At 73.3% G+C, this 114,268-nt stretch carries 94 protein-coding genes and 1 pseudogene (1 of these 95 running past the window's edge); 45 read left to right on the forward strand and 50 right to left on the reverse strand.

Annotated elements, in window-relative coordinates; all coding sequences use genetic code 11:
- Window positions 1–158 precede the first annotated feature (158 nt).
- From ACZ6W9_RS14555 to ACZ6W9_RS14565, 3 genes are all read right to left on the reverse strand, one after another.
- Window positions 159–1,376, reverse strand: a complete 1,218-nt coding sequence (locus ACZ6W9_RS14555) for a Dyp-type peroxidase (protein ID WP_389963164.1) — start codon at window positions 1,374–1,376, stop codon at window positions 159–161.
- The gene (locus ACZ6W9_RS14560) at window positions 1,376–1,954 is read right to left on the reverse strand and encodes a copper chaperone PCu(A)C (RefSeq protein ID WP_389963167.1); all 579 of its coding nucleotides are present in this window, start codon (window positions 1,952–1,954) and stop codon (window positions 1,376–1,378) included. Before ACZ6W9_RS14560 ends, ACZ6W9_RS14555 begins: the two co-directional genes overlap by 1 nt.
- A 425-nt stretch (window positions 1,955–2,379) precedes the next feature.
- Entirely contained in the window at window positions 2,380–3,057 is a 678-nt protein-coding gene (locus ACZ6W9_RS14565; protein ID WP_389963170.1) for an ELAV/HuD family splicing factor, read from the reverse strand.
- 223 nt (window positions 3,058–3,280) lie between these two features.
- On the opposite strand from ACZ6W9_RS14565, the gene ACZ6W9_RS14570 reads away from it, so the two are divergent.
- Window positions 3,281–3,859 (forward strand): ClpP family protease, encoded by a 579-nt coding sequence (locus tag ACZ6W9_RS14570; RefSeq protein ID WP_389963173.1) that lies wholly within the window; start codon window positions 3,281–3,283, stop codon window positions 3,857–3,859.
- 307 nt (window positions 3,860–4,166) lie between these two features.
- On the opposite strand, the gene ACZ6W9_RS14575 is transcribed toward ACZ6W9_RS14570, so the two are convergent.
- Complete coding sequence (locus ACZ6W9_RS14575; protein ID WP_389963176.1) at window positions 4,167–4,826, reverse strand: hypothetical protein; 660 nt, start codon at window positions 4,824–4,826, stop codon at window positions 4,167–4,169.
- A 148-nt stretch (window positions 4,827–4,974) separates the two neighbouring features.
- Window positions 4,975–5,739, reverse strand: coding sequence for a DUF2470 domain-containing protein (locus tag ACZ6W9_RS14580; RefSeq protein ID WP_389963179.1), 765 nt, complete (start codon window positions 5,737–5,739; stop codon window positions 4,975–4,977).
- A gap of 101 nt (window positions 5,740–5,840) precedes the next feature.
- Between ACZ6W9_RS14580 and rpsD the strand changes: the two genes are divergently transcribed.
- The gene (gene rpsD / locus ACZ6W9_RS14585; protein ID WP_389963182.1) at window positions 5,841–6,455 is read left to right on the forward strand and encodes a 30S ribosomal protein S4; all 615 of its coding nucleotides are present in this window, start codon (window positions 5,841–5,843) and stop codon (window positions 6,453–6,455) included.
- Between the two features lie 4 nt (window positions 6,456–6,459).
- Here the strand turns inward: rpsD and ACZ6W9_RS14590 are convergent, their stop codons facing one another.
- Both ACZ6W9_RS14590 and ACZ6W9_RS14595 read right to left on the reverse strand, forming a co-directional pair.
- Window positions 6,460–7,449 (reverse strand): ion transporter, encoded by a 990-nt coding sequence (locus ACZ6W9_RS14590; protein ID WP_389963185.1) that lies wholly within the window; start codon window positions 7,447–7,449, stop codon window positions 6,460–6,462.
- 203 nt (window positions 7,450–7,652) lie between these two features.
- Complete coding sequence (locus tag ACZ6W9_RS14595) at window positions 7,653–8,288, reverse strand: TetR/AcrR family transcriptional regulator (protein WP_389963188.1); 636 nt, start codon at window positions 8,286–8,288, stop codon at window positions 7,653–7,655.
- Window positions 8,289–8,363: 75 nt separating this feature from the next.
- Here ACZ6W9_RS14595 and ACZ6W9_RS14600 point away from each other — a divergent pair, with 75 nt between their 5' ends.
- Together ACZ6W9_RS14600 and ACZ6W9_RS14605 are read left to right on the forward strand one after the other, a co-directional pair.
- The gene (locus tag ACZ6W9_RS14600) at window positions 8,364–9,230 is read left to right on the forward strand and encodes an ABC transporter ATP-binding protein (RefSeq protein ID WP_389963191.1); all 867 of its coding nucleotides are present in this window, start codon (window positions 8,364–8,366) and stop codon (window positions 9,228–9,230) included.
- An 8-nt stretch (window positions 9,231–9,238) separates the two neighbouring features.
- Window positions 9,239–9,970 (forward strand): ABC transporter permease, encoded by a 732-nt coding sequence (locus ACZ6W9_RS14605; RefSeq protein WP_470118090.1) that lies wholly within the window; start codon window positions 9,239–9,241, stop codon window positions 9,968–9,970.
- A 114-nt stretch (window positions 9,971–10,084) separates the two neighbouring features.
- Here the strand turns inward: ACZ6W9_RS14605 and ACZ6W9_RS14610 are convergent, their stop codons facing one another.
- The 8 genes from ACZ6W9_RS14610 to ACZ6W9_RS14645 all read right to left on the reverse strand — a co-directional run bounded on the left by ACZ6W9_RS14610 (window position 10,085) and on the right by ACZ6W9_RS14645 (window position 16,411).
- A complete protein-coding gene (locus ACZ6W9_RS14610; protein WP_362945025.1) occupies window positions 10,085–10,318 on the reverse strand; it encodes a hypothetical protein in 234 nt (77 codons plus the stop codon).
- Between the two features lie 72 nt (window positions 10,319–10,390).
- The gene (locus ACZ6W9_RS14615) at window positions 10,391–11,731 is read right to left on the reverse strand and encodes an ABC transporter substrate-binding protein (RefSeq protein ID WP_470118092.1); all 1,341 of its coding nucleotides are present in this window, start codon (window positions 11,729–11,731) and stop codon (window positions 10,391–10,393) included.
- Between the two features lie 76 nt (window positions 11,732–11,807).
- Complete coding sequence (locus tag ACZ6W9_RS14620) at window positions 11,808–12,626, reverse strand: carbohydrate ABC transporter permease (RefSeq protein ID WP_362945021.1); 819 nt, start codon at window positions 12,624–12,626, stop codon at window positions 11,808–11,810.
- Complete coding sequence (locus ACZ6W9_RS14625; protein WP_470118094.1) at window positions 12,623–13,588, reverse strand: carbohydrate ABC transporter permease; 966 nt, start codon at window positions 13,586–13,588, stop codon at window positions 12,623–12,625. Before ACZ6W9_RS14625 ends, ACZ6W9_RS14620 begins: the two co-directional genes overlap by 4 nt.
- On the reverse strand, window positions 13,588–14,286 hold the full coding sequence (locus tag ACZ6W9_RS14630) for a glycerophosphodiester phosphodiesterase (RefSeq protein ID WP_389963203.1): 699 nt from the start codon (window positions 14,284–14,286) through the stop codon (window positions 13,588–13,590). The genes ACZ6W9_RS14625 and ACZ6W9_RS14630 overlap by 1 nt, the downstream gene beginning before the upstream one ends.
- A 258-nt stretch (window positions 14,287–14,544) precedes the next feature.
- Window positions 14,545–15,330, reverse strand: a complete 786-nt coding sequence (locus tag ACZ6W9_RS14635) for an inositol monophosphatase family protein (RefSeq protein WP_362945015.1) — start codon at window positions 15,328–15,330, stop codon at window positions 14,545–14,547.
- Window positions 15,327–15,497: a hypothetical protein gene (locus ACZ6W9_RS14640; protein ID WP_389963206.1), complete on the reverse strand. Its 171-nt coding sequence runs from the start codon at window positions 15,495–15,497 to the stop codon at window positions 15,327–15,329. The genes ACZ6W9_RS14635 and ACZ6W9_RS14640 overlap by 4 nt, the downstream gene beginning before the upstream one ends.
- A gap of 128 nt (window positions 15,498–15,625) precedes the next feature.
- Window positions 15,626–16,411 (reverse strand): DeoR/GlpR family DNA-binding transcription regulator, encoded by a 786-nt coding sequence (locus ACZ6W9_RS14645; protein WP_362945011.1) that lies wholly within the window; start codon window positions 16,409–16,411, stop codon window positions 15,626–15,628.
- 413 nt (window positions 16,412–16,824) lie between these two features.
- Between ACZ6W9_RS14645 and ACZ6W9_RS14650 the strand changes: the two genes are divergently transcribed.
- The 3 genes from ACZ6W9_RS14650 to ACZ6W9_RS14660 are packed head-to-tail and all read left to right on the forward strand — an operon-like array spanning window position 16,825 to window position 19,546.
- Window positions 16,825–17,769 (forward strand): inorganic phosphate transporter, encoded by a 945-nt coding sequence (locus ACZ6W9_RS14650; protein ID WP_389963577.1) that lies wholly within the window; start codon window positions 16,825–16,827, stop codon window positions 17,767–17,769.
- Between the two features lie 11 nt (window positions 17,770–17,780).
- Window positions 17,781–18,497, forward strand: coding sequence for a DUF47 domain-containing protein (locus ACZ6W9_RS14655; RefSeq protein ID WP_389963209.1), 717 nt, complete (start codon window positions 17,781–17,783; stop codon window positions 18,495–18,497).
- Between the two features lie 26 nt (window positions 18,498–18,523).
- Window positions 18,524–19,546: a phage baseplate protein gene (locus tag ACZ6W9_RS14660; RefSeq protein WP_470118098.1), complete on the forward strand. Its 1,023-nt coding sequence runs from the start codon at window positions 18,524–18,526 to the stop codon at window positions 19,544–19,546.
- An 88-nt stretch (window positions 19,547–19,634) separates the two neighbouring features.
- On the opposite strand, the gene ACZ6W9_RS14665 is transcribed toward ACZ6W9_RS14660, so the two are convergent.
- Window positions 19,635–20,993 carry a S8 family serine peptidase gene (locus ACZ6W9_RS14665; RefSeq protein WP_389963215.1) on the reverse strand — a complete coding sequence of 453 codons (1,359 nt, stop codon included), beginning with the start codon at window positions 20,991–20,993 and terminating at the stop codon, window positions 19,635–19,637.
- A gap of 171 nt (window positions 20,994–21,164) precedes the next feature.
- Between ACZ6W9_RS14665 and ACZ6W9_RS14670 the strand changes: the two genes are divergently transcribed.
- Window positions 21,165–23,210, forward strand: a complete 2,046-nt coding sequence (locus tag ACZ6W9_RS14670) for a spermine/spermidine synthase domain-containing protein (RefSeq protein ID WP_470118100.1) — start codon at window positions 21,165–21,167, stop codon at window positions 23,208–23,210.
- A gap of 191 nt (window positions 23,211–23,401) precedes the next feature.
- Here ACZ6W9_RS14670 and ACZ6W9_RS14675 read toward each other — a convergent pair whose 3' ends face one another.
- Window positions 23,402–24,922, reverse strand: coding sequence for an LCP family protein (locus ACZ6W9_RS14675; RefSeq protein WP_389963221.1), 1,521 nt, complete (start codon window positions 24,920–24,922; stop codon window positions 23,402–23,404).
- 822 nt (window positions 24,923–25,744) lie between these two features.
- Window positions 25,745–26,860, reverse strand: a complete 1,116-nt coding sequence (locus ACZ6W9_RS14680; protein ID WP_470118102.1) for a neutral zinc metallopeptidase — start codon at window positions 26,858–26,860, stop codon at window positions 25,745–25,747.
- Between the two features lie 794 nt (window positions 26,861–27,654).
- Here ACZ6W9_RS14680 and ACZ6W9_RS14685 point away from each other — a divergent pair.
- Together ACZ6W9_RS14685 and folP are read left to right on the forward strand one after the other, a co-directional pair.
- Window positions 27,655–28,524, forward strand: coding sequence for a LysR family transcriptional regulator (locus tag ACZ6W9_RS14685; RefSeq protein ID WP_389963227.1), 870 nt, complete (start codon window positions 27,655–27,657; stop codon window positions 28,522–28,524).
- Between the two features lie 125 nt (window positions 28,525–28,649).
- The gene (folP, locus tag ACZ6W9_RS14690; RefSeq protein WP_362944995.1) at window positions 28,650–29,495 is read left to right on the forward strand and encodes a dihydropteroate synthase; all 846 of its coding nucleotides are present in this window, start codon (window positions 28,650–28,652) and stop codon (window positions 29,493–29,495) included.
- A 154-nt stretch (window positions 29,496–29,649) separates the two neighbouring features.
- Here the strand turns inward: folP and ACZ6W9_RS14695 are convergent, their stop codons facing one another.
- Together ACZ6W9_RS14695 and ACZ6W9_RS14700 are read right to left on the reverse strand one after the other, a co-directional pair.
- A complete protein-coding gene (locus ACZ6W9_RS14695; RefSeq protein ID WP_389963230.1) occupies window positions 29,650–31,089 on the reverse strand; it encodes a pyridoxal phosphate-dependent decarboxylase family protein in 1,440 nt (479 codons plus the stop codon).
- A gap of 212 nt (window positions 31,090–31,301) precedes the next feature.
- Window positions 31,302–31,871 carry a TetR/AcrR family transcriptional regulator gene (locus ACZ6W9_RS14700; protein ID WP_389963234.1) on the reverse strand — a complete coding sequence of 190 codons (570 nt, stop codon included), beginning with the start codon at window positions 31,869–31,871 and terminating at the stop codon, window positions 31,302–31,304.
- Window positions 31,872–31,974: 103 nt separating this feature from the next.
- Here ACZ6W9_RS14700 and ACZ6W9_RS14705 point away from each other — a divergent pair, with 103 nt between their 5' ends.
- A complete protein-coding gene (locus ACZ6W9_RS14705; protein ID WP_389963237.1) occupies window positions 31,975–32,460 on the forward strand; it encodes a nuclear transport factor 2 family protein in 486 nt (161 codons plus the stop codon).
- A gap of 72 nt (window positions 32,461–32,532) precedes the next feature.
- On the opposite strand, the gene ACZ6W9_RS14710 is transcribed toward ACZ6W9_RS14705, so the two are convergent.
- A complete protein-coding gene (locus tag ACZ6W9_RS14710; RefSeq protein WP_389963240.1) occupies window positions 32,533–34,068 on the reverse strand; it encodes a sensor histidine kinase in 1,536 nt (511 codons plus the stop codon).
- 97 nt (window positions 34,069–34,165) lie between these two features.
- Window positions 34,166–34,840, reverse strand: coding sequence for a response regulator transcription factor (locus ACZ6W9_RS14715; protein ID WP_389963243.1), 675 nt, complete (start codon window positions 34,838–34,840; stop codon window positions 34,166–34,168).
- Between the two features lie 187 nt (window positions 34,841–35,027).
- On the opposite strand from ACZ6W9_RS14715, the gene ACZ6W9_RS14720 reads away from it, so the two are divergent.
- The 3 genes from ACZ6W9_RS14720 to ACZ6W9_RS14730 are packed head-to-tail and all read left to right on the forward strand — an operon-like array spanning window position 35,028 to window position 38,150.
- Window positions 35,028–36,191, forward strand: coding sequence for a LolA family protein (locus tag ACZ6W9_RS14720; RefSeq protein WP_389963246.1), 1,164 nt, complete (start codon window positions 35,028–35,030; stop codon window positions 36,189–36,191).
- Window positions 36,192–36,196: 5 nt separating this feature from the next.
- Entirely contained in the window at window positions 36,197–37,210 is a 1,014-nt protein-coding gene (locus ACZ6W9_RS14725) for an ABC transporter ATP-binding protein (RefSeq protein ID WP_389963580.1), read from the forward strand.
- A complete protein-coding gene (locus ACZ6W9_RS14730; protein WP_470118107.1) occupies window positions 37,197–38,150 on the forward strand; it encodes an ABC transporter permease in 954 nt (317 codons plus the stop codon). Before ACZ6W9_RS14725 ends, ACZ6W9_RS14730 begins: the two co-directional genes overlap by 14 nt.
- A gap of 193 nt (window positions 38,151–38,343) precedes the next feature.
- On the opposite strand, the gene ACZ6W9_RS14735 is transcribed toward ACZ6W9_RS14730, so the two are convergent.
- The 7 genes and pseudogenes from ACZ6W9_RS14735 to ACZ6W9_RS14765 form a co-directional block, all read right to left on the reverse strand.
- On the reverse strand, window positions 38,344–40,623 hold the full coding sequence (locus ACZ6W9_RS14735; protein WP_470118109.1) for a molybdopterin-dependent oxidoreductase: 2,280 nt from the start codon (window positions 40,621–40,623) through the stop codon (window positions 38,344–38,346).
- A 74-nt stretch (window positions 40,624–40,697) separates the two neighbouring features.
- A complete protein-coding gene (locus ACZ6W9_RS14740; RefSeq protein WP_470118111.1) occupies window positions 40,698–41,843 on the reverse strand; it encodes a 2Fe-2S iron-sulfur cluster-binding protein in 1,146 nt (381 codons plus the stop codon).
- A 107-nt stretch (window positions 41,844–41,950) separates the two neighbouring features.
- Window positions 41,951–42,649 (reverse strand): 1,2-phenylacetyl-CoA epoxidase subunit PaaD, encoded by a 699-nt coding sequence (gene paaD, locus ACZ6W9_RS14745; RefSeq protein ID WP_470118113.1) that lies wholly within the window; start codon window positions 42,647–42,649, stop codon window positions 41,951–41,953.
- Window positions 42,646–43,467: a 1,2-phenylacetyl-CoA epoxidase subunit PaaC gene (gene paaC, locus ACZ6W9_RS14750; RefSeq protein ID WP_470118114.1), complete on the reverse strand. Its 822-nt coding sequence runs from the start codon at window positions 43,465–43,467 to the stop codon at window positions 42,646–42,648. Before paaC ends, paaD begins: the two co-directional genes overlap by 4 nt.
- Window positions 43,464–43,775: a 1,2-phenylacetyl-CoA epoxidase subunit PaaB gene (paaB, locus tag ACZ6W9_RS14755; RefSeq protein ID WP_389963583.1), complete on the reverse strand. Its 312-nt coding sequence runs from the start codon at window positions 43,773–43,775 to the stop codon at window positions 43,464–43,466. Before paaB ends, paaC begins: the two co-directional genes overlap by 4 nt.
- Window positions 43,776–43,976: 201 nt before the next feature.
- Window positions 43,977–44,882: pseudogene (gene paaA, locus ACZ6W9_RS14760) on the reverse strand (1,2-phenylacetyl-CoA epoxidase subunit PaaA); the annotation flags it as partial.
- A gap of 420 nt (window positions 44,883–45,302) precedes the next feature.
- Complete coding sequence (locus ACZ6W9_RS14765; protein WP_389963264.1) at window positions 45,303–46,097, reverse strand: tryptophan 2,3-dioxygenase; 795 nt, start codon at window positions 46,095–46,097, stop codon at window positions 45,303–45,305.
- Between the two features lie 376 nt (window positions 46,098–46,473).
- Between ACZ6W9_RS14765 and ACZ6W9_RS14770 the strand changes: the two genes are divergently transcribed.
- Entirely contained in the window at window positions 46,474–48,066 is a 1,593-nt protein-coding gene (locus tag ACZ6W9_RS14770) for a benzoate-CoA ligase family protein (protein WP_389963267.1), read from the forward strand.
- Window positions 48,067–48,079: 13 nt separating this feature from the next.
- Here the strand turns inward: ACZ6W9_RS14770 and ACZ6W9_RS14775 are convergent, their stop codons facing one another.
- Window positions 48,080–49,030, reverse strand: a complete 951-nt coding sequence (locus ACZ6W9_RS14775; protein WP_470118117.1) for an arylamine N-acetyltransferase family protein — start codon at window positions 49,028–49,030, stop codon at window positions 48,080–48,082.
- Between the two features lie 311 nt (window positions 49,031–49,341).
- Here ACZ6W9_RS14775 and ACZ6W9_RS14780 point away from each other — a divergent pair, with 311 nt between their 5' ends.
- The 6 genes from ACZ6W9_RS14780 to ACZ6W9_RS14805 all read left to right on the forward strand — a co-directional run bounded on the left by ACZ6W9_RS14780 (window position 49,342) and on the right by ACZ6W9_RS14805 (window position 58,044).
- A complete protein-coding gene (locus tag ACZ6W9_RS14780; RefSeq protein WP_389963273.1) occupies window positions 49,342–51,132 on the forward strand; it encodes a non-ribosomal peptide synthetase in 1,791 nt (596 codons plus the stop codon).
- Window positions 51,129–53,138, forward strand: a complete 2,010-nt coding sequence (locus ACZ6W9_RS14785; RefSeq protein ID WP_389963275.1) for a B12-binding domain-containing radical SAM protein — start codon at window positions 51,129–51,131, stop codon at window positions 53,136–53,138. The genes ACZ6W9_RS14780 and ACZ6W9_RS14785 overlap by 4 nt, the downstream gene beginning before the upstream one ends.
- Entirely contained in the window at window positions 53,128–54,267 is a 1,140-nt protein-coding gene (locus ACZ6W9_RS14790; protein ID WP_389963279.1) for an acyl-CoA dehydrogenase family protein, read from the forward strand. The genes ACZ6W9_RS14785 and ACZ6W9_RS14790 overlap by 11 nt, the downstream gene beginning before the upstream one ends.
- 107 nt (window positions 54,268–54,374) lie before the next feature.
- A complete protein-coding gene (locus ACZ6W9_RS14795; protein WP_470118120.1) occupies window positions 54,375–55,496 on the forward strand; it encodes a thioesterase II family protein in 1,122 nt (373 codons plus the stop codon).
- A 104-nt stretch (window positions 55,497–55,600) separates the two neighbouring features.
- Window positions 55,601–56,866, forward strand: a complete 1,266-nt coding sequence (locus ACZ6W9_RS14800; RefSeq protein ID WP_389963286.1) for an acyltransferase family protein — start codon at window positions 55,601–55,603, stop codon at window positions 56,864–56,866.
- 185 nt (window positions 56,867–57,051) lie between these two features.
- Window positions 57,052–58,044 (forward strand): alpha/beta fold hydrolase, encoded by a 993-nt coding sequence (locus tag ACZ6W9_RS14805; RefSeq protein WP_389963289.1) that lies wholly within the window; start codon window positions 57,052–57,054, stop codon window positions 58,042–58,044.
- Between the two features lie 178 nt (window positions 58,045–58,222).
- On the opposite strand, the gene ACZ6W9_RS14810 is transcribed toward ACZ6W9_RS14805, so the two are convergent.
- Window positions 58,223–61,081 carry an ATP-binding protein gene (locus tag ACZ6W9_RS14810; protein ID WP_470118122.1) on the reverse strand — a complete coding sequence of 953 codons (2,859 nt, stop codon included), beginning with the start codon at window positions 61,079–61,081 and terminating at the stop codon, window positions 58,223–58,225.
- 188 nt (window positions 61,082–61,269) lie between these two features.
- On the opposite strand from ACZ6W9_RS14810, the gene ACZ6W9_RS14815 reads away from it, so the two are divergent.
- From ACZ6W9_RS14815 to ACZ6W9_RS14835, 5 genes are all read left to right on the forward strand, one after another.
- The gene (locus tag ACZ6W9_RS14815) at window positions 61,270–62,640 is read left to right on the forward strand and encodes an FAD-binding oxidoreductase (RefSeq protein ID WP_470118124.1); all 1,371 of its coding nucleotides are present in this window, start codon (window positions 61,270–61,272) and stop codon (window positions 62,638–62,640) included.
- Window positions 62,641–62,663: 23 nt separating this feature from the next.
- A complete protein-coding gene (locus ACZ6W9_RS14820) occupies window positions 62,664–63,467 on the forward strand; it encodes an alpha/beta fold hydrolase (protein WP_470118126.1) in 804 nt (267 codons plus the stop codon).
- A 143-nt stretch (window positions 63,468–63,610) separates the two neighbouring features.
- Window positions 63,611–64,108, forward strand: a complete 498-nt coding sequence (locus tag ACZ6W9_RS14825; protein ID WP_389963301.1) for a hypothetical protein — start codon at window positions 63,611–63,613, stop codon at window positions 64,106–64,108.
- A 754-nt stretch (window positions 64,109–64,862) separates the two neighbouring features.
- Window positions 64,863–66,524 carry a tyrosine 2,3-aminomutase gene (gene cmdF / locus ACZ6W9_RS14830; protein ID WP_389963304.1) on the forward strand — a complete coding sequence of 554 codons (1,662 nt, stop codon included), beginning with the start codon at window positions 64,863–64,865 and terminating at the stop codon, window positions 66,522–66,524.
- A 189-nt stretch (window positions 66,525–66,713) separates the two neighbouring features.
- A complete protein-coding gene (locus tag ACZ6W9_RS14835; protein WP_389963307.1) occupies window positions 66,714–67,604 on the forward strand; it encodes a phytanoyl-CoA dioxygenase family protein in 891 nt (296 codons plus the stop codon).
- 174 nt (window positions 67,605–67,778) lie between these two features.
- Here ACZ6W9_RS14835 and ACZ6W9_RS14840 read toward each other — a convergent pair whose 3' ends face one another.
- The 10 genes from ACZ6W9_RS14840 to ACZ6W9_RS14885 all read right to left on the reverse strand — a co-directional run bounded on the left by ACZ6W9_RS14840 (window position 67,779) and on the right by ACZ6W9_RS14885 (window position 78,104).
- Window positions 67,779–69,563: an LVIVD repeat-containing protein gene (locus ACZ6W9_RS14840; RefSeq protein WP_470118128.1), complete on the reverse strand. Its 1,785-nt coding sequence runs from the start codon at window positions 69,561–69,563 to the stop codon at window positions 67,779–67,781.
- A 118-nt stretch (window positions 69,564–69,681) separates the two neighbouring features.
- Window positions 69,682–70,905 (reverse strand): kynureninase, encoded by a 1,224-nt coding sequence (gene kynU / locus ACZ6W9_RS14845; RefSeq protein WP_470118129.1) that lies wholly within the window; start codon window positions 70,903–70,905, stop codon window positions 69,682–69,684.
- 169 nt (window positions 70,906–71,074) lie between these two features.
- Entirely contained in the window at window positions 71,075–72,046 is a 972-nt protein-coding gene (locus ACZ6W9_RS14850) for an amidohydrolase family protein (RefSeq protein ID WP_470118130.1), read from the reverse strand.
- Window positions 72,047–72,049: 3 nt separating this feature from the next.
- The gene (locus ACZ6W9_RS14855; RefSeq protein WP_389963319.1) at window positions 72,050–72,565 is read right to left on the reverse strand and encodes a 3-hydroxyanthranilate 3,4-dioxygenase; all 516 of its coding nucleotides are present in this window, start codon (window positions 72,563–72,565) and stop codon (window positions 72,050–72,052) included.
- Window positions 72,562–72,984 carry a RidA family protein gene (locus ACZ6W9_RS14860; protein WP_389963322.1) on the reverse strand — a complete coding sequence of 141 codons (423 nt, stop codon included), beginning with the start codon at window positions 72,982–72,984 and terminating at the stop codon, window positions 72,562–72,564. Before ACZ6W9_RS14860 ends, ACZ6W9_RS14855 begins: the two co-directional genes overlap by 4 nt.
- Entirely contained in the window at window positions 72,981–73,748 is a 768-nt protein-coding gene (locus ACZ6W9_RS14865) for a 2-keto-4-pentenoate hydratase (protein ID WP_389963325.1), read from the reverse strand. The genes ACZ6W9_RS14860 and ACZ6W9_RS14865 overlap by 4 nt, the downstream gene beginning before the upstream one ends.
- Window positions 73,749–73,875: 127 nt before the next feature.
- Complete coding sequence (gene dmpG / locus ACZ6W9_RS14870) at window positions 73,876–74,889, reverse strand: 4-hydroxy-2-oxovalerate aldolase (RefSeq protein WP_470118132.1); 1,014 nt, start codon at window positions 74,887–74,889, stop codon at window positions 73,876–73,878.
- Complete coding sequence (locus tag ACZ6W9_RS14875; RefSeq protein ID WP_389963328.1) at window positions 74,886–75,863, reverse strand: acetaldehyde dehydrogenase (acetylating); 978 nt, start codon at window positions 75,861–75,863, stop codon at window positions 74,886–74,888. The genes dmpG and ACZ6W9_RS14875 overlap by 4 nt, the downstream gene beginning before the upstream one ends.
- Window positions 75,860–76,657, reverse strand: a complete 798-nt coding sequence (locus ACZ6W9_RS14880) for a 2-keto-4-pentenoate hydratase (RefSeq protein WP_389963331.1) — start codon at window positions 76,655–76,657, stop codon at window positions 75,860–75,862. Before ACZ6W9_RS14880 ends, ACZ6W9_RS14875 begins: the two co-directional genes overlap by 4 nt.
- Entirely contained in the window at window positions 76,650–78,104 is a 1,455-nt protein-coding gene (locus tag ACZ6W9_RS14885) for a 2-hydroxymuconic semialdehyde dehydrogenase (protein ID WP_470118134.1), read from the reverse strand. The genes ACZ6W9_RS14880 and ACZ6W9_RS14885 overlap by 8 nt, the downstream gene beginning before the upstream one ends.
- 74 nt (window positions 78,105–78,178) lie before the next feature.
- Between ACZ6W9_RS14885 and ACZ6W9_RS14890 the strand changes: the two genes are divergently transcribed.
- Window positions 78,179–78,937, forward strand: coding sequence for an IclR family transcriptional regulator (locus ACZ6W9_RS14890; protein ID WP_389963337.1), 759 nt, complete (start codon window positions 78,179–78,181; stop codon window positions 78,935–78,937).
- Between the two features lie 155 nt (window positions 78,938–79,092).
- Here ACZ6W9_RS14890 and ACZ6W9_RS14895 read toward each other — a convergent pair whose 3' ends face one another.
- Entirely contained in the window at window positions 79,093–79,971 is an 879-nt protein-coding gene (locus tag ACZ6W9_RS14895) for a LysR family transcriptional regulator (protein ID WP_470118136.1), read from the reverse strand.
- A 97-nt stretch (window positions 79,972–80,068) separates the two neighbouring features.
- Between ACZ6W9_RS14895 and ACZ6W9_RS14900 the strand changes: the two genes are divergently transcribed.
- Entirely contained in the window at window positions 80,069–81,580 is a 1,512-nt protein-coding gene (locus ACZ6W9_RS14900; protein ID WP_470118138.1) for an MFS transporter, read from the forward strand.
- 159 nt (window positions 81,581–81,739) lie between these two features.
- Here the strand turns inward: ACZ6W9_RS14900 and ACZ6W9_RS14905 are convergent, their stop codons facing one another.
- Window positions 81,740–83,341: a 4-hydroxyphenylacetate 3-hydroxylase family protein gene (locus ACZ6W9_RS14905; protein ID WP_362941063.1), complete on the reverse strand. Its 1,602-nt coding sequence runs from the start codon at window positions 83,339–83,341 to the stop codon at window positions 81,740–81,742.
- Between the two features lie 181 nt (window positions 83,342–83,522).
- Entirely contained in the window at window positions 83,523–84,767 is a 1,245-nt protein-coding gene (locus tag ACZ6W9_RS14910; protein WP_389963347.1) for an acyl-CoA dehydrogenase family protein, read from the reverse strand.
- Window positions 84,768–85,169: 402 nt separating this feature from the next.
- Here ACZ6W9_RS14910 and ACZ6W9_RS14915 point away from each other — a divergent pair, with 402 nt between their 5' ends.
- The 6 genes from ACZ6W9_RS14915 to ACZ6W9_RS14940 all read left to right on the forward strand — a co-directional run bounded on the left by ACZ6W9_RS14915 (window position 85,170) and on the right by ACZ6W9_RS14940 (window position 92,429).
- Window positions 85,170–85,631 (forward strand): SRPBCC family protein, encoded by a 462-nt coding sequence (locus tag ACZ6W9_RS14915; RefSeq protein ID WP_362941056.1) that lies wholly within the window; start codon window positions 85,170–85,172, stop codon window positions 85,629–85,631.
- A gap of 115 nt (window positions 85,632–85,746) precedes the next feature.
- Window positions 85,747–86,529 (forward strand): class I SAM-dependent DNA methyltransferase, encoded by a 783-nt coding sequence (locus tag ACZ6W9_RS14920; RefSeq protein ID WP_389963352.1) that lies wholly within the window; start codon window positions 85,747–85,749, stop codon window positions 86,527–86,529.
- The gene (locus ACZ6W9_RS14925) at window positions 86,526–87,647 is read left to right on the forward strand and encodes a DegT/DnrJ/EryC1/StrS family aminotransferase (RefSeq protein WP_470118141.1); all 1,122 of its coding nucleotides are present in this window, start codon (window positions 86,526–86,528) and stop codon (window positions 87,645–87,647) included. The genes ACZ6W9_RS14920 and ACZ6W9_RS14925 overlap by 4 nt, the downstream gene beginning before the upstream one ends.
- A gap of 163 nt (window positions 87,648–87,810) precedes the next feature.
- A complete protein-coding gene (locus ACZ6W9_RS14930; RefSeq protein WP_389963359.1) occupies window positions 87,811–89,031 on the forward strand; it encodes a methyltransferase domain-containing protein in 1,221 nt (406 codons plus the stop codon).
- A 284-nt stretch (window positions 89,032–89,315) separates the two neighbouring features.
- Window positions 89,316–90,554, forward strand: a complete 1,239-nt coding sequence (locus ACZ6W9_RS14935) for an acyltransferase family protein (protein WP_389963362.1) — start codon at window positions 89,316–89,318, stop codon at window positions 90,552–90,554.
- A 219-nt stretch (window positions 90,555–90,773) separates the two neighbouring features.
- Window positions 90,774–92,429 (forward strand): MFS transporter, encoded by a 1,656-nt coding sequence (locus ACZ6W9_RS14940; RefSeq protein WP_389963365.1) that lies wholly within the window; start codon window positions 90,774–90,776, stop codon window positions 92,427–92,429.
- 184 nt (window positions 92,430–92,613) lie between these two features.
- Here the strand turns inward: ACZ6W9_RS14940 and ACZ6W9_RS14945 are convergent, their stop codons facing one another.
- On the reverse strand, window positions 92,614–92,766 hold the full coding sequence (locus ACZ6W9_RS14945) for a hypothetical protein (protein ID WP_362941038.1): 153 nt from the start codon (window positions 92,764–92,766) through the stop codon (window positions 92,614–92,616).
- Between the two features lie 21 nt (window positions 92,767–92,787).
- Between ACZ6W9_RS14945 and ACZ6W9_RS14950 the strand changes: the two genes are divergently transcribed.
- Window positions 92,788–94,035, forward strand: a complete 1,248-nt coding sequence (locus ACZ6W9_RS14950) for a cytochrome P450 family protein (RefSeq protein WP_389963368.1) — start codon at window positions 92,788–92,790, stop codon at window positions 94,033–94,035.
- Between the two features lie 321 nt (window positions 94,036–94,356).
- Here ACZ6W9_RS14950 and ACZ6W9_RS14955 read toward each other — a convergent pair whose 3' ends face one another.
- Window positions 94,357–95,364, reverse strand: a complete 1,008-nt coding sequence (locus ACZ6W9_RS14955) for an NAD-dependent epimerase/dehydratase family protein (protein WP_389963371.1) — start codon at window positions 95,362–95,364, stop codon at window positions 94,357–94,359.
- On the reverse strand, window positions 95,361–96,707 hold the full coding sequence (locus ACZ6W9_RS14960; protein ID WP_362941029.1) for a nucleotide sugar dehydrogenase: 1,347 nt from the start codon (window positions 96,705–96,707) through the stop codon (window positions 95,361–95,363). Before ACZ6W9_RS14960 ends, ACZ6W9_RS14955 begins: the two co-directional genes overlap by 4 nt.
- Before the next feature lie 368 nt (window positions 96,708–97,075).
- Between ACZ6W9_RS14960 and rfbH the strand changes: the two genes are divergently transcribed.
- Together rfbH and ACZ6W9_RS14970 are read left to right on the forward strand one after the other, a co-directional pair.
- Complete coding sequence (gene rfbH / locus ACZ6W9_RS14965) at window positions 97,076–98,380, forward strand: lipopolysaccharide biosynthesis protein RfbH (RefSeq protein ID WP_362941026.1); 1,305 nt, start codon at window positions 97,076–97,078, stop codon at window positions 98,378–98,380.
- Window positions 98,381–98,541: 161 nt separating this feature from the next.
- Window positions 98,542–99,858, forward strand: a complete 1,317-nt coding sequence (locus tag ACZ6W9_RS14970) for a nucleotide disphospho-sugar-binding domain-containing protein (RefSeq protein WP_389963376.1) — start codon at window positions 98,542–98,544, stop codon at window positions 99,856–99,858.
- A 267-nt stretch (window positions 99,859–100,125) separates the two neighbouring features.
- Here the strand turns inward: ACZ6W9_RS14970 and ACZ6W9_RS14975 are convergent, their stop codons facing one another.
- The gene (locus ACZ6W9_RS14975; protein ID WP_389963379.1) at window positions 100,126–101,577 is read right to left on the reverse strand and encodes an extracellular solute-binding protein; all 1,452 of its coding nucleotides are present in this window, start codon (window positions 101,575–101,577) and stop codon (window positions 100,126–100,128) included.
- A 355-nt stretch (window positions 101,578–101,932) separates the two neighbouring features.
- Here ACZ6W9_RS14975 and ACZ6W9_RS14980 point away from each other — a divergent pair, with 355 nt between their 5' ends.
- The 4 genes from ACZ6W9_RS14980 (at window position 101,933) to ACZ6W9_RS14995 (ending at window position 106,860) form a co-directional block, all read left to right on the forward strand.
- Complete coding sequence (locus ACZ6W9_RS14980) at window positions 101,933–102,340, forward strand: YciI family protein (protein WP_389963382.1); 408 nt, start codon at window positions 101,933–101,935, stop codon at window positions 102,338–102,340.
- A gap of 6 nt (window positions 102,341–102,346) precedes the next feature.
- Window positions 102,347–103,492: an RNA polymerase sigma factor gene (locus ACZ6W9_RS14985; RefSeq protein ID WP_470118147.1), complete on the forward strand. Its 1,146-nt coding sequence runs from the start codon at window positions 102,347–102,349 to the stop codon at window positions 103,490–103,492.
- A 303-nt stretch (window positions 103,493–103,795) separates the two neighbouring features.
- Complete coding sequence (locus tag ACZ6W9_RS14990; protein ID WP_470118149.1) at window positions 103,796–105,382, forward strand: class I SAM-dependent methyltransferase; 1,587 nt, start codon at window positions 103,796–103,798, stop codon at window positions 105,380–105,382.
- A 20-nt stretch (window positions 105,383–105,402) separates the two neighbouring features.
- Window positions 105,403–106,860, forward strand: coding sequence for an FAD-binding oxidoreductase (locus tag ACZ6W9_RS14995; protein ID WP_389963394.1), 1,458 nt, complete (start codon window positions 105,403–105,405; stop codon window positions 106,858–106,860).
- A 271-nt stretch (window positions 106,861–107,131) separates the two neighbouring features.
- On the opposite strand, the gene ACZ6W9_RS15000 is transcribed toward ACZ6W9_RS14995, so the two are convergent.
- Together ACZ6W9_RS15000 and ACZ6W9_RS15005 are read right to left on the reverse strand one after the other, a co-directional pair.
- Window positions 107,132–107,869 carry a class I SAM-dependent methyltransferase gene (locus ACZ6W9_RS15000; protein WP_389963397.1) on the reverse strand — a complete coding sequence of 246 codons (738 nt, stop codon included), beginning with the start codon at window positions 107,867–107,869 and terminating at the stop codon, window positions 107,132–107,134.
- Window positions 107,870–108,898, reverse strand: coding sequence for a PLP-dependent cysteine synthase family protein (locus ACZ6W9_RS15005; RefSeq protein WP_389963400.1), 1,029 nt, complete (start codon window positions 108,896–108,898; stop codon window positions 107,870–107,872).
- A 733-nt stretch (window positions 108,899–109,631) separates the two neighbouring features.
- Between ACZ6W9_RS15005 and asnB the strand changes: the two genes are divergently transcribed.
- The 4 genes in view from asnB to ACZ6W9_RS15025 are tightly spaced (each overlapping or abutting the next) and all read left to right on the forward strand, a layout consistent with a single transcriptional unit that may run on beyond the window.
- Complete coding sequence (asnB, locus tag ACZ6W9_RS15010; RefSeq protein ID WP_389963403.1) at window positions 109,632–111,461, forward strand: asparagine synthase (glutamine-hydrolyzing); 1,830 nt, start codon at window positions 109,632–109,634, stop codon at window positions 111,459–111,461.
- Window positions 111,458–112,504: a PrpF domain-containing protein gene (locus tag ACZ6W9_RS15015; RefSeq protein WP_362940980.1), complete on the forward strand. Its 1,047-nt coding sequence runs from the start codon at window positions 111,458–111,460 to the stop codon at window positions 112,502–112,504. Before asnB ends, ACZ6W9_RS15015 begins: the two co-directional genes overlap by 4 nt.
- On the forward strand, window positions 112,483–113,688 hold the full coding sequence (locus ACZ6W9_RS15020; RefSeq protein WP_389963407.1) for an acyl-CoA dehydrogenase family protein: 1,206 nt from the start codon (window positions 112,483–112,485) through the stop codon (window positions 113,686–113,688). Before ACZ6W9_RS15015 ends, ACZ6W9_RS15020 begins: the two co-directional genes overlap by 22 nt.
- Window positions 113,676–114,268, forward strand: partial view of a dihydroorotase gene (locus ACZ6W9_RS15025; RefSeq protein WP_389963410.1) — the 5' portion only. The gene runs 892 nt beyond the window's last position; the window shows 593 of its 1,485 coding nt (coding positions 1–593); it begins with the start codon at window positions 113,676–113,678; the stop codon falls past the right edge of the window. The genes ACZ6W9_RS15020 and ACZ6W9_RS15025 overlap by 13 nt, the downstream gene beginning before the upstream one ends.

Here is a 114,268-nt window from a genome sequence, read left to right on the forward strand (position 1 = left end):
AATTCGAACCGGCCAGGCATTCGAACCGGCCAGGCATTCGAACCGGCCAGGCATTCGAACCGGCCAGGCATTCGAACCGGCCAGGCATTCGAACCGGCCAGGCATTCGAACCGCTCCGGCGTTCACACCGCTCCGGCCGGTCAGACCGCTCAGGCCGGTCAGGACAGCAGGGTCTCGCCGATCCACCCGTCCGGTCCGCAGCCCGGCGGAACGGCGTACACCGCCGAGCCGATCGGCGTCGTCCACTGGTTCAGCAGGTCCGCCTCGGCCAGCCTTCTCTGGACGGGGAGGAACTGCCGGGCGATGTCGGCCTGGTAGGAGGCGAACAGCAACCCCGTGTCAGGGCGCCCCTCGTAGGTGACGCCCTCGTCGTAGTTGTAGACCCGGCGGAAGATCCGCATGCCCGGGTCGGCGACGTGTGCCCGCCGGATATGCGCCTGCTCGGCGATGACCGGGAACCCCGCCGCCGTGACCATGCCGAAGTCCGGCGCGTCACGCTCGTTCCGGCCGGTCAGCGGGGCGCCGGTGTCCAGCCGGCGGCCCACCGAGAACTCCTTGGCGGTCCGGTCGGCGGCGTCCCACGTCTCCAGGTCCATCCGGATGCGCCGCAGGACCAGCGTGGTGCCGCCCCGCAGCCACGCCGGGCCGCCGTGCACCCACACGGCCCGGTCGAAGTCGGGCGTGCCGGGGCGGGGGTTGACGGTGCCGTCGAGCTGACCCATGAGGTTGCGCTGGGTCATGCCCGGCGCCTGGGTCTGCGGGCCGCGCCGGAACCCTCGCTGGACCCAGCGCACCCGGGCGAAGGACCGGGCGTCCTTGACCAGCATGCGCAGGGCGTGGGCGAGGGTGACGGCGTCGTCGGCGCAGATCTGCAGCAGCAGGTCCGTGCCCGTCCACCGCTTGTCCAGCCTGTCGATCCCGAACCTCGGCAGGGGCGCCACCGAGGCGGGGCAGCGGTCCGCCACCTCCGCGGCCCGGAACAGGTCGGGCCCGAAGCCGAAGGTGACGGTCAGCCGGGAGGGCAGAGTGGCCAGCTCCGGATCGGTGTCGGCCAGGGCCGCCCGGCCCTCGCTCAGGCGGCGCGCGTCGTCGGTGAGCAGTTGCATCAGCCGTACGACGGCTTCACGGTCGGCGTCCGGCAGCAGGTCCAGGCCGACGAAGGCGGCATGGGCCTGCGGCGTCGTGGCGATGCCGGCCTGGTGCGGCCCGTGGAAGGGCTCGGCCGCCCACCCGGCGGGCGGCGCGGCCCCGCCGGACGGTCCCGCCGGGGCCGCCTTGGCGCCGGTCTGCGCGGAGGCGCACGCCGCGAGGGCGCCGGCCGCCGTGGCGGCGCCCCCGGCGAGCAGCCCGCGCCGGGTCAGCCGGGGCTGTTCCATCAGTTGTGCCCCTTGTCCGTGCCGGGGTCGTAGTTCTCGTTGCCCCCGGCGAAGTCCTTGCCGATCGCGGTGAACTCCACGGTCCCGCCGCCCTTGAGGGTCAGCGTGAAGGGGATCCGCGCGCCGGGCTTCACCTCCTCGGTGACGCCCATCAGCATGATGTGGTCGCCGCCGGGCTGGAGCTGGTGCGTGCCGTTGGCGGGGACGGTGAACCCACCCTCCTTGGGACGCATGACCGGTTTGCCACCGACGTCGGCCACCTCGTGCAGCTCGATCATCGACGACAGCGGGGAGGACGCGGAGACGACGGTCACGTCGGCGGCGGTGTGGTTGACCAGGGTGCCGAAGGCGGCGGTCATGCCCTTGTCCGCGGTCTTCACCCAGGGGTCGGTGACCGTCAGGGGAGAGGACGCGCCGGGGGTGCCCGGCCCGGACGGCGCGGTGGCCGGGGCGGTGGCCGGGGCGGCCTGCGTGGCCGCCCGGCCCGAGGTCGGCGCGTCCGGCTGCGCGCCGCAGGCGCCCACCGCGGCGGTGAGGACGGCCAGGAGCCCGGCCGGGACGACACGACGGATGATCATGGGAATGCCTTTCGAAGAGGGTACGGCGCCGCGGCGGAGCGGTGCTCCGCACGCCGCGGGAAGCGCTGGAAGGCACCCGGGATGCCCGGAAGCCGAAACGGAACGATCACGGCGGGACGTCGGGGCCGTACGCGGACGGGGCGGTGGGCCGGGTCGCGCGGCGGCCGTACGGAAGCCGCGTCGGCGTACAAGCCAGGCGGGCCGTACGGAAGTCGCACGGGCCCTACAGGCTGCGCGGACCGTACAAGCCACGCGGGCCGCCGTACGGGGAAGCCACGCGGGCCGTACAAGCCACGCGGGCCGTACGGGGAAGCCACGCGGGCCGTGCCCGGGGCCGCCCGCGGGCGTCCGAGGAAGGCCGGTGGCGGGTCACCGGAACACGTGGCCGCCGGAGACGGTCCTGGAAGGCGTGACCGCCGGAGATGTCAGAGAGAGAACGCCGCGGGCGCCGGAGGACCGCGCCTGCTGACCGCGTGCCGCAGCGGGGAGCGGCGCGGGACGGCGGAGTCGTCGCGGCGGGGCGTCCCCGGAGGCTTCCACGGAACCGGGGAGGGCTCGGCGGTGAGGACCGGCGCGAACCGGGCACCGAGCCGCCGGAGCACCGCCCAGAGCAGCGCCTCGCCGCGGGCCAGCCACAGCGCGGTCAGCCCGATGGCCCAGCCGTGCGTGACCAGCATCGCCAGGCCCGGAAGCAGCCCCGAGTGTCCGGCCATGCCCGCCGCCTGGCCCACGGCGGCGACCGGATCAGGAAGCGACCCGGGCGGCGCGGCCGGTCCGGCGTACGGGCCCGGTCCGGCCGTGTCCGTGAACGGCCCCGGCGCGACGTGGCAGGCGGCGGAGGCCGTCGCCGCGAACAGCAGGTGGAGCGCGGCCTGCACGCCGGTCAGCAGCGGCAGGATCGTCCCCAGGCCGCGCTCGCGGCCGGTCGCCGGCAGCGCCGCCGCGAACGCCAGTGCAAGCCCGCCGACCGCGCCCCAGGCGGTGACCGTGCTTCCGGCGAACGCGTGCGCGCCCGCGCCCAGCCCCAGCGCCACGGCGGCGAAGGCCGCGGAGCGGGTGAGGCGGAAGAGCGCGGTCGCGGGAACGGGCTCGCTGGCGGGCATGATGCGGCCATCATCACACAGGAAGGCGTCACCCTTCCGGCCGGGGACTCGCTTTCCCCGTGTCGTGTCCGGTGCCGTCGCGTGTTTCCGGCGACGCTGCGCTGTGAGCGGAAAGCGCCCACAGCGAACGGGAACGGATTCCGCGCCGGACGGCGTTATCGTCGGCAGCGATTCATCAGACGTACGTCGATGGATTTCCGATATGCGAGGCAGGTGAGAAGAGTTGACCAGCCCACAGCCCGTGTTCGAGGACCCGCTGTACCAGCGGCTGCTGCGCCAGCGGATCGTCGTGCTCGGCACCGAGGTGAACGACGAGGTGGCCAACCGTATCTGCGGCGAGCTGCTGCTGCTGTCCGCCAACGACGGTGAGCGTGACATCTGGCTCTACATCAACTCGCCGGGCGGTTCCGTCTCGGCGGGGATGGCGATCTACGACATCATGCAGTACGTCCCCAACGACGTCGCCACCGTCGGCATGGGGCTGGCGGCGTCGATGGGGCAGTTCCTGCTGTGCGCCGGCGCGTCCGGCAAGCGGTACGCGCTGCCGCACGCCCGTGTCATGATGCACCAGCCGTCGGGCGGCCTCGGCGGCACCGCCGCCGACATCGCCATCCAGGCCGAGCAGATGCTCTACACCAAGCAGATGCTGCGCGAGCGGATCGCACACCACACCGGCCAGCCTCTGGAGCGGATCGAGGCCGACTCCGACCGTGACCGCTGGTTCACCGCCGCCGAGGCGAAGGAGTACGGGTTCGTCGACCATGTGATCCGGAACACCAGCGAGGTGGCGGCCGGCGGTTGACCGCCCGTTCTCCGGAATGATCCCCTCTGCCCGATTCCCGGGTGACGGCTGAGAGGCGCCGTTCTCCCCGGGGGTCGCGCGGGTTCCCCGGAGGCCGTACCGGGCTCCCGGGCGTCGCGCGGGTTCCCCGGGGACCGTACCGGTTTCCCGGGGGACGCACGGGTGTTCCGAGGGGCGCACCGGTTTCCGGGGGCCGCACGGGTGTCCCGAGGGGCGCACCGGTTTCCGGGGGCCGCGGGACCCGGCGTTTCCGGGTGCCGCGCCCGGACGGCGGGCGCGTTCCCCTCCGCCCGGCCGGAGAGGGCTCTCAGGAACCCGTGGGCTTGTGGCCCCCGGAGGCGGTCATGACGACGTCGTCGGCGAGCTTCTCCAGGTCCTTCTGGGTGAACGGCTTGGCGTCGCCGCTGCCGGTGACGGTGACCAGGACGCCGGGAAGGCGGTAGGACAGCTCCGGTGTGCCGCCGTCCTTGAAGTCGGCGACCCCGCCGAACGCCTTCGCCGTCGGGGTGTCGTAGTACCTGCCGGCCGCCGGCGTCCGGGGCTGGGCGCCGAACGACGCGACGTCGTCCGACTCCGACACCAGGGTGGTGAGCGTCATCGTCGTGCCGGTGGGGTCCATGACCGTGTAGGCGCAGCTCAGCCTGCCGCCGGTGGTGCCGTCGTAGTCCTTGTGGTTCGTGGCCCGCACGCCCTTGAGGTGGCGGACGGCGATCTTCGAGAAGCCGAGCTTCGCGCAGGACTCCGGCACCGCGAAGACGGGCTCGGCCTGGGCGGTCTCCTCCGGGCTCGGGGACTTCAGCACCTCGGGCAGGTCCTCCAGGCCCGAGGTGTCCGAGCTCCGGGCCGTCCCGGGACCCGAGGCCGCGGACGGCTCCGATCCGCCGCATCCGCCCAGGGTGAGAATGGCGAGAACCGCGAGGCCGGCGGCGGTTCGGATCGCGAGGCGCGCCGGGGGGTTCACGTCCATGCGGGTCCTTACGTCGTGGGGGTGGCACGGCGGTCGCACCGCACCGCGCCATGGCGGACGCGATCATACCGGCCGGGTCTTTCGGAAGTGGGCGGATCGGGTGTTCCGCCCACCAGGGACGGAACACCCGATGACGTCGCGGCGGAGGTCAGCGGTGGCAGAGGAGGTCGTGCACGGCGTGTTCCAGGGAGCGGGCGCAGGCGGCGGGGGCGGGCCAGGGGAGGCGGGCCAGCGCGGGCCGGTCGGCGCCGTGGCGGACGGTCGCCCCGTACCGGTCGAGCTCCCACAGCCACACCTCGCGCACCGGGGCGCCGAGCAGTGAACGCAGGGCGTCCGTGAGTTGCCGGCGGTGGGTGTCGTTGACGTGGGCGAGCATGCGCTCGGCCTGTTCGGCCAGCGGGTCGGGCGCGGCGCGCAGATAGTCCTCGGCGTCGACCACCCCTGACTCACCGCCGGTCAGGTAGATCACCTGCCCGACGTCCACGCGGAGCAGGCGCGGCACGCCGGCGCCCTCCGATCGTCCTCCGCCGCCGGAGGCGGCGAGTTCCTCCAGGGCGTCGAACAGCGCCTCGTCCGGGCAGTGCCCGGCGATCGCCACCGCGGCCTCCCGCGCCTCGGCGGCGGGTACGGCCTGTACCCAGCCCTGCACCTTGAGCAGGCCCCGCGTCGTCTCCAGCCCGCCCAGGGAGCGGCTCGCCGCCAGGTCGACGGTGACCGCGGGCTCGTCGCGCGCGCCGTACAGGGGGTCGCCGGGCCGGACCAGCAGCACCGGGCGGCCCGCGCCGTCCACACCTCCCCTGGCGGGTACGGCGGGCCGGGCCGTGCCGGCGAAGGAGACGTGGGTCGGGACCGCCGCGGCGGCCAGGGTGCGGATCCGCTCCGGGATCGGCGGGGCGGTGACGGGGTGCTGCATGACCCGGCCCTCCTTGAGGTCGGCTGACGATGTCAGGTAGCTTAGGCTTGCCTAACTAAGGTTTGCCTAACCAAGTCTTACCGCAACAAGAGGGAGTTGTCATGCGCTACACCGGGCCCAAGGTGCGCCTGTCCCGCCGGGCGGGCGTCCCCCTGACCCGCAAGGCGGTCCGCTACTTCGAGGAGCGCCCCTACCCGCCGGGCGAGCACGGCCGCAAGACCCGGCGGCATCAGGCGAGCAACTACAGCCTGCAGCTGATGGAGAAGCAGAAGCTGCGCTGGTACTACGACGTCTCCGAACGGCAGATGCGCCGCTACTGGGACCTGGCGCACCGCGGCGGCGGCCGTTCCGGCGCCGAGCTGGTGACCATCCTGGAGAGCCGTCTGGCGTCGCTGGTCCTGCGTGCCGGTCTCGCGCCCTCGATCTACGCCGCCCGCCAGTACGTCACGCACGGGCACATCACCGTGGACGGCCGCAAGGTGGACATCCCCAGCTACCTGGTCAAGCCCGGCCAGGTCATCGCGGTGCGGCCCAGGTCGCGCGCGATGCAGCCGTTCGTCGCCGCGGCCGAGGGGACCTACGCCGACGAGCGGATCGCCCCCTACCTGTCGGCCGACCACGCGGACCTGACGTTCACCCTGCTCGACCGGCCACGGCGCGAGCAGATCGCCGTCCCGGTGGACGAGCAGCTCGTGGTGGAGTACTACTCCCGCTGACCGGCTATCTCCGGCCCCGCGCTCCCCGTGACGACCGGCCCCGCGCTCCTCGCGACGACCGGCCCCGGGACGAGCGGCTCCTCGGTGACGGGCTCCGCGGGGCCGTCCCCGCGGAGCCGGGCCCGGCGGCGGCCGGTTCCGCGCCGACGGCCTCCGCGGTGACCGCTCCCGCGGCGGAACGCCCCTCCGGTCCCGCCCCCGCGCCCGCTCCCACCGGGGTCCGCTCGCGGAGTTCGCGCACCTCCGCCCGCAGCGCCGACAGCTCCGCCAGCACGACGGTCTCCAGGCCGCGGGTCGCCCGTGCCGCCTCCCCCGAGGCGTCCTCCTCCATCGCGTTGACGACCACCGCGATGAAGAGGTTCAGCACCACGAACGTGCAGACCAGCATGAAAAGCACGAAGAAGAGCCACGCCGACGGGTGCTCCGACATCACCTCGCGGGTGATGTCGGACCAGCCGTCCCCGGTCATCATCTGGAACAGCGTGAACAGCGAGGTGGGAAGGTCGCCGAAGTACCCGGGCGAGGTGGCGTGGTAGAGCTTCGTGCCCATCACCGCCGCGACGTAGAGCACCAGGCCGAGCAGCAGCACGATCGACGTCATGCCCGGCACCGCGGTCAGCAGGGCCGTCACCACCCTGCGCAGGCTCGGCACCACCGAGATCAGCCGCAGCGCCCGCAGGATGCGCAGCGCCCGCAGCACCGACAGCCCGTTGGCCACGGGCAGCAGGGACAGCGCCACGATCGCGGTGTCGAACAGGTTCCACGGGTCGCGGAAGAAGCGCAGGCGGTGGGCGTAGACCTTGGCCGCCAGCTCTGCCACGAAGACGTACAGCGCGGCGTGGTCCACCACCGTCAGCACCGTGCCGTACCGCTCGGTGACGGCGGCCGAGGTCTCCAGCCCCAGGGTGGCCGCGTTGACCACGATGACCGCGATGATGATCCGCTGGAGGCGGGAGGTCTCCAGGAAGGTGCGGACGCGTTCGCGCACCGGCACTGACGGCTCCGTGGGGTCGTGAGGGGATGAGATGCCGGATGATCATATCGCCGGATGATCAGCTCCCCGGCGTGGTCACCGCCCGGCGGCGCCCGCCCGTCCGCGTGCCCCCGTTCACGTGCCGTCCGTCCGCGCGTCGCCCGCCCACGCGCCGACCGGGGACCGTCATCGGGCCGGTCGCGGCCGGGAAGCCGCCGGCCGGGTCAGTGCCGGGTGTAGCGCCCGCCGATCCCCGTCTCCAGCAGGTCGAACGCCCGCCCTGCCCGCTCGCGCAGGTCCGGGAGGATGTCGTCGGCCCGTTCCCCGGCGACCAGGCGCCGTACGGCGTAACCCACCACGGTGCGCAGCACCGCGTTGATCTGCGCGGCCACCAGGGCGGGGGTCAGGTCGTCCGGGTCGGCGCCGGCCTCCTCGGCGATCGCCTCGGCGAGCCTGCGCTCCCGGGTCTCGCCCATCTCCCGCACCCGGGCGACCAGGCTGGGGGTGGTCTCGATCATCCGGATGAAGTCGTCGCCGGCCTCGTGGAACCCGTAGCGGTAGTGGCCGGTCTCCAGCGCCTCCAGGAAGTCACGGCGCACGGCGGCCACCGGGGTCTCCCCGGGTTCCCGCTCCCGCACCACCCGGGCGAGCAGGTCCTCGACCTCGGGCGCCCGGTCGAGGAGCAGGTCCTCCTTGGTGGCGAAGTAGTTGAAGACCGTGTTGACCGAGACGTCGGCGGCCCGGGCGACGTCGGCCACCGTCACACCGTCGAACCCCCGGGCCATGAACAGTCCTGTCGCGATGTCGGAGATGCGCAGGCGGGTCTCCCGCTTCTTGCGCGCGCGCAGTCCCTCGCTCATGCCGGTCATTTTAGAGGTTGCAGAAATTTTTAAGTCACTCTATTTTTGGTGCGACTTCAAGATGGAGGCGATCGAGTGATCAGGACATCGGGCCTGCGCAAGACCTTCCCGGGCGGCGTCGAAGCCGTCCGGGGAGTTGACCTGGCCGTGGAGGCCGGGGAGATCGTGGGCTTCCTCGGCCCCAACGGGGCGGGCAAGACCACCACCATGCGCATGCTGACCACCCTGCTGCGCCCCTCCGGCGGCACCGCCGTCGTCGCCGGTCACGACCTGCTCGCCGACCCGCGGTCGGTACGGCGGCGCATCGGCTACGTGTCCCAGGGCGGCGGGGTCTCCCCGGCCGTCGCGGTGGGGGAGGAGCTCGGACTGCACGCCGCGCTGTACGGCATGCGCCCCGCCGAGGCGCGCGGGCGGATCCGGGAACTGCTCGACCGGTTCGAGCTGACCGGCCTGGAGACCAGGCCGGGAGCGGCGCTCTCCGGAGGTCAGCGCCGCCGGTTCGACCTGGTGTTCGGCCTGGTCCACGCCCCGGCGCTGCTCTTCCTCGACGAGCCCACCACCGGCCTCGACCCGCAGAGCCGCGCCCACCTCTGGGACCACGTCCGGCGGCTGCGCGAGGAGGAGGGCCTGACGGTCTTCCTGACCACCCACTACCTGGAGGAGGCCGACACGCTGGCCGACCGGCTGTTCATCATCGACCACGGCGTGATCGTCGCCGAGGGCGCTCCGGCCGAGCTCAAGGGCGGTTCCGGCACCCTCGACGACGTCTTCCTGTCCATCACCGGCCGCTCACTGCGGGACGACGTCCCGGGTGCTCCGAGCGACGCGGGCGGGATCCCGGACGGCCCGGCGGACCGGGAGGACATGCGGGAGGACATGCGGGAGGACATGGCGGAGGCGACGGCGGCCGGCGTCCGCCGCGCGACGGACGGGGAGAGGTGAGGGACCCGATGGACGTCATCCGCGAGACCTGGCTGGTCTTCCGGCACAACGTGCGCATCCTGCTGCGGCAGAGGATCGGCATCCTGTTCGGGGTCATGCAGCCGCTGCTGTACCTGGTGCTGTTCGGCCCGCTGTTCGCCACGATCGGCACCTGGGAGACCCTGGTCCCCGGTCTGCTGGTCCAGGTGAGCCTGCTCAGCGCGGGCATGGCCGGGTTCGGCATCGTCTTCGACCTGCGCGCCGGCGTGCTGGAGCGGCTCCGCGTCACCCCCGCCCACCGGGTCGCCCTGCTGCTGGGCCGGGTGCTGGGCAGCTCGCTGGTCCTGCTGATCCAGTCGGTCGTGCTGGTCGCGCTGGGCTACGCCTTCGGCCTGCGGGCCCCGCTGCCCGGTGTGCTGGCGGGACTGGCGATCATGGCGCTGCTCGGGGTCAGCCTGGCCGCGCTGTCCAACGCGGTCGCGCTCACCATGAACCCCGACCTGTTCGCACCCGTGGTCAGCACCGTGGTCGTCCCGCTGATCCTGCTGTCGGGGGCGTTCCTGCCGATGTCGATGGCGCCCGCCTGGCTGGACGCCGTGTCGCGGGCCACCCCGTTCCGGCACGTCGTCGAGGCCGTCCGTGACCTGTTCGCCGGGCACTACGCCACGGCGACCGTGGGCGTCGGGGTCACGGTGGCACTCGCCCTGTCCGCCGTGTGCGTGGCGGTCGGCACCCGCGTCTTCAACCGCGCGAACGCCTGAGGAACACCCGATTCCGGCCGGGCGGACGACTGAGGCGCATCCGGTCCGGCCGGGCAGCGCGTGAGGCGTACCTGCCTCCGGCCGGACGGACGCCCGGGATGCGCCCGGCCGGGATCAGTCCGGCGGGCCGTACGGTTCGATGCGGGGGTCGGCGTACGGGCCGCCGCCGGCGGACGGGTCGATCCGCCGGGCGGCGGCCTCGCTGACGCGCAGGCCGTACAGGTCCTTGCCGGGATCGATGAGCACCAGGCCGTAGCCGGTGTCGACGTCCTTCTCCGACAGCTTCAGGCGGCGCATGGCCTGTTCGAGCGTCGCCTGGGGCGCGAGCCGTACGGTGACGAGAAGCATGAGGCCAACGCTACGCGTCCCGGGCGCGACGCCAAGAGGCGGGAGGGGGCGGACTTCCGTCCTCCGCGCCTGCTACATGTGCTTCTCCACGGTCTTGCGGATCGACTCGACGCCCTTGCGCAGCTCGGCGCCCACCGCCTTGAACACCGCCTCCGCCGGCTGGTTGTCGGCGTAGATCTTCTGGAGGCCGCCGTAGATCGCCCGGTTGGCGTTGGGGACCAGGAGCCGCACCGGGTCCTGCGCCTTGGTCCTCGGCAGCTGGTCGACGGCCTTCTTGAAGTTGGGGTTCTCGTCGAACAGCTTGCGCATGTCGGGGGTCTCCATCGCGGCCTTGGTCGCGGGGAGGTAGCCGGTCTCGACCGTCCACCGGGCCGCGTTCTCCGCCCTGGCGACGAACTTCAGGAACTCGAACGCCGCCTGCTTGCGCTCCTTGGAGGCTCCGGCCATGATCGACAGGCCGCCGCCGCCCGTGGGGCAGCCGAACGCGGTCTCCTCGGGGAGGTACGCCGTGCCGACCTTGAACGGGGAGTCCTTGGTGATGCCGGTGAGCGCGCCGGTGGACTCGACGAGCGTCGCGATGAGCCCGTTGGAGAAGTCGAGCTTCGGGCTCTGCGCCATGTAGGCCAGCTTGTCGTCGTGGATGAGCTTGCGCTGCCACTCGCCGGCCTCGACCGCGCCGCCGGTGTCGATGGTGACGTCGAGCCCCTTGGAGTAGTTGCCGCTCCACTGCCAGACGGTGCCCTGGAACTGCCAGTCACCGTCGACCTGGGCGTAGGCGGTGAGCTTGGGATTCTGGCCGCCGACCTTCTGGGCGGTGATGGCCTTCGACCACTCGTGCAGCTCGCTCCAGGTCTTCGGGCCGCGGTCGGGCAGCCCGGCGGCCTCGAACAGGTCCTTGTTGTAGTAGAAGATCGGTGTGCTCCGGGCGAAGGGGACCCACCACACCTCGTTCTTGGCGGTGCCCTCGGCGATGAGCTGGTCGACGTACTCGGCAGGCTTGAGGCTCCCGGCGGAGAAGTAGGAGCCGAGCGGTTCGAGGGTGTCGTTGAGATGGAACTTGTTCCAGGTGACGTCGCTGAACACGCACAGGTCGGGGAGCTGGCGGGCCTGCATGGCGGTGGCGAGCTTCTGGGCGGTCTCGTCGTAGCTGCCCTGGTACTGGGCCTCGACGTAGATGTCGTTCTGCGCGCCGTTGAACGCGGTCACCAGCCGCTGGAACGCCTCGCCGGGGACGGCGGCCCAGGGGTACCAGATCACGACGCGCTGCCGCTTGGAGTACTGCGCGGGCACCTTGCCCTCGGGCTGCGCCATGCCGGAGCCGGAGCCGGAGCCGGATCCGCAGCCGGTGGCGAGGGCGAGGAGGCCGGCGCCGGTGGCGCCGAGGAAATGCCGCCGGTTGAGCGAGGGGGTCATGGCGGGGTCCTTTCAGGGTGGAACGGGGGGTGCGGCATTCAGGCCGGGGCCGGGCGGGGAACCGGTGGGCGGAGGGTCAGCCCTTGACCGCGCCCTGGGTGAGGCCGGCGACGATGTGACGCTGGGCGAGGAAGAAGATGACGAGGACGGGGACGACGACGAACGTGGCGGCGGCCATGACGGCGCCCCAGTTCGTGTAGCCCTCCTGGTTCTTGAGCAGGAGGAGACCGACGGGCAGGGTGCGCATCGACGCCGTGTTGGTGACGATGAGCGGCCAGATGAAGTCGTTCCACTTGCTGACCAGCGACACGATGCCGACGGTGACGAGCATCGGCCGGGACATGGGCAGCACCACGCTCCACAGGGTGCGCAGGTGCCCGGCGCCGTCCATCCGGGCGGCCTCGACGAGTTCGCCGGGCAGGGTGAGCATGTGCTGGCGGAGCAGGAACGCGCCGAACGCCGAGGCGACGCCGGGGATGATGATCCCCTGGTAGGTGTTGATCCAGCCGAGTTCGGAGACGGTCAGGTAGTTCGGCAGCAGCGTCACGTGGCCGGGCACCATCATCGCGCCGAGCAGCAGGATGAACAGCACCCGCTTGCCGGGGAACCGCAGGAACGTGAACGCGTACGCGGTGAGCACGGCGTTGGCGACCTCCAGCAGGGTGCCGGCGACCGTGGTGATGACGGAGTTGAGATAGAAGTCGGCGAACGGGGCGCTGTTCCACGCGTCGACGTAGTTGGCGAACCGCAGGTCGGTGGGCAGCCACGCGGGCGGCCAGGTGTAGATCTGCGACGGGTCCTTCAGCGAGGACGACAGCAGCCAGTACAGCGGGCCGACCATGATCACGCCGACGACGACGAGCAGGCCGTACTGGGCGGTGCGGGCGAGTCTCACTTGTAGTGCACCTTCCGCTCCAGGTAACGCGTCTGCACGAGCGTGATCGCGAGGAGGATGACGAACATGATGATCGCGCTCGCCCCGGCGGGCCCGGCCTGGAAGCTGCGGAACCCCGAGTCGTAGACGAACCACGACAGGATGGTGGTGGCGCTGCCGGGGCCGCCGTTGGTCATCAGCGCGATGACGTCGAACGCCTGGAACGAGCTGATGGTCGAGGTGACGACGAGGAAGAACGTCACCGGCGACAGCAGCGGCAGGGTGAAACTCCGGAAGGTCGTCCAGGCGCCGGCGCCGTCGAGGGAGGCCGACTCGTAGACCTCCTTGGGGAGGTTCTGCAGCCCGGCGAGGTAGACGATCGCCGCGAAGCCGGTGGTCTTCCACAGGTAGACGATCATGACCGCCGGCAGCGCCCAGTCCGAGTCGGTGAGCCACGAGGGCGACGAGGCGCCGAAGGCGGAGAAGAACGCCCGCGACAGGCCGTAGTTGGGATCGAAGATGAACGTCCACGCCAGGCCCACCGCCGCGCCCGAGAGCACGTGCGGGGCGAACGTCATGGTCCGGACGAAGTCGCGGCCCCTGAGCTTCTGGTTGAGCAGCAGCGCGATGGCCAGGCCGAGCGCCATGCTGCCGCCCACGACGCCGACGGTGAAGTACACGGTGGTCAGCATCACGTCGCCGAACCCGAGGCCGGTGAACATGTCGACGTAGTTGTCGAAGCCGACGAAGTTCTTGATCGGCGCGATCATGTTCCAGTCGGTGAGGCTCAGGTAGGCGTTGTAGATCACCGGCCAGTACGAGAACACCGCGATGAACAGGAAGTTCGGCGCGATGAGCGCGAGGAACAGCAGGTACTCGCGGCGCAGCCGCCGGCGGTTCCCCCCGGCTCCGGGGGCGGGCTCGCGCGCCGCCGCGGGCGGGGCGGGGTCCTCGGTCCCGGCCTTGGTCAGCGCGGCCGGCATCAGGAGGTCCCGGCGTCCGCACGCAGGCGCAGCAGCGAGGAGATGTCGTCGGCGACGATCCCGTCGACGCCGTACTCCAGCGCGGCGATGACCTCGGTCTCGTTGTCGAGGGGGCCGACCCAGACGCGGTAGCCGCGCTCGCGCATGGCGGGCACGCCGGCCGCGTCGGCGACCTTCCAGCGCGGCCCGAAGTACTGCGGGCGCATGGCGTCGAGCAGCTCCGCGGGCGGGGGGCGCTCCTCGGTCCAGTCCAGGCCGATGACGGCGTCGGGCGCTTCGGCGCGCAGCCCGATCAGCGCCTCGCGGCCGCCGCGGCGGGCGGCCACGAAGATGGAGCGCTCGAAGGCGTCGCCGTGGCGGCGCAGCGCGGCCACCGCCGGGGCGATCACGTCGTCGGTCTTGAGGTCGACGAGGAACGTCGTGTCGCCGAACGCGTCGAGGACCTCCTCGAAGGCGGGGACCTCGTACTCGCCGTCCAGCGCGCGCACCTCCTCGAAGGTGAGGTCGGCGATGTCGGCGTCACGTCCCCACATCCGTCCGAGACCTCCGTCGTGGAGGAGCACGATGCGCCCGTCCCTGGTGAGGCGCAGGTCGAACTCCAGGGTGTTGGCACCCTTGTCGACGGCCGAGCGCAACGACGGGATGGTGTTCTCGCGGTGGACGAGGGGGTCGCCACGATGCGCGATCGTGAGGAACACGGGTTCTCCTTGGGGGCGGGAGTCGTCACGGGAACATGCCACTCTTAACACTCAAGAGCGTTGTGTTCACGGAGGTAGTTAACACGATGGTCACATGGCGGGCAAGAGGCGCGGACCTCGTGTTCGCCCCTGTCGCAGTCGGACAAAAGCGGTAAATAATCGCATAAATGGCCAGGTCGGCGCACCGAGGAGAAGGGTGCGCCGACCTGGACGAGATGATTTTGTTACGACGAACGTTAAGAAGGCCGTCGCCCGGTGTTAGGGGCGAGGTCGCGTGAGCGCGGCGAGTTCGTCGAGGACCGGGCCGGAGCCCGCCACGGTCACCTCCGAGTCGAGCAGGTGCTCGGCGCCGCCGCGGTCGACGACCCGGCCGCCCGCCTCACGCACGAGCACGACGCCGGCGGCCGTGTCCCACGGGTTGTTGGAGAACATGACGAGGCCGTCCAGCCGGCCCTGCGCCACCCAGGCGAGGTCCACCGCGGCGGTGCCCAGCATCCGCACCCGCTGGGCGCGCGCCGCCAGCTCGGCGGTGGCCGCGAGGCGTTCCACGTTGCGTTCCGCCGCGTCCTCGCCGACCGCGTAGTCGCCCACGGCCACGACCGCGTCGGCGAGCCGCGACGGCCGGCTCACCCGCATGGGCCTGCCGCCGGCGTACGCGCCGGAACCCTGGACGGCGGTGTAGCGGTCGCCCAGCAGCGGCAGGTCGACCACGCCGAGCACCGGCCGCCTCCGGTACACCAGCCCGAGGGACACCGCGACCAGCGGCAGCCCGTGCACGAAGTTGACCGTCCCGTCGATCGGGTCGAGCACCCAGGTCAGCTCGTCGCTGCCGGTGGAGCCCTCCTCCTCACCGAGGAAGCCGATCGCGGGGGTCTCCTGGCGGAGCAGGTCGCGGACGGCGCGCTCCACCGCGAAGTCGACCTCCGAGGCCATGTCCCGGTCGCCCTTGGCGGTGAGCACGCCCGGCCGGCGCCCGCGGATCATGTCCGCGGCCAGCGCCACGGCCTTCTCCGCGATGGGCAGCAGCGACGCGAAGCCGCTCACCGGGTTTCCACGGCCGGAGCGGCCAGGGCGGCCAGGGCGGCCAGCGTGGCCGGGGCACTTTCCGGGGTCTTCGCGGCGGCACGGAGACCGGTGCCCGGCCACGCGTGCGCCGCTCCGGGGAGCGGACCGTCGGCGGCGAGGCGGCCGACGGGGATGAGGACCTTCACGGGGGGATTCCCTTTCCATTGGTTTTCCGGCGTCTTCCGCCGTCCGGCGCCTTCGTGAGGGCGCGCCTTCGTCAGGGCATGCCTTCGTGGGGACGGCACCCTCGTGGGAGCGGGACCGGACGGCCGGATCAGACGACTTCGTAACGGATGCCGTTCTCCCGCATCTCCAACAGCGCGTCCTCGGGGGCCCGCGAGTCGGTGAGCACCAGGTCGAAGTCGGACAGCGAGACGAGCCGGTGCAGGGCGACCCGGCCGAGCTTGCTGTGGTCGACCGCGAGCACCGACTTCCTGGCCGCGCGGATCATCGCCCGCTTCACCAGGACGATCTCCTGCTCCTGGTGGTAGACGTAGTTGTTCGACACCGCGGAGACCGACGCGAAGAACATGTCGACGTGCAGCGACTCGATCGCCTCGATGCACGGCACGCCGAGGAAGGAGTCGTGCGTCGGGTAGTACTCGCCGCCCAGGGCGATCAGCCGGATGCCGCGCATGCCGGTGACCAGCTTGATGGTCTCCAGGAAGTTGGTGACGACGGTCAGCGGGGCGGCGTCCTCCAGCAGGCGCGCGAGCTCCAGCGTGGTCGTCGAGTCGTCGAGCATGACGGCCATGCCCGGCTCTATGAGCTCGCGGGCGCGGCGGGCCAGGGCCGCCTTCTCCTCCCGGGCGGTGCGCAGCCGGTAGGTCACGTTGCTCTCGAAGACGCTGGAGGGCTGGGCGCTCACCCCACCGCGGAACTTGTGGACGACGCCCTGCCGTTCGAGCTCGTCGAGATCCCGGTGGATGGTCATGAGGCTGACGCCGAACAGCTCGGAGAGGTCGTTGGCCGAGACCGAGCCGTGCTGCAGGACGTGCTCGGCTATCTCGGCCTGCCGCTGGGCGGGCCGGTTGCGCTCGGAGGACTTGGGTGTCGTCATGAAGGTCATCCTTCGGAAGCCGGCACGCCGTACGCCAGCGGCGCGGCCGAATCGTCTCCGTGTGGGATCCGCGGCGTCGCCCCCGGGGCCCCTGAGGCCCCCGGGGCCACCGGCCTCCGCCGGTCCCCGGCCCGGGTGCCGGCATCGGCACCCGCCCCCACCTCTGCTGGATGGTCTGTGCGCATGAAGAGTCCGGCTCCCGGCTTGAGGAGAAGAGTCATGGATCGGTGTGAATTTAACACCGTTTGAGAGGAGCGGCCAAGCGTCTCCTACGGCTCCACACTCACCGCATCCGCGATGACCAGGGAAGTCTTCATCAATTATCACTTTTCCCTTGATAAGAACACTCAAAGTGATGTTAACTACCGGTCCACAGAACATCATTGAATGGGAAGAAGGCGCCTACGGTGGAGATGGTGGTGGCGTCGATCTTCGCCGTGTTCACCGGCTTCAACGACGCCGGAACCCAGGTCGGGCTGGGCTCGCGGGTCCGCGGACTGCCGCCGCTCGCCGCGCTGGCACTGCTCGCGGCGGCCGTCGCCGCCTCACCCCTGATCGTCGGTACGGCCGTCGCCGCCACCCTCGACGGCGGGCTCGTCACCTACCCCGGCGGGGACGGGCACACCGGGCTGCTCGTCGGGCTCGTGACCGCGGTCGCCGTCACCGCCGGGCTCGGCTGGCGCGGCCTGCCGACCAGCCTCACCCTCGCCCTCGTCGGCGGGATCGCCGGCGCCGGCACGGGAGGAGGCGGTGACGTCTCCTGGACCGTCGTCGCCTCCGTGCTCGCGGCCGCGGCGGCCGCCCCGCTGGCCGGGGCGCTCATCGCCGGTCCCGCCTGCCGCCTGGTGCGCTCCCTGCCGCACGTCGGCGCGGCGGGCACCCGGCTGCGGTGGCTGCACACCGCGGCCTTCGGCGCGGGCTGCCTCGCCTACGGCGCCAACGACGGCCAGAAGATCCTCGCCGTCTACCTCGCCGTCCACGGCGGCGCGTCCCCGGACGCGGCCGGTCTCGCGCCGGTGCTGCCGCTGCTCGCGGTGTGCTTCCTCGCCGGCGGGCTCGCCGGGATCCCGCGGCTCGCGTCCGGGCTCGGCGGCACGCTCACCCCCGCCCGCACCGACGCGCTCGTCGCCACGGAGCTCACCGGCGCGGGCGTCGTGCTCGGCACCGCGGCGCTCGGCGCGCCGGTGAGCATGACCCAGTCCCTCGCCGGAGCCCTCATCGGCACGGGCCTCGCCGGAGGCACGCGGCGCGTGCGATGGCGCGGCGTCCTGGCACTGGGCCGCGCCTGGCTGTTCACCCTCCCGCTCGCCTACGGGCTCGCCGCCCTCGGCGGCGCCGTACTCGGGGCGCTGCGGTGAGGCCCGGCCGGATGCGCCGCGTCCTGCGCGACCTGTCCGGTCGCACCGACCGGACGCTCGCCGACCTCGTGGTCGCCCAGTTGCAGGCCGCCGCCCGCGGGGTGGCGCTCGCCCGCGCCGCCGCCGGAGGCGAGCTGCGCCCGGGTGAGGCACGCCGCCGCATGGCCCTCGTCGAGCACGAGGGCGACGCCGGGCGGGCCAGGCTCGTCACCCGGCTGCGCCGCAGCGTCACCTCCCCCGTCGACCGCGAGGACCTGTTCCGGCTGTCCCGCAGCGTCGACGACGTCCTCGACGCCCTGCGCGACTTCGTCCGGGAGGCCGACCTCTACGAGGCCCCGCCCGACCCGCTGCACGAGCCCGTGCTGGCGGCCCTCGCCGACGGCGTCGACCGGCTCACCGCCGCGGTGGGGCTCCTCGCCGACCGGCCGCGCGCCGCGGCCGACGCGGCACTGCGCGCGAAGAAGGTCGGCGTCCGCCCCGCCTACCAGCGGGCCGTCGCGACCCTGCTCGTCCGTCCCGAGCCCGCCCGGCCCGCCCGGTCCGTCCAGCCCTCTCAGAGCACCGAGCCCGTCCAGACCGCCCAGTCCCTCCAGCCCACTCAAAACGTACAGCCCGTACAGACCGCCCTGATCTCCCTGCTCCTGCTCAACCGGCTCGACACCGCGGGGGCGCACCTCGCCGCCGCGGCCGACGCCCTCGCCGACGGAGTCGTCAAACGATTCCAGTGACGAAGTGACGAAAGGAATCACCCCCCATGCAGACCCGACGTTCCTTCCTGACCACCGGCGCCGCGGTGGGCGCCGCCCTCCTCGGAACCGGCGCCGCCGCGGCGGCCACCGCCACCGCCACCGCCACCGCGCCGCGTTCCGCCCCGGCCGCCCTGCCGCCGAGCCCCCGCTTCGACTGCGCCGCGCCGGGGGAGAGGCTGCTCGGTCCCGTGCCCCTGCACGACGCGACCGTCATGCAGTCGTTCGCCTTCGACGACGTCAACGGACACCTCTACGTCGTGCAGCTCGTCCAGGGCGGCCGACGGCTGCCCGGCGAGGCCGAACCGGTCAGCGGCTCCGCCCGTGCCCTGAACGGCGACCTGTGCCTCACCCGCCTCGACCGCGCCGGCCGCGAGACCGGCCACATGTACCTGCTCGGCTTCGGGCACGGCGTGCAGATCGGCGTGGAACCCGTCGGGGGCGGCGCCTTCCTGTGGACCGAGACCGACGCGGTCAGCGACGACGGGGTCAGCGGCTGGGGGTCCCGGCTCTGCCGGTTCCGGTTCGCCGACGGGGCGGTGCTCACCCGGGACTCGCCCGAGCTCGCGCGGCACGTCCCCGTGCCCGGGGCGGACCGCACGACCTGCGGGACCGACCCCGTCCACCGCCGTCTCGTCGTGCGGCACCGCCTCGACGGCACGTTCCGCTACGCGCTGTACGACCTGGCGGACGTCCGGCGCCACCGCTACGAACCGCTCGCCGTGGCCGCCCAGCCGGCCCTCGGCTTCTCCTTCCAGGGGTTCGCCACCTACGGCTCATACCTGTACCTGCTGGAGGGCACCTCCGGCGGCGCGCCGGGCAACACCCATCTGACGTGCGTCGACTGGCGGACCGGGAACGTCGTCGAGCGGCGGTTCGTCATCGACGGCGCCGACGTCGACTTCCGCGAGCCGGAGGGCATGGCGATCCACGTCCCCGGCCCGGGGGACGTCCGGCTGTGCTTCGGCTTCGCCTCGGGCGTGACGGGCGGGCGCCTGGCCAACGTGTACGGCAAGCGCACGCTCGTCTGAGCCCTGGAGCCGTCCCCGGCCGTGCGCACGGCTCACGCCATGAACGGCTCACGCCATGCGCGCGGTCCTCACGCCATGCGCGCGGTCCTCACGCCACGCGCGCGGCCCTGCGCCGCAGCGAGGCGGCCACTCCCGCGGTGTCGATGACGCCGTAGCCGTAGTCGAAGTCGAACCCGACGTCGCTGCGGTCGTCCGCGGTACGGCGCAGCAGGGTGCGCAGCTGCGCCGGGGCGAGCCGGGAGGCCGGCCACACCGTGCGCACGGCCGCGACCACCCCGGCGGCGACCGGGCAGGCGGCCGAGGTGCCGGAGTCGGGTTCGCGGTCGCCGAAGGCCCCGGAGCCGGAGAAGTGGGTGTAGGAGCAGATGTCGGGCTTGCGGGAGGCGAGCCGGCCGGGGCCCTGGGAGGAGTAGCCGACCCGTTCCCCGGCGGTGTCCACCCCGCCGATGGACAGCACACCCGGGTGGGAGTTGGCGCCCGTGATCGGCCGGTCCGGGTAGGCGCACCGGCTGTCGCGGCACTCGCGCCCGCAGTTGCCCGCGGCGAACAGCACGTCGGCCCCGGCCTGCTCCAGGCTGGAGACGATGAGGTTGAAGGGGTGGGCGGGGTTGTCGGAGTAGTTGCCGGGGTGGCCGACGGGGAAGTCCCAGCGCGGTGAGAACGACCCCCAGCTGTTGGTGATCACCAGGGCCCGCGACTCGGCGGGCTGCGCCGCAAGGACGGTGCGCAGGTGGGCGAAGGCGGCCACCGCGTCCGACAGCATGCCGTCCATGGCCGAGCCGCCCGGCCTTCGCGACAGCAGCACGGGCAGGTCGAGCAGGGTGGCGCGCGGCGCGGCGATCAGCGCGTCGAACGCGCACATCGAGCCGTGGTCGACGGGGAACCCTCCCGGCGTGCCGTCCACCCCGTCGGGGTTCCAGCTCCGCGCGGCGTCCAGGGTGAGGTCGCGGCCGAGGCGGCGGGTGACGTGGGCGGTGTTGACGCCGGTGTCCAGTACGGCGAGGGCGACGCCGGAGCCGTCCATGCCCTCGGCGCCCAGCCCGGCGACGTCCAGCAACCGCTCCACGTCGTGCCAGTCGCCCACCGGGCCGTCGCCGCCGCAGGTGGGGTTGGGCTCGATGACGGGGTCGGCGAAGACCGCCACGACGTCGCGGTGCAGCGCGGGCAGCAGCGTCATGCGGGTGGACAGCTCGTCGTCGGAGATCTCGCCGCGGACCATCACGGTGGCGTCCTCGGCGGCGAGCGAGAAGGTCAGCGCCTGGTTCAGCGACAGCGGGTCGCCGCCGGTCGCCGGAACGGGGCGCGGGACGGCGACCGGGGTGAAGGAGTGGTCCAGCGCGACGCCGGGCAGGCCGTCGGCGACGTCGGCCGTGGTCGCGGTCGCGCCGGGGTCGGCCACGGCCGCGACGACGTCGGGGGAGGGGCGGAGCTGGATGAGGACGCGCATGACGCACCACCGGGGAGCCGAAGGAATGGGCCATCCCACATTCCTCCATTTCCGCCGGGCGCGTCCAGCCTTTCATAACAACCCCGACCGGCATCTTCTCCCGTTTACACCGGCAAATCGCCGGAGCAGTTTTCCTTCCGCGGGAGCACGGCGGTCACTAGGTTGTCCGGCATGACCACAGCGGCGGAGACCACGCCATCACCGCATTCCGACGCCTTTCCCCGGCACTGGCTCGCCACCCGGCCCAGGCTGGTCGCGGCCAGCGCGTTCATGCTTTTCCTGGAGCTGGCGCTGATCCGGTGGACCGGCTCGAATATCGTGCATTTGAGTTATTTCACGAATTTTGTCCTTCTGGGGTCCTTCCTTGGAATCGGGCTGGGTTTCCTGCGGGTGGGGCGCACGACCCGCCCGCCGTACTACTCGGCGATCGCGCTGGCCGTACTGGTGCTGGTGATCCTGCGGTTCCCGGTCACGGTGGACCGCGACACCGAGGGCGTCCTGTACTGGACCAGCCTGAACACCACCGGCCCGCCCCCGTGGCTGATCCTGCCGCTGATCTTCGTCGCGGCCGCGGTCGTGCTGATGGGCCCGGCCGAGCTGGTCGGCCGCTGCTTCCCCGAACTGGACCGGCTGGAGGCGTACCGCTACGACCTGGTCGGCAGCCTCACCGGCATCGCCCTGTTCACCGCGCTGTCGTTCCTCGGCGCCCCGCCGGTGGTGTGGGGGGTGATCGCCGCGGCCGCCTACGTCGCGTTGCTGTGGCCGCGCGGGCTCGGCGGCAGGGTCGCGGTGCTCGTGCCGTCGCTGGTCGTCGTCGGCGCGCTCGCCGTCGAGACGCTCACCGCCGGGGCGCTGTGGTCGCCGTACTACAAGGTGACCTACGACCGCTTCCGGTGGCAGGGCGTCCCCGTGATGGACATCCAGGTCAACGGCATCCCGCACCAGCAGGCCATCCCGGCGCGCGAGCGGCTGTCGTGGGAGCGGCAGTACGCCCTGCCGTACGAGAGGTCGGCCGCCCACCGGCTCGACGACGTGCTGATCGTCGGCGCGGGCAGCGGCACCGACGTGGCGATCGCGCTGGCCAAGGGCGCGAAACACGTGGACGCCGTGGAGATCGACCCCAAACTCCGCGAGCTCGGCGCGACCTACCACCCCGACCGGCCCTACGCCGACCCCCGGGTCACCACCGTCATCACCGACGGCCGCGCCCACCTGGAGCGCACCGGGAAGAAGTACGACCTGATCCTGTTCGCCCTGCCCGACTCGCTGACCCTGGTCTCCGGCGCCAGCTCGCTGCGGCTGGAGAGCTACCTGTTCACCCGGCAGGCCATGGAGGCCGCCAGGGACCATCTCAAGCCCGGCGGCACCTTCTCGATGTACAACTACTACCGCGAGGGCTGGCTGGTCGACCGGCTCGCCGCCACCGCGCAGGCCGCCTTCGGCCATGAGCCCTGCGTGGACGTGGTCAGCCAGGCCGGGCAGCAGGCCGTGATCACCGCCGGGCTCACCGCCGCCGACCAGGCCTGCGGCGCCCGGTGGACGGGCGCCGCCGCCGGGACCCCGCCGCCGAGCGACGACGACCGGCCCTTCCTGTACCTCAAGGACCGCACGATCCCGCAGATCTACGTCGTCACCCTGCTCCTGATCCTGCTCGTGAGCCTGCTCGCCGTCCGGGCGGTCGCCGGGCCGTACCGCAGGATGCGCCCGTACGCCGACCTGTTCCTGCTGGGCGTGGCGTTCATGCTGCTGGAGACCAAGAGCGTCACCGGGTTCGCGCTGCTGTTCGGCACGACCTGGGTGGTCAACGCGGTGGTGTTCGCCGGGGTGCTGGTCGCGGTGCTCGCCGCCGTGGAGGTGACGCGCCGCTTCCCGGTCCCGCCGCTGCCCGTCATGTACGGCGTTCTCCTCGCCGGGCTGGTCCTGGCCTGGCTGGTGCCCGACTTCTGGCTGCTGGGACTGCCGCTGCCGCTGCGGGCGGTGACCGCCGTGATCGTGGCGTTCCTGCCGATCTTCGCGGCCAACGTGGTCTTCGCCAAGCGGTTCGCCGGCTCGCACGACGGCACGACCGCCTTCGGCGCGAACCTGCTGGGCGCGATGGCCGGCGGCTGCCTGGAATACCTGGCGCTGGTCGTCGGCTACCGGGGCCTGCTGATCGTGGCGGGGCTGCTCTACCTCGGCGCCTTCGCGCTGCTGCCCCGGCGGGCGGCGGCGGCCTGACCGGCCGCCGGTCCTTCCCATCGTCCCGCGCGCCGCGGTCGTACGGCGATGCGTGCGAGGGGCGTACGGCGGTCGTACGGCGGTGCGGTGGCGTGCGGCCGGTGGGGACCGGGTGGGAAAGGCCGTGGCCCGGCCCCCGGGAGGGGGCCGGGCCACGGGACAGGACCGGCGGCGGCGGGTTCCGCCGGGCGTCAGAGCCCGCAGGTCTCCGACAGGGACTGCGCCGAGGCGCTGCCGTTCCGGGTGGGGGTCTGGCTCGGCCTGGCACCCACCCCCGACCTGGACGGCGTGGGCGTGGGCGTGGTGCCGCTCACCCCGGGCTCCGGGGTGGTCCCGCCCACTCCGGCCGAGGACGTCCCGTCGGCCGGAGAGGCGGTGGCGCCCGCGGCCTGGGCGCCGCGGGCGGGCCGGACCGACTGGCGCAGCGCCCGCGCGGTCGCGGTGCGGATCTTCGCCCAGTCGGGCGCGCCGCTGTAGAACTCCGGCGGCACGAACTGGAGACTGGTGATCTTCGCGCCCTTCACCTTCAGGGCCAGTTCGGTCAGCGGGTCGAGCAGCTCGCGGGGGATGTTCGTGGTGGCGAGCTTCTTGGCGGCCTGTGCGATCTTGATGAAGTTGGTCAGCACGACCTGCGGCGTGGCCTGCTGGGCGAAGGCGCCGATGACGCACCGCTGCCGGCTCATCCGGGAGAAGTCGTCGCTGTCCACCCGGGAGCGCCCGTACCAGAGGGCCTCCTCGCCGGAGAGCGTCCGGTGACCCGCCTTGATCGTGCCGGCCGTGCCGAAGTGGCCGCCCCAGCGGATGTCGTGGTCCACCCGGATCTTCAGGCCGCCGATGGCGTCCACGAGGTGGGCGAAGCCGTACATGTTGATCAGGGCGTAGTAGTCGATCTTCAGGTTGAGCGTGTAGCCGATGGTCTCCATCAGGGCCTTGGGGCCGCGCTGCCCGTCCTTGCCGTGCACGAGGTCGGGGTTGTCCTCGGCGTACTGCCAGATCTCGTTGAGCAGGCCGCCGTTGGGCAGCTCGGCCATGTAGCCGTTGGGGAACCGCTTGGCCAGCGGGGTGCCGGGCCGGAAGCGGACGTGCTGCAGGTTGCGCGGGAGGCTGAACAGCACCGTGTTGCCGCTCGCGACGTCGATGCTGGCCACGGTCATGCTGTCGGTCCGTACGCCGGTGCGGTTGCCCGCGGCGTCACCGCCGACGAGCAGGAAGTTCACCCGGGAGTGGCCGGCCCAGGGATCCTCCTCCTTGATCGGCGCGGCCGTCGGGTTCGCCGTCTCCTGGCTCTGGAAGATGGCGTTGGCCGTGTCCTTGACGGCCAGCACGCTGCTCGCGGCGTATCCGAACGGCGCCATCACCGACACGCACAGCACCCCGGCCGCGACGCCGGAGACGATCTGGTCCCGGCCCTTCAGCCGGTTCGGGCCGAGGGTGATGTAGGAGAAGAGCACCAGCAGGAACCAGGCGAGCGCGCCCACCCCGGTCAGGGCCACCAGACCCGCCAGCGTGCTGTCCCGGGTGAAGAAACCGACGTTGTTCGACAGGGTGAGCCCGGTGACCAGCGCCGCCACCAGCAGCGCGGCGAAGACGCCGAGCAGGATGTACCCGATGCGGCGCCGTCCGGAGCGCAGGTGCGCCGCGCCCGGGAGGATCGCCGACAGCGCGGTCCAGCCGACGATCGAGGCGGCCGTCAGCGGCCTGGCGAACCGCATCCGTTTCCCGGGGGCCGCCTTCCCGGAGCCGGCCGTCCCGGGGGTCCGCTTCCCGGAGGCTCCGCCGGGGGCCTCGGGGGCGGCCGGGCCCGAGCCGGACGCGGGAGAGGGCCCTGAGCCGGACGAGGGGGAGGATCCCGATCCGGGCGCGGAGGAGGGACCTCCCGCCGAGGCCGTCACCGCGGGCTGCCCCGCGGCCGGTCCGGCGGGGGCGGCCTGCGGCGAGGGCGTTCCGGCGACGAGCTTGTCCTGGGGGCCGGGCGGCTGCCCCGGGACGCCCGGTGCTCCGGAGCCTCCCGGGCCGCCGTTCAGCGGGCCCGGCGGGACCGCTCCGCCCTGCGGGGCCGTGCCGTTCCGGACCTTCCGGAAGGCCCGGGTCTTCTCCGGATCGGCGGGGCCGTCCGGAGGCGCGGCCGGCGTGCCGTGCGGGCCGGAGCCCGGTGCTCCGTGCGCGGCCGATGCTCCGTGCGCGGCCGATGCTCCGTGCGCGGCCGATGCTCCGTGCGCGGCCGATGCTCCGTGCGCGCCCGGCGCGCCGGAGGGATCGTGCGGGCCTGGGGATGTTCCGGGGGTTTCTGCGGGTGTTCCGGGGGCCGCGTCACGCTGCCGGGTGCGTCGTTGCCCGCCCTCGGCTGCGCCGTCCCCCGAGTCCTGCCCAAGGTGCATCGTCACACCGCTTCCTATGGTTCATCCCGGCCCGTCTGGCAAAACAGCCAAGATTCCCTGCTTACACGAAATTTGCCAGGATTCTAGCTCCCATACCGGTACATGACAGACACATGATCAAGTAGCGGTTAACGGAGGCCGAAGGCATGGCGACGGTCAGGACGTCGTGGACGCCGGAGCCAGCCAGGTGTTGCACTGGAAGGTCTTGTTCTTCTCGTAGCCCTGGCGGAACCAGCGGTTGTTGTTGGCGGGGGAGCCGTGGTCGCGGGGGGCGCCCGCCCAGTCGCCCACGCGGGAGTAGAAGTAGTAGAGGGTGTTGCGCCGGGCGGGGGTGACCGGATAGGTCGCCGAGACAGAGCGCATGAACATCGCGCCGAAGCAGGTGGCCTGCAGCTCGAACCTGCGGCTCAGAGCCAGCCTGCCGCTCCTGCTGCTGGAACGCAGGCTCTGCTGCCACCAGGTGTTCGACAGGCCCGAGAGCTGCTGGACGTGGTGGCCGTACTCGTGGGCCATCATGCTGACGATCCCGCCGTGCCAGTTCGTGAGCTGGCCGTACCCCAGGGAACGGCCCGAGCCCCGCACCATGGCGGAGGTCGAGGCGTAGATCGTCTCGTTGCGGGGGCAGTAGTACGGCACGATGCTGCCGGCCGAGGGGAAGTCCCCGCACGCGCCGCGCCCCCTGGTGGAGGTGAGGGCGTAACCCGGCCTCCGCCATTCGATGCCCTGCTGCCGCAGGATCTGCGACCAGCCCTTGTCCAGACACCGGGACGTCTTCATGATCACTGACTTGAGCTGGGCGTTGTCATAGAGGTTCGCCGACCCGGCGGGGCAGGAGACCCGGGGCAGGCCCCCGGCGCGGTAGAGGGTGTTGTTCTTGAGACTGGTGTTCAGCACCCTCCGGGGCTGGGCGTCCGTCGTGTCCGTCGTGTTCTCGGAGGCCTGGGAGTCGCCGGAGGTGTCGGCGGCGCCCGTGCTGCCCGTGGTGGGCTCGGGTGAGTCCGTCTCCGTGGGCGTCGGGTCGGCAGGCTCGCTCGTCCGCGCCTCGTACGGGGTGAAGGTGGGGAGGGCGACCGGCGAGATCGGGTCGGAGCGGTGGCCGCCACGGATGACCGCGCCGACCACGATGAGCCCGACGAACGCGACCGCGATCGCCCCGAAGAGCCCGCCGATGACCGCGCCGGCGTTGGAACGGCGGCGCGGCGGCTGCCACTGGGGGTAGGGCGAGGGGCCCTGGAGGGGGGCGGGCGGCGGCATGGGCGGCGCGGGCGGCATGCCGTACGGCGGCGGCCCCTGCGGCTGTCCCTGTGGCGGTCCCTGCGGTGGAACCGGTTGCGGGAACGGCTGAGGGGACGACTGCGGGGCGGCCGGAGGGTACGACTGCGGAGCCGTCGGGAGGAACGACTGCGGCGGAGGCCCCTGGACCGGCCGGGGCGGGTACCCCGGCGCCGGAGGCGTCCGCGGAGGACGTCCCTGCGCCGGGTGTCCATGTGCCGGATGTCCCTGCGGCGGCCGGCCCTGAGGAGGGTGGGTCGTACCCGGGTGCCCCGGACCCGAGCGCCCCGTTCCCGGGTGCTCCGGCGACGGGAAGTGCCCCGGGGCGGTCGGCCGCGGGGGGAACGGCTGGGGCGGGCGCCCCTGCTGCGGCGGGGAAACGGGCACATCCGGACCCCCGTACGGATGGCCGTAACCCCCGGGTCCGGCCTGCCCCGGCGGAGGCCCCGGAGGCGGTCCCTGCGGTGGAGGGCCCTGGGGCGGGTACCCCGGCGGCGGGGCCTGGGGCGACCCCGGGGGAGGGGTGGAGGCCCAGGCCTGCGGTGGCGGGTGCGGATGTCCCTGTGGCTGAGGCGGCGGCGGAGGGAATTGCCCGTTGCCTGTCACGCTGTCTCCCCGTAAACCATCTGTCCCCTGTGACCCGTAGATCGGGATCATTCTGGAATTTGGGGCGTAAGCATACTGATTTATCATCCGTCACGGATGTAGCCGCAATCAATTACATTCCGGAATCATCCGAGGTGATCTCAGTGATGTACCGGACTGAGCGGGTTCGCGTGTCCTAGCTTCAAGGCATGAATCTGCAGCAGCTCCGCTACGTGGTCGCGACAGCGGAGCATCGCACCATGACCGACGCGGCCAAGTCGCTGTACATCGCGCAGCCCGCCCTGTCGCGGGCGATCAGGGATCTGGAACGAGAACTCGGAATGACGTTGTTCGCCCGCTCGGGGCGGGGCGTGGTCGTCACGGCGCAGGGCCGCCGGGTGGTCAAGCTCGCCCGGGAGGCACTCGACGCCGTCCGCGAGATCGAGGAGTTGTCCGCCCATGGCCAAACGTCCGACACCGAACTGCGCATCGCCTCCACCCCCAGCCTGGAGCCGGGGCTGGCCGGCCGCCTCCTGCCCGCCTACACCGCCGAGCGTCCCGGGGTACGGGTGCACATCGTCCGCTGCGACGGGCGCGACGGCGTGGTCAACGCCGTCCGGGACCAGCGGGCCGACCTCGGCCTGACCGACCTGCCCGTCCCCGCCGACCTGGTCAGCCACCCGCTGGAGCGCCAGGAGATCGTGCTGATCTCCCCGCCCGGCGTCGAGCTGCCCGACCCGGTGCCGATGAACCGGCTCAACGGCATGCGGCTGGTCCTGCCGGTGCCCGGCAGCGCCCGGCGCAGGGAGTTCGACGCGCTCTTCGCCAAGTACGGCGTCGCCCCCGTGCCCGCCGTACAGCTCGACGAGCGCGGCAACTGGCTGAACACGGTCCGCTCAGGCGCGGCCTCGCTGCTGTGGTACCGGGGGATGGCCGACCAGGCCCTCCGGGCCGGGCTGCGGGTCCGCTCCCTCGACCCCTCGGTCCGCCGGGTGATCGCCCTCATCCACGCGCGACGGCGGCTGCCCGCCCTCGCCCAGGAGTTCCTGTCGGTGGCCGAAGGTGGGTCGGCCGCCTGACGAAGACCCCGGTGACCGGATGTGGGCCGGTCTCCTGACGAAGAGGTCTTCCGTACGACATCCCCCAGAGGCGGCGCAGGTGGGAGCGCCGGCCTCTCCGGCTCCGGGCGATAGGCTCGGCCCCGATGAACACCCTGCGCCTGCGCGGCCGTGAGTTCCGGCCCGGCGAATTCGCGATCATGGCGGTGGTCAACCGCACCCCCGACTCGTTCTTCGACAGGGGCAGAACGTACGGCTTCGCGGCGGCCCTGGACGCGGTGGACGCCGCCGTCGCCGGCGGCGCCGACATCGTGGACATCGGCGGGGTCAAGGCGGGTCCCGGGGACGAGGTGGACCCGGCCGAGGAGATCCGCCGGGTGGCCGGTCTGGTCGCCGCGGTCCGCGAGCGCCACCCCGATCTGATCATCAGCGTCGACACCTGGCGCGCCGAGGTCGGCGCGGTCGTCGCACGCGCGGGCGCCGACCTGCTCAACGACACCTGGGGCGGGGTGGACCCCGACCTCGCCGGCGTCGCCGCCGAACACGGCATCGGGCTGGTCTGCGCCCACGCCGGGCGCGCCGTCCCCCGTACCCGCCCGCACCGCGTCGCCTACGACGACGTGGTCGCCGACGTCATCGGCTACACCGTCGGCCTCGCCGAGCGCGCGGTCGCCGCCGGGGTCGCCAGGGAGTCGATCCTCATCGACCCGGCCCATGACTTCGGCAAGAACACCTGGCACTCCCTGGAGGTCGGCCGCCGCCTGCACGAGATGGTCGCCACCGGCTGGCCGGTGCTGGTCGCCGTCTCCAACAAGGACTTCGTCGGCGAGACCCTCGGCGGCCTGCCGGTCGAGCGGCGCCACGCCGGCACCCTCGCCACCCTCGCCGTCTCCGCCTGGCAGGGCGCGCGGGTCTTCCGGGTCCACGACGCGGCCTCCGCCCGCGCAGCCCTGTCCGCCGTCACCGCCCTGCGGGAACGGACCGGCGCCTGAGACCCACGCCGTACGGCCCGCACCGCACGGCCCACGCCGTACGGCCCGCACCGCACGGCCCACGCCGTACGGCCCGCACCGCACGGCCCGCGCTACGGTCTGCGCTGTACGGCCCGCGCGCCCGTCGGGAGCGGAGACGTACGGCGGACCGTCGTCAGGAGTAGAGGACCGACAGGAACCGGACGAGCACCGCCTCGCGCCGGTCGGCGGGCAGGGCGTCCAGCACGGCGTTGACCACCGCCATCTCCGGGCGGCCCGACCCGCCGCGGAGGTCCGCCCCGACGGCGGCGGCCAGCTCGGCGAAGGCCGCGTCGTCCAGCGCGTCCAGGTCGAGCCCGGCCACCAGCTCCACCAGGCCCTCCGGCAGTTCTACGGGCCCGCGCCGCCGCGCCGCCGCCGCGCACTCGGAGATCACCTCCAGCATCGCGTCCACCCCGCGCAGGGTCACCCCGGTGACCGTGACGTGCAGGTTGGCCGGGATGCCCGCGTAGGACAGCTGCGGCTGCAGGAACCAGCCGCGCTTCCTCGCCTCGTCGGCCAGCACGAACACGTCCGGGCCGTCCGGGGCGTCCGGGTCCTCGGGGCCGAAGGCGACCAGGGCCGAGTCCGGGTCGCCGAGCACCCGCAGGCCGTCGATCGCCGCGACGCCCTCGCGCAGCCTGCGGGCCGCCGCCAGCGTCGCCCGGCCCAGCTCCAGGTAGCCGTCCCGGCCGAGGGCCTGCAGGGTGGCCCAGGCCCCGCCCAGCGGGCCGGCGGACTTCGAGCTCTGCACGGTCGCGTTGATGATCGTGTAACCGGGCCAGGACGCCGACGCGAAGTACGCCGCGCGCCGCAGCGCCGGGTCGGCGAACAGCACCACCGAGGCGCCCTTGGGGGCGTAACCGAACTTGTGCAGGTCGCAGGAGAGCGAGGTGACCCCCGGCACCGACATGTCGAACGGCGGGACGTGCGCCCCGGCCTCGCGCAGCCACGGCAGCAGCCACCCGCCGACGCAGGCGTCCACGTGGCAGAGCACGCCGCGCGCGGCGGCCGTCGCGGCGATCTCGGCGACCGGGTCCACCACGCCCTGCGGGTAGGACGGCGCCGAGGCGACCACCAGCACCGTGTCGGGGGTGATCGCCGCCTCCACCGCCGCCGGGGAAGCCCGGAACGTCACCGGGTCCACCGGCACGGCGTCCACCGCCACCCCGAGGTAGTGCGCGGCCTTGTGGAACGCCGGGTGCGCGGTGACCGGCACCGCCATCCGCGGCCGGCCCGCGACCGGCCGGGAGTCGCGCGCCGCCTTCACCGCCAGCATGATCGACTCGGTGCCGCCGCTGGTGAAGACGCCGTGACCGCCGCCGAGCAGGCCGGCCACCGCGCCGACCACCTGCCGCTCCATCTCCACCACGCTCGGGAACGCCGTCGGGTCGAGGGTGTTGACCTCCAGCATCTCGAAGTAGGCGCGGGCCGCGGCCTCGTGCACCTCCGGCCGGCCGGTGTCGTAGACGTAGGCGGTCACCCGGCCCCCGCGCACCGGCAGGTCGTCCTCCCTGAGCCGGCCGATCTCGGCGAGCACGTCCTCGATGTCACGGCCTTTTTCCGGCAGGCTCACGCGGGTCTCCTTCGGGTCGGCGCGGGGGGCGAAAGGTGGGGTACGGCGCGCACCCCCGACTCTACGGTCCGGGTCACCACGGGGAGGAGCCCCGGAACGCCCCGGGGGAGGACCAGGAGCGGCACGGGGTGCGGCGGAGAGGTTCCCGGGAGCCGGTCGGGCCCGGGCCGCCCGATCGCGGCGGGGTTCCTCCCGGTCCCGCGTACGGCGGGTCAGGCGGGAGCGGGCGCCGGCCGGCCGGGCCCCGCCAGGCCGGCGAGCACGACGTCGACGGCGCGGTCCAGGGTGTCGGGCGGGGTCCGCGTCGTCGCCGATGCCTGGGCCAGGCCACGGATGAGCAGGTAGACCTCCTCGACCGTGACCGAGGGCCGCACGGCCCCGGCGTCCTGCCCCCGGCGCAGGATCTCGCCGACCACGGACTTCAACCGGTCCGACGCGGCGACGGCGCCGGCGGGGAACTCGTCGCGGTCGGCCACCAGGGAGACGAGGGTGAGTTTGGTGGCACCAGTCTTGATCATCGTCCGTATGAGGACGCGCCATGCCACGGCCGGGTCGGCGTCGGCGATGAGCGCGTGGGCCTGGCCGGTGAGCAGCTCGAAATGCCGCAGCAGCGCCGCCTCTACCAGCTCCTCCTTGGTCGGGAAGTGGCGGAAGACCGTGGCGATGCTGACGGCGGCTCGCCGGGCCACCTCCTCGGTCGATCCGGCGGCGCCGTGTTCCCCGAACACCGCCTCCGCCGCGGCCAGGATCCGTTCCCGGTTCTCCCGTGCGTCCTGCCGCATCCGGCCTCCTCGTGATCGCTGATCTCATTTCGGGGCTTTAACCGTAGTCTGGACTACGGTACGTTTTCCGAAGTCCAGACTACGGTTACCTCCGGAGGATCCCATGCCGCAGCCGTGCACACCGACAGAGGTCGTCCAGGCCGTCGCCGCGGGAGTCAGCCGCCTGATCGCCGGCGGGCTCACCGAGCGCGAGCGGGAGGCCGAGCTCGACCATCTGGCCGGCCTGTACGCCGAGCGGACCGACGTCCGGCACCCGTTCGCGCCGCTGGGCGACACGCCGCTGCGCACCCGCGCCGAACTGCGCCGGCACTTCGCCGAGGGGCCGGCCCAGGCACGGCGGCCCGACCGGTTCGAGCCCGTGGGCCATGTCCACGAGACGGCCGACCCCGAGGTGGTCGTCTTCGAGTTCAGCTACGTCGGCTCGATGGCCGGTCGTCTTTTCGAGCTGCCATGCGTCTTCGTGTCACGGGTGCGCGACGGCGTCATCGTCGAGTCCCGCGACTACGGTGACCATCTGGGCCTGGCGCGGGTCTTCGGCGGGCTCGACGGTCTGGTCACCGCGCTGGCCGCGGACTCCCGTCCCGAGTGAGCCTTCCGCCTCACCAGCGCGTTTCTCATACAGGCGATCAGGCCCAGCGGATTCCGCCACGAAAGTCCGCGGCTAGGACAGCGGGAGGCGGACGACCGCGCGCAGGCCCGGGGCGGCGTCCTCCAGGGTGACCGCGCCGCCGTGGGCGTGCACGGTCTCCCGGACGATCGCCAGGCCCAGCCCGGCGCCGCCGTGGTCGCGGCTGCGGGCGCTGTCCAGGCGGGTGAAGCGGTCGAAGACCCGTTCCCGGTCGGCCTCGGGGATGCCGGGGCCGTCGTCGGTGACGGTCAGCACGGCGTCGGCCCCTTCTGCGCGCAGCTCGACCACGACCGGCGAGACGTTGTGCCGCAGCGCGTTGTCCACCAGGTTGACCAGCACCCGTCCCAGGTCGAGCGCGTCCCCGGTCACCGCGATCGCGTCGTCCGGGCACTCCTGATCGGACGGCCGCCCGTCCGGGCGGTCCCGGCCGGGGAGACGGACGTCCGGATCACGCCGCCCGTCGAAGGGCTCGTCCCGGCGGATCCGGTCCGTGGAGCGGCCGTCCGGGGCGGGGGCGATCCGGACCGTGACGGCGTCGCCGTACCGTTCGACGGTCTGGAGGATCAGCCGGTCCAGCTCCACCGGCTCCCGGCGGGCCAGGGCGCCGCCGCGTTCGTCCAGCCGGGCCAGCGCGAGGAGGTCCTCGGCCAGCCGGGCCAGGCGCATGGTGTCCTCCAGCACGCCCTCGGCGGTCTCCCGCCAGTCCTGCCCCTCGGGATGGCCGAGCGCCACCTCCAGCTGGAGGCGGATGCTGGCCAGGGGGCTGCGCAGCTCGTGCGCGGCGTCGGAGACCAGGGCCCGCTGGCGGGCGTCGGCCTTCTCCAGCCGGGTCAGCATGTCGTTGAGGGTGACGGCCAGGCTGTGCACCTCGTCGCGGGCCTCCGGCACCGGCAGCCGCCGGGAGCGGGCGGTGTCGGTGATCTCCTCCGCGCCCCGGCGCAGCGCCGTGATGGGCCGCAGCGTCCCGCCGATGATCACCCAGCTCACCCCGGCGAGCAGCACCAGAAGCAGCGGGGTTCCGACGAGCAGCACGTGCGCGGCGGTGCTGACGCTGGTCTGCACCTCGCTGAACGGACGGGCGGCGATCACCGTCCGCCCCTGGTCGGCGCTGAGCACCAGGACCCGCAGCACGTGCGGGATCCCGTACGGCCCGCCGTCCACGAAACCGGCGCGGCCCCGCGCGACCGCCGCGGCGCGCTCCCCGGCGTCCAGCAGCGGCAGGAGCCGGTCGGTGCCGGGGGTGGCGTGGGCGACCCGGCCCGCCGCGTCGATCACCTGCACCAGGACGCCGTCCGGCGAGGTCATCTCGACCGGCAGCCGTCCGGCGTCGGCCAGCGAGACGACCTCCCTGGCCCGCCGGTGGATCGCGTCGTCGGTGCCGGTGATCAGGGCCCGGCCGAGCACGCCCACCAGCACGTAGGCGGAGGAGGCCAGCGCCACCGCGAGCACGGCGGAGGCCACCGCGGTCAGCCGGAAGCGCAGGCTCCTGCGCCGCCACCAGCCCGTGCGCCGCCCGCGCGGGGAGGCGGGGACGGTCGTGCCGCCGGGCGGCCGGACCGGATCGGTCACGGTGCCGGACGGTCGCGCCGGGCCGGTCACGGCGCCGGACGCTCGTGCCGGACCGGTCGTGCCGCCGGGTGGCCGGGCCGGGCCGCGTGCGGGCGGGTCAGCCGCCATCGCCGGACAGCCGGTAGCCGGCGCCGCGCACGGTCCGCAGCGCGTTCCGGGAGAACGGCACGTCGATCTTGCGGCGGAGGTAGCCCACGTACACCTCGACGACGTTGGGGTCGGTGTCGAAGGTGTCCCAGACGTGCTCCAGGATCTCCGACTTGGACACCACCTCGTCCCGGCGGCGCATGAGGTACTCCAGCAGCGCGAACTCCCGGGGCGTCAGCTCGACCGGCGTCTCGTCCCGGGCGACCCGCCGCCGGGCCGGGTCGAGCGACAGGTCGCCCGCCCGCAGCACCGCGGGGCGGCGGCCCGCGCCGCGCCGCAGCAGCGCCCGCAGCCTGGCCACCAGCACGACGTAGGAGAACGGCTTGGTCAGGTAGTCGTCGGCGCCCAGGTCGAGGCCGTCGGCCATGTCGTACTCGCCGTCCTTGGCCGACAGCATCAGGATCGGCACCCAGTTCTCCTCGGCCCGCAGCGCCTTGCAGACGTTGTAGCCGGACAGGCCGGGCAGCATGATGTCCAGCACGACCACGTCGTAGTCGCCGTGCCTGGCCAGGTGCAGGCCCTCGTGGCCGTCGTGCGCGAGGTCCACCGCGAACCCCTCGGCCTGCAGGCCGCGCTGGAGGGCCGCAGCCATCCGCCGTTCGTCCTCCACGACGAGAACCCGCATTCCGCCTCCTTCGCTGTCGGTCGCCCCATTTTCCGCCGACCGCCCTGAGAGGCGGCTGAGAACGCTGTGAGCCCTCTCAGTCTGTCTCAGCCTCAGCACAGGGTCGTTCGCGCAGGCTGACGATGCAGGCACTGAAGCAATACCGTTAAGGAGTGATATGTCACAACGAACCACACGGGGTCGGGTCGTGAGGTGGGGTGTGCCGGTCGCCGCGATGGCGGTGGTCGCCGCGGCCGTCGGCGCCGGCCCGGTCATCGCCGCGGTCCAGGGCGACCCGGTGCTGCCCGAGCGCACCGCGAGTCAGTTGCTGGCCGACGCCGTACAGGCCGGGAGATCCGGCCCGAAGCCCATGTCGGGCACGCTCGTGCAGACGGCCTCCCTCGGCCTGCCGGGCCTGCCGGACGTGTCCGGTTTCGGCGGCACCTCACCCGCCGCCCTGCTCGCCGGCTCCCACGAGCTGAAGGTCTGGTACGGCGGAGCCGACCGGATGCGGTTCGCCCTGCCGGGACGGATGAGCGAGACCGACCTGATCGTCAACGGCGGCCAGGCGTGGCTGTGGGAGAGCGACGCCAACAAGGCCACCCGGCTCACCGGCGACACCGGCGCGGCCGCGCGTTCCGAGACGGCCGTGCCCGCGGCCGTCACCCCGCAGAAGCTCGCCGACGACCTGCTGTCCAGGCCCGGCACCGTGGTCGGCGTGACCAACACCGAGCGGGTCGCCGACCGCTCGGCCTACCAGCTCACCTTCGCGCCCGAGGACGCCTCGTCCCTGGTGCGCGAGGTCAGGCTGGCGCTCGACGGGGAGACCCTCGTCCCGCTGCGCGTCCAGGTCTACGCCAGGAGCGCCGCCGAGCCGGCCTTCGAGGTGGGCTTCACCTCCGTCGCCTTCACCCCGCCCGCGCCCGGCAACTTCGCCTTCACCCCGCCGCCGGGCGCCAAGGTCGAGGAGAAGCGGATCGACGACCTCGCCGCCGTGGCCGGCGAGCGGGCAGAGCGGGCCGAGGACCTCCGGCAGGAGGCCAAGGTCATCGGTGAGGGCTGGACCGCCGTGGCGGTGCTGCCCTTCTCCGAGCAGGACCTCAAGAAGCGGCTCCCGCCGGCGGACGGGGAACCGCCGGCCGGCCGGACCCCCACGCGGGACGCCGGGCAGGACGCCGGGCAGGACGCCGGTCAGGGCGCGGGCGCCGTCGTCGACGCCGTGCTGAAGTCCGCCCGGCCCGTCAGCGGCCCGTGGGGCAGCGGCCGGGTCGTCCGGACCAAGCTGGTCTCCGCCCTGCTGACCGACGACGGCCGGCTGCTGGTCGGCGCCGTCACCCCGGAGAAGCTGACCGAGGTGGCCGGACAGAAGTGAGCGACATGCCAGGGGACACCGGCCTCCTGGCGGGCCGCCGCGGGGAGCGTTCCGGCGCTCCTCGCGGCGCGGAGCCCGCCGCGGCGGAGGACCGCTCGATCGTCACCCGCGGGCTGACCAAGCGGTTCCGCGGCGGGCAGGTGGCCGTGGACGCCCTCGACCTGGCCGTGCCCAGGGGGTCGGTCTTCGGTTTCCTCGGGCCGAACGGCTCGGGCAAGACCACCACCATCCGCATGCTGCTCGGTCTCGTCACGCCGACGGCCGGAACCTGGGAGCTGCTCGGCCGGCCGATGCCGGACGGGATGGCCGCGGTGCTGCCGCGGGTGGGAGCGGTGGTCGAAGGGCCCGCCTTCTACCCGTACCTGACGGGTGAGGCCAACCTGCGCCGTTATGACGCCGCCGACCCGTCGGCCGACCCGCGCACGGCCGCGGCGCGGATCGGGAACGCCCTGGAACGGGTGGGCCTGACCGCCGCGGCCGGCAAACGCTACCGGGCCTACTCGCTGGGCATGCGCCAGCGGCTGGCCATCGCCGCCGCGCTGCTGGGCCCCCGGGAGCTGCTGGTCCTGGACGAGCCGACCAACGGCCTGGACCCGCAGGGCACGCGCGAGGTGCGGGCGCTGGTCAGGGAGATCGCCGCCGAGGGGACGACCGTGTTCGTCTCCTCCCACCTGCTGGCGGAGGTGGAGCAGATGTGCTCCCACGTGGCCGTCATGCGGACCGGACGGCTGGTCGCGCAGGGCACCATCGCCGATCTCCTGGCGCGGGAGACGGTCCGGATCCGGGTGGAGACCCCCGACGTCGCCCGGGCGGTCGAGGTGCTGGCCGCCGCCGGGCTGACCGGGATCCGCCCCGGGGACGGCGAGGCCGACGCCGAGCTGGGCGCAGGGGAACCCGATCGGGTCTGCGCGGCCCTGGTGGCGGCGGGCGTCGCCGTACGGGGGCTGGGCGTACGGCGGCCCAGCCTGGAGGACGTGTTCGTGGGCCTGACGGGGGAGGGGTTCGATGTCGACGGTTAGCGGTGCGGTCCCGGTGACCGGAACCGGCGGGGAGCGGGCCGGGACGGAGGACGCCTCGGCGACCGGCGGTGCGGTCCCGGTGACCGGCGCCGGACGGGCGGCCGGCGCGACGCGGGCGTGGCTGCGGCTGCTCGGCTCCGAACTGGGGATGATCTTCCGCAGGCCGCGGAACCTGGCCGTGCTGACCGTCCTCGCCGTGGTCCCGGTGCTGCTCGGCCTGACGCTGCGGTTGATGACCGGCGTGGACGACGGCGGACGGATCGAGGGTGAGCTGGCCATCCTGGACCGGGTCACCGGGAACGGCCTGTTCCTGGCCTTCGCCGCGCTGATGGTGCTGGTGCAGTTCATGCTGCCCGTCGCGGTCTCCGTGGTGGCCGGGGACTCCGTCGCCGGGGAGGCGGGCGCGGGCACGCTGCGCTATCTGCTGGTCGCCCCGGCGGGCAGGCTCCGGCTGCTGGCCGTCAAGTACGCGGGCGCCGTCGTCTTCTGCCTGGCCGCCGTCTCGACGGTCGTGCTGTCGGCGCTGCTGATCGGGCTGGTGCTGTTCCCGGTCGGCCCGGTCACCCTGCTGTCCGGCGCGACCGTGTCCTTCGCCGACGGCCTGCTGCGGATGGGCCTCGTCGTGCTGTACCTCACCGCGGGCATGGCGGCGCTGGCCGCCGTCTCGCTGGCGATCTCCACGCTGACCGAGGTGGCCATCGGCGCCATCGCCGCCACCGTGGTGCTGGTCATCGCCGCCCAGGTCCTCCGCGCCATCCCGCAGCTCGCCGACCTCCAGCCCTACCTGCTGACGCACTGGTGGACGGGGTTCGACGGGGTGCTGCGCGACCCGGTGGCCTTCGGGGACATGGGCCGGGGCCTGCTGGTCTTCGCCGCCTACATCGCGGTCTCCGGCTCGGTCGCCTGGGCCCGGTTCGCCGGGAAGGACGTCACGTGCTGACCTTCCCGGAAGCCGGTCGCGGCCGGGACCGGGACGGCGGTCGCGGCCGGACGCGGGCCGGGGCCGTGATCCCGGCCCAGGTGCGACTCAGGGAGCGTGACCTCGACCGCGTACGGGACCGCGTAGGGAACGGCGGCCGGGACCGGGACGGCGGCCGGGACCGGGCCTGAGCCGGGTCGCGGCCGCCGTCCGTTCACGCGCCGCGGGTCGTGAGCGTCACCGTGACCGGGCCCGCCGGCCGCGGAACCCCGCACGAACCGCTGTCCGCTCCCGCGTCGGCGGCGGGGGCGGCCTCGGCGGCCGGGGAGACCGTCACGGGGACGCCGTTGAACACCGCGTTCCCCGACAGCGGGTCGATCACCGTCTCGTCGGTCAGCGCGTTGGCGTTGACCCCGGCGTGCCCGGCCGCGACCCGCAGGGAGCTCCCGGCGTGGCCCCACCCGTGGGGCAGGCTGACCACCCCGGGCATGATCGACTCGGTGGTCTCCACCGGCACGGTCAGCTCACCGGCGGCCGAGCGCACCAGCGCCTCCCCGCCCAGGCCGAGCCGGGCCGCGTCGCTGGGGTGGACGTGCAGGGTGCAGCGGTTGCTGCCGCCGACCAGCGTGCCGACGTTGTGCAGCCAGCTGTTGTTGGACCGCAGCTGACGCCGCCCGATCAGCACCATCTCCGGCGGGGCCGCGTCCAGCCGCCCGCGCAGCCGGTCCACCTCCGCGGCCAGCGGCTCCGGAGCCAGCTCCACCCGTCCCGACGGCGTGCACACCAGCTCCGACAGCCGGGGCTCCAGCGGGCCCAGGTCGATGCCGTGCGGGTTCTCCCGCAGCTTCGCCAGCGACAGTCCGTACGGGCCGAGCTGGAGGATCGCGTCCAGCATCAGCTCCGGACCGCTGTCGCCGGTGAGGCCGGCGCGCAGCTCGGCCACCTCGCGGCCCTCGAACGGCGAGCCGGGCGCCTGGACGGCCCCGCCGAGGACCTGACCGACGATCATCTCGTCGAGTCCCGCCGGGTCGGCGTCCGGTCCCGCCCCGGCGGCGATCAGCGTCAGCTTCGCCAGGATCTCCGCCTCTGAGAGCTGCCCCGGCTCCAGCGGCAGGATCGCCGGGGAGAAGCGGGTGTAGTTGCGCACCGTCACGGTCAGCAGCAGGAAGTCGTAGTGCGGCATCTGCAGCATGCGCGGCGGCGGCAGGATGACGTTCGCGTGCCGGGTCGTCTCGTTCAGGTACGGGTCCACGCAGACCATGAAGTCCAGGTCGGCGAACGCCCGGTCCAGCCGGGGCCCGTTCGGCGCCGACAGCACCGGGTTGCCCGCGATCGTGATCAGCGCCCTGACCTGGCCCTCGCCCGGCGTCTCGATCTCGTCGGCCAGCGTCGCCACCGGCAGCTCGCCCATCGCCTCCGGCACGCCGCGGGCGCGGCTGCGCCAGTTGCCCCCGCTGTACGGCTGGCCGGTGCGGAAGAACTCCAGCGCGGCGGTCCTGGTGAACATGACCCCGCCGGGCCGGTCGAGGTTGCCGGTCAGCGTGTTGACCACGTCCACCAGCCACTGGGTGACGGTGCCGAACTCGGCGGTGCAGGTCCCGATGCGCGAGTAGACCGCGGCGGAGGGCGCGGCGGCCAGCTCGCGGGCCATCCGGGCGATCTGGTCGGCGGGCACCCCGCAGACCCGGGAGACCGCCTCGGGGGTGAAGTCGCCGGCCAGCCGCCGCAGCTCCTCCAGGCCGCCGACCTCGACGCCGACCCGGTCGAGGACGGTGAGGTCCTCGGCCAGCAGGGTGTGGACGACGCCCATCAGCAGGAAGGCGTCGGTGCCGGGCCGTACGAAGACGTGCTCGTCGGCCATGGCCGCGGTCCGGGTGCGGCGCGGGTCGACCACGACCAGCTTCCCGCCGCGCGCCCGCAGCGCCTTGAGGCGGCCGGGGAAGTCCGGGGCCGCGCAGAGCGAGCCGTTGGACACCGCCGGGTTGGCGCCGATCACCAGCAGGTGGTCCGTGCGGTCCAGGTCGGGCACGGCGATGGCCATCGCGTCGCCGTACATCAGGCCGCCGGCGACCTGCTTGGGGATCTGGTCGATGGTGCTGGCCGAGAAGACGTTGCGGGTGCCGAGCGACTGGGTGAGCGGCATCCGGTACATGAAACCGGCCATCGTGTGGAAGGTCGGGTTGCCGAAGTAGACGGCGAGGGCGTCGCGGCCGTGGGCGTCGATCACCCCGTTCAGTCCCTCGTGGACCGCGCGGAACGCCTCCTCCCAGGTCGCCTCGCGCCACTCGGCGCCCTCGCGGATCATCGGCGCGCGCAGCCGGTCGGGGTCCTCGTCGATGCGGCCGAGGCTCGCCCCCTTGGGGCAGACGAACCCCTTGGAGAACGGGTCGTCGGGGTCGCCCTTGACCGAGGTGACGCGTCCGGCGTCGTCGAGCGTCAGCCGCAGGCCGCAGACGGCGTCGCAGATGGGGCAGGTCCTGTGCGCGGTTCTCATGGGCCCTCCTGGCTCGTCGGAGATCGTCATCGTGTGGTCGGGTCGCGCTCGTCGGACGTCCTCGTACGGCGTCCTCATACGACGTCGAAGTCGACGGTCACCCGGTCCGTCGCGGGCACCGACCGGCACGTGAGCACGTAGCCCGCGGCCAGTTCCTCCTCGGTCAGCGCCCAGTTGCCGCTCATCCGCACCTCGCCGTCCACGACGCGGGCGCGGCAGGTGGCGCACACGCCGTTCCGGCAGGAGTACGGCAGCTCCGGACGGTACGGCAGGGCGTCGTCGAGGATCGGCCGGTCGCCCCGGACGCGCAGGGTGGTCGCCCGGCCGTCCAGCAGGACCCGCACCTCGCGGCCCTGCCCGGCGGGCGGCGGCACGGCGGGCGTCGCGGGCGGCGTGGCCGGGGACGGCCCGCCGGTGTGGAACAGCTCGGTGTGCACGGCGGCGCCGTCCCCGGCCACCTCCGACAGCACCCGCCGCGCGTCGCGCACCATGCCCTCGGGCCCGCACAGGAACCACTCCCGCACCCCCTCCGGCGCGACGAGGCGGGTGAGGACGTCCGCCAGCCGGCCCGCGTCCAGCCGTCCCCCGGCCAGGCCGAGGCGCGGTTCCTCACGGGAGAAGGAGTGCACCAGGTGCAGCCGCCCCGGATGGCGGTCCTTGAGGTCGGCCAGTTCCCCGGCGAACATCATCGAGTCCGCGGTGCGGTTGCCGTACACCACCGTGAACGTGCTGTGCGGTTCGGTGGCCAGCGCGGCGGCGGCCAGCGACAGCACGGGCGTGACGCCGGAGCCGGCCACGACGGCCCCGTAGCGCCGCCGCCGCGCCGGGTCGAACGCGGTGCCGAAGGCGCCCACGGGCGGCAGCACGTCCAGCGCGTCCCCGGCGGCGAGCGCGGCGGCGTGGGAGGAGAACCGCCCGCCCGGCACGACGCGGATCCCGATCCGTATCGTGCCGTGCCGTTCCAGCTCGGCGGGGGTGGAGCAGAGGGAGTAGCTGCGGCGGGTCTCCACGCCGGAGACGACCGCCCGCACCGTGACGTGCTGCCCGGGGGCGAAGGCGAACGTCCCGCGCAGTGCGGCGGGGACGCCGAACGTCACCGCCACCGCGCTGCCGTCGGCCGCGACCGGCTCCACGGCGGTGACCGCCAGGCGGTGGAAGCGCAACCGGGCACGGGCCGGGACGCCGGCCGTCGTGGTCTCCCCGGCCGTCGCGGCCGTCACGGTCGTCGAGGGGGTCGGGGGCGTCGCCGTCGTCCCGGGCGCCGTGAGGGGCCCGGGGCCCGTGGCCGCCGGAGCCGCCGGGGGCGCCGGAGTCGTCGTGGCCGTCATCAGTGGCCCTTCATGTGCTCGAACGGCTCGCCGCAGGCGCGGCAGCGCCACAGCGACCGGCACGCCGTGGCGCCGGCTCGGGCGATCTCCTCGGTCGCCGCCCCGCCGCAGCGCGGACAGCCGGGACGGTACGGCGGGCGCGGCGAGATCGTGAGCAGCGGCAACGCGCGGGCCCGGAGCGGGACACCGGCCGTCCCCGCCGCGTCCTCCCGGGAGGCCGTGCCCTCCGGGGAGACCGTGCCCGCCGGACCGGGGGCGGCCGGGGGCGGCGGGGCGATGCCTGCGGCGGCGAGCTTCGCGCGGGCCGTCTCGCTCAGCCAGTCGGTCGTCCACGGCGGCGAGAGGGAGACGACGATCTCGACGTCGGGGAAGCCCGCGTCCCGCGCCGCCGCCGCGACGCCGGACCGGATGACCTCCAGCGCGGGGCAGCCGAGATAGGTGGGCGTGATCGTGACGACCACCCGTCCGCCGGGCCCGGCCGCCACGTCCCGCAGCACGCCCAGCTCCCCGATGGACAGCACCCGCAGCTCGGGATCGGGCACGGCCGCCACCGCGGCCCGCACCCGGGCCTCGGCGTCGGCGGCCGAGACCTTCCCGTGGGGCTCCGGATCGGCGGCCCGGTCATGAGCACGGGCCTCGAAGGCGGGTGCGGGCCGTACCGGGGACCCGGGGGCGGCGACTCGAGCGTGGCCGGTCACCAGCGGGCTCCCGGGTACGCGCGGTGCACGTACTGGAGCTCGGCGAGCAGGTGACCGAACGCCTCGGTGTGCGCGCCGCGGCGGCCGCCCGCCGGCGCCCAGCCGTCCTCGGGACGGCGCAGCGTCGCCTCGTGCAGCACCCGCTCGACCATCTCCAGCCACGCGCCGCGCAGCCCGGCCGGATCGACCGTCCCGGGCGCCGGCGCGAACGGCTCGAACAGCTCGTGGGTGAAGGGCCACACCTCGTCGACGGCGTCCTGCATCCGCCGGTGGGACTCGGCGGTGCCGTCGCCCAGCCGCAGCGTCCACGTCACGGCGTGGTCGGCGTGGTAGGCCGTCTCCTTGGCCGCCTTGGCGGCGATACCGGCCAGCCGCCCGTCCGCCGAGGACGACAGCGCCGTGTACAGGAGGTGCTGGTAGACGCCGAAGAACAGCATCTTGGCGACGGTCACGGCGAAGTCGCGGTCGGGCAGCTCGACGAGCTGGACGTTGCGGAAGTCGCGCTCGTCGCGCGTGTAGGCCAGCGCGTCCTCGTCGCGGCCCAGCCCTTCCAGCTCGCCCGCGTACGACAGCAGCGCCCGCGCCTGGCCGAGCAGGTCCAGCGCGATGTTGGCCAGGGCGACGTCCTCCTCCAGCTGCGGGGCCCGCGCGCACCACTCCGCCACCCGCTGGGCGGCGATCAGCGCGTCGTCCCCGAGCCCGAGCACGTAACCGGGCAGACCGGGCTCCCCGGCGTTCCGGGTGTCCTCGGCGAGAAGGTTCCCCACGCCGGGCCGTGCGGCATCCGGCCCGGCCGGTGCGGCGGTCGGCTCGTTCACAGGTGCTTCACCCCTTCGGGAAGGTCGAAGAAGGAGGGGTGCCGGTACGTCTTGTCGGCCGCCGGGTCGAAGAAGGCGTCCCGCTCGTCCGGGCTCGACGCGGTGACGGCGGCCGCCGGCGTGACCCAGACGGACACGCCCTCGCCCCGGCGCGTGTACAGGTCGCGGGCGTTGCGCAGCGCCGTCGCGGCGTCGGCGGCGTGCAGGCTTCCGGCGTGCGCGTGGGCGAACCCGCGACGGGCCCGCACGAACACCTCCCACAGCGGCCAGTCGCCCCCCGGAAGCCCCGGGTCGGCGGCGGTCTCCATGTCCGGCGCCGTCCTCGCGGTCTCCGGGGACTGCGGGGTCCGCGCGTCCGATGGCTCCCGGGCGCCGACGGTCCCGGCGGTATCGGAGATCTCAGAAGATCGCTGGACCCGGGCGTCCCGCGTCGTCTCCGAGGTCTCCGGGACGTTCGGGGACGCGGCGGACCCTGGGGAGGCGGGCGGCTCGCCGTACGGCTCCGCGGGGTGTTTGGCGGCGTAGGCCGCCGCGGCCTCGCGCACCCAGGCGCCCTCCTCGTGGGCGCGGCGGCGGTGGGCCATGCGCTGGCGGTTGCACGGCCCGTCACCCGCGACGACCCGCATGAGCTCGTCGTAGTCGGGCGGGGTGAAGTCGTGGTGCCCCCGCTCGGGGTTCCAGCGCAGCGCCGGGTCCGGCAGTTCGACGCCCAGGATCTCGGCCTGCGGCACGCAGATGTCGACGAACCGCTGCAGCAGCTCGTCGTTGGGGGCGCGCTTGATGCGCCACGCCAGCGACAGGTCCGAACGGGTGGACCTGTCGCGCGGCAGCCCGAACATCGCCAGCGCCGGATACCACCAGCGGGCGACCGCGTCCCGCAGCATCTCCCGCTGCGCGGGCGTGCCGCGTGACAGCGCGTACAGGATGTCGAAGCCCTGCCGGTGGTGGAACGACTCCTCCCGGCAGATGCGCACCAGCGCCCGCGCGTACGGGCCGTAGGAGGTACGGCACAGCGACACCTGGTTGACGACGGCCGCGCCGTCCGTCAGCCACGCGAGCGCCCCGACGTCGGCCCAGGTGAGCGTCGGGTAGTTGATGAACGACAGGTACTTCTGCCGCCCGGCGTGCAGCTCGTCCAGCAGCCACTCGCGGGTGACGCCCAGGGTCTCGGCCGTGGAGTAGAGGTAGAGCCCGTGCCCGGCCTCGTCCTGCACCTTCGCGATCAGGATCGCCTTGCGCATGAGGGTGGGGGCGCGGCCGATCCAGTTGGTCTCCGGCTGCATGCCCATGATCTCGGAGTGCGCGTGCTGCGCGATCTGCCGCAGCAGGGCCCGCCGGTAGCCGTCGGGCATCCAGTCCCGCGGCTCGACCTTCCCGTCCGCCGCGATCAGCGCCTCGAACCGCTCCGCCTCCACCGCGCCGGCCGGGGCGGGACCTCGTGCGGCCGCGGCGTCGGTGAGCTCCCGCTCGGCCGCGTCCACCTCCGCGAGCAGATCCTCGGTCCCGAACGCCCGCTCCCCGCCCCCGGACGCGGCCTCCGCCGATCCGGGTTCCCCCGCTCCGAACGGCGACGGCCTCTCGACGATCTTCACCCCTGCCCCTCTCGAAAGCTCCCCGGGTCGCCGGGGCACCAGGTCGCGGTGCTGCCGCCGCCGAAGCGGGCTCCCTTCCGGCTGGTCCGGCTGCTCGGCCATCTCAGCTTCATCCCGCCCGGTTCGCCCCGCATCTCTGGAATTGCGGTCTGCCGCGCCGTACGACCGGTCCGCTGCGCCGTATGACCGGTCTGCCGCCCCGTACGGTCCGCCTGTCGCACCCGGGGGAGACCCCGCCGTTGCTCAGAGGCCGTCCCGCACGGCCCACAGGTCGGGGAAGGCGGGGACGGAGACGGTCCGGTAGAGGTACGGCGCGCCCGACGAGCCGCCGGTGCCGGGCCGGCGGCCGATGATCCGCTCGACCATCTTCACGTGGCGGTAGCGCCACTCCTGCACGTCCTCGTCCAGGGACAGCAGCTGCTCGAAGATCCGCGCCGCGAACCCCCCGTCCCGGCAGGCCGTGAGCAGCACCGCCCGCAGCCGCTCCGAGGGCTCCGCCGGCCGGGTCACGTCCCGGCCGAGCAGGTCCGGCGGCACCGGGTAGCCCTGCGTGACGAGGTAGCGCAGGAACGAGTCGAGCAGGGAGGGACGGCTCATCGCGGCCTCGATCCGGGCCCGCTCCGGGGAGCCCTCCTCGAAGGTCTGCGCCGTCCGGGGATCGCGCCGCCCCAGCACCGCCTCGATCTCCCGGAACTGCGCGGACTGGAACCCGCTGCTGCCCCCCAGGTCGGGCCGGAAGGCCGCGAACTGGGTCGGGGTCATCGTCTCGATCACATCGATCTGGGCGATCACGGCTTTGAGGACGGCCAGGGCCCGGCGCAGCGTCTGCAGTGCGTGGACCGAGTCACCCGCCGACAGCTCCTCCTGCAACCTGGCGAACTCGTGCAGCAGCTCCTTGAACCACAGCTCGTGGACCTGGTGCACGATGATGAACAGGATCTCGTCGTGCTTGTCGGTCAGCGGCCGCTGCGCCGCGAGGACCTCGTCCAGGGCGAGGTAGGAGGAGTACGTCAGCGCGGTGGACTGGTCGGCGGTCACGGGCACGGGTCCCCTCGTCGGAAATCACGCCTCGTCGGAGGACTCGTCGAAGGAGCCTCATCGAGGACTCATCGCAAGGAACGAAAGGGGCGCGCACCCCGCGGGACGCGCCGGGGGAACTCCGCCGGCCGTCCCACCAGGTCAAGCTATAAGGCGTTCCACACCCCGGCAAGGGACGCCGTTGCGGCGTCGCAGTCCCGGCAATCGCGAAGAAAAACCACCGGCGTGCGGCGGCGGCACCGCACGCTGGAAGATGCGCCGCCCCCGGTACCGGCCGGACGATGTCGCAGTGGCGCGGGCGACGGCGTCCGCCGCCGGCGGCCGGGCCGCCCCCACCGGTCCGTGCCCGGTCCAGCACGCGACCCGAGGAGGACGCATGAGGGGCTCCGGAGCCGAGACCGGTTCGACGCTGCTCCAGGACGGCCCGGCCGCGCGGCCGGACGGCCTCCCGCCGCGCTACGAGGACATCCCCCTCGAGTTCAACATCGCCTCGCACTTCCTGGACCGCGGCGACGGGCGGCGGACCGCCCTGATCACCGCCGCCGGTCCCGTCACCTACGCCGAGCTGCGGACGCTGGCCAACCGGGCGGGTCACGCGCTGCGCGCGCTGGGCGTAAGGCGCGGCGACCGGGTCCTGCTCGCGCTCGGCGACGGCGTGGAGTTCGTCGCCACCTGGTACGGCGCGCAGAAGATCGGCGCCGTCACCGCCGAGGTCTACACCTTCCTCAAGCCCGGGGACTACCGCTACTACGCCGACTACGCCGAGCCCGCCGTCGTCGTGGCCGACGCGGTGACCCTGGACCGCCTCCGGGAGGCCGGGGTGACGAACCTGCTGGTGACCGGGGTGCCGCCGGAGGAGCTGCGCGCGGGCGAGCACTGCTTCGAGACGCTGCTGGCAGCCCAGCCGGCCGAGCTGGCCGCCGCCCCGACGACCCGCGACGACGTCGCGATGTGGCGGTTCACCAGCGGCAGCACCGGCGCGCCCAAGGCGTGTGTGCTGGCCGCCCGCAGCGCGGCGCTCAGCTTCGAGTGGTTCGCCCGCGGCGTGCTGGACATCCGGCCCGACGACGTCGTGCTGCCGGTGCCCAAGCTGTTCTTCGGCTACGCCAACAACATGACCGCGCTGTTCCCGCTGGGGGTGGGGGCGGCCGGGATCGTCTTCCCCGAGCGCAGCACCGCCGACCGGATCTTCGAGCTGATCGCCGAGCATCGGCCGACCATCCTGGTCAACGTGCCGACGATGATGAGCGCGATGGTCTCCCATCCGGAGGCCGCGAAGCAGGATCTCAGCTCGATCCGGGTGTGCATCTCGGCGGGCGAGGCCCTCCCCGTGGAGCTGCACCGCCGGTGGCTGGACACCTTCGGCGTCGAGGTCATCGACGGCATCGGCTCGTCGGAGTCGTTCCACGGCTACGTGTGCAACCGGCCCGGCGGCGTCCGCATGGGCAGCCTCGGCCAGGTCGTGCCCGGCTACCGGGTGCGGGTGGTGGACCGGGACGGCGAGCCGCTGCCGGACGGCGAGACCGGGCTGCTGGAGGTGACCGGCGAGACCGTGGCGCTGGAGTACTGGCGCTCGCCGGAGAAGTCGGCCCGGACGTTCGTCGCCCCGCACACGGTGCGTTCGGGCGACCTGTTCACCCGCGACGCCGAGGGCTACTTCCACTACAAGGGCCGGGTGGACGACCTGCTGCGGGTCGGCGGCAAGTGGGTCGCCCCCGCCGAGGTGGAGAACTGCCTGCTGGGTCACCCCGCGGTCGCCGAGTGCGCGGTCGTCGGCTACCAGGTGGACGGGCTGACCCTGCCGCGCGCGTTCGTGGTGGCCGCGGGCGAGGTCACCGCGCGGGAGCTGCAGGACTTCGTCCGCGCCCGGCTCGCGCCGCACAAGTACCCGCGGGACGTGCGGTTCGTCGACGAGCTGCCCGAGACCGCCTCCGGCAAGCTGAACCGCCTGGCCCTGCGCGAGGACTGAGCGGGCGGGACCGTCACGCCTCCGGGGACGGCGGGGGCGGGGGGAGTTCGTCCAGGTCCAGGCCGAACCAGGTGCGGTACGCCGCGCGGACCTCCTCGTCGCCCGAGAGGACCGTCTTCTCCCGCCGGCCCTCCTCCCGCACCGACAGCGTGTCGCCGCTCAGGGTGACCCGGCCGGTGGGGGTGGGCAGCGTGCAGTACAGGTGGGTCAGGTGCGGCGAGCCGGGGAAGTTGCAGTACCACCACCACATGTGCGTGAAGTCCTCGACCGTCCGGGGACGCGCCTCGATCCGGTACTGAGGGACCTCGTCGCGCAGCAGGTCGAGGTCGCCGTACGGGGCGCCCTCGGTGAGGCGGAACACCCCGTGCGGGTCGCGCTGCGGTTCGAGGGAGTCGAAGCGCAGCGGCCGCCGGGCGCCCCGGCCGTAGCCGACGTCCACCAGCCACGGGTGCGGCGAGTCCCCGGCGACGACGCGCAGCAGCATGTGCCCGAGCACCGGGCCGAGCACGCCGTGCTCGGAGACCCGCCCGGCGAGCACGGTGACGTCGTAGCCGAGGGCGCGCAGCAGCTCGGAGAAGGCCCCGTTGAGCTCGTAGCAGGTGCCGCCGCGCCGCCTCGTGACGATCTTCTCGATGGCGCCGGCGCCGATGTCCATCGGCACGCGCAGGTGGAAGTCGACGTTCTCGAACGGCACCGCCATGACGTGCCGCTCGTGCAGCTCGGCGAGCGCCCCGGCGGTGGGCCGCGCCGGGCGGCGGGCGCCGATGCGCGCGAGGTAGGCCGCCACGGTCCGCTCGTCCAGCGGCGCGCGCCCGCCCGTCGCGTCTCCGGATCCGGTCGCGGGGCGCCCGGCCGCCGCATGGCCGGCCGTCGCGTGTCCGTCCGCGGCGGACGCCCCGCCCGGCGCCGGACGGGGCGTCCCCGTCCCGGTGTCCGTCTCCCCGGCCCGCAGCGTGAAAGTCATTCCCGCGCCCCTGTCGTCCGCCGATCCGTCGCTGAACAACCCTGGCGCGGGAAAGCGCCGCGCGCATCTCCGGAATTGCGGAACGGTGATTTCCGGGCCGCATTGTCCACCCGCCGTACCAGGGCTTCGTCCCTTCGCAATTCAAGAGATGCGTCACGGCGAGACCGCAGGTGACGATACGACCGTTACCGTCACCTGCGGCGTGAAAAGGGCCCGTGTTCCAGTGAATTGATCGCCTCTGCCGCCCGTCTTCGCCGTGCCGGGCGAGGCGGCCGAACTTTCACGCGGGAAATCGGAACTTGGAGGCAAAATTGACCGAGGCGAGCACTGCGGTCCGCGGCGCGCACGAGGCCGTGACCGCGCGCGTCGCGTGGTGGGCGCAGGTGCAGCCGCACCAGCCCGCCGTCACGCACGCCGGAACCGTGCTGACATACGCTGAACTGTACGAACGTTCCTGCCGGGTGGCCGCGGCGCTGCGCGCCCGCGGCGTCACCCGTGGCACGCTCGTGGCCCTGGCCCTGGAGCGCTCACCCGACCTGGTCGTCGCCGCCCTGGGGGTGCTGCTCGCCGGCGGCGCGTACGTCGGCACCGACGTCGACGAGCCCGACACCCGGCTGACCTCGATCCTCACCGACTCGGGCGTCCCGCTGGTCGTCACGCGCGCATCCGGCGCCGCCCGGTTCGCCGGCGGCCCGGCGCGGGTGCTGACCGTCGAGGAGGCCCTGCGCGGCGACCCCGGCGGGGGCGACGCCGTCGAGATCCCCGAGCCCGAGCCGGACGACCTGTGCTACGTCGTCTACACCTCCGGCTCCACCGGCGTCCCCAAGGGCGTCCTGCTGCCGCACGAGGGCCTGACGAACCTGGTCACCTGGCACCGGCGGACCTTCGAGGTGCGGCCCGGCGACCGGATGACCCAGCTCGCCCGGCCGTCCTTCGACGCCTGGGCGCTGGAGGTGTGGCCCTGCCTGGCCGCCGGCGCCACTTTGTGCGTCGTCGAGGGGCTGCCCGACTCCCCGGCCGACTTCGTGCGCTGGCTCGCCGACGAGCGGATCACCGTCTGCTTCCTCACCACCGCGCTGGCCGCCGAGATGCTGGAGCAGGACTGGCGGGGGTACGGCGGCGCGCTGCGGGTGATGCTGACCGGCGGGGAGAAGCTGCACCGCCACCCGCGGCCGGGCCTGCCGTTCCGGCTGTTCAACCTGTACGGTCCGACCGAGACGACGGTCGTCGCCACCTTCGCCGAGGTGCCGCCGCGCGCCGGGCGTGAGGAGGTCCCGCCGATCGGCCGGCCGCTGCCCGGTATGCGGGCCTACGTCCTGGACTCGCGGCGCCGCCCGGTGCCGCCCGGCACCGCGGGCGAGCTGCACATCGGCGGGACGGGCGTGGCCCGCGGCTACCTCGACCGGCCGGAGCTCACCGCCGAGAGGTTCCTGTCCGACCCGTTCGTCCCCGACGGCGACGCCCGCATGTACGCCACCGGGGACCTGGTGCGCGAGCTGCCCGACGGCTCGCTGGACTTCATCGGCCGCGCTGACGACCAGGTGAAGCTGCGCGGCTTCCGCATCGAGCTCGGCGAGGTCGAGGCGGCGCTGCACCGGCTGTCCGGGGTGCGCGAGGCCGTCGCCGTCAAGCACGACACCGGCGACCGGCTCGTCGCCTACGTGGTGCCCGCCGGTCCCGGCGACCCGCCCGACGCGGCGGAGGCCCGCCGCGACCTGGCCGGGTGGCTGCCCGACTACATGGTGCCGCAGACCGTCGTGACCCTGGAGTCGCTGCCGCTGACCCCGCACGGCAAGGCCGACCGCCGGGCGCTGGCCGCCCGCCCGCTGCCCGCCCAGGCCCCGGCCGGGCCGGCCGCGCCGGACTTCCGTACCGACACCGAGCGCCTGATGGCGGACCTGTGGCGCGACGTGCTGCAGATCACCTCGGTGAAGCGCGACGACAGCTTCTTCGACCTGGGGGGCGACTCCCTGCAGGCGATGCGCCTGGCGACGCGCGCCAGGGAGCGCGGCATCCGGCTGGGCGCCGACGACCTCTTCGAGTACGACGTGCTCCACGAGCTGGCCGCGTGGATCGCCGAGACGGGGGAGGCGGGATCATGAGGCGGCTGAAGGTCAGTCTCGTCGAGCTGTCGGTCTACGCCCACACCCTGCCGCTGGCCTCGGGCTATCTGCAGGCCTACGCCCAGCAGGACGAGGACGTCGCCGCGACGTGCGACTTCACCATCCACGCGCCCGAGGTGCAGACCCCGGTCGAGGACCTGGTCGCGCTGATGCTGGAGGCCGACGCCGACGTCTACGCGATGAGCTGCTACCTGTGGAACATGCGGCGGATGAAGGCGCTGCTGGACGAGCTGGTACGGCTCCGCCCCGACGCCTGCTTCATCCTGGGCGGCCCGCAGGTGATGAACCACGCCGCCGAGTACGTCCCCGCCGACTGGGAGAACGTCGCGGTGTGCAACGGCGAGGGGGAGAAGCCCTTCACCGCCTTCCTGCGCGAGGTGGCCGACACCGCCCCCGGGAGCGTCCCCGACCTGGGCAGGGTGCCGGGGATCAGCTACTGGTCGGACGGCGCGCTGGTCACCACCGACAAGCCCGCCCGCATCAAGGAGCTCGACGAGATCCCCTCGCCGTTCGCCGCCGGGGTCTTCGACGGCGGCGAGTACGTCTTCGCCGTCGTGGAGACCAACCGCGGCTGCCCCTTCCGCTGTACGTACTGCTACTGGGGCGCGGCCACCAACGACAAGGTGCACCGCTGGGAGCTGGACCGGGTCAAGGCGGACCTGACGTGGATCAGCGAGCACGGCATCGAGAGCATCTTCCTCGCCGACGCCAACTGGGGGGCGCTGCCCCGCGACGTCGAGCTGACCCGGCACATGGTCGAGTGCAAGGAACGCAACGGCTACCCGCTGATGGTCACCATGCAGGCGGCCAAGAACCGGCCGGACCGGGTCACGGAGATCACCGAGATCCTCGTCGAGGGCGGCATGCTGACCAGCCAGCCGGTGTCGCTGCAGACCCTCAGCACGCAGACCCTCGAACTGGTCGAGCGGTCCAACATCAAGGAGTCCACCTACGTCGAGCTGCAGTCCAAGCTGCGCGAGAAGCAGATCAGCTCCTACACCGAGCTGATCTGGCCGCTGCCGGGGGAGACCCTGGACTCCTTCCGGGAGGGCATCGGCAAGCTGTGCCGTACCGGCGCCGACGCGGTGGTGGCCTACCCGCAGCTGCTGCTGCGCAACACCCCGATGTACGAGCGGCGCGAGGACCTGGGCGTCGTCACCGTCCGCGTGGACGACCCGGTGGCCGAGGCCGACGTGGTGGTGGCGACGAACTGGGTGACCCGCGACGACTTCAAGGCCGGCGTGTGGTTCTACTACGCGGTGATCAGCCTGTACAACGCCCGCGCCGGCTTCTACGTCGCCCGCGAGCTGGACCGGTCGGGGGTGTGCTCGCACACCGAGTTCCTGACGATGGCCGCCGACTACTTCCGGCGCCGCACCGACACCGAGATCTGCCGCTTCTTCTCCGACTCGGTGGAGACCCTCGGCAACTACGACATCAACAACATCGGCAAGGTGCTGCACTACGTGCTGCACTCCCACCGGGCCGAGATGGACGCGCTGCTGGAGGGGTTCCTGCGGGAGCGGGGCTGGCTGGCCGACCGCCGGGTGCGGATCGCCTTCGAGCTGGACCTGCTGGCCCGGCCGTACGTCTACCGGGAGGCGGTGGCCGAGCCGACCGTCGCGCTGGAGCACGTGCGGGTGGTCTCGCGGGGCCGCCACGACCTGGTGGCGGAGCTGCCGGCCGAGGCGGTGGAGATGCTGTCGTCGTTCGAGACGGTGCCGGGCCTGGTCGTCACGGAGGAGCCCCGGGACCTCGCCGCGGACCTCGCGGCGGACCTGCCGGGGTTCGGGACGTACGGCGCGGACACGGTACGGCTGCGCGTCAACCACGCGGGCCGGCACAAGATGCCCTACCCGCGCCGCCGCAGCCTGGACCACAACGCCGCGTACTGCCAGGTGATGATGAACCGCCTGCGGGACATCCTGCCGTCCTGGGCGCCCGTGGTGCCGGACGCGGTCGCCGGAGCGATCGATGCGCCGTGACGTGTTCACCGACGAGCACGAGGCGTTCCGCGACCTGGTGCGGACCTTCGTGGCCAAGGAGATCCTGCCCTCCTATCCCCGATGGGAGGAGGAGGGCGGGGCCGACCGCGAGGTGTGGCGCAGGGCGGGCCGGTGCGGCCTGCTCGGGATGGACGTCGACGCCTCCTACGGCGGGGGCGGCGACCCCGACTACCGCCACCACGTGATCCTGGCCGAGGAGATGGCCCGCGCCGGGGTGTACGCCCCGGCGCTGTCCCTGCACAACGAGATCGCCGGCATGTACCTGCGCACCCTGGCCACCGAGGAGCAGAGACGGCGCTGGCTGCCCGGTTTCTGCTCCGGGGACCTGGTGACGGCGATCGCGATCACCGAGCCGGACGCCGGCAGCGACGTGCAGCGGCTGCGCACCCGGGCGGTGCGCGACGGCGACCGGTACGTGCTCAACGGCCAGAAGACGTTCATCACCAACGGCTCGGCCGCCGACCTGTTCCTGGTGGTCGCCCGCACCGGCGGCGGACCGGCGGCCTCCGGCGCCAGCGTGCTGGCCGTGGAGGCCGACCGGCCCGGCTTCACCCGGGGCCGCAAGCTCGACAAGATCGGCATGCGGGCGATGGACACCGTCGAGCTGTTCTTCGACGACGTCGAGGTCCCGGCCGCCAACCTCCTGGGCAAGGAGGGCCGGGCCTTCGCCTACATGATGCGCACCCTGCGCCAGGAGCGGATGATGATCGCGGTGGCGGCGCTCGCCGCGGCCGAGAGGGTCCTGGAGGACACCCTGGCCTACTGCCGGGAGCGCGAGGTCTTCGGCCGGCCCGTCGGCCACCACCAGTACAACCGCTTCGTGCTCGCCGAGCTGGCCACCGCGCTGGCGGTGGCCCGCGCGTTCACCGACCGCTGCGTCGCCGAGCACGCCGCCGGGCGGCTGGCCGCCGAGGAGGCGGCCATGGCCAAGTGGTGGAACACCGAGCTGTGCCAGAAGGTCGTGGACCGCTGCCTGCAGCTGCACGGCGGTTACGGCGTCGTGCGTGACTTCCCGGTGGCCCGCGCGTTCGTCGACACCCGCGTGCAGACCATCTACGGCGGCACCACCGAGGTCATGAAGGAGATGATCGGCCACTCGCTGATCTGAGCGGCCGGTCGCGAGGCGAAGGGGATCGGCCGCCCGCCGGTTCGGACGGCCGGTCGTGAGGCGAGGAGGACGACCGGCCGCCCGCTGTGCCGAGCGGCCGGTCGGAGGTGAAGGAGACGATCGGCCGCCCGCTGATCCGGGTGGCCGGTCGCGAGGAGATCCGGAGCGAAATGGTCACCCAGCCCTCGTGGTATCTGACGTTCGAGCCCCGTCCCGCGGCGCGGGTACACCTGTACGGCCTGCCGTTCGCCGGCGGCGGCGTCTCGATGTTCCGCCCGTGGACGCGCCACCTGCCGCCGTGGGTGGAACTGCGCGCGGTCCGCCTGCCGGGCCGTCCGGGCCGCCACCGTCAGGCGCCGTTCACCGACTGCGAGGAGGCGGCCCGCTGGCTGGCCGACGCGCTGGCCGAGACGCGGGCCGGTGAGCGGGCCGGAACACGGGTCGGCGAGCCGGCCGGTGAGCGGGCCGGTGGCCCGGCCGCCGGTGCGGTGCCGTACGCCGTGTTCGGGCACAGCATGGGGGCGCTGCTGGGCTACCGCCTGACCCGGGCGCTGCTGCGCGACGGCACGCCGCCGCCGTCGCTGCTCGCCCTGGCGGCGTGGCCGGTGCGCGGCGCCACGGCGGCCCTGACCCCCGACCCGGCCGACCCCGACGACCGCTTCGCCGCGACGCTGCGGTCCCTGGGCGGGCTGCCGCCGGAGATGGCCGACGACCCGGAAGCGCTCGCGCTGACCCTGCCCGTCGCCAGGGCCGACTTCACGCTGTGCCGTTCCTACGCCTACCGCGACGAGCCGCCGCTGCCGGTCCCGGTGACCGCCTTCGGCGGCACCGCCGACGCGGTGGCTCCCCCCGGGGAGCTGGCCGAGTGGCGGGCGCACACCCGCGACTTCCTGGGGCTGCGGCTGTTCGAGGGCGGCCACTTCTTCCCGCGCGAGCACCTGCCGGAGCTGGCGGCGGCCCTGACCGCCGACCTCTCCCGCGTCCTCGGCCGCCCCGGCCCGACGCTCCCGCCGAACCCTTCCGGGACCTCCGGGACCTCCGGGACCTCCGGGACCTCCGGGGCCTCCGGGACCTCCGGGGCCTCCGGGACCGTCGCCGGGACGATCTCCCGAGCCCCCGGTGGGACCGCCGTGTCCGCCGGCGGAACCTCCGGCGGTACGGCCTCCGGGACCGTCGCCGATGACGCCGGAGCCGTCACTTCCGTCCCGTTCGTCACGTCCAACCCCTGAAACGCCCGCCCCGCCCGCGCCCCCGATGCCGCAATCCAGGAGATGCGCCGCTGATCACCGCGCACCCACCCTTAAGGGGTCGTTTAACTCCTCAAGGAGCGGCCATGGCAACAGACATCGTCAGCGGGACAGGTAGGGGTGGGCCGGACACCCAGCCCCCGCAGACCCGCGACACCAAGCGCCAGTACTTCCCCGAGCTGCAGGGGATCCGGGCCATCGCCGTACTGGCAGTGATCACCATCCATTCGGCGTTCACCGCCGGGCAGATCGGGTTCGGGGACTACCCGGGCAACGGCGCCTTCGCCGTCGTGCTGGAGAGGTTCACCAGGGAGTCCCTGCCGATCCTCTTCGCCCTGTCCGGATTCCTCATCTACCGTCCCTTCGCCCTGGCGACCATGGCCGGCACGGCACGGCCCGACCTGAAGGCCTACGCCTGGCGGCGCGCGCTGCGCATCTTCCCGGCGTTCTGGCTGGTGTCGGTCGTGGTGATGCTCACGCTCGGCCGCGAGCAGGTCACCGACATCTGGTACGCCCTGCGGGTGCTGTCCATGCAGCACGTCTACAACGCGGGCGCCATCCCGGCCGGTCTCGAGTCGACCTGGAGCATGGCCACCGAGAGCGCCTTCTACGTGCTGCTGCCGTTCTTCGCGTGGTTCGCCGGCCGTCTCGCGAGCCGGGTGGCCGACCCGGCCGCCAAGGCACGCCGCATCCTGGTGCCGATCGCCGCGATCATCGTGATCGGCTACGCGTTCAGCGCCTACAGCCACTCGGCGGCGCTGGGACCGTACCCCGTCCAGGGCAACTGGCCGCCCGGATGGTTCGGCTACCTGGCCGTCGGCATGGCCCTGGCGGCGATGTCGGCCGCCGCCGAGGCGTCGCCCACGACGATGCTCGCCCCCTACCGCCTGGTGGCGAGGTATCCGGGCTGGTGCTGGCTCGCGGCGCTGGTCGTCATCGTCCTGTTCTGCTTCTCACCCGTCGGCGGCCAGGGCACGGCGAACTACCCGACCATGGCGGTCGTCATGTTCGACCAGCCGATCGACCTGCTGATCGTCTTCCTGCTCCTGGCGCCGCTGACCGTGCCGGGGGTGCGGTCCCGGTTCATCGAGTCGGTGCTGACCTTCCGGCCGCTGCAGTACATCGGCAAGGTCTCCTACGGGATGTTCCTCTGGCACATCCCGATGATCCTCTTCTACACCGGCGGCACCATGTCGTCCGACAACTTCCCCCTGACGTGGCTCATCGTCCAGGCCGGCAGCTTCGTGGCCGCCCTGGTGAGCTACTACGCCGTCGAGAAGCCCGCCATGCGGCTGCGCAACCGGTTCGGCAAGAAGCCGGTCGAGCCGAGCATCCCCGTGCTGGCGCGCTGACCCGAAGGCACCGGGGCCGCCGCGTGCGGGAGCGCGGCGGTCCCCGGTCTTCCCGGGCCCGGCGGTGGTACCCCCCACCGCCGGACCCGGATCTCCCGTGCACTCGGTAAGTACAAGGAAAGGGACAATCGGATATGCAGCCAGCTCAGGAAACCGCGCGGACCCGGCAGACGGGGCGGACCGGCATGAGGCGGACGCGCCTCGCCGTGGCCGCGCTCACCGCCGCCGCCGCGGCCCTGCTCACCACGGGCGCCGCGGGCGCCGACGTGAGCCGGACGGCCACCAGGCCGTCGGAGGGGACGGCGCAGCTCGCGCCCGGTTTCACCCACGGGAAGGTCTCCGTGACCGGCGGGACCCTCCACTACGTCCGCGGCGGCTCGGGCCCGGCGCTCGTGCTGCTGCACGGCTGGCCGCAGACCTGGCAGATGTGGGAGAAGGTGATGCCGACGCTCGCCCGCGAGCACACCGTCATCGCCTTCGACCTGCCGGGACTCGGAGACTCCTCCATCCCGTCCGGCGGCTACGACAAGGCCACCGCCGCGAAGAGGATCCACGAGGCCGTCGTCAAGCTGGGCCTCAAGCAGGTCGGGATCATCGGGCACGACCTCGGCGCACTGGTCGCCTACCCCTACGCGCGCGACTTCCCCGGCGAGGTCAGCCGGATCGCCGTCGTCGAGACGCCGCTGGCCGGCTTCGGCCTGGAGGACCTGTACGGCATCAGCTGGCACTTCCGGTTCAACATGTCCCCGGCTCCGATCCCGGAGACGATCATGGACAATGACGACGTCCGCACCTACCTCGGCATGATGTTCGGCTTCAGCCACCAGCCGGGCGCGATCAACGCCGAGCCGTACTTCCAGGCCTACGCCGACCCGGCCAGGCGGACCGCGGGCTACGAGTACTACCGGGCCTTCGCCGCCGACGCCGAGAACAACAAGGCCGGGGCCGGCACGAAGCTGACCGCGCCGGTGCTGGCCGTCGGCGGGCAGTACTCCTTCGGCGAGGGCGTGGCCGGCTCGTTCCGCCAGGTCGCGACCGACGTCCGTCCGGTGGTGGCGCCCGACGCCGGGCACTTCGTCCCCGAGGAGAACCCCGCGTTCCTCGGCCAGTGCGCGAACCTCTTCTTCGGCGCGAAGGGCACCGTTCCGCCGGCCGGCCTGGAGGGCTGCGCCGCCTAGCGCGGACGCCAGGTGAGGTAATCCGGACCGCGGGCGCCCGCCGCCCGCGGTCCGGTCATGTCTCCCACCGGTCCCGGACGGGCGCGGAGCGGTCCGCGTCCCCGTGTGACCGGGGCCCGGCGCGCCGCACAGCCGTCTTCCGTTCCCGGACTCCCGCGGCCGTCTTCCGCCGCCGGGTTCAGGCGGGCGCGGGGCAGCCCAGCGCGGCCAGCTCGGCGCGGCCCTCGGCGGCGCGGTCCGGCAGCAGCAGCAGGGTGCAGGCCCGCTCGAAACGGGCGCCGGCCCGCTCCCAGCCCGCCACCGAGGCCGCCAGGGCGGCGCCGTCGCCGCTCCGCCGCCCCTCGGCGCGGGCCAGGCAGGCGGCCGCCCAGTCGTTCTCACCCGCGACGGCGGACGCCGAGGCCAGCCGTTCGGCGGCGTCCGGCAGCCCGGCGGCGACGGCGAGCTCGGCTCCGGCGGCGCGGGCGTAGGTCTGGTACCGCCCCTGGGGGAAGTCGGTGAAGACGAGCTCCACCAGGCCGGCCGCGCCGCCGAACCGGCCGGTGTGCACGGCGACGCGGGCGTCGGCGAACGCCGCGAACGTCGCGTGGTTGCGCGGGCCGCCCGACACCTGCGTGGCGCGGGCGCGCCAGAACCGGTACCGGTGGTCGTCGCCGCGCAGGCCGTGGACCAGCGCCACGGCGGCCACGGCGGGCGACATCCAGCCCGCCACGGGACCGCCGGCGCGCTCCCAGCCGTCCCACATGCCGTCCGCCCGCCGCAGCGCCTCGTCGAACTCGCCGGTGAGCGCCAGGGGAAGGACCAGGCTGCTCTCCGACAGGTAGGAGTGACCGCCCAGCAGGTCGTCCTCCAGCGCCGACCGGGCGGTCTCCAGCGCGGTCCGCAGGTCGCCGGTGGCCACGGCGTAGGTGGCGGCCATGTTGTAGGTGTCGGTGACCTCCGGGGCGGAGCGCGGGTCGTCGCGGGACATCGCGGCGAGCAGGGAGAGCCGTTCGCGGGTGACCCGGTACGCCTCCCGGAGCCGGCCCGCCGTGGCGGCGGCGGTGCTCACCGCGTCGAGGGCCCCGCTGACGAGCACCGGGTCGCCGGTGGCGCGCGCCGCCTCGGCGGCGGACGCGGCCAGCCCCGGGTCCGGCGCCATCTTCTCCCGGCCCGCGTTCCACGCGGCCGCCGCCGCCAGCAGCGCCGCCACGACGGGATCCCCCCGGTCGCCGGCCGCGGCGGCCTCCTCCAGCAGGGCGGAAAGGCGCTCGTGGGGGACGTCGGCGGAGAAACCCGCGGAGAACCGGTTCGCGGTGACCACCGCGGAGGCCAGCGCCACGGCCACGCCGTCGCCGTCGCCCGCGGCGCGGGCCCGCCCGGCCGACGCGAGCAGCAGCTCGAAGGCGTGGTGGCCCGCCGGGGCGACGGCGTGCGCGCCGTCGGCCGCGCTGCGCAGGTCCCGGGCGGCCTCACCCGGGTGGGGCGCCCGCTTGGCCGCCTCCCGGTAGTGGTCCAGCGACTCGGTCAGGAACCGCCGCGCGTAGCACAGGCGGCCCAGTGCGCGTGCCAGCCGGTGCGGCGTCTCGCCGGGGCCGGGCGGCGATCCCGCCAGCGCCGCGCGCAGGTCGTCGGCGACGGCGTCGAACCCGGCGTCGAAGTCGTCGCGCCCCCCACCCGGCCCCTGACCGGGGAGCGCGGTCGCGTCCGCGGTCCGGGCGGGGAGCGCCGTCGTGACGGCCTGCCGGTCGGGGAGTGCGGTCGTGACGGTCTGCCGGTCCGCGAGCGCCGTCGCGACGGCCGTCGCCCACTCCAGGTGCCGCCGCCGCGTCTCGTCCGTCTCGCCGGCCGCCGCGAGCCGGTCCGCGGCGAAGGCACGGACCGTCTCCAGCAGCCGCCACCTGCTCTCCCCGCCCCGCCGGACGACCAGGCTCTTGTCCACCAGGCGGCCCAGCACGTCGGCGACCGGCCCCCGGCCCCCGGCGCGCGTCACGGCGACGGCGGCGTCGAGGTCGAAGCCGCCCGTGAAGACGGCCAGCCGCCGGAACAGCGTCCGCTCCTCCTCGCCGAGCAGATCGTGGCTCCAGCCGATCACCGCCCGCAGCGATCGGTGCCGCTCGACCGCCCCGCGCCCGCCGGCGAGCAGCCGCAGGACGTCGTCGAGGGTGGCCAGCAGGCCGTCGGCGCCCAGGGAGGCGCTGCGCGCCGCGGCCAGTTCGATGGCCAGCGGCATGCCGTCCAGCCGGGCGCACAGCTCGGCGACCACGGCGGGATCCGCGGTGAACCCGGGATCGGCCGCGGCGGCGCGGTCGAGGAAGAGCCGCTCGGCGTCGGACCCCGGCGGCAGCGGCGCGACCGGCACGACCCTCTCTCCCGGCACGCCCAGCCGCTCACGGCTGGTCACCAGCACCCTCGCACCGGGGCAGACCGACAGCGTCCGCTCCACGAACCCGGCCACCGCGTCGAGCAGATGCTCGCAGTTGTCGAGGACCAGCAGCGACCGGCCCCGGCCGAGCCGCTCGGCGACGGCGTCCTCCAGCGGCTGCCGGGGACGCTCTGTGACGCCGAGCGCCGCCGCCACCGCCTGCGCGACGAAACCCCCGCCCACCGGGACCAGGTCCACGAACGCGCCGCCCGCGGGGAACGACGGCGCCGCCTCCCCGGCGGCCACCGCCGCCAGGCGGGTCTTGCCGACCCCGCCCGGACCCAGCAGCGTCACCAGCCGGGACTCGCCGAACGCCGCCAGGACCGCCGCGCGCTCCCGCTCGCGGCCCACGAACGACGTCAGCGCCGCCGGCAGGCCCGCCATCCGTCCCGGCGGGGCCGCCGGCCGCGGCGGCGGGACGGCCTCGGCCGGCGCCGCCCCGCCGGCGAGCGCGGCCAGCGCCCGCCGGTCGGCGACGCCGTACTTGCGCAGCAGCGAGGACACGTGACTCTCGACGGTCCGTACCGAGATGTGCAGCCTGCTCGCGATCTCCGCGTTGGACAGCCGCGCGCCGAGCGCCTCCAGAACCTCCGCCTCGCGCGCCGACACCTCACCCGGCCCCGTTGTCGTCACCCCGACATCATCACCCATCGGCACCGCGATCAGTGGTCTTTACGTGCCGAATCCGTGGTTTTCACGGATGACCAGGGGGGTGTTCGCGGAGGATGCTGGTCGAAGCCGGACGCGGCTCACCGAAGACGCCGGGCGGCCCGTCACACGAGGGACGCCCGCTCCGCACACGAGAGACGAAAGGGTTCGAGATGAGCCAGCAGGTCCAGAGCCGGCCGTACCGGGCCGGCGACGCCGTGGCCGGCGGTCCCGAAGCCGCACGCCGCCTGGGTGAGGAGTTCGGCGGAGCGGTCATCCTGCCCGGAGAGCCCGGATACGACGAGCAGCGCGAGGCCCCCAACGCCGACATCGACCCGCGGCCGGCGCTGATCGCCGAGGCGACCGGCCCCGCCGACGTGCGGACCGCGATCCTCACCGCGCGCGAGCACGGCCTGCCCTTCGCCGTCCAGGCCACCGGGCACGGCACCTATGTCGCCTCCGACGGCGGCCTCCTCCTCAGAACCGGCAGGATGGACTCCGTCCTGGTCGACCCGGACCGCCGGACCGCCCGCGTCGGCCCCGGCGCCACGTGGGCGGAGGTGATCGCCGCCGCCGAGCCGTACGGCCTCGCGCCGCTCGCCGGCTCGCACCAGACGGTCGGCGTGACCGGTTACACCCTCGGCGGCGGCATCGGCTGGCTGGCCCGCCCGTACGGCTTCGCCTCCGACAGCGTGCTGCGCGCCGAGATGGTCACGGCCGACGGCCGGCTGGTGACGGCGAGCCCCGACAGCGATCCCGGCCTGTTCTGGGCGCTGCGCGGCGGCGGCGCCAACTTCGGCGTGGTGACCTCCCTGGAGTTCCGGCTCCACCCCGTTCCCCGCGTCCACGCCGGCGTCGTCTACTTCACGGCCGACCGGGCCGCCGAGACACTGACCCGCTACCGCGACTGGATGGCCGACGCCCCGCGCGAGCTGAGCACCTCGATCCTGCTGGCCCGGTTCGCCGACGCCCCGGAGACCCCCGCGCCGCTGCGCGACAGGTGGGTCCTGGGCCTGCGCGTCATGTACGCGGGCGAGGCCGAGGAGGCCCGCGCCGCGCTGCGCCCCCTGACCGACACGGCCGGGACGGTGCTGCTGGACCAGCTGCGGACCACGACGTTCGCCCAGGCCGAGATGGGCGGCATCGCGCCCCGCGACTTCAACCTCCTGGAGACCCTGCCCGACGAGGTGATCGAGGCGGTGGCGGCCGTCGTCGTGCGGCCCGACTCGCCCGTCACCATGGTGGAGGTCCGCCACTGGGGCGGCGCGATGAGCGACCCCGGGCCCGGCGCGGGGCCGGTGGGCCACCGTACGGCGCAACTGTCGGTCGTCCTGGACGCCTGCGACCCGCAGGTCTCGCGGGTGCTGCGCCCGCACTCCGGCGACCGGACGTTCCTGAACTTCCTGGGCGACACCACCAGGGCCGAGACGGCGTACACGCCGGACGACCACCGGCGGCTGCGGGAGGTGAAGCGGGACTACGACCCCGACAACTTCTTCCGCCTCAACCACAACATCCCCCCGGCCCGGCCGGGCTCCCGCTGACTCCGCCGAAGGCGATCGATCCCATGCGGTACGTGACCTCCAGCGACGGCACCGACATCGCGTTCGACCGCCGCGGTGAGGGGCCGCCGATCGTCCTGGTGAGCGGGGCGCTGCACCACCGGTCGCTCGACCCGGTCTCGGAACGGCTGGCCGAGCTGCTCGCCCCGCGCTTCACCGTCTACCGCTACGACCGCCGGGGGCGGGGCGACAGCGGCGACACCGCCCCCTACGCGGTCGCCCGGGAGGTCGAGGACCTGGAGGCCGTCATCGCGGAGGCGGGCGGATCGGTGTTCGTGTGCGGGTTCTCCTCCGGCGCGGTCATCGCCCTCGACGCGGCCCGCCGGCTGCCCGGCATCGCGAGGCTGGCGCTGTACGAGCCGCCGTTCGTCGTGGACGCCACCCGCCCGCCGCTGCCCGACGACTACGTGACCAGGCTCGACGGGCTGGTGGCCCGGGGGCGGCGGGGCGAGGCCGTGGAGTTCTTCATGACCCGCGCCGCGGGCGTGCCCGCCGAGGCCGTCGCCCGCAGCCGGAGCACGGCCGGCTGGCGGGCGTTCGAGGCCGTGGCCCACACCCTCGCCTACGACGGCGCGGTCATGAGGACCACCATGGCGGGCAGGCCGCTGCCGGCCGACAGGTGGAGCTGCGTCACCGCCCCCGTCCTCGTCGCGGACGGCGGCCGGAGCAGGGACTACCTGCGCACCGGCGCGCGGGCGCTCGCCGCCGTCCTGCCGGGGGCCCGGCACCTCACCCTGGAGGGCCAGAGCCACGCCGTGGACCCGGCGGTCTTCGCCCCCATCCTGGAAGCCTTCTTCACCGCCCACTGACCTGCTCGGGGGCGCCGCCATCACGGCCGGAAACAAAGCGCCATGACCGCAAGGAAGAAGAAGCGCCGGTCTGCGAACGATGCCAGTGTTTCCAGCGCGCCTGAGCCTTTCACGCCCCCGGACATCCAGAAGTGGAGCGCCCCATGCCCCGATCACTCATCTCCAGGATCGGCCCGCGCAAGAGCATCGCCGTCCTCGTCTCGGCCGGCGCCCTGGCCACCGCGGGCATCCTCCCGTTCGTCGGCCCCACCAACGCCGATGCCGCGCCCGGCGAGTCGACGATCCGGTGCAGCAACGCCACGCTGAAGGGGCACTACATCTTCGGCGCCAACGGCACGTCGGTGCCCCCGGGTGGCGAGAGCATCCCGATCTCCACGGGCGGCCTCGACTACTTCGACGGCAAGGGCGGCGGTACCGGCATCGCCACCTTCGTGGTGAAGGACGCCCTGGTGAACGACCACACCCCGATCACGCTCTCCTACAGCATCAAGAGCGACTGCAGCGGGAAGGCGTCGTTCCACCTGGGCGACAGCTCGGCGAACTTCAACGTGTACGCCGACCCCTCGGGGGCGTCGTTCGTCCTGGTCGCCACCGACCCGGGCAACGTGCTGGCGGGCACCGAGACCCGGGTGAGCCGGTAACCTTCCCCGCCCTTTCGTCCCGACCGCGGGGATCCGGCCGTCACGGCCGGTCCCCGCGGTTCTTCGTGCGCCGCCGCGTTGTGCGCCGCCGCGTCGCGCGCGGCGCCGGGCGCCCGCGGGGAACGCAGCGTCGCCGCCGGCGAAGCCGCCGCGTCGTTTTCCGCCCGCCGCCGCGCAGAAGGACGGCGGCCGGGACGCAGCTCATTCTTCTAGTCCCACGTCGTCCCGTTACGGGACTTCTGAAGCGATTCAATAATGCGCTGGTTTTCTCTCATGCGGAAACTGTGCGTCCGGCGGGACCCGATGGCAAGACGCGACGGATGCAACATGTTGTCCTCCGGTTGCCGCTTCCTGTCATCCGTTCCGCGCGCCTGCGCCTCCGGGATGGCGCATCATCGAATGACCAGGCAGGAGGGGGCGCGGCACCGCGCGGCGGGCGGCGTGCCCGGTGGCCAGCACGCCAGAAGATGCACCGGGTGACGCCCGGACGTGACGATGTCGTGGTGAGGACCGCGCATATCCCGTATGCCGCGGGAGCCGCCGGCGACGACACCGCCCATGCTCCCCGGCATTCGCGCCGGAATTCGGCCGACGTCGTTCCACGCGGAACATCGACCGCTATTTTCGGCCGTAATTCGCTGCCGTGGGGGAATTCACGTCGCGACCCGACGTCCCGCGCACGCACGGCCGCTCCGGTCGACGCGCAAGCCGTACCCGCTGAAGCCGTTAGCCCCTCTCTGGCGAGGTGAGAAACTTGACTCTGGTCGAGACCCAAACGTCGGTCGACTTCGATGGCGAGACCCTGGACATCGCCGCCGTGCGGCAGGTCGCCGAGGACGGCGCCGCCTGCGTCGTCTCCTCCGAGACGCTGTCCAAGGCGGCCGCCAACCGCCGCATGTTCGAGGACATCATCCAGCAGGGCATCCCCGTGTACGGGGTGACCACCGGCTACGGCGAGATGATCTACATGCTGGTCGGCACCGACAAGGAGGTGGAACTGCAGACCAACCTGGTCCGCAGCCACAGCGCGGGCGTCGGCCCGACCTTCGCCCAGGACGAGGCGAGGGCGGTCGTCGCGGCCCGGCTGAACGCCCTGTCCAAGGGCTACTCGGCGGTGCGCCCCGAACTGCTGGAGCGCCTCGCGCTCTACCTCAACCTGGGCATCACCCCCGCCATCCCGGAGATCGGCTCCCTCGGCGCGAGCGGCGACCTGGCCCCGCTCGCGCACGTCGCCTCCACCCTCATCGGCGAGGGCTACGTCCTGCGCGAGGGACGCCGCGTCGAGACCGCGCGGGTCCTGCGGGAGTTCGGCATCGAGCCGCTGCAGCTGCGGTTCAAGGAGGGGCTCGCGCTGATCAACGGGACCTCCGCGATGACCGGCGTGGGCTGCCTGCTGGCCGGACGAGCCATGGACCAGATCCGCCAGGCCGAGATCGTCACCGCCCTGATCTGCGAGGTCCTGCAGAGCTCGACCAGCCCGTTCGGCGCCGAGGGGCACGACATCGCCCGCCCGCACCGGGGCCAGATCGACAGCGCCGCGAACATGCGGACCCTGCTGCACGGCAGCGAGCTGGCCGTCGAGCACAGCGACCTGCGCCGCGCGCTCAGCGCCGACCCCGACCGCCTGCGCGCCCTGAAGGCCCGCGAGGCCGCCCGGCGCGACTCGGGCGAGGACGCGGACGGCGGTGTGCACCGTACCGAGGTCTACCTGCAGAAGGCGTACACGCTGCGCGCCATCCCGCAGGTCGTCGGCGCGGTCCGCGACACGCTGTACCACGTGACGGACGTCCTGGAGACCGAGCTGAACTCCTCCAACGACAACCCGCTGGTCTTCGAAGGCCAGGAGGTCTTCCACGGGGCCAACTTCCACGGCCAGCCGGTCGCCTTCGCGATGGACTTCCTCACCATCGCCCTCACCCAGCTGGGCGTCTTCTCCGAGCGCCGCACCAACCGGCTGCTCAACCGGCACCTCAGCAACGGCCTGCCGGAGTTCCTCGTCGCGGGCGACCCCGGCCTCAACAGCGGGTTCGCCGGCGCCCAGTACCCGGCGACCGCGCTGGTCGCCGAGAACCGCACCATCGGCCCGGCCAGCACCCAGAGCGTGCCGTCCAACGGCGACAACCAGGACGTCGTCAGCATGGGCCTGATCGCCACCCGCAACGCGCGGCGGGTCATGCAGAACAACACCAGGATCCTCGCGGTGGAGTTCCTCGCCGCGGCGCAGGCGGTGGACGTGTCCGGCCGCTACGACCGGCTCAGCCCGGCGGGCAAGGCGACCTACGACGCGGTGCGGTCGCTGGTGCCGACGCTGAGCCACGACCGCTACATGTCCGACGACATCGAGCTGGTGGCCGCGGCGCTGTCGCGCGGCGAGTTCGTCGGCGCCGTCGCCCGGAGCGACGTCGAGCTGCGCTGAGGGACCGGCCCGCCGTACGGCCGCCCGCCGCGAGGCCGGGGGAGTGCCGTACGGCGGGCACGGGCCGGCGGGCCGGGCGCCCGCCGGCCGTACCGGGGACGGGAACGAGCACCGAACGAGCACCGAACGAGCACGGAACGAGCACGGAGAAGGATCGCGGAGAAGGATCGCGGAGAAAGGCGGTTCACCATGGCTGGCCTGATCAGGGTGAGGCCGGACGCCGATCTCGACGACGTCGTCGAGATCCTGGAACGGGACGGGGCCGTCGTCGTCGAGGACTTCGTCGACCAGGAGACCCTCGCCGGGCTGTGGGACGACCTCGGTCCGTGCCTGGAGTCCCACGACTACAGCGACAACTGGTACGACGGCCTGCGGACCAGGCGGGTGTCCTCGCTGTTCGCCCGGACCACGCGCCTGACGCCGGTGGTGACCCAGCGCCTCTACCTGGGGGCGGCCCGGGCCATCATGCAGCGGCCGATCCCCATGTGGATCGGCAGGTCCCGGCAGGAGATGATCCCCACCATCCAGATCAGCGCCACGCAGCTGATCCAGATCCACCAGGGTCAGGGCAAGCAGCCCCTGCACCGCGACGACGCGCTGCACCTGCGCTCGCACCCGGGCCCGGCCAGCCGGGTGCAGATGATGCTCGCGATGAGCGAGTTCACCGCCGACAACGGCGGCACCCTGGTCATCCCGGGCAGTCACCACTGGGACGACGAGCGCGCGCCGAAGGCCGCGGAGGCCATCCCCACCGAGATGCCGGCCGGGTCGTGCCTCATCTGGCTGGGCGGCGTCTACCACGGCGGCGGCCGCAACGTCACCACCGTGCCGCGCACCGGCATGACCATCTCGCTGGACCTGGGCAACCTCCGCCAGGAGGAGAACCAGTATCTCGCGGTGCCCCGGGAGAAGGTGCTGGCCTACCCCGAGGAGGTCAGGCGGCTCCTCGGCTACGACCGCTGCCCGCCCGGCCTGGGCTGGGTGGAGATGAACGACCCGTACATCATGCTGGAGGACGAGGAGACCCGCCGCGCGGCGGGCGTGGACATCGCCTCCGGCGCCGCCTCCGTCACCGGCTGATCCGCCGCCGGGCAGGGCACGCCGGCCGTGACCGCCGAGGCGACCGGTGTGGAACGGGGGCTCCCTGGGCGCCGGACGACGCGAAGCGCCTTGCGGGCGCGCTCGTTCCGCGCGTCCGGGGGAGTCCCCGGGGTCACCCGGCCGGGAACGGAGGCGCCCCGGCCGGGTGGGGCGTCACCGGGCGCTGGTGCGGAACGGCTTGGCCGGCCTGCCCAGGTTGGGGGTGCCGAGCAGCTTCTTCGAGGAGATCGCGTAGATGCCGTCGTTGGTGAAGACCCAGGCGATCTTGCGGTCCCATTCGACGTAGACGCCGTGGGTCTGGTTGCCAAGGGCGTAGCCGGGCACGCCCTTGGCGAAGCCCGCCGGGACGAACTGCGCGGCGATCTTCGGGTGCTTCGGGTCGCGGGTGTCGAAGAACTGCACGCCCGCGTTGTAGAACGCGTACGGCAGCAGGCCCTGCCTGGGCTCGCCGGGCGAGGTGTAATAGCCCGAGCGCTTGGGGCCGAAGCTGCCGCCGCGCTGGCAGTAGTCGCCGAACGGGGCCGCCGCGGCGGGCTCGGGCCGGGGCAGGGCGCCGACGATGCGGGGCTTGGCCGGGTCGCGGACGTCGATCTGGAAGATGTCCTTGTAAGGCTCGTGGCAGTCCTCGCCCAGCGGGTAGCCGGAGACGTAGATCATGCCGGTTCTCTCGAACTGGGAGACGTCCACGTTGTCCGCCTCGGTGCCGCCGACCGACATGGGCAGGTCCAGGTGGGAGACCTCGGTCATCTTGGCCGGGTCGGAGATGTCCAGCACCGACAGGCCGTAACCGCCCAGGGCCGCGAAGCCGTACCTGCCGCCCTCCTCGACCGGCTCGGGGATGAACAGCGGCATGCGGGCGCCCATCCAGGAGGTCTGGTTGCCGCAGCGCGGGTTCCTGGCGTAGTCGGCGGACTCGCCGGCGACCTGGCCCTTCCGGTGCCACTCACCGATCTTCTTCGGCCTGGCCGGGTCGGACATGTCGTAGGCCTGGTAGCCGGCCGAGTACAGGTAGGTGGGCACCTCGGTGTTGCTCCAGGTGTCCAGCGGCGCGGCGGCGACGAACATGTACCTGCCGCCCGTCCAGTACGGCACGTCCAGTGAGCCCGAGCCCTGCTGTGGCCCGTCGACCGGCGCGTTCAGCGGGTCGGTCACCGAGCCGTCGGTGGTGACGGTGGCCAGCAGCCTCCAGTCCCTCTTGCGCGGGCCGTCGAGCCGGTAGACCTTGAAGCCCTTGAAGCTCGTGGTCTCACGGAGCTTTCCGACGCCCTCGGCGTTGTGGAACTTGGAGTGCTCCACCGAGTCGCCCAGCTCGCCGACCTGGCGCTTCTGCTCGAAGCTCTGGACCATGACGTAGGCGCCGAGCCTGGTGTTCCACTGGATGGTGGAGGCGCCCCAGTAGTCGTGGGCCTTCCAGTCCTTGCCGTCCTTGAGCTCGACGTTCTCACCGTACTCGGCCTTGATGTCGTTGCGGCTGAGCGACTCGACGATCTTGACCTTCCTGACGTCGGTCACGTCGTAGACGCGGCCCTCGCTCCGGTCGTACTGGAACAGGTAGCGGCGGCCGTCGAAGTCGACGATGTTCTGCCAGCTGTGGAAGTAGTCCGGGGTGAACCCGGCGCCCCGGTAGGCGGCCTCCAGCTTGATCGGGCCCTCCAGGTAGGACTTCGGGTCGTAGCCCTCGGTCTTCCCGAACAGGTCCTGGGCGCCGCCGGGGAAGGAGAAGCGCTCCTCGCCCGCCGGGGCCAGGGAGGGGTGCCGGAAGGTGCCGTCGAGCTGCATGCCGTACGTGCCGGCCTGGGGGTCGGCCGGGCGGCGGTCACCGCAGACGGAGGGGATGTTCGGATCGTCGGGGGCCGCTGCCCGCACCGCCGTACCGGAGGCGAGGACGAGACCCGCGACGCCGGAGGTGATCAGGGCATGCCGGAGGAAGTGGCGCATGGCGCGACCTTTCACAGGAAAGGGAGGAACACCCTCAGGCTTTCGGTTCCGTCCCCCGCCGGCCACGCTCCGTTCCGTGAGATGGAACAGGAAGGGTTCCATCTCACGGAACGCCGGCTCAGGTGACGGCCAGGCGCCGCCGGTACCGCTCGTCGCGCCAGTGCTCCTTCTCCAGCACCTCGGCCAGCGTGGCGACCGCGTCGTAGACGTCGGCGAAACCGATGTAGAGCGGGGCGAAGCCGAAGCGCAGGATGTCGGGGGCGCGGAAGTCCCCGTGGACGCCGCGGTCGATCAGCGCGCGCATGACCGGGTAACCGTCGGGATGGCGGAGGCTGACCTGGCTGCCGCGGCGCTCCGGGTCCCGGGGGGTGACCAGCTCGAGCCCGTACGGCGCGCGGAGCTCCTCGGCCAGGTCGATGAAGAGCGACGTCAGGGCCACGCTCTTGGCCCGGACCCGCTCCAGGTCCACCCGCTCCCAGATGTCCAGCGACGCGTTGAGCGGGGCGTAGGACAGCACGTGCGGGGTGCTCACCGCGAAGCGCCGGACGCCCTCCGCGGGACGGTAGCCCGGCTCGAACGCGAACGGCGCCGCGTGGCCGTGCCAGCCGGTCAGCATGTGCTCGGCCCGGTCGTGGTGCCGCGGGTTGACGTAGATGAACGCGGGAGCCCCCGGGCCGGCGTTGAGGTACTTGTAGGTGCAGCCGACCGCGAAGTCGGCCGCCGACATGTCGACCCGGAAGGCGCCGGCGCTGTGGCACAGGTCCCAGATCATCAACGCGCCCGCCGCCTGGACCTTCGCGGTCACCGCGGCGGTGTCGTGGCGCTCTCCGGTCCGGTAGTCCACCTCCGACATCAGCACGCAGGCGACGTCGTCGCCCAGCGCCTCGTCGAGGACCCCGATGTCGCGCACCTCGTAGCCGCCCAGCGTCTTGACGAGGCCCTCGACCATGTAGCGGTCGGTCGGGAAGTTGGCCAGGTCGGAGACGATCACCCGGCGGCCGGAGCGGAGGCCCAGGGCGGCCGAGACCGCCTTGACGATGGCGATCGAGGTGCTCTCGCCCACCACCACCTGTCCGGGACCCGCGCCGATCAGCGGGGCCAGGCGGTCGCCGGTGGTCAGCGGCAGGTCGAACCAGCCGGCGGAGTTCCAGCCGCCGACCAGTCGCCGGCCCCACTCCTCCTCCACGACACGCGCCGTGGCGGCCACGGCCGCACGGGGCATGGCGCCGAGCGAGTTCCCGACCAGGTAGATCGTCCCGTCGGGCAGGACGAACTCGTCCTTGAGGTGCTTGAGGGGGTCGTCCGCGTCGAGGGCGACGCAGTCCGCACGGCTGATGGTCACGAATCATCTCCCGGTCAGGTGCTTACCAGCCTCTCCATCATCCGGCATCGGCGAAGGTCAGAGCATCGGGATGTTCCGGGACGCGGAACCTCCACCCGGCATGGCGGGCCGGACGGCGCCGGACCCGCCGGGCGGGGACCGTATCGTCACCCGGTGCGGCGGCACGGGGTCACCGGCCGAGGAACCGGGCGGCGTTGCCGCCGAGCAGCTTGGCGCGGGCGCCGTCGGAGAGGAACCCGGCCCCCCGGATCAGCGATCCCGCCGGTGACTCGCCCAGCGGGTAGGGGAAGTCGGAGCCGAGCATGACGCGGTCCTCGCCCATCGTGTCCACCAGCAGCCGCAGTGCCCGCTCGTCGAACACCACCGAGTCCACGCTGAAGCGCTCCAGGTAGGCGGAGGGCGGGAACTCCGAGACCCCGACGAGGTCGTTACGGCGGTGCCAGGCGTTCTCGAAGCGGCCGAGCCAGAAGGCGAACGAGCCGCCGCCGTGCGCGAAGCACATCCTCAGGGAGTCCGGCACCCGGTCGAACACGCCGCCCAGGATCAGGGCGAGCACCGACAGGTGCGTCTCGGCGGGCATGCCGACCAGCCACTGGGCCATCCAGCGCCGCAGCCGGGGACCGTCCGGCATGTCCCACGGGTGGACGAAGACGGGCGCGCCCACCGCCGCGCAGTGCTGGAGGAACTGGACGATCCCCTCGTCGTCGAGGTCACGGTCGCCGACGTGGTTGCCGATCTCGACGCCCGCGTGCCCGGCGGCCAGGCAGCGGTCCAGCTCGGCGCAGGCCAGGTCGGGGTCCTGGAGCGGCACCTGGCAGAACGGCACCAGCCGCTCGGACGCGCAGATCTCCAGAGCCAGGTCGTTGAAGACCCTGGCGACCCCCGCGGCCTGCGCCGCCGGGCGTTCGTAGGAGAAGAACACCGGTGTCGGCGAGACGACCTGGACGTCCACCCCGTCGGCGTCCATCTGCTCCAGGCGGGCCGAGGGGTTCCAGCAGTCGTCCCGGATCCGCCGGAACTCCCGGTCGCCGAGCAGGATCATGGCCTCCCGCTCGGACTCCACCCGGAGCCGGGGCGCCCCCGGCCAGCCGAGGTCCGGCCAGCCCCTGGGGACGTGGTGCGTGTGGACGTCGATGATCAAGGGTCATCCCCTGCCCGGGTGCAGCGCGCCGCAGTCGTCGCAGGTGCGGGCCCTCTCGTCGTCGTAGAAGGCCTGGAAGATCGGCGGCAGGTCGGCCACGATGTCACGGACCTGGAGCTCGACCTCGTGGACCACGGCGTTGCACTCCTGGCAGTACCACCGGAACTTCTCCAGCACGCCCTCCGGTCTGATCCGCTCCACCAGGAAGCCGACCGACCCCTCCTCGGGACGCTGCGGCGAGTGCGGCATGTTCGGCGGGAGCAGCCACATCTGGCCCTCGCGGACGTGGACGGTGTCCGGCCCCTCGGGTGTCATGACGTTGATGTGCATGTTGCCGCGGACCTGGTAGAAGAGCTCCTCGTACGGGTCGACGTGGAAGTCGGTCCGCGCGTTCGGGCCGCCGACGACCATCACGATGAGGTCGCTGGAGCCCTCGAAGATGATTTTGTTGCCGACCGGCGGCCTGAGCAGGTGGGCGTGCTCGTCGATCCACTTGCCGAAGTCGATGGGGGGGATCACTGTCGCTCCTCCGGCCGATGGGCCACGGCCTGAATCTCGATGAGCAGATGGGGGTGGGGCAGCTGGTGGACGGCCACGGTGGTGCGGGTCGGACCGGCCTCGTCGAAGTACTCCGCGTAGACCGCGTTGTAGCCGCCGAAGTCGTCCATGTTCACCAGGTAGGCGGTGATCTGGACGAGGTCGCTCAGGTCGGCCCCGGCCGCCTTGAGAATGTCACCGATGTTCTCTATCACGGCCCGGGTCTGCTCGGCGATGTCGAGTGTGACCGTGCCGGACTCGTCGGCCGCGGCCCCGGCGATCGTGTCGTCCGGCCTGCGGGAGCTGGTGCCGGACACGTAGAGGAAGTCTCCGGCCCGCTTGACGTGCGGGAACCTTCCGCGCGGGGTGGCCTTTCCCCGGACGACGAGCCCATCGGTCACGGCCGCCCCCCGGACGCGGTGAAGGAGACCGAACCCAGGTGCTGGATCTCCGCTCTGACATGGGCTCCGGGGGCCAGCGGCTCGGCGGGCGTGGCGGCGCCGGCGAGCAGGATCCACCCGGGCTCCATGACCACCCCGTTCGCTCCGGCGAGGCGCGCGGCCTCCGCGACGGCCCGGCGCGGGTCTCCCAGGATGGCGCCGGTGGAGCCGGTCCGGACGGGACGGCCGTCGATCTCGAAGACGACGCCGAGGTTCCAGCGGGCGGGATCGTAGGGCTGCCACGGGCCGACCACGTATCCGGCGGCCGAGGTGTTGTCGGCGATCACGTCCGGCAGGGAGAACCGGAAGTCCTCGTAGCGCGAGTCGATGACCTCGATGCCGGGGGCGACCGCGGCGACGGCGCCGGGCGCGAGGGCGTCGGCGACCGTGGCGATGCGGCGGCCGATCAGGTAGACGACCTCCGGCTCGACACGGGGATGGATGTAGCTCGATATATCGGCGTATGAGCCGTCAAGGATGGCCGACGACTCCGGAACACGACCGAAGATCACGTCATGCACGCCCATCTGGCGGCGCTTGCCCTCGCTGGTGAAGCCCAGCTTCACCCCCGCCAGCCGGTCGCCCCGCTCCAGCCGGAGCCGGAGCAGCTCCTCCTGGACCTGGTAGGCGGCGGCCACGTCGTAGCCCTGTTCGGGCTGCGGCACCGCGCGGGCGGTGCGGGCGGCCTCGTCCAGTACGGCGGCGAGCCTGTGGATGTCGGTCACGGGGTCTCCTCCTCCCTGACGGAGCCGGGAACAGCGGGAACGCCGGACGCGGAGCCGGGAACCCCGGACGCGGAGCCGGGTACACCGGCCTCGGAGCCCTCCCCGCGGCCGGAGCCGAACGTCTGCCTCATGAGGTCCCCTCCGCGCGTGCCAGGTCCAGTGCGATGTCCACGATCATGTCCTCCTGGCCGCCGACCATCCGGCGGCGGCCCGCCTCGGTCAGGATGGTCCGGGTGTCGACCCCGTAGCGCGCCGACGCCGCCTCGGCGTGCCGCAGGAAGCTGGAGTAGACCCCGGCGTAGCCCAGCGTCAACGTCTCCCGGTCCACCCGGACCGGCCGGTCCTGCAGCGGCCTGATCAGGTCGTCGGCCGCGTCCATCAGGGCGTGCAGGTCACAGCCGTGTTCCCAGCCCATCAGGCCGGCCACCGCGACGAACACCTCGATCGGGCAGTTGCCCGCGCCCGCGCCCATCCCGGCCAGGGAGGCGTCCACCCGGCAGGCGCCGTTCTCCACGGCCACGACCGAGTTCGCCACGCCCAGTCCCAGGTTGTGGTGGGCGTGGATGCCGATCTCGGTGCCCTCGTCGAGCACCGAGCGGTAGGCGCGGACCCGGTCCCGGACCCCGTCCATGGTCAGCCGGCCGCCGGAGTCGGTCACGTAGACGCACTGCGCGCCGTACGACTCCATGAGCCTGGCCTGCCGCGCCAGCTCGTCGGCCGGCGCCATGTGGGACATCATCAGGAAGCCGGCGACGTCCATGCCGAGCTCACGCGCGGTGGCGATGTGCTGGGCGGAGATGTCGGCCTCGGTGCAGTGGGTGGCGACCCGGACCGAGGTCACGCCGAGCGCGTGGGCCCGCCTGAGGTCGTGGATGGTGCCGATGCCGGGCAGCAGCAGCGTCGTCAGCCGCGCCCGCCGTACGGCTCCCGCGACCGCCTCGATCCACTCGTCGTCGGTGTGCGCGCCCGCGCCGTAGTTGAAGCTGCCCCCCGCGAGGCCGTCGCCGTGGGCGATCTCGATGGCCGCCACACCGGCGGCGTCCAGCGCGGCGGCGATCTCGGCGGCCTGGGCCGTGGTGTAGCGGTGCCGGACGGCGTGCATGCCGTCCCGCAACGTCACGTCCTGGACGTAGAGCCTCACGCGCCCACCCCCGTGTCCGCGGTCCGTCCGCTACGGCCCGGCGATTCGGCCAGCCGCTCGGCGGTGCGCAGCGCGGCCGACGTCATGATGTCCAGGTTCCCCGCGTAGGCGGGCAGGTAGTGGGCCGCACCCTCCACCTCCAGGAAGACGCTCACCTTGGTCCCCCCGCCCCGCCCCCCGTCGGGCAGCGGCTCGCCCTCCGGAATCCTCTCGAACTGCACGTCCTGCTTGAGCCGGTAGCCGGGCACGTAGTCGCGGACCTTCTCCACCATGGCCCGTACGGCTCCCGCCACGGCGGCCTCGTCGCAGTCGCCGACCAGGCAGTAGACCGTGTCGCGCATGATCAGCGGCGGCTCGGCCGGGTTGAGGACGATGATCGCCTTCCCCCTGGCGGCCCCGCCGACCTCCTCGATCGCCCGGGAGGTCGTCTCGGTGAACTCGTCGATGTTGGCGCGGGTGCCGGGGCCGGCCGACCTGGAGGCGATCGAGGCGACGATCTCGGCGTACCGGACGGGGGTCTGCGAGGCCACCGCCGCCACGATCGGGATCGTCGCCTGCCCGCCGCAGGTGACCATGTTGAGGTTCCGCTCGGCGAGATGGGCGTCCAGGTTGACCGGAGGCACCACGTAGGGCCCGACGGCGGCGGGAGTCAGGTCGATGACCCGCTTGCCGTGCTCGCCGAGCACCCGGTCGTTGTGGAGGTGCGCCTTCGCCGAGGTGGCGTCGAGGACGACGTCCACGCCGGCGAACCCGGGCAGTCCGACCAGGCCCTCGACCCCCTCGTGGGTGGTCGCCACCCCGCGCCGGCGGGCGCGGGCGAGGCCGTCGGAGCCGGGGTCGATCCCCGCCATGGCGACGACCTCGACCCGCTCGGACAGCAGTGCCTTGAACATCAGGTCGGTGCCGATGTTCCCGGAGCCGATGATCGCGATCTTGATCCGCCGGGTGCCCCGGCCGGGCTCGTCGTGGGTCACGAGAAGACCGCCCGCACCGAGCCGAGGCCGTCGATGACGGCCTCGAACACGTCGCCGGGCTCGACGGCCACCATCGGGCCGAGCGCGCCGGTGAGCACGATGTCCCCGGCGCGCAGCGGGAAGTCCCTGCCGCCCAGCGCGCCGGCCAGCCAGACGGCGGCGTTGAGCGGATGCCCCATGCAGGCCGCGCCCGCGCCGGTGGACACCTCCTGACCGCGCCGGCTCATGGTCATCCCGGCCAGGCGCAGGTCCAGGCCGGTGAGCGGGACGGGCGTGCCGCCCAGGACGAAGGCGCCGCTGGAGGCGTTGTCGGCGATGGTGTCCACGAGCGTGATGTCCCACCCCGCGATCCGGCTGTCCACGATCTCGATCGCGGGCAGCACGAAGTCGACCGCCCGGATCACCTCGGCCACCGTGAAGGGGCCGCCCACCAGGTCGCTCTTGAGGACCAGTGCGATCTCCGCCTCGGCCCTGGGCTGCAGGAAACGGCCGGTCGGAATGGGCAGGCCGTCGAGGAAGGCCATGTCCGCGAAGAGCATGCCGAAGTCCGGCTGGTCCACGCCGAGCTGGCGCTGGACCGCCTGGGAGGTCAGGCCGACCTTCCGCCCGACCAGCCGCCGTCCGTCGTGCAGCGCCCGCCTGGTGTTGATCTCCTGTACGGCGTAGCCGGTCTCGGCGGTCCGGCCCGGCAGCGTCTCCCGCACCGGCGGGCAGGGTCTGCCGCTCCGCACCGCCTCCAGCAGCCGGTCGGCCGCCTCGACGAGCACGTCGGCGGCCTCGCTCAACTCAGGCATGTCCCGGCTCCAGCTTGATCGTGATCGTGGTGGGTTCGGAGTAGAAGTCCAGCGAGTGCGTGCCGCCCTCGCGGCCGATGCCCGACAGCTTCACCCCGCCGAACGGGGTGCGCAGGTCCCTCAGGTACCAGGTGTTGACCCAGACCAGTCCGGCCTCCAGCGACCGGGCGACCCGGTGGGCCCGGTCCAGGCCGGAGGTCCAGACCGTCGCCGCCAGGCCGTACTCGCTGTCGTTGGCCAGCTCGACGGCCTCGGCCTCGGTGTCGAACGGCGCGATGTGGCAGACCGGGCCGAAGATCTCCTCCCGGTTCACCCGGGAGTCGCGCGGGAGCCCGGTCAGCACGGTCGGCTCGACGTGGTAGCCGCCGTCGCGGTCGTCGCCGAAGCGCGGCACGCCGCCTCCCGCCCGGATCTCGGCTCCCTCGGCCCTGGCCAGTTCGTAGTAGGAGAGCACCTTGTCCCGGTGCTCGGCCGAGATCATCGGCATCATCGTGGTGTCCTCGTCGGCGGGACGCCCGAACCTCAGCCGTCCCGCCCGCTCGGCCAGCCTCGCCGTGAACTCCTCGAAGACGGGCCGCTCCACGTAGAGCCGCTCCGTGCACAGGCAGACCTGGCCGCCGTTGGTGAAGACCGAGCGCACACTTCCCTCGACGGCCGCGTCCAGATCGGCGTCGGCGAAGACCAGCCCGGCGTTCTTGCCGCCCAGCTCGAACGAGACCGGCTTGACCCGGTCCGCCACGCTCTTCATGATCGTCGACCCGGTACGGCTCTCGCCGGTGAAGGTGACCGCGTCCACACCGGGGTGCTCCACCAGGAACTGGCCGGTGGAGCCGCCGCCGAACCCGTGCACGACGTTGAGGACGCCGGGCGGCAGCCCGGCCGAGGCGGCGATCTCCGCCAGCACCGCGACCGAGCCCGGCGTGTGCTCGGAGGGCTTGACCACGATGGTGTTGCCCGCCACGAGCGAGGGGCCGATCTTCCAGGTCGCCAGCAGGAACGGCAGGTTCCACGGCACGATCACCGCCACCACGCCCAGCGGCCTGCGCACCGTGTAACTCAGCACGTCCCGCAGGTGGAACGCGCTCTCCGGGCGCTGGGCCGCGATCTCGGCGAAGGACCGGAAGTTGGCCGCCCCCCGCGGGATGTCCAGCGTGCGGGTCTGCGTGATCGACTTGCCGGTGTCGGCGATCTCCGCGGCCACCAGTTCCTCGAACCGCTCCTCGATCGCGTCGGCGAGACGGCGCATCCAGGCGGCCCGTTCCGCCACCGGCAGCGCCGCCCATCCCGGCAGGGCCGCGCGGGCGGCGGCGACCGCCCGGTCGACGACGGCCCGGTCCGCCTCGTGGACCCGGCGGACCGGCCGGCCGGTCACCGGGTCGTACGTGGCGAACGTCGCGCCCTCGGCGACCGGCACCCCACCGATGAAGTGGGTCACCTGGTCAGACAAGACTTCTCCTCAGGGTAGGACCCCTCTTGGTCACTGGATACGGGTATAGAGGTGAAGGCGGTTCATCGGCAACAATGCGTTCCGTGACACGGAACCCCGACCGCCTCTCGGTCCTGGAGAAATCCTGGCTCGTGCTCGACTCGTTCCGCCCCACGGGAGGCCCCCTCCGGCTGGCCGACGTCGCCGAACGCTGCCATCTGCCCAAGACCACCGCCTTCCGGCTGCTCACCGAGCTCACCGGGATCGGCGCGGTGGCCCGCCGCGAGGACGGCTACTACCTCGGCCGCCGCCTCTTCGAACTCGGTTGCATCGTGCCCCTCGAGCGGGATCTGAGACACGCGGCGCTGCCTTTCATGCACGACCTCTACGAGGCCACCCACGAGACCGTGCACCTGGGCGTGCGCGACGGGCTGGACGTCGTCTACGTCGAGAAGATCCGCGGCCAGGAGACCTTCGCCCTGCCCTCCCGCGTCGGCGGCAGGCTCCCTCTGACCTGCACCGGGATCGGCAAGGCCCTGCTGGCCTACTCCGGCCCCGACCTGATCGAGGAGGTCCTCGGCCGCCCCCTGCGCCGCCTGACCCCCCACTCGATCGTGGACCCGCAGCGCCTTGAGGAGACCATCGGCCAGATCCAGGCGGCGGGCCTGGCCTACGAACGCGAGGAGGCCCAGCTCGGCGGAGCCTGCATCGCCGCCCCCGTGTTCGGCGACGGCATGGCGGTCGCCGCCCTGTCCGTCTCCGTCCCCCTGGCCCGGTTCCAGCCCACCCGCCTGGCCCCCGTCGTCAAGGCCGCCGCCCTGGGCATCTCCCGCGCCCTGGCCAGGACCATCTGACCGGCCGGGAGGGGCACCGCCCCCGTCCCCGCCGTCCGGACGACGTCGGCGGTCGTCGGTCGTCGATGAGAGGCCAGGAGTCACCCGGTCGACCCCTGACATCCCGTCAGGCTCCGTCGCCGGCCGGCCCACCGCCTCACGGTACGGCGAAGCGGTCAGGCCACGGCGGCGTACAGCACGTCGCGCAGGCCGGGAAGGTCCTCCCGGTCGCCGCGCCAGACCAGCCGCAGCCGCAGGTCCGGGGCGGCCAGGCCGAGCCGGGTCAGCGCGCCCGACCGGAGCGCCTCCGCCACGGCGAACTCCGGCAGCAGCGCGATCCCCAGCCCCCGCTCCGCCCAGGCCCGCATCACCGCGACCCCGCCGGCCCGGACCCGCTCCGGGCCCGGCCCGAGGATCCGGTCGGCGGCCATCCGGAAGGAGCAGGCCGGCACGTTGACCAGCAGCCGCTCACCGTCCAGGTCGCCGGGCAGGACGGGGGAGCGGCCGGCCAGCCGGTGACCGGGCGCGGCGACCAGGACGAGGGGGACGGGGTCGAGGTCGAGGAACGTCAGGGGCCCGGCGGGCGGCGGGAAGCCGAGGTCGCCCAGCGCCTCCCCGGTGTCCAGCAGCAGCGCCGCCTCCAGCCGTCCGGCGGCGACCCCGTCGAGCAGCTCGTCCCGGCTCACCGACGGGGCGACCTCCACGGCCAGGCCGGGGCGGCGCCCGGCGAGCCGGGCCAGCACCCGGGGGACGAGCGTGGCGGCGATGGTCTCCAGCGCGCCCAGCCGCAGCACCCCCGGCAGCCCGGCCACCTCGCGGCGCGCCTGCTCGGCGGCGTCCAGCAGCCGCCGGGCCCAGTCCAGCATCCGCTCACCCGCGCCGGTCGGCCGCATCCCCCGCGCCGTCCGCTCGAACAGCGCCACGCCCAGCGACCTCTCCAGCGCGCGGATCTGCTCGGAGACGGTGGAGGGCGCCAGCCCCAGCTCGTTGGCCGCGTCGGTCACCGTGCCGCCGCGGATCACCGCCTCGAAGGTCCGCAACTGGCGCAGCTCCACGCCGCCCCCCGATCACCCGTTCCGTTCGGAATTCCCGAACGGAGTGTACGGACGGGCCGGTGGAGGCGGGAAGCCGGGAACCGGACAGTTGGTCCCCATGACCACAGCCGAATCCCCTTCCCCCGGCGGCTACGGTGCCGCGACGCGGCCGGACGGCCACACCGGCCGGACCGGACACGCCACCCGGACCGAGCATTCGGGACGCGCCGAACACGCCGGACACCCCAGCCGGGCCGGACACCCCAGCCGGGCCGGCCACCCCGGACACGCCGGGCCCGTCGGCCGGGCCGGGCGCCCGCTCGCGCTCCTGGGAATCTCGCTCGGGTACTTCATGGTGCTCCTCGACATGACCGTGCTGTCGGTCGCCGAGCCGGACCTGGCCGTCTCGCTGCGCACCTCGGTCGCCGGCCTGCAGTGGGCGACCACCGGTTACACCGTCGTCTTCGGCTCCCTGCTGCTGACGGCCGGCGCGGTCGCCGACCGCCACGGCGCGCACCGCGTCTTCCGCGCCGGGGTCGCGGTCTTCGGCCTGGGCTCGCTGCTGTGCGCCTTCGCGCCGGCGCTGTGGGCGCTGGCCGGGGTGCGCGCGGTGCTCGGCGCCGCGGCGGCGGCCTGCGTGCCCGCCTCGATGGCGATGATCGCGCGGCTGTACCCGGAACCGGCCCGGCGCGCCCGCGCCGTGGCGACCTGGGCGGCCGTCAGCGGGGCCGCGGTCGCCGCGGGCCCGATCGCCGGCGGCGCCCTGGTCGAGCTGGCGGGCTGGCGGGCGATCTTCCTGATCAACGTCCCGCTCGCGCTGCTGGTGCTCGCCACGACCGCCGGACGCGCGGTGGCCTGCCCGCGCGGCGAGCGGCGCGTCGACTGGACGGCGCAGCTCGCGGCCTGCGCCACCCTGGCGCTGCTGACCGACGCGCTGATCGCCGCCGGCTCCGCGTCCTGGGCCCGCGTGGCGGTCTCCGCGGCGGCCGCCGTGCTCGCCGGGGCCGCGTTCGTCCTGCGGGAGCGGCGCAGCCCCGCGCCGGTCCTCGACCCGGCGCTGCTGCGCGGCCGGGGGGTGCGGACCGGCCTGGCGGTGGGCGCCGCGGTGAACTTCGCCCTCACCGGCGACCTGTTCGTGCTGCCTCTGCTGCTGCGCCACGACCACCACCTGGGCCCGGTCGCCAGCGGCCTGGCGTTCCTGCCGCTGACCCTGCCGTTCGCGCTCAACCCGCCGCTGACCGGCCGCATCACGGCCCGCCGCGGCCCGCGGGCGCCCATCACGGCGGGCGCGGCGCTGCTGGCCGCCGGCGGCGCGGTGCTCGGCTGGGCCGCCTGGACCGGCGCCGGGTACGGCGTGCTCGCCCCCGGACTGCTGCTCACCGGATTCGGGGTGTCGTTCGTCCTGCCGGCCCTGGCCTCCGCGGTCGTCGGCGCGGCCCCCGAGGGCACGGCCGGATCCGCGGGAGGCGTGCTCAACGCCGTCCGCCAGACCGGGGCGACCTTCGGCGTCGCCGCCATGGGAGCCCTCACCGGCCTCGGCTCCCCGGCGGGCCCGGCGGCCGCGCTCCTGCTGCCGGCCGTGCTGTGCGCCGTGGCCGGCGTGTGGTTCGCCCGCGTGCCCGCCCGCTGACGGCGTCCGGCGTGCGATCCGCCCGGGAACCCTCCGGACGCGTCCGGCCCGGCCCCCGCGTGGGGGCCGGGCCGGAAGGGAGGGGCGGAGCCCGCCGGACGGGCGGCGGCCGGGCCTTCCCGGAAGGCGCCGGTCCGCGCCGTCAGAGGCCGAACGCCGTCAGAGGTCGAACATGGAGTTGCGGACCTGGCGCAGGTCGTCGAAGGACGACAGGTCCGGGACGGTCCAGCCGTCCAGGTCGTACTCGGACATGCACTCCTCGACGAACGCCTTGTAGCCGTCCACCTGGCCGTTCGCCGTCTGCGCGGCCAGCAGCTCGACCCGGGTGTTCTCGTGGTTGCCGGCGTAGTTGCGCTCGTACAGCTCGTGCCGGCCGCCGAACTCGCTGCCGACCGCGTCCCACAGCAGCTTCATGATCTTGATCCGCTCGACGGACTCCATGCCGCCCGAGCCGCGCAGGTACTTGTCGAGGTACGGGCGCACGTCGGGGTTCTTGAAGTCGTCGGCGCTGGAGTTGATGTAGATCAGGCCGCTGGCGATGTCCTGCTGCACGATCTCCTTGACCCGGGGGTAGCCGATCTGCATGAACCACCGGTAGGCCAGACCGTACTGGGGGTTGGGCAGCACCGCGCCGTTCGTCCACGCGACCGGGTTGCGCGCGGCGGCGTCGGAGAACGCCCAGAACAGGTTGCGCCAGGCCAGCACCTCGCCGATCCGGCTCTGCACGCCGCGGAAGTCCTTGGTGCCGGTCGCCTCCACCGCCTTGATCAGCAGACCCGCGATGAACTCCAGCTTGACCGCCAGGCGGGTGCACCCGTGGAAGGTGAAGCGCTCGGGGAAGCCGGAGCGGCCGGTGAAGAGCTGGACCTTGCCCAGGTGCCCGTAGATGAAGACGTTCTCCCAGGGGATGAGCACCTTGTCCAGGACGAGGATCGTGTCGTTCTCGTCCAGCCGCGACGACAGCGGGTAGTCGAACGGGCTGCCCATGGCGGTGGCCGTGGCGGTGTAGGAGGGGCGGCAGATCAGCTTCAGGCCGGGCGCGTCCATCGGGATCGTCGCGACCAGCGCGAACTTCCGGTCCTTGATCGGCAGGCCGTAGTGGGCGATGAAGTTGTAGTGGGTCAGCGCCGAGCCGGTCGCGACGACCTTGGCGCCGCTCACCACCAGGCCGGCGTCGGTCTCCTTCTCCACGTGGACGAACACGTCGGCGACCTCGTCCGGCGGCCGGTTGCGGTCGACCGGCGGGTGCACGATCGCGTGGTTCCAGAACAGCACCTTCTCCTGCGACTCCCGGTACCAGCGCCGGGCGTTGTCGGAGAACGGCTCGTAGAACTCGGCGTTGGCGCCGAGCGTCCCGAGGAAGGCGGCCTTGTAGTCGGGGCTGCGCCCCATCCACCCGTAGCTCATCCGCGCCCACTCGGCGATGGCCCGCTGGTTGGCCACCAGGTCCTCGGCGCTGCGCGGCGTGGTGAAGAAACTGTGGGTGTAGCCGTCGCTGCCGGTGTCGGTCGGCACCACGAGGGAGCCGCGCCGCTCCGGGTCGTGCAGCGCGTCGTACAGCCGCGCCGTCATCCGGACCGGGTTGTGGAACGCGGGGTGCGAGGTGACGTCCCTGACGCGGTCGCCGTACAGGTAGATCTCGCGGTCGTCGCGCAGGCTCTCGATGTACTCGTCGCCGGTCATCGGGCGTGTCTGCCGCCGCGCCGGACCGGCGGGCTCCGCGTCCCCGGTGCCGGGCGTGCGGTCCTGAAGCTCAGTCAACGGACTTCTCCCTTCATTCCGCGTCGCCGGATGCGGCCCGCGGAGCGGTCTCAACCCGCGTCGCCGGATGCGGCCGGCGGGGACGGTCTCATCGCCGGAGGCCGGGCCTCCGCCGGATCGCTCATCGCCGGGGGCCGGGCCCGCCGGCTCGCACGACGCCGGAGGCCGGGCCCCCACCGGGTCACTCGACGCCGAAGCGGACCCGCGCCAGATCGCGCGGGGCGATGGTGGCGAGGAAGGTCGAGACTCCGGCGTGGGTGACGAACATCGACATGTCACGCCAGACGCGCTCCATGCGCTCGCCGTTCCGCACCGCGCTGGAGCCCGCGGTCGGGTACAGGTGCCGCTCGACCGCGCGCCAGCTCAGGTCCACCACCTCGCTGCAGATCCCGGCGATCCGCAGCTCCTGCTCCCGGGTGACGGCGGCCGGGCCCCGGGCGCAGGTCTCGCGCCACTGCCGGACCGCGTCCAGCGTCGCGGCCTCGGCCGTGGCGATCATGCCGGCGGCCCTGCCGTACCGGAGCTGGAAGTCGGGGTCCTCGGCGCGCGGCACGATCGGCGGGAAGGGGGTGGTGCGGGTGCGCATCAGGTCCTCGTAGGCGTCGAGCGCGTTCCGGGCCATGCCGACGGCCAGGGCGGCGTCCTCCAGGACCATGAAGCTGAGCTGGCCGCCGCCGTACTCGGGGTTGCCGTGCAGCGCGCGGCCGGGCGTGCCCTCGGTGACGCTGACCTGGCTCATGTGGGTCCGCATCAGGAAGTGGGCGGGGATGCGCCCGTTCTCGATCCGGATGCTGTGCGAGCCGCTGCCCTTCAGGCCGAGCGCCTTGCCCCAGTCGTCCAGGCGGGTCCACTCGCTGCGGGGGGCGATGAACATCGCCGGCTCCGGCTCGCCGCCGCCGTCGGGGGCGACCATCGCGTGGCCGATGAAGTGCGTGGCGTACGGCGAGCCCGAGCAGTAACCCCAGGTGCCGTTGAGCACCCAGCCGCCGTCGGCCGCGGGTTCGGCGGTGCCGCCGGGCATGACGGTCGCCGGGCAGATGAAGTGCCCGTCGCCGAAGACCTCCTCCTGCACCCGCTCCTCGAACAGCGTGGCCACCGCGAGCGCGTGCGCCGCGCCGAGGCAGTACATCCACCCGGTCGAGGGGCAGCCCCGGGTGAGCGCCATCGTCACCCGCATGAAGGTGTCGATCCCGAACTCGTAACCGCCGTACCGGCGGGGGACCAGGATCCGGTAGAAACCGGCCCGGGTGAACTCCTCGTGGACGTCCTCGCCGTAGAAGGTGCGCCGCTCGGTCTCGGCCTGGCGCTCGACCAGGGACGGCGCGATGGCCTCGGCCCTCGCCACCATCTGCTCCGGCGTCAGGCCGGGCTCGGGCGGGGAGGAGAGGGAAAGGCGGCGCTCGGGAATGCTGGTGACGACTCCCATTCTTCGCGTGTCCTCACGGTCTCGTGGGCGGATGCGACATGCGCCAGCGTCACACCCGGCTCCGGGCCGGCGCATCTTTCGGGTTGCGGTCCGGACGACGGCCGCGCCCGCTTCCCCGGGGTGTTTCCGGACGGGGGACGCGGCTTTTCCGGGGAGGGGCCCAAGAGAGCATTCCTGAATAAGAAAAAGCACCGGGCCGGGGCGAGAATCGCACTACCGGTACCTTGCTGGGCCTATAGGCTCTTCATGATCCCCGGCCGTGACCGCTGTCACGGATCGCGGGACGACGGCGAGCCGGCCCATCCGGGTCTTTCGACACGCCGGCGGACGGCGGAGCCGGGCGGGCCGGCTTCGATCCGTGCAGAAGCCATTTCTTCCCTCAGGTCCGAGAAAGGACGACACATGACGAGCAGGATCGAGATCACTCGAACCTTCGATGCGCCGCGCGAGCTGGTGTACGCCGCCTGGACCGAGCCCAAGCACTTCACCCACTGGTGGGGCGCCCCGCTCGACACGATCTCCATGGACGTCCGCCCCGGCGGTGAGTGGCGCGCCACGATCGTCGTCGACGAGCAGACCCAGGTGCCCTTCGCGGGTGTCTACCGCGAGGTCGTGCCGAACGAGAAGCTGTCCTACAGCCTCCTCGACCTCAGCGACGACGCCGAGAAGCAGGCCGCGCGCCAGGAGCGGGACCACGACGGCGAGGAGCTGGTGACCGTCACCTTCGCCGACGCCGCCGCCGGCGGCACCGAGCTGACCTTCGTGCAGCAGGGCGACCTGCCCGAGGACGAGGTCCCGCGGGCCACCGAGGGCTGGGGCTACTTCTTCAACGCCCTCGACGAGCACCTCAAGAACGTCAAGTAGCGCGGGGCGCGATCCCGCGTGACACGGCCGGGGCGGGCGGAGGGACCCGCCCGCCCCGGCCGTTCGCGTGCCGTACGACATCGGGCGTCCACCGTCCGGGCCGGTTGGAGGAGCAGTGACCACTGACACCATCGCGAGGAACACCCCCGGCGACGGCGCGCCGGGGCACCGGGGCGCCAACGTCTACGGTGAGGAGGTCAGCGACATCTACGACCTCCTCTACAAGAGGCGCGGCAAGGACTACGCCGCCGAGGCCGCCGTCATCGCCGGCCTGATCCGCGAGCGCGCGCCGCACGCGGCGTCGCTGCTCGACGTGGCCTGCGGCACGGGGGAGCACCTCGTCACGCTGCGGACCATGTTCGGCCACGTCGAGGGGGTCGAGCTCTCCGACTCGATGCGGGAGCGCGCCCAGGGGAAGCTCCCCGGCGTGGCCGTCCACTCAGGTGACATCCGCGACTTCGACCTGGGCCGCACCTTCGACGCGGTCTGCAGCCTCTACGGCACGATCGGCTACATGTCCTCCCAGGAGGAGCTGGACTCGGCGATCGCCGCCATGGGACGGCACGTGGCGCCCGGCGGCGTGCTGATCGCCGAGCCGTGGTACTTCCGCGAGGGGTTCGCCGACGGCCACATCGGCGACGACATCGTCCGCGAGCCGGGCCGTACGGTGACCCGGCTGGCGACCTCGGTGCGCGAGGGGAACGTCGTCCGGGTGGAGGCGCACTACCTCCTGGCCGACGCCGCCGGGGTGCGGCACTTCGAGCACGTCCAGGTGATGAACCTGTTCGGCCGCGACGAGTACGCGGCGGCCTTCACCCGCGCCGGTTTCGACCCCGTCCGCGTGGAGCCGGGCGACCTGCTGGCGGGGCGGTCCCTGTTCGTCGGCGTGCGGCGATGATCCCTCTGTTCCGCACCGCGGTGGCGCCCGGCACGGCCGAACGCGTCACCGCGGTGGTCGACAGCGGCCGGTTCGGCCACGGACCGGCCGTCGAGGAGTTCGAGCGCGCCGTGGGCGCCCGGGTGGGCAATCCCCGGGTCGCCGCGGTGAACAACGGCACCTCCGGCCTGCACCTCGCCCTGCGGCTGGCGGGCGCCTGCGCGGACGCGCCCGGCGGGCCGGGGGAGGTGCTGAGCACGCCGTTCACCTTCGAGGCCACCAACTGGAGCATCCTCGCCAACGGCATGCGCGTCACCTGGGCCGACATCGATCCGGCGACGCTGAACGTCGACCTGGACGACCTGGCGAAGAAGATCACACCGGCGACCCGCGCGATCATGGTGGTCCACTGGGCCGGCTTCCCGGTGGACCTGGTCCGGCTCGCCCGCGTCCTCGACGACGCCGAGGCCGAGTACGGCTTCCGGCCGGCGGTCGTGGAGGACTGCGCCCAGGCGTGGGGGGCCGTCTGCCACGGCCGGCCGCTCGGCGCCCACGGCAACCTCTGCGTCTTCAGCTTCCACGCCACCAAGCACCTGAGCTGCGGTGGCGGCGGCCTCGTGGCCCTGCCCGACGAGGAGTCCCTGCTGCGCGCCCGCAGGCTGCGCTTCTTCGGCATCGACCGGGACGCCGACCGGGTGAACGCCGACTACGAGGTCGCCGAGTGGGGCTACAACTTCTACATGAACGAGATCAACGCGGCGATCGGGCTGGCGAACCTGGAGACGGTGGACGAGCGGGTCCGGCGGCACCGGCTGAACGCGGCCTTCTACGACGCGGAGCTGGCCGGCGTGGCGGGCCTGGAGCTCACCGCGCGGACCGAGGGGCTGGAGCCGTCGTTCTGGCTGTACCCGGTGCTGGTCGACGACCGCGCGTCCTTCATGCGCAAGCTGGCCGGCGCGGGCATCACCGCGAGCGTGGTCTGCCGCCGCAACGACGAGCACGGCTGCGTGGCGGACGCCAGGACGCCGCTGCCGGGCGTGGACGCGGTCCACGACCGGGTGGTCAACATCCCGGTCGGCTGGTGGCTGACGCCGGAGGAGCGATCGCACATCGCCGAGACGATCAGGTCCGGATGGTGAGACCGGGACGGCGTTTCCCCGGCAGGCGCTGAAAACCCCAGAAAGCCCCCGGCCACCCCTTTTGAAATACCCCGTAAAAAGCATCCGGAATCCCCCGGAAAGAGGGGTTGGCCAGCGCAATCACCGATAAAGGGCCCGCGCGGGCCGGTGTTAACGTCGGGTCATGCATAATCCATGTCGAATCTGTGGCGGAACCGTCAAGGGGTCGATCGACCTCGGGCGCCACCCCCGTGGAAACGCCTTCCCCCGGCCGGGGGAGACGTCGGACGAGTTCTTCTACCGGCTGGTCGTCGGAATGTGCGACGTGTGCACGATGGTCCAGCTGCTGGAGGACATCCCACAGGAAGTCCGGTACCACGACGAATACCCCTACCACGCCTCCGGGTCGGCCATTCACCGGCGGCATTTCGAGGACATCGCCCAGGGATTCCTCGACACCGAGCTGACCGGCCCCGACCCGTTCGCCGTCGAGATCGGCAGCAACGACGGGGTCATGCTCGCCAGGATCGCACAGGCCGGCGTGCGCCACCTGGGCATCGAGCCGTCCCGGCAGGTGGCCGAGATGTCGAGGGCCAAGGGCGTCCGGGTGCTCCCGGAGTTCTTCGACGAGGGCACCGCGGAGCGGATCCGCGCCGAGCACGGCCCCGCGGACGTCATGTTCGGGGCCAACGTGATCGCGCACATCTCCCACCTGGCCTCGGTCCTCCGCGGTGCCGCCCTGCTGCTGGCCCGCACCGGCGTGTTCGTCTTCGAGGAGCCCTACCTCGGCAGCGTCGTCGAGAAGACCGCCTTCGACATCCTCTACGACGAGCACTCGTTCGTCTTCTCCGTCCGGGCGATCCAGGCCGCCGCCGAGCGCTTCGGCCTCGAACTCGTCGACGCGCGGCCCATGGAGATCCACGGCGGCTCGATGCGCTACACCCTGGCCCCGGCGGGCGCGCGCCCGGTCTCACCCCGGGTGGGCGAGCTGCTGGAGAAGGAGGCCGCCCAGGGACTCGGCGAGCACGCGGCCCTGGAGGAGTTCTCCCGCCGGGCGCGGACCGTCCGCGACGACCTCACCACGCTCGTGCGGGACCTGCACGCCCAGGGCAAGCGGATCGTCGGGTACGGCGCGCCCGCGAAGATCACCACGGTGACGAACTACTGCGGCATCGGCCCGGACCTGATCCCCTTCGTGTGCGACTCCACGCCGTCGAAGCAGGGCCGCCTGGTCGCCGGGACGCACATCCCGGTCAGGGCGCCGGAGGCGTTCTCCGCGGACTACCCGGACTACGCGCTGCTGTTCGCCTGGAACCACGCCGAGGAGATCATGGCCAAGGAGCGGGAGTTCGCCGAGCGCGGCGGCCGGTGGATCCTCTACGTGCCCGACGTCCACATCGTCTGAGGCCGTACGGCGACGCCCGGCGGCACCGGAGCGTTCGAGGACGCCCGGTGACGTCCTGCGGCGCGGGGCGGGCGAGGTCGTCCGGCGGCACGGGGGCGTCCTGCGGCGCGAGGGCGTGGGGACGCCCGTTTGTCAGCACGTGTGGAGATGCGGCCCCGGAAGGGGAGCGCGAATCATGGTGACCGTCCGGTCGCCCCGTTTCCGCGACCCCCCGGTTCCCACCTCGCCGGCCAGGGCAGCCCCGCAGACTCGCCGGCCAGGGCGGCCAGAAGAAAGGAAGAGCCATGGTGTCCGTGGCAACGTCATCCGGCCAGGCCGGCGCTCCGGCCGAGCGCCGCCCCGATCTGCCAGCGCTGACGGGGATGCGCATCATCGCCGCACTGCTGGTCTTCCTCTGCCACGCCGTGCTTCCGGTGACCTCCGGAAACCACAACCCCCCGATGCCGTACGGCGATCAGGGGCTCACGATGAAGCTGCTGTGGTTCTTCTCCGCGGGCGGGCAGATCTCCCTGTCGTTCTTCTTCCTGCTGAGCGGTTTCATCATCACCTGGTCCACCCGTCCGGGTGACCGGGTCCTGGCGTACTGGCGCCGCCGCGTCGTGAAGATCTTCCCCAACCACGCGGTCACCTGGGCGCTGGCCATGCTCCTGTTCGCGGGCGCCTACACGCCGTACTTCGGCCTGCCGAACCTCTTTTTGGTCAACTCCTTCTCGCCCGACCCGGCGCTGTGGGGCGGGGCGAACATGCCGGCCTGGTCGCTGGGCCCGGAGATGTTCTTCTACCTGCTGTTCCCCCTGCTGATCATCCCGATCAGGAAGATCGCCGAGAACCGGCTGTGGCTGTGGGCGGTCGTCACGGTCGCCGCGATGGCCGTGCTCTGCCTCGTCACCGTCTACGTCATCCCGGACTCCCCGACCTACCCCGGTGAGCCGCAGTCGCTGCCCCAGTTCTGGTTCAGCTACATGTTCCCGCCGGCCCGCCTGGTCGAGTTCGTCCTCGGCATGATCGTCGCCCGCCTCGTCATCAGCGGCCGGTGGCCGCGGATCGGCGTCGTGCCCGTCGTGCTGTTCATGATGGTGGGCTACGCCGCCGCGCTGGTGGCCCCCGCGCCGTTCAACCAGACGCTCGTCTCGGTGGTCCCGTTCGCCGTGGCGATCGGCTCCCTGGCCGTGACCAACATCGGCGGCACCCGCACCGTGTTCGGCAGCGGGCCGATGGTCTGGCTGGGCAACATCTCCTTCGCCTTCTACCTGACCCAGTCCTTCATCCTGTTCTACCTGCTCCCCAAGCTCTTCGGGCAGGCCGGCTACGGCGTCGTGGGCGGCACCGCGCTCATCCTCGGGATGATCGTCGCCAACCTCGTCGCCGGGTGGGCGCTGCACACGCTGGTGGAGCGGCCCGCGATGCGCTGGTGGAGCGGCTCCCGCAGGACCCGCGCCCCCCGCGAGGAGGTCCGGGAGGCCCCGGCCGCGCCGGCGCCGGTTCCGGCCGGAACCGCCGCGGGCACGGGCCCGATCGACTGACCGGGTCCGCCGTACGGCGGGGGCTGCCACGGCGGAGATCGGAAAAGAGCGCAGTCTGGCGGAAGCGCACAGAGGGGCGCCGCCGGAAGACTGGCCGGTGCGCACGTCATCGCGGGAACGCCGCGGGGGCGTGCGCGCCGGAACGCCGACCTTACAACGACCCTCCGGCCGCGCCGTCGGATCCGCCGGCCGGGGGCCACGCCGAAGGAGGGATCTCCGATGGACACCACCCCCGAGGCCGGAGCCGTGCGCGCCGGCCCGCGCCAGTGGGCCGGACTGGCCGTGCTGGCCCTGCCCACCCTGCTGCTGTCGCTCGACATGAGCGTCCTGTACCTCGCCCTGCCGCACCTGAGCGAGGAGCTGGGCGCCACCGCCACCCAGCAACTGTGGATCACCGACGTCTACGGCTTCCTCATCGCCGGGTTCCTGGTCACCATGGGCGGCCTGGGCGACCTGGTCGGCAGGCGCAAGCTGCTGCTGATCGGCGCGGCCTGCTTCACCGTCGCCTCGGTGGCGGCCGCATACTCCTCCAGCGCCGAGATGCTGATCGTCTCCCGCGCGCTGCTCGGCGTCGCCGGGGCCACGCTGATGCCCTCCACCATGGCGCTGCTCGGCAACATGTTCCCCGACCCCCGGCAGATGGGCACCGCCATCGCCGTCTGGATGAGCTGCTTCATGGGCGGCATGGCGCTCGGGCCGCTCGTCGGCGGGCTGATGCTGCAGCGGTTCTGGTGGGGCTCGGTGTTCCTGCTGGCCATCCCCGTCATGGCGCTGCTGCTCATCGCCGGGCCGCTGCTGCTGCCCGAGTACCGTGACCCCGCGGGCGGGCGTGTCGACCTGGTCAGCGTGGTGCTGTCCCTGGCCACCATCCTGCCGTTCGTCTACGGCCTCAAGGAGCTCGCCAAGCACGGCTGGGAGCCGCAGTACCTCCTGTCCATCGCGGTGGGCATCGTCGTCGGCGTGTTCTTCGTGCGCAGGCAGCGGACCCTGGAGACGCCGCTGCTGGACCTGCGGCTGTTCGCGCACCGCACGTTCCGCGCCGCACTGATGATCATGGTGCTGGGCGGGGCCGCCAGCGGCAGCTTCTTCCTCGTCAGCATGTTCCTCCAGACCGTGAAGGGCATGTCGCCGCTGGAGGCGGGGCTCTGGCTGGTGCCGTCGACGGGTGCGACCATCGCCAGCGTCATGCTGGCCCCGGTCATCGCGCGGCGGTTCCGCCCCGGCCACGTCATCGCCGCCGGCCTGGCCGTCACCGCGGTGGGTTACCTGATGCTGAGCCAGGTGGACGGCTCCACCGGGATGGCCTTCGTCCTGACCGGCCTCATCGTCGGCGCCGTCGGCGCCGGCCCCATGGGGGCGCTCGGCACCGGCCTGATCTTCACGTCCGTCCCGCCGGAGAAGACCGGCGCGGCCTCGGCGATCTCCGAGACCGGCGGCGAGTTCGGGATCGCGTTCGGCGTCGCCGTGCTGGGCAGCGTCGGCGCCGCCGTGTACGGCAGCCAGATCACCGTTCCCGCCCAGGTCCCGGCCGAGGCGGCCGCCGCCGCCCGGGAGGGCATCGCCGGCGCCGTCGGCGCGGCCGAGCAGGTGGGCGGCACCCTCGGGGCCGAGCTGCTCACCGCCGCCCGCGAGGCGTTCACCACCGCGATGAACTCCGCCACCGGAACCAGCGCCGCGCTGGCCCTGGCGCTGGCCGTCGTGGCGGCGGTCGCACTCGGGCACGTGCCGCCCACCGGCCAGGCCGAGGCCGCGGAGGCGGCCGAGGGCGGGCCGGAGCAGGCCGGGGACGCCGCCGCGACCGCCCAGGACGGGCGGGCCGGCGAGCACTCCGCGCCCGCCGGAGTCGCCGCCGAGGCCGCGAACGCCTCCGGCTGACCCCGGAACCGCCCGGCGGCCACGGCACCCCGTGGCCGCCGCAGGCGCGCGAGGACCGTGGACCGCCACGGCCCGGAGCCGCCACGCCGCACCCGTCGGCGTGGCGGCTTTTCCATGCGGCCCCGGGGGTCCGGCTCCCGGGCCCTCATGATCTCCCTGCCATTTCGTATTCGGAATTGCTGACTTACCGGATCGCATTCCCGGACACTTTCCGGGCGGCGCGGATGGAAATAGCCTTGGAATGTGGCGCCATGCCGGGGCGGAATTCCCATCCGCCGGCGGCGTCGTATTCCCCGCATATCTTCTCATGGTGTTCCGGCACCTCGACCAGCTCCATCACGAAACTCGGGAGACATCCGTGGAAAGACGCTGCCCCGTCCTCGACACCACCGGCCGAGACCTCCACGGGGAGACGGACCGCCTGCGTGAGCTCGGCCCCGCCGTCCCCGTCCAGCTCCCCGGCGGCGTCATCGCGTGGTCGGTCAACCGCCACGACGTCATCAGGAAGCTGCTGACCGACCCCAACGTCACCAAGAGCGCCCGCAACCACTGGCCCGCGTTCATCAACGGCGAGATCCCGCCCGACTGGGAGATGATCAGCTGGATCGCCATGGACAACATGGTGACGGCCTACGGCAAGGACCACGTCCGGCTGCGCAGGCTGGTCGGCAAGGCGTTCACGCCGCGCCGCACCGAGGCGATCAAACCGCGCATCGAGGAGCTGACCGGCCAGCTCCTCGACGCCCTGGCCGCCGTCCCGCCCGGCGAGGTCGTGGACCTGCGCCAGCACTTCGCCTACCCGCTTCCGGCCCGCCTGGTGGCCGACCTGATCGGCATGTCCGAGGAGGCCCGGGTCGAGACCGCCAAGGTCATCGACATGATGGTGGACACCACCGTCACCCCCGAGCAGGCCCAGGCCATCCTGATGGGCTGGCGCGGCGCGATGGAGGAGCTCATCGCCGAGAAGCGCCGCAACCCGGGTGAGGACATCACCAGCGACCTGGTGGCCGCCCGCGACGAGGACGGCTCCCGCCTGTCGGAGGTCGAGCTGACCGACACGATCTTCGCGATCCTCGGCGCCGGCTCCGAGACCACGATCAACTTCTTCGACAACGCCATCACCGCCCTGCTCACCCACCCCGACCAGCTGGAGCTGGTCAGGTCGGGCCGGGCGACCTGGGACGACGTCATCGACGAGACCCTGCGGGTGGAGTCGCCGCTGGCGCACCTGCCGCTGCGCTACGCCGTTACCGACATCGAGCTCGACGGCGTCACCATCCCCAAGGGCCAGCCGATCCTCGTCAACTACAGCGCGGTGGGGCGCGACCCCGCCCTGCACGGCGACGGGGCCGGTGACTTCGACATCACCCGGCAGGACAAGGAGCACCTGTCGTTCGGCCACGGCCCGCACTTCTGCCTCGGCGCCGGCATCGCCCGCGCCGTCGCGACGATCGGCCTGTCCTCGCTGTTCGAGCGGTTCCCCGGGCTGAGCCTGGCCGCGGACCGGCGGGACCTGCAGCCGCTGCCGACGTTCATCATGAACGGCCACCGCGCCCTGCCGGTGCGGCTGACCGCCCAGGTGCCCGCCGGAGCGGGCGCCCGCTGAGCGTCCCCTCGCGAGAACCCCGCGCGGCCACCGGCCGGGCCCCTCACCCGGGGGACCCGGCCGGACCCGTGCGGGGCTTCTTCCATGCCTCCCGCGGCCTCTCGGGGGCCGCGGCCGTACGCGACGATACGGAAACCCCCGCGACGCACCCGGAATCCCCGGACCTCGTGGGAGGGAGATCCCGTACCTCCGGGAAGGACTCCGGGCACATGAAAGATCCGGCCGGCGCGTGTCGCGCCGGCCGGATCTCCCGTGTGCCGTCCGCCGGAGGATTACGGACGGCGGTCCCGTCCGCCGGGGGAGACGGACGGAGGTCCGTCCCTACCTGTCGCCCCCGCCGGTCGCGCCGCTGTCGGGAAGGGCCAGCCACCAGGGGTTGGCGCGGGCCCAGGCGATCGTCCTGGCCAGGCCCTCGCGCAGGGGCGTCGCGGCCTGCCAGCCCAGGACCCGCCGCGCCTTGCCGCTGTCCGGGATGCGCCGGGGCACGTCCTCGTAGGCCGACCCCAGCTCCGCCCGGGTGTCCACCGCGACGCTCGTCGTGCCGGCGCCGGTCAGTGCCGCGACCAGCCCGGCCGCGTCACCGACGGTGGTCTCCTCCATGCTCCCCAGGTTGAACGTCTCCCCGGCGGCGGCCGGGTGGGAGGCGGCCAGCAGGGTTCCCTCGACGGCGTCCCCGACGAACGTGAAGCAGCGGGTCTGCTTGCCCCGGTCGTACACCACGACCGGGCGCCCGTTGAGCGCGCGGTGGATGTTCCGGCTCACCACGAACGCCGGCCGCTGCCGGGGGCCGTAGGCGTTGAAGTACCGCACGATCGTCGCCTCCAGCCCGTGCTGGCGGCCGAACGCGAGCGTCAGGTGCTCGGCCAGCGCCTTGGCCGAGGAGTAGGTCCAGCGGTCGGCGGAGGTCGGGCCGAGCACCCGGTCGGCCTCCTCCGACCAGGGCACGTCGGGGTTCTTGCCGAACACCTCGCTGGTGCTCGCCACCACGACCCGGGCGCCGACGGCGGCGGCCCGCTCCAGGACGTTCCTGGTGCCCTGGAAGTTGATGTCGATGACGTCGAGCGGGCGGGCGAGGTACTGGTCCACCCCGACCACGGCCGCGAGGTGGTAGACCACGTCCACCCCCCTGGTGATCGCCTCGGCGAGCCCGCCGGGGTCACGGACGTCCCCCCGGACGTGCCGGGCGTGCTCCCGGGCGACCCGCTGGTCGTCTGGGAGCGGGCCGCTGTCGAAGACCGTCACCTCGTCGCCCCGGCCGACGAGCCGCTCCACCAGGTGGCTTCCCACGAACCCCGAGCCGCCGGTGACGACGGCGCGTACCGGGCTCACCGCCCGATCCCGCGGTAGACGTACCCCAGCCGCCGCAACTCGGCGATCTTCTCCTTGGGGTAGTAGGCCCGGCCGTCCAGCAGCAGGCACGAGGGCGCCACGGGCAGCGCCGCGAAGTCGATGTCGCGGAACGCCCGGTGCATGGCCAGGACCGCGACGCAGTCGGCGCCGCGCACCGCCTCCTCCAGGCTCCCGGCCGGCCGCAGCTCCAGCTGCTCCTCGGCCTGGACCGGGTCGACCAGCGGGTCGAACGCGCGGACCTGGACGCCGGCCTTGCGCAGGGCCGTGACGACGCCCTCCACCGGCGTCGCCCGCAGGTCGCCGGTGTCGTTCTTGAACGCCAGCCCCAGGATGGCGACCGTGCAGTCCGCGGGCTCCTTGCCGAGCCGCAGCAGCTCGTCGACGACGAGCTGCGTCGTGTACTCCGGCATCGCGGTGTTGACCTCGCGGCCGAGCGGCGCCGTACGGATCTCCACCCCGCGCGTGCGGGCGGTGTGCCAGACCATCCACGGGTCCTTCACCAGGCAGGAGCCGCCGACCCCGATGCTGGGCAGCAGGATGTTGACGTTGCCCGTGCCCTTGGGGACCGTGTTGGCCGCCGCGATCACGTCCAGCACGTCCACGTCGAACGGCGCGCAGAACTTGGCGAGCTCGTTGGCGAGCGCGATGTTCAGGTCGATCCACCAGTTGTCCGCGAGCTTCACGATCTCGGCGGTCTCCGGGGAGGCGACCGGGATGACGTCCACGCCCAGGCCACCCCGCCAGAACGCCGACGCGGCCAGCGTGCTGTCCTCGTTCACCCCGCCCACGGTGATGGGCAGCGCGCGCAGCTCGCGCAGCGCGGTGCCCTCGGCGAAGCGCTCGGGAGAGAAGGCGAGCCCGAAGTGCTCGCCGGCGCGCAGCCCGCTCCGCTCCAGCAGCGGACGCACCAGATCCCTGGTGGTACCCGGCGGGACGGTGCTCTTGACCACCACCAGCTGTCCCTCCCGCAGGTGGGAGGCCAGCCGGGCGCAGGCGGCGCGCAGGTGGTCGTCGAACAGCGAGCCGTCGGGGTGGACCGGGGTGCTGACCGCGATGAGCACGACGTCCGCGGCGCGGACGGCGGAGTAGTCGGTGGTGGCCGTCAGCCGCCCGCCGGCCGCGGCGTCCGCGATCAGCTCGGCCAGGCCCTTCTCCTGGTAGCGGCAGTGGCCGCCGGCCAGCTCGTCGACCAGGTCGGCGTTGATGTCCACGCCCGTGACGTCCCAGCCGCGGTCGGCCAGGAGCGCCGCGATGCACGAGCCGACATAGCCGAGCCCCACGATCGCGACTTTCGGGTCTTGCCGGTCGGGTAGGAAACGCATCGACGCTCCTATCGGAAGAAATAATGAGAATTGATTTCCGTGGTCAGGGCGCGCCTGTTTCGTTTCCGTCCGTCGATCGCCCTGGCATGCGTCTTCTAGCGCATCGTCATTCTTGGCGGTCCCGCGCCGCATCTCCTGGAGTGCGAGATGGGAGGGGGTGCGGACGGGCGGGAAACCCGGCAATCCACAAGATGCGCGGCCCGGCCGTCGTGGCGAATGCTGAGGCGGTGCGGCCGGAAAGGCGTCCCTCCGCGCCCGGCGCCCGCGGCCTCCGTGGCCTCTGCGGGCCGCGGCCGGTGCCGTCCTCCCGCGCCGCGGCCGCCATGCCGACGGGCCCCGGCACCCGCCGATCGAGACAAGGACCGTACATGAACGATCACAAGGCTCTGATCCTGGACGAGGTCCGCAAGTATCACCAGGACGTCCAGACCAGCGGGGAGTTCGTTCCCGGGGTCACCGAGATCTGGCCGACCGGCGCGGTGCACGACGTCGAGGACCGGGTGGCGCTGGTCGAGGCCGCCCTGGACCTGCGCGTGGCGGCCGGGAGCCGGGCGCGTAAGTTCGAGTCGGTCTTCGCCCGGAAGGTCAAGCGGCGCAAGGCCCTGCTGACGAACTCCGGCTCCTCGGCCAACCTCCTCATCGTCTCGGCCCTGATGTCCCAGAAGCTGGGGGACATGCGCCTGCGGCCGGGCGACGAGGTGATCACCGTCGCGGCGGCCTTCCCCACCACGGTGAACCCGATCCTGCAGAACGGCCTGGTCCCGGTCTTCGTGGACGTGGAGCTCGGCACGTACAACCCCACCGTGGAGGCCGTGGAGCGGGCGATCGGGCCGAAGACGCGGGCGATCATGATCGCGCACACCGTCGGCAACCCGTTCCCGGTGGCGGAGATGGCGCGGCTCGCCACCGAGCACGACCTCTTCCTCATCGAGGACAACTGCGACGCCCTGGGCTCGAAGTACGACGGCGAGCCGACCGGCACCTTCGGCGACATGGCCTCCATCAGCTTCTACCCGGCGCACCACATGACGATGGGGGAGGGCGGCTGCGTCGTCACGTCCAACCTGGCCTTCGCCCGCATCGTGGAGTCGCTGCGCGACTGGGGGCGCGACTGCTGGTGCGAGCCCGGCGAGAGCAACACCTGCCTCAAGCGCTTCAGCTACCAGATGGGCACGCTGCCGGAGGGCTACGACCACAAGTACATCTACTCGCACGTCGGCTACAACCTGAAGATCACCGAGCTGCAGGCCGCCCTCGGCCTGAGCCAGCTCGACAAGATCGACGAGTTCTGCGCCGCGCGGCGGCGCAACTGGCGCCGGCTGCGCGAGGGACTCGACGGCGTCCCGCACCTGGTGCTCCCCGAGGCGACCCCGCGCAGCGACCCGAGCTGGTACGGCTTCGTCCTCACCGTGGACCCGCAGGCCCCGTTCGGCGCCAAGGAGCTGGTGGACTTCCTGGAGGACCGGAAGATCGGCACCCGCCGGCTGTTCGCGGGCAACATCATCCGGCACCCCGCCTACACCGACCGGGAGTACCGGATCGTCGGGGAGCTCACCAACACCGACGTCATCACCACCCAGACGTTCCACATCGGCGTCTACCCCGGCCTCACCGACGAGATGATCGACTACGTCGTCTCCTCCATCAAGGAGTTCGTGCGGGCGCGCGGATGACCGGCCGCGCCGGGCCCGGCGGCACGCGCCGCTGACCGGCCGCGCCGGGTCCGGCGGTCCGTACCGCCGACCGGCTTCGCCGGGCCCGGCCGCCCCGGCCTCCTCGCGGGGTCCTGACGCCCCAGGCCACCAGGTAAGCGATGTTCCAAGGGAGACCGCCAATGCGCGTAATGCTCAGCGTCTGGCCGCAGACGTGCCACCTCTACCCCGCCATCCCCTACGCCCAGGCGCTGCAGCTCGCCGGGCACGAGGTCTGCGTCGCCTGCCCCCCGGGCGCCGCCGACGACATCGTCGCCGCCGGTCTGACCGCCGTCGTCTGCGGCGAGCCCGACACCGACGGCTGGCTCCGGGACGACATCCACCCCAAGGCCGACGAGATGGAGCGCCTGGCCGCGCTGCTGGAGATCCCCGCCGCCGAGCGCGACAACTGGGACGTCTTCTTCCAGTACTACATGATGGCCGTCCGCTTCCACCTGCCCTCGCGGCCCAGCAAGCAGAACGAGGCGCTGGTCGAGTTCGCCCGCTCCTGGAAGCCCGACCTCGTCCTGTGGGACCCCTGGTTCCCCGCCGGGGCCGTGGCGGCCCGCGCCTGCGGCGCCGCGCACGCGCGGGTGCTGATGGGCCCCGACTACAGCGGCTGGGCCGTCGAGAGGTTCGCCGCGCACGCCGGCCGTACCGGCGCCGAGCGGGCGGTGAACCCGCTGGCCGAGGCGGTGCGCCCGCTCGCCGCCCACTACGGCGTCGAGGTGGACGACGAACTGCTGGTCGGCCAGTGGACCATCGACCCCATGCCCGCGGAGATGCGGCTGTCCGCCGGCATCGCCTCGCTGCCGGTCCGCTGGAGCCCCTACAACGGCGGCGGCGTCAAGCCGGCCTGGCTGTACGGCAGGCCCGAGCGGCCCCGCCTGGCGCTGTCGGTCGGCCTGTCGACCCGCGCGTACCACAAGGGGGAGTGGCGCACCCCCAAGATCCTGGAGGCGGTCGCGGACCTGGACGTCGAGGTGGTCGCCACCCTCAACGCCGACCAGCTCGAAGGCGTCGGCGCCATCCCCGCCAACGTGCGCACCGTCGACTACGTCCCGCTCGTCCAGCTCCTGCCGACCTGCTCGGCGAGCATCAACCACGGCTCCAGCGGCACCTTCTGGGCCTCGGTGGCCGCCGGACTGCCGCAGATCGTCACCGACACCGACGAGGCCCAGCGGATCGTCGTCGCCGACGGCGAGAACGCCAAGATGGCCGAGCGGCACATCCTCTCCAAGGTGGCGGCCCGCTACGTCGAGTCCCGCCGGGCGGGCCTGCGGCTGAACCACCAGACGCAGTCCGTCGAGGAGGTCAGGGCGCAGATCGTCGCGGTGCTGGAGGACCCGGCCTACCGCGCCGGCGCCGACGCCGTCCACGGCGAGTGGCTGGCCAAGCCGGGACCGGGCGAGATCGTCGCGGACCTGGAGAAGCTCACCGCCGCACACCGGCGGCGCTGACGACCCACCGGAGGGGCCGGGGCGGAAACGATCCGCCCCGGCCCTTCTCGCGTGCGCGGGGGCCGGGCCGTACGGGGAGGGCCGCCGTGTGCGGGGCCGCGCGGAGGTCCGGCCGTGCGCGGGGATCGCCGTGCGCGGGGTCGCGCGGGCGGGACCGCCACGTGTGAGGCCGCGCGGAGAGCCGGGCGCACGCGAAGGGTCCCGGACGCCGTCCGCGCCCGGGACCCTTCCCGATCTTCCAGCTCTCCGGCCGGAGCCGGCGGGACGTCACCCGTTGAGCCGCACGACCGCCTCCATGTCGGCCGCCGAGTAGTCGCGGCCGGCCGCGGCCTCGCTGAACGCCTCCACGCTGAGGCTGTGGGTGGGGCTGTTCTCCGGGTCGCGGAACCCGGAGGTCTGCGCGTACTCGTTGTAGATGTCCAGCAGCCGCTGCGCCTCGACGTCGGCGAAGGCGAAACGCTCCTGCGGGTCGGCGTCGTGGGCCAGGATGTCGCCCATGGCGCGGGTCATGACGTCCTGGTTGCCGGCGAAGTCACCGAAGATGGCGCCCTCCGACGCCGGCACCTTCCCGGCGAGCTCCGGCCGCCGCCGCACGGCGCCGGCCGGGAACCTCATGACGTGGTCGTAGGCCACCCGGTGGCGGGGGTGCCGGTCGAACCAGCCCTCCTCCTCCAGCAGCGCGGCCGCGGAGTAGGTCAGCGGCAGGAAGCTGTTGGCCCGGTGCCGCTCGGCGGCGTACTCCGGGTTGTGCAGGTACTGCAGGAACGCCAGCGCCCCCTCCTGGGTCGCCTCGTCCAGACCGTTGGCCAGCCACAGGGACGTCCCGGCGATCGCGTTGCCGACGTAGGGCACCCGGTCGTCGTACGGGAAGATCCCGACCTCCATCTCGAAGTCGTTGTCCTCCGCGGCCCGGTGCATGTAGTTCACGTCGTTGGAGGAGGAGATGCGGATCGCCACGTCCTGCTCGGCGAAGGCCCGCAGCGTCCCGGCCCAGTCGGGGATCTTGCCGGTGTAGAGGTAGTGGCCGTCGCGGTGCAGCTTCTTCCACCACGTCGCCCAGGCGATCATCTCCGGCGAGCCCATGGTGGAGGTCGTGGCCCGGCCGGCGCGGCCGTTGTGGTTGTCGACGAGCAGACCGCCCTGCGACGCCACCGCCTGCTGGATGAACGTGCCGTGGTTGGACCAGGTGATGGCGTGCGAGGGGCCGTCCTTCGTCGCGGCGACCGCCCGGCAGACCTCCTCGACCTCCTCCCAGGTCTCCGGCAGCTTCGTCACCCCGGCCCGGCGCAGCAGCCCCTTGTTGGCGTACAGCAGGCTCGTGGTGGCCACCGTCGGCATCGAGTCGAGGTCGCCCTGGTAGGTGTAGTAGTCGCGGATCGGCGGGATGATGTCGTCGATCACGACGGGCTCGCCGAGGATCTCCGTACGGCCGCCGATGGCCTTCTGCACCGAGGTGAACAGCGGGCTGCCGTCCTGAGCCAGGGAGTCGCGGGCCGCCTGGGTCATGTAGAAGTAGTACTCCGAGATCGCCGGGGTGCGGCCCTCGGCCGCCGCCTCCGCGACCTGGCGGGGGAACCGCCAGAAGTCCTTGCCGTGCACCCGCACCTCGTACTCGGGGTGGGCCCGCTCGAAGTCCTCGCCCTGCTTGTACCAGCGGTCCATCCAGCCGGGGAAGGTCAGGTCCGGCACCCACACCTCGATGGGAATCCTGCGTTTCATGAGCCCTCTCTCTGCTTACGTGGCTTTCATGGCGCGCGGCCGTGGCACGGACCGGCCCGCGGCCGACCGGCGTCCGGCCCGCGCGCCGGTGAACGGAGATGCGCACAGGAAGGTCGCGGAAACGGACCGGGAAAGGGCCCGCCCAGCGTCCATGATTTGCCGCCCTGGGAACGTCCGCATCTCCGTGGTTGCGGAAGAGGCCGCCGTCGTCCCCGGGGTGGAGGTGGGTCCAGGGGATCGGACGGGGAATCCGCCGGAAGAAAAATGCCGGCGGGATGTCGAGAACCCGGGTGCGGCTCCGTCCCCGGAGTGAACACGGCCACAATGGGGGCCGTACCGTACCGAGGAGAACACGATGGCCAAGTACCTGCTTCTCAAGCACTACCGGGGCGGGCCGGCGGCGGTCAACGACGTGCCGATGGACCGGTGGACGCCGGAGGAGGTCTCCGCGCACGTGCAGTACATGCGGGACTTCGCCGACCGCCTGGAGGGCACCGGTGAGTTCGTCGACGGCCAGGCGCTCTCCCCTGAGGGGACGTTCGTCCGCTACGACGGCGAGGGGCGCCCGCCGGTCACCGACGGCCCGTTCGCGGAGACCAAGGACCTGATCGCCGGCTGGATGGTGATCGACGTCGAGACCTACGAGCGGGCGCTGGAGCTGGCCGCCGAGCTGTCCGCGGCGCCGGGCGCGGGCGGGAAGCCGATCCACGAGTGGCTGGAGCTGCGGCCGTTCCTGGCCGAGCCCCCGACCATCACGGAGTGACACACCGTGGACGAGGCGCTGCTGCGAACCCTCACCCCGGCGGTGATCGGCGTCCTCGTCCGTCGCGGAGCGGACTTCGCGGCGGCCGAGGACGCCGTGCAGGACGCCCTGGTCGAGGCCGTGCGCGTCTGGCCGCGGGACCCGCCGCGGGACCCCAAGGGCTGGCTGGTCACCGCGGCCTGGCGCAAGTTCCTCGACGCCGCCCGCGCCGACGTCTCCCGCCGGCACCGCGAGGCGCGCGTCGAGGACGAGCCCGTGCCCGGTCCGGCCGGGACGACGGACGACACGCTCCAGCTGTACTTCCTGTGCGCGCACCCGTCCCTGACGCCGGCCTCGGCCGTCGCGCTCACGCTGCGCGCGGTCGGCGGCCTGACCACGCGTCAGATCGCGCGGGCGTACCTCGTGCCGGAGGCGACCATGGCCCAGCGGATCAGCAGGGCCAAGAGGACCGTCTCCGGCGTCCGGTTCGACCGGCCCGGTGACGTCGCCACGGTGCTGCGCGTGCTCTACCTGGTCTTCAACGAGGGCTACTCCGGCGACGTCGACCTCGCCGCCGAGGCGATCCGGCTCACCCGCCGGCTGGCGGCCCAGGTCGACCACGAGGAGGTCGCGGGCCTGCTCGCGCTCATGCTGCTCCACCACGCGCGGCGTGCGGCGCGGACCGGCCCCGGCGGCAGGCTCGTGCCCCTCGCCGAGCAGGACCGCGGCCTGTGGGACACCCGCCTCATCGCCGAGGGCGTGGAGGTGCTCCAGGCGGCCCTCGGCCGCGACCGGCTGGGCGAGTTCCAGGCCCAGGCCGCCATCGCCGCGCTCCACGCCGACGCCCCGGTGGCGGAGGAGACCGACTGGGTGCAGATCGTCGAGTGGTACGACGAGCTGGTGCGCCTCACCGGCAGTCCGGTGGCCCGCCTCAACCGGGCCGTCGCGGTCGGGGAGGCCGACGGCCCGCGGGCCGGGCTGGCCGCCCTGGCGGAGCTCGACCCCGCCCTGCCCCGCCACACGGCCGTCGAGGCGTACCTGCGCGAGCGGGACGGCGACCTGGCGACCGCGGCGCGGCTCTACGCCGAGGCCGCCCGGTCGGCGTCCAGCCTCCCCGAACGCGACCACCTCACGCGGCAGGCCGCCCGGCTCAACGCGCGACTGCGCGTCTGAACGGCGGCCCGATCCGGCACGCGGCCACCTGACCACCCGGCTACGCGGTCGCCCGGTCGCCCGGTCGCGTGGTCAGGCGGTCGCGTGGTCGCGCGGCGCGGCGCGACCGCCCGGTCCGTGTGGCCGGAACGCGGCGCCGCACGCCGGGAGATGCCCGGTCCCGGAACCCGGTGTGATGCTGAAGGGCGTCGTCCGCCACCGCGCCCGCGGCGGCGTTCCACGCCGGAACCGCGGTACGGACCTCCGCGCCCGCGGCGGCGTCCCGCGCCGGACCCGCGGGATGGACCTCGCGAAAGGACCGCAATGAGCGTTGACAGCACGTACCGGACCGGCACCCGTGGGACCGCCGGTGCCCTGGTGGAGGAGTTCGCCGCCGCGCCGGACGCCGGGGTGCGGGAGGCGTACCGGCGGCTGGTCGAGGCGGTGTGGGACGGCGGCACGCTGACCGGCCTCGCGCTGCCCGCCGCCTCCGAGATCGTGGACGGCCTGGACCGGGCCGGCGACGACCGGGCCGGCCTGCTGGCCGTGCTGCTCGGGCTGCTCGCCGAGGCCGAGGCGTACGTCCCGGACAGCCCGGTGCGCGCCGCCGTACGGCGGGGCATGGACCGCTACCTGGACCTGCTGGACCGCTGCGGGCCCGACGAGCCGCTGGCACAGGGGCTGATCTACCTCCTCGCGCACTTCCCCGAGGACCGCGACCGGATCCTCACCCAGGTCTCCAGGCTGGAGCTGCCGGCCGACGACCTGTCGCGGCTGGACCGCTGCCTGCGCGAGCTGGACCCGGCCGACCCCGACCTGGGCCGGGTGTGGCCGGCGCCGTCGGTGTGGCGGCTCACCGACGAGGAGAAAGCCTTCGACAGGGCGTGGATCGCCTCGCTGAGCCCCGAGCAGATCACGGTGAACTGGCGCAACGACACCCGCAACGTCTGGGCCTACATGGGCGCCAAGGCGTACTGGACGGTGCGTGACGGCGTGCCCGCCGCGATCCCCCGCGTGCCGCACCCCGCCGACACCGGAGCCACCGTGCCGCCCGCCGCCGAGGCCGGGCCGGAGCTGCTGCGCCCGCACGCCGCCGCGTTCCGCTGCCCCGCCTGCCACGACCGCCTGGACTTCGGCGCCGACGACGCCGGCGGCGTCCGCTGCGAGCGCTGCGCGGTGACCTACCCCGTCACCCGGGGCATCCTCGACCTGACCGAGGGCATCAGCGACGCCGCCGCCGGAACCGGCGACGAGGCGTCGGCCAACCTGCTGCGCAAGCTCGCCGAGATGCCCACCATGGGCCTCTACTACGAGGCCCTCATGCGACCGGAGTTCCTGCGGGTCGCCGGGTCCAACTGGGACTCCGCCGTGACGCCCGCCTCCGAGGACGCCTACATCTCCTCGCACGTGCGCCCCGTCGACGGCCCGGTGCTGGACCTGGCGGCCGGCGCGGGCCGCTGGACCGGCGTCATCGCCCAGGCGGTCGGCTCCGAGCGGCTGGTCGCCCTCGACATGGGCCTGCCGATGCTGAGCACGCTGCGCGGCAAGCTGCCCGAGGTGCCGGCCGTACGGGCCAGCGCGCTCGCGCTGCCGTTCGAGGACGCGAGCCTGGGCGCGGTGGTCTGCTGGAACGCCCTCCAGGCGTTCCCCGACGACGCCGGTACGGCCATCGCCGAGGTGGGCCGCTGCCTGCGCCCCGGCGGCACCTTCACGCTGATGACGTTCGTGTGGGACACCGACCCCGTCTACCGGCACTTCCAGGCCGCCCACTCCTTCCCCGGCCGCCCCGCCGGAATGCTGCTGTTCGAGGCCGAGCAGCTGCGGACCTGGCTGGCCGAGGCGGGGATGGTCGTCCGCGAGGAGTCGGGCAGCGGGACGTTCGTCTTCATCACCGCCGAGCGCGTGGCCTGAGCCGGGAAGGAGAGCCGCACGTGACCACCGACGTCACCACCGCCGCCGAGGCCCCCGGCCCCGCCGCCGACGTCACCACAGCCGCCGGTCTCACCGCCGCCGCCGGGACCACCGGGGACGCCGTCGCCCGCCCCGGTGAGCCCGGCTACGACGCCGCGACCGCCGTGTTCAACCTGGCCGCGCCGCCCCGCCCGGCGGCGGCGGTCGTCGTGCGGACCGTCGAGGACGTCCGCGCGGCCATCCGCCTCGCCGACGCCGAGGGACTGTCGCTGCGGGTGCACACCACCGGCCACTCCGCCCCCGCCGCCCGGCCCATGCGCGACGCCCTGCTGATCCGCACCGAGATGGACGGCGCGGTGGAGGTGGACCCGGTCCGCCGCGTCGCCCGCATCCCCGCCGGAACGCGCTGGGGCGTCGTGGCCAAGGCCGCGGCGCCGTACGGCCTGGCCGTCGCGCACGGCTCGTCCCCGACAGTCGGCGTCGTCGGCTACCTGCTGGGTGGCGGCCTGAGCTTCTACGGCCGCAAGGTCGGCCTGGCCGCCAACGGCGTCCGCGCCGTCGACCTGGTCACCGCCGACGGCGAGCTGCGCCGGGTGGACCTCTCGTCCGACCCGGACCTGTTCTGGGCCCTGCGCGGCGGAGGCGGCGGCTTCGGCGTCGTCACCGCCGTCGAGGTGAAGCTGTTCCCCGCCGCCCAGGTGGTCACGGGAACGACCTGCTGGCCCGCGGCCCACGCCCCCGGGCTGCTGCGGGCCTGGCGCCGCTGGACCCTGGACGCGCCCCCGGAGGCGACGACCTCCGTACGGGTGCTGAACCTGCCGAAGATCCCCGACGTGCCGCCCATGCTGTCGGCGGGTCCCATCCTGTGCGTGGACGGCGCGGTGCTCGCCGAGACCGGCGACGACGTGGCCGCCGCGCGGCGGTACGCCGACGAACTGCTCGGCCCGCTGCGCGCCGTCGCCGAGCCGGTGCTCGACACCTGGCAGCTCACCGAGCCGGTGAACCTCCTCGACACGCACATGGACCCCTCCGACCCGGTCGCCGTCATCGGCGACCACATGCTGCTGGGCGACCTGGGCGACGACGGGATCGACGCGCTGCTGCGGGTGGTCGGCGAGGGCTCCGGCTCACCGCTGATCTCCGCCGGCCTGCGCCAGCTCGGCGGCGCTTACGCCAGGTCCCACCCGCAGGGCGGCGCGCTCGACCGCCTCGACGCCCCCTACGCGTACTCGGGCGGAGGGGTGCCGGACCTCACCGGCACCGCCGAGGCCATCACCCGGCACATCGCGACCGTCCGGGAGGCGCTCGCCCCCTGGGACACCGGGTGGACGACGCCGACGTTCGTGGAGTCGCACGCGCAGCCGCAGCGGCACCTCTCCGACGCCCGGATCGCCGCCGCCGACCTGGTCCGCCACCGGGTGGACCCGGCGGGCCGCTTCCGCGACGACATCATGCCCGGCGCCACCAGGCTGGCCTGAGCGCCGCCGCGCCGTACGAGAGGCGCGGAGGCACAGGGGACGGGAAAGCACAGGCCGCTCCACCCGGGTCATCCGATCCGGGTGGAGCGGTTTTCCGGTCTCCGGGGCCTCCCGGTCTCCGGGGCCTTCCGGAACACGTGAACCGCCGGGTCCGGCCGTCCTGGGACGGTCTTCCGGCGTCCGGGGGCGGATCGACGGGGGCGAAGGGCGCGGGGCACGCGAAGGGCGGACCGGGGTGTCCCGGTCCGCCCTGGGCAGGCGGCGCGGACGGTCAGCCGGCGGGCTTGACCGCCCAGATGACCCGGTTGTACAGCTCCACCGGCGCGGTGGGAACGATCGTGACCTGCTCGAAGCCGGCCGCGACCAGGTGGTCCCGCCAGAACTCCGGCGTGGTGAGGATCTCGCCGTCCTCGCGCATGAAGCGGGGGAGCAGGTCCACCTGCAGCAGCATGCGCTCGAAGCAGGCGTTGAGGAGGTAGTGCCGCGCCTTGGCGGTCAGCAGGTCCAGGATGTCGAGCGCGCGCTCCCGGTCGCCGGGCTCGCCCATGACCCGGCAGAACTGGTCGGCGTTGATGAAGCGCCCGCCGGGCCGCAGGACGCGGAAGAGCTCGGCGGCGGAGGCCGCGTAGGTGTCCAGCTCCAGGTGGTGCAGGGCGAAGCTGCTGATCACGACGTCGAAGCTGTCGTCGGGGAACTGGGAGAGGTCCTGCACCACGCCGTCGGTGAACGTCACGTCCGGGTCGGCGGCGAACTTCTCCAGCGCGGCCGCGACCATCGTCGGGGCGGGGTCGAGACCGACGATCCGGGCCCCGGGCAGCGCCTCACGGCACAGCGAGGTGAGCCGGCCCGTGCCCGATCCGACGTCCAGCAGGTCCGTGGCGCCGGGGGGCAGCAGCCCGACCGCGGTGGACAGCAGTTCCACGTTGGAGGCGTCGGTGTTCAGCACCTTGTCGTAGTCGATCGCGACGTCGTTCCAGTGCGTCTTCGAGGTCTCGGACGTGATGGTCATTTAGGCTCCACACTTTCCTTTGAGGGGGACGGGAGTGGTCTGCGGAGACGGGGTGGCCGGAGGCGCGGGGTCCACGGGGGCGTCCCAGATGGACAGATACCGCTCGCCGCTGTCCGGCAGGATCGTGACGATCGTGGCCCCGGCCCACCGCTCCCGGCCCGCCAGGACCCGGGAGGCGTGGACGGCGGCGCCCGAGGAGATCCCCGCGAACAGGCCGGAGTGGCGGGCGAGGTCGCGGGCCGTGCCGATCGCGTCCCCGTCGGTCACGGTGATCACCTCGTCGATGCAGGTGACGTCGGTGACCGGGTTGACGAAGCCGCCGCCGATGCCGGGGATGCGGTGCGGGCCCCGCTCGCCGCCGGACAGGACCGGCGAGCCCGCCGGCTCGACGGCGACGACGTGGACGTCGCCCTGCTCCTTGAGGTATCGGGCGACGCCGGTCAGCGTGCCGCCGGTCCCCACGGCGCAGACGAACACGTCCACCGAGCCGCCGCAGGCGTTCCAGATCTCCGGCCCGGTCGTCTCGTAGTGGGCCGCCACGTTCGCCGGGTTGCGCTCCTGGCCGACGAGGAACGAGCCGGGGATGGACCGGTGGAGCTGCACGCCCCGCTCGATCGCGGCGAGCAGGCCCTCCTGGAACGGGGACAGCACGATCTCCGCGCCGAACGCCCGCAGGATGGCGCGCCGCTCCTCGGTGGCGTTGTCCGGCAGGACGATGACGCACCGGTGGCCGCGCGAGGCGCAGAGCGCGGCGAGCGAGATCCCGGTGTTGCCGGACGACGCCTCGATCACCGTGCCCCCGCTGGGGGGGAGGGCGCCGGAGCGCTCGGCCTCCAGGATCATCCGCAGCGCGGCCCGGTCCTTGACGCTCGACAGGGGGTTGAGCATCTCCAGCTTCGCCAGCAGCCGGACGTCCGGTGGGCAGTCGGGGAGGGCGAGCCGCAGCAGCGGGGTGCCGCCCACCAGCTCCTCCAGGGACGACACCACCGCGTGGCCGGTCGCCACGGGTGGCTGCAAACTGACGGTCATCGGGTCTCCTCGCACGTCGGAAGGATGGGAGGCCGGTCATGGGGACGGGTGACGGGCGGGGCGGAACCCGGCGGCCCGGCCCGCGTCCGTGACAGGTCCATGACGCGTCCATGGCGGGCCCGCCGCGGGCGGAGGCGGCGAGGGGGCTGAGGGGGAATGGCCGGAGCCGGTCCTCGGCACAGCGGACCCCTCCTGCCTCGCGGGGACCTGCACGATCAGCTTCCCGCCCGCCCGGCCGCGGCACATCTTCAAGGTTGCGGTGCTTTCCCGGGACGGCCGCCGTACCGGTCCGGCCGGGCGGGCGGGAGCCGGCGCCTCCCAGGCCGCGGCGGTGAGGGCCGGGGCCGCCGCGATAGGGGTCGGCGGCGCGAGGGCGGGGCGGGACGCCGGATCGCCCGCCGGACGCCGGCCCCGGCCGTCCGGGGTGACGGGCGATCACCGCAATCCCAAAGGTGCCCCGCCGTCCGGGCTGCTGCCAGGCTTGCCGCAGAACCGGATCCGCCGGCACGGCCGTCGTGCCGGCGGCGTGGAACCCCGGTTCCGGCGACCGAGGGCGAGCCCCCTACCGGACTCCCCGATCACCCGTAACACGGATTCGGCCGGGCGGGCGGGAAGGCCGCCGGTGCCGGCGGACGTCGCCGCCACCGACGTCGCGACGCCGGGTGGGAGCCACGTGCCGCGGAACGGGGCGGCCGGCACCACGGCGGAGTGGACGGGAGGAGTGCTAACGCGGATGTGCCGCATATACGGATATTTCAATACGACGGCTTCGCCACACGAGCTGAGGACCGCCGAGGCGCTGCAACGCCACGGCGGACCCGACGGCGCGGGACTCGCGCGGGGCCCCGGCTACGCGCTGGGCAGCACCCGGCTCGCCATCATGGATCCCGGAGCCGGACGGCAGCCGTACGTCTCGCCCGACGGCACGATCAAGGTGGTCTTCAACGGCGAGATCTACAACCACGACGCGCTGCGCGAGGACCTGCGCGGGCGGGGGTTCACCTTCCCCGACCACTGCGACGGGTCCATTCTTCCCGCCCTCTACCGGGTGTACGGCGACGCCTTCGCCGAGCACCTCGACGGGATGTACGCGATCGCGGTGCTCGACCTGCGCGGCGCCCCCCGCCTGGTGCTCGCCACCGACGACGCGGGCATGAAGCCGCTGTACCACCGGTGGGACCCGGTGGGACGCACGCTGTACTTCTCGTCGGAGATCCCGTCCCTCCTCGCGTTCGAGGGGGTCTCCACCGCGGTCTGGGAACCGGGTCTCGACGCCTACCTCGCGACCAAGACCCCGTTCGGCGAGCAGACCATGTTCGCCGACGTCAGGGTGTTCCCCCCGGGCGTCACCGCGACCTGCGACGCGGCCGCGGGGCTGCGCCTGCGCGTCCGGGAGCGGACGGTGACGCCGCGGCCGGAGACCGGCTCCGACGGTCTCGCCGAGGTGGGCGGCGAGCTGCGGGATAGGCTCCGCCGGGAGGTGGATCTGCTGCTGACCGCCGACGTGCCGGTCGCCACCATCACCTCCGGCGGGCTCGACTCCAGCCTCGTCACCGCCCTCGCCGCGCGGCGGCCCGGGACCCTGCACACCTTCAACATCGCCTACCGGGGACGCTGGCCCGCCGACGAGCGCCACTACGCGCGCGAGGTGGCCGAGCGGGCCGGAGCCCGCTACCACCAGGTGGAGATCGACCCCGCGACGTTCCCCGACATGCTGGCCGACGTCGTGTGGCACCTGGGCCAGCCGAACGCCGACCCGATCACGCTCAGCACCTACGCCCTGTTCGGGGCGGTGCGGGACGCCGGGTTCAAGGTCGCGCTCAGCGGGGACGCCGCCGACGAGGTGTTCGGCGGCTACGACCGGATGCGGGCCGCCGCTGCCGCCGCCGAGGCGGGCGCCCCCTGGCGCCGGGCCTACCTCGACAGCCTCGGGGTCCTGCCCGCCGACCGGCGCGCGGGCCTGTACACCCGCGACTACGCGGCGCTGCTGCGCGAGGGGCCGCCCGCCGTCCCCGCGGAGGCGACGGAGCTGCTGGACCGCGGCGGCGGGACCGTGCTGCGGCGGATCACCGAGTTCGAGCTGCGCCACCGCCTGCCCGCCTACCACCTGCGCCGGGTGGACCACATGAGCATGGCGCGGTCGGTCGAGGTGCGCCTGCCGTACTGCCAGCGCGGCGTCGTCGAGCTGGGCCGGGCGCTGCCGGACGGGCTGCGGATCGGCGGCGGGCAGGTCAAGCGCGCGCTGTACGCCGCCGCCCGCGGCCTGCTGCCGGAGAGCGTGACGAACCGCGCGAAGCAGCCCTTCACCCTGCCGGTCACCGCGATGCTCGCGCCCGGCTGGCCCCTGTGGGAGTACGCCACGGACATGCTCGCCGGCGACCGGCTGCGCCCCGCCGGGCGGCTCGACCCCGCCGCGGTGCGGGACCTGTTCACCCGGCAGGCGGCGCGGCCGGACGACACCACGGCGCTGACGATCTGGGCGCTGCTCGTCCACGAGGTGTGGCTCGACCAGTTCCGCCTGGGAACGCGCCGGCAGGCGGAGGAGACGGAGATGGCGGCATGATCGGCCACCTCGCCTACGCGGCGGGAAGCCCCTGTCCCACACTGGTGCTCGACGCCAGGCATCTGCCCAGGCAGCGGGAGCCGCTGCTCGCCGCGCTCACCGAGGCCCGCCGCTGGCTGGCCGACGCGGGCGGGGCGCACGTGCTCAAGATCGCCCTGATCGAGCCCTCCGCGCATCCGCTGTTCGACCTCGACTACCGGTTCGTCCAGGCCCTGCCGGGCGACCCTTCCGGCTTCGACCTGCGGGGCTCGTGCGGGAACTCGGTGCTGTGCGCCATCACGGCGGCGGCGGAGACCGGCGTGCTGCCCAGGCTCGGACCGGGCATGCGGGTGCGGGTGAACGTCCTCAACAACGGCGACTGCCTGGCCTGCGAGGTCGAGGAGGTCGGCCGGGGGACGACCGGGTTCACGATGCACTTCCTGCACGCGCCGCCCAAACCCGTCTCCCGGCTGCTGCTGACCGGCCGGCCCACGACGGACCTGGACGTGGACGGCGAGCGGGTCGAGGTCTCCCTGGTGTCCGCGGGCAACCCGTACGTCTTCGTGTCCGGCTCCGGCGCGCGGATCTCCGGCGCCGACGAACTGTTCGGCGACGACCCGGAGCTGTTCGACCGCCTGGTGCGGATCCGCGGCGCGGCCGCGGCCCACCTGGGCTGGCCGGCCGAGAGCGTGTTCCCGAAGGTGGCGGTCACCGTCCCGGCCGGGGGCGGGCGGATCGCGGTGCGCGCGGTGTCGGTGCCGACCTGGCATCCCACGCTGGCGCTGACCGGCGCGGCGTGCCTGGGGGCGGCGATCGGGATCCCCGGCACCGTCCCGTGGCTGGCCGCGAAGGAGGCCCGGTACGACGGCGGCGCGATCCACGTCGACACCCCCGGCGGGAGCGTCGACGTCCTGGCGGCCGTGCGCCTGCGCGACCGGGAACGCGAGATCGCCTGGATCACCGTCGGCAACCGCCGGGTCGCCTTCCACGGCTCGTTCCTCATCGAGTCGCTTGCCCATTTCCAGTTCAAGGAGACTGTCGAATGTCTGTCGGTGTCAGCGTGATCGAACCGGGCCCGGTGCTGGAGACGCTTCTCCACTCCGCGGCCCGGACCGCCGTCAGCGGATGGCCGGACGAGCAGGCGCTGGCCGAACTCCGCCGCTCGGGGCTGCTCGCCACCGCGGTGCCCGTGGAGTACGGGGGCGCGGGCGGGGACGCGGCCACGGTCAACTCGGTGGTCGAACGGGTCGCCCGGGTCAATCCGTCGGTGGCGATCATCCTGTTCCAGCACTTCGCCGTCACCATGCGCGTCGTCGAGTGGGGCGGCGCCGAGCAGAAGGCCGCGCTGCTGCCCGCGTTCGCGTCCGGCGAGTGCCTGGCCGCCTCGGCGTGGAGCGAGCGGGGCGCCGGCGCCGCCAAGAAGAACATCTCCACGACGGGCGTCCGGACGCCCGACGGCCGCTGGCGGCTCAACGGCGCCAAGTCGTTCACCACCGGGGCCGGGGTGGCGGACATCTACCTCGTGCTCGCGACGACCGCCGCCGCGCACGACGACCGCTCCGGCGAGGGCGCCCAGACCGGCCGGAACGGCCAGGGCGTTCACAGCGGCCAGGACGGCCGGAACGGCCAGGACGTTCACGCCGGTCAGGACGGTCTGTACGGCTCCGCGGGCCAGTCCTTCTTCCTGGTGCGGGGCGACAACCCCGGCCTGGAGGTGGACCGGTCGCTCGACCTGGCCGGCATGCGGGGGTCGGCGACCGGTTTCGTGAACCTGCGCGACTGCGAGGTCCCCGACGAGGACCGGCTGGGCCCGCTGGGGCAGGCGCCGGCCATCATCGCCGCCGTCCGCGAGACCGGCGCGACCCTCGGCGCGGTGTCGGTCGGCATCGCGCAGGCGGCGCTGGACGTCGCGATCGACCACGCCCGTAGGCCGGGACCGCTCGGCACGCAGGCCGCCAGGCAGCGGCTCGCGGAGCTCAGCGCCCAGGTGGAGGCGGCCCGCGCGATCGTCGACAGCGCGGGACGGAGGCTGTCGGCCACGCCCGGCACGGTCACGCTGCAGAGCAAGCTCTTCGCCTCCGCCACGGCCGAGCAGGTCTGCCTGGAGGTGGCCCGCATGCTCGGGTCCACCGCGTACGTGGTGGGCCACCAGCTCAACCGCTTCATCGCCGACGCCCGCGCGGTGGCGCTGATGGGGCCGACCAACGACCTGTGCCGGGACCTGATGGCGGCGTCATGGACGAACTGAGGACACGCCCCGACCTGGTGGTGACCGGCGGCCGCGTCGTCACCCCCGCCGGGGTGCGCCCGGCGACCGTCGTCGTGACCGGCGGCCGGATCACCGCCGTGCTCGACGCCGGGGGAGACGATGACGGAGACAGGGGCGGCGGGGGAGGCGGCGTGCCGCCGGACGTCCCCCGGGTGCGGGCGGACGGCTGCTACGTCCTGCCGGGGCTGATCGACTCGCACGTGCACTTCCGCACGCCCGGCCTGGAGCACAAGGAGGACTGGGCCCACGGGAGCCGCGCCGCCGTCGCGGGCGGCGTGACGACCGTCATCGACATGCCGAACACGGTGCCGCCGACCCTCGACCCGGAGACGCTCGTCGCCAAGGCCGAGCTGGTCGCCGGGACGTCGCTGGTCGACTACCGGTTCCACATGGGGGCCGACCCTCACCGCCCCGGGCTGCTCGCCCGCCTCGACCCCGCGATCGCGACGACCGCCAAGGTCTTCATGGCGGGCCACCACACCGCGCCGACCGTGGTCAGGGATCCGGCCGCGCTGGAGAAGATCTTCGCGGCCGCCGCGATCGGCGGTGTGCAGCTGCT

The sequence above is a fragment of the Streptosporangium sp. NPDC053982 genome (assembly GCF_055585205.1).

Coding starts and splice junctions, on each gene's coding strand:
- ACZ6W9_RS14555 (WP_389963164.1), bottom strand. CDS start 1,376: ATGGAACAGCCCCGGCTGACCCGGCGCGGGCTGCTCGCCGGGGGCGCC.
- ACZ6W9_RS14560 (WP_389963167.1), bottom strand. CDS start 1,954: ATGATCATCCGTCGTGTCGTCCCGGCCGGGCTCCTGGCCGTCCTCACC.
- ACZ6W9_RS14565 (WP_389963170.1), bottom strand. CDS start 3,057: ATGCCCGCCAGCGAGCCCGTTCCCGCGACCGCGCTCTTCCGCCTCACC.
- ACZ6W9_RS14575 (WP_389963176.1), bottom strand. CDS start 4,826: ATGGACGTGAACCCCCCGGCGCGCCTCGCGATCCGAACCGCCGCCGGC.
- ACZ6W9_RS14580 (WP_389963179.1), bottom strand. CDS start 5,739: ATGCAGCACCCCGTCACCGCCCCGCCGATCCCGGAGCGGATCCGCACC.
- rpsD (WP_389963182.1), top strand. CDS start 5,841: ATGCGCTACACCGGGCCCAAGGTGCGCCTGTCCCGCCGGGCGGGCGTC.
- ACZ6W9_RS14595 (WP_389963188.1), bottom strand. CDS start 8,288: ATGAGCGAGGGACTGCGCGCGCGCAAGAAGCGGGAGACCCGCCTGCGC.
- ACZ6W9_RS14605 (WP_470118090.1), top strand. CDS start 9,239: ATGGACGTCATCCGCGAGACCTGGCTGGTCTTCCGGCACAACGTGCGC.
- ACZ6W9_RS14610 (WP_362945025.1), bottom strand. CDS start 10,318: ATGCTTCTCGTCACCGTACGGCTCGCGCCCCAGGCGACGCTCGAACAG.
- ACZ6W9_RS14615 (WP_470118092.1), bottom strand. CDS start 11,731: ATGACCCCCTCGCTCAACCGGCGGCATTTCCTCGGCGCCACCGGCGCC.
- ACZ6W9_RS14625 (WP_470118094.1), bottom strand. CDS start 13,588: ATGCCGGCCGCGCTGACCAAGGCCGGGACCGAGGACCCCGCCCCGCCC.
- ACZ6W9_RS14645 (WP_362945011.1), bottom strand. CDS start 16,411: ATGACGACACCCAAGTCCTCCGAGCGCAACCGGCCCGCCCAGCGGCAG.
- ACZ6W9_RS14650 (WP_389963577.1), top strand. CDS start 16,825: ATGGTGGTGGCGTCGATCTTCGCCGTGTTCACCGGCTTCAACGACGCC.
- ACZ6W9_RS14655 (WP_389963209.1), top strand. CDS start 17,781: ATGCGCCGCGTCCTGCGCGACCTGTCCGGTCGCACCGACCGGACGCTC.
- ACZ6W9_RS14660 (WP_470118098.1), top strand. CDS start 18,524: ATGCAGACCCGACGTTCCTTCCTGACCACCGGCGCCGCGGTGGGCGCC.
- ACZ6W9_RS14665 (WP_389963215.1), bottom strand. CDS start 20,993: ATGCGCGTCCTCATCCAGCTCCGCCCCTCCCCCGACGTCGTCGCGGCC.
- ACZ6W9_RS14670 (WP_470118100.1), top strand. CDS start 21,165: ATGACCACAGCGGCGGAGACCACGCCATCACCGCATTCCGACGCCTTT.
- ACZ6W9_RS14675 (WP_389963221.1), bottom strand. CDS start 24,922: ATGCGGTTCGCCAGGCCGCTGACGGCCGCCTCGATCGTCGGCTGGACC.
- ACZ6W9_RS14680 (WP_470118102.1), bottom strand. CDS start 26,860: ATGCCGCCCGCGCCGCCCATGCCGCCGCCCGCCCCCCTCCAGGGCCCC.
- ACZ6W9_RS14685 (WP_389963227.1), top strand. CDS start 27,655: ATGAATCTGCAGCAGCTCCGCTACGTGGTCGCGACAGCGGAGCATCGC.
- folP (WP_362944995.1), top strand. CDS start 28,650: ATGAACACCCTGCGCCTGCGCGGCCGTGAGTTCCGGCCCGGCGAATTC.
- ACZ6W9_RS14700 (WP_389963234.1), bottom strand. CDS start 31,871: ATGCGGCAGGACGCACGGGAGAACCGGGAACGGATCCTGGCCGCGGCG.
- ACZ6W9_RS14705 (WP_389963237.1), top strand. CDS start 31,975: ATGCCGCAGCCGTGCACACCGACAGAGGTCGTCCAGGCCGTCGCCGCG.
- ACZ6W9_RS14715 (WP_389963243.1), bottom strand. CDS start 34,840: ATGCGGGTTCTCGTCGTGGAGGACGAACGGCGGATGGCTGCGGCCCTC.
- ACZ6W9_RS14725 (WP_389963580.1), top strand. CDS start 36,197: ATGCCAGGGGACACCGGCCTCCTGGCGGGCCGCCGCGGGGAGCGTTCC.
- ACZ6W9_RS14730 (WP_470118107.1), top strand. CDS start 37,197: ATGTCGACGGTTAGCGGTGCGGTCCCGGTGACCGGAACCGGCGGGGAG.
- ACZ6W9_RS14735 (WP_470118109.1), bottom strand. CDS start 40,623: ATGAGAACCGCGCACAGGACCTGCCCCATCTGCGACGCCGTCTGCGGC.
- paaB (WP_389963583.1), bottom strand. CDS start 43,775: ATGGAGACCGCCGCCGACCCGGGGCTTCCGGGGGGCGACTGGCCGCTG.
- ACZ6W9_RS14770 (WP_389963267.1), top strand. CDS start 46,474: ATGAGGGGCTCCGGAGCCGAGACCGGTTCGACGCTGCTCCAGGACGGC.
- ACZ6W9_RS14775 (WP_470118117.1), bottom strand. CDS start 49,030: ATGACTTTCACGCTGCGGGCCGGGGAGACGGACACCGGGACGGGGACG.
- ACZ6W9_RS14785 (WP_389963275.1), top strand. CDS start 51,129: ATGAGGCGGCTGAAGGTCAGTCTCGTCGAGCTGTCGGTCTACGCCCAC.
- ACZ6W9_RS14790 (WP_389963279.1), top strand. CDS start 53,128: ATGCGCCGTGACGTGTTCACCGACGAGCACGAGGCGTTCCGCGACCTG.
- ACZ6W9_RS14800 (WP_389963286.1), top strand. CDS start 55,601: ATGGCAACAGACATCGTCAGCGGGACAGGTAGGGGTGGGCCGGACACC.
- ACZ6W9_RS14805 (WP_389963289.1), top strand. CDS start 57,052: ATGAGGCGGACGCGCCTCGCCGTGGCCGCGCTCACCGCCGCCGCCGCG.
- ACZ6W9_RS14815 (WP_470118124.1), top strand. CDS start 61,270: ATGAGCCAGCAGGTCCAGAGCCGGCCGTACCGGGCCGGCGACGCCGTG.
- ACZ6W9_RS14820 (WP_470118126.1), top strand. CDS start 62,664: ATGCGGTACGTGACCTCCAGCGACGGCACCGACATCGCGTTCGACCGC.
- ACZ6W9_RS14825 (WP_389963301.1), top strand. CDS start 63,611: ATGCCCCGATCACTCATCTCCAGGATCGGCCCGCGCAAGAGCATCGCC.
- ACZ6W9_RS14835 (WP_389963307.1), top strand. CDS start 66,714: ATGGCTGGCCTGATCAGGGTGAGGCCGGACGCCGATCTCGACGACGTC.
- ACZ6W9_RS14840 (WP_470118128.1), bottom strand. CDS start 69,563: ATGCGCCACTTCCTCCGGCATGCCCTGATCACCTCCGGCGTCGCGGGT.
- ACZ6W9_RS14880 (WP_389963331.1), bottom strand. CDS start 76,657: ATGCCTGAGTTGAGCGAGGCCGCCGACGTGCTCGTCGAGGCGGCCGAC.
- ACZ6W9_RS14890 (WP_389963337.1), top strand. CDS start 78,179: ATGCGTTCCGTGACACGGAACCCCGACCGCCTCTCGGTCCTGGAGAAA.
- ACZ6W9_RS14900 (WP_470118138.1), top strand. CDS start 80,069: ATGACCACAGCCGAATCCCCTTCCCCCGGCGGCTACGGTGCCGCGACG.
- ACZ6W9_RS14910 (WP_389963347.1), bottom strand. CDS start 84,767: ATGGGAGTCGTCACCAGCATTCCCGAGCGCCGCCTTTCCCTCTCCTCC.
- ACZ6W9_RS14915 (WP_362941056.1), top strand. CDS start 85,170: ATGACGAGCAGGATCGAGATCACTCGAACCTTCGATGCGCCGCGCGAG.
- ACZ6W9_RS14925 (WP_470118141.1), top strand. CDS start 86,526: ATGATCCCTCTGTTCCGCACCGCGGTGGCGCCCGGCACGGCCGAACGC.
- ACZ6W9_RS14930 (WP_389963359.1), top strand. CDS start 87,811: ATGCATAATCCATGTCGAATCTGTGGCGGAACCGTCAAGGGGTCGATC.
- ACZ6W9_RS14935 (WP_389963362.1), top strand. CDS start 89,316: ATGGTGTCCGTGGCAACGTCATCCGGCCAGGCCGGCGCTCCGGCCGAG.
- ACZ6W9_RS14940 (WP_389963365.1), top strand. CDS start 90,774: ATGGACACCACCCCCGAGGCCGGAGCCGTGCGCGCCGGCCCGCGCCAG.
- ACZ6W9_RS14945 (WP_362941038.1), bottom strand. CDS start 92,766: ATGGAGCTGGTCGAGGTGCCGGAACACCATGAGAAGATATGCGGGGAA.
- ACZ6W9_RS14960 (WP_362941029.1), bottom strand. CDS start 96,707: ATGCGTTTCCTACCCGACCGGCAAGACCCGAAAGTCGCGATCGTGGGG.
- rfbH (WP_362941026.1), top strand. CDS start 97,076: ATGAACGATCACAAGGCTCTGATCCTGGACGAGGTCCGCAAGTATCAC.
- ACZ6W9_RS14970 (WP_389963376.1), top strand. CDS start 98,542: ATGCGCGTAATGCTCAGCGTCTGGCCGCAGACGTGCCACCTCTACCCC.
- ACZ6W9_RS14975 (WP_389963379.1), bottom strand. CDS start 101,577: ATGAAACGCAGGATTCCCATCGAGGTGTGGGTGCCGGACCTGACCTTC.
- ACZ6W9_RS14980 (WP_389963382.1), top strand. CDS start 101,933: ATGGCCAAGTACCTGCTTCTCAAGCACTACCGGGGCGGGCCGGCGGCG.
- ACZ6W9_RS14990 (WP_470118149.1), top strand. CDS start 103,796: ATGAGCGTTGACAGCACGTACCGGACCGGCACCCGTGGGACCGCCGGT.
- ACZ6W9_RS15000 (WP_389963397.1), bottom strand. CDS start 107,869: ATGACCATCACGTCCGAGACCTCGAAGACGCACTGGAACGACGTCGCG.
- ACZ6W9_RS15005 (WP_389963400.1), bottom strand. CDS start 108,898: ATGACCGTCAGTTTGCAGCCACCCGTGGCGACCGGCCACGCGGTGGTG.
- asnB (WP_389963403.1), top strand. CDS start 109,632: ATGTGCCGCATATACGGATATTTCAATACGACGGCTTCGCCACACGAG.
- ACZ6W9_RS15015 (WP_362940980.1), top strand. CDS start 111,458: ATGATCGGCCACCTCGCCTACGCGGCGGGAAGCCCCTGTCCCACACTG.
- ACZ6W9_RS15020 (WP_389963407.1), top strand. CDS start 112,483: ATGTCTGTCGGTGTCAGCGTGATCGAACCGGGCCCGGTGCTGGAGACG.